The organism is Gallintestinimicrobium propionicum (assembly GCF_025567525.1).
Lineage (GTDB): Bacteria > Bacillota > Clostridia > Lachnospirales > Lachnospiraceae > Gallintestinimicrobium > Gallintestinimicrobium propionicum.
Map to the genome: position 1 here is coordinate 1 of NZ_JAOQJY010000005.1, position 114,790 is coordinate 114,790.

Here is a 114,790-nt window from a genome sequence, read left to right on the forward strand (position 1 = left end):
TGATTATTCCGGGGATCTCTGAGCCACCTGTCCGGACTTTGAGAGCCACCATTCCGGAGAATGAGCGCCATATATTCCGGTAATTCAGAGCCGCCTTATTGGGCTCTATTACATATATTTCCTTTATACTGTAAATACACACCTTTGGTGTGAATACAGATAAAGGAGGTCGTAAGTTATGACCAAGTATCGTGAAATCCTACGCTTGAAAAGCTTAGGATTCAGTGAGAGGAACATCGCACAGAGTTGCGGTGTATCCAGAAACACAGTCGCTAAGGTTTTGAAAAAGGCAGCGGAAATCAATCTTTCATGGCCGCTGGATTTCGACATGACCGACAGCGCACTGGAGGAGCTGATGTTTCCTAAGGATAAGTCGGCAACGAATAAACGCATGCCAAACTTTGACTACATCCGCAAAGAACTTCTGCGGAACGGCGTAAACAAAAAGCTTCTCTGGGTAGAATACTGCGAGGAGTGCCGCATGAGCAGCGAAGAGCCTCTAATGTATTCTCAATTCTGCTACTACATCCAGAAGGATGAAGAAAAACGCAGGGCTACCATGCATATCCCCAGAAAACCAGGTGAACAGATTGAAGTTGACTGGGCCGGTGATCCTGCCCACATCATTGATCCGGACACCGGGGAAATCACGGATGCATGGATATTTGTAGGTGTATTAACTTACAGTCAGTATGCTTTTGTAAAAGCATATATGAATGAGAAAACCGACAGCTGGATCAAAGCTCATGTCCAGATGTTTGATTTCTTTGGCGGTGTCACACCTATGCTCGTTTCTGATAACTGTACAACCGCAGTGAATCATAAAAAGAGTGACTGGTACAACACTGCCTTAAACACAACTTATCATGAGATGGCAGAACATTATAATCTTGCCATCCTTCCGGCCAGAGTCCGGAAACCTAAGGATAAACCGAATGTAGAGGGATCAGTAGGAAAGATATCCACATGGATAACAGCAGCCCTTCGCAATGAGCAGTTTTTCTCTCTTGCAGAATTGAATGCTTCAATCCGTGAAAAACTGGATGCCTACAATGCCCGTAAATTCCAGAAAAAGGAATGTAGCAGACTCAGTTTATTTCTTGGGGAAGAAATGCCATTACTGGCGCCGTTGCCTGCTACACCTTTTGAACTGGCTGAGTGGAAACAAGCCACCGTCCAGTTTAACTATCACATCGCAGTAGACAGAATGTTCTACTCCGTGCCTTATCAGTATATCAAAAATAAGGTTGATGTGCGTATAACAGATACAACGGTTGAAATATTTTATAATCACAATCGTATTGCCTCTCACAGACGGCTCTATGGAAGAAGCGGTCAGTATTCTACAGTGACAGAACATATGCCACCGGAACACCAGAAATATCTGGAATGGAACGGTGAACGGTTCCGTAAGTGGGCTGATTCGATTGGAATTAACACAAGTAAGGTTGTCGATGCAATACTTACCTCCGGCAGGATTGAACAGCAATCCTACAGAAGCTGCATGGGATTATTGAAACTGGCAGAAAAACATTCGCCAGAAAAACTGGAACAGGTCTGCGCCACGGCGCTCTCTTATTCCGGTAAACCCAGCTATAAAAGTATCAAAAATCTATTGGCCGCAACAAAGGATGAACCTGATACCGGATCAGAATCATCTCAGGCAGTAAAACCACACGGCATAACCAGAGGAGCCAGATACTATGGAGGTAAACAAGCATGACAAATCAAAGTACAATCGATAAACTTATTGAAATGCGTCTGACTGCTATGGCAGATGCATTCCGCATCCAGATAGATGATCCTGCAATGAAGGAAGTTCCATTCGAAGATCGGTTCGGCATGCTTGTTGATGTCGAATACAGCAACCGTAAAAACAATCGTCTGAAAAGACTGATCCGTCAGGCTGAGTTTGAACAGCCAGATGCCAGCATCGCAGCGATCGATTACCATTCTGGACGAAAGCTGAACAAAGCACTGATCAACCGTCTGGCAACCTGTGAATACATTACAGAATACCGGAACATCTTTATTACTGGAGCAACTGGGAGTGGTAAAACTTATATGGCCTGTGCTTTTGGTATGGAAGCATGCAAGCGCTATTACTCAGTACGGTATGTACGACTTCCCGATCTATTATTGGACTTACAGACTGCCAGGGACAATGGGACTTTCGCAACTGTCCTGAAGAAATATATCAAGCCAATAGTATTGATCATTGATGAGTGGCTGCTTCTTAAACTGACAGAAGCTGAAGCCGGAAATCTTTTTGAACTGATACATAAAAGACGTAAAAAATCTTCAACTATCTTTTGTTCTCAGTTCCGTGAAAGTGAATGGTACCAGCAAATCTGTGATGGTGAAAGTACTCTTGCCGATGCTATCATGGATCGTATATCGTATGATTCCTATAAGATCGATATTGAAAGTGTTGACCCGTCTAAAGACCTCTCTATGAGAGAAATATATGGACTGGATCCAGCAATGGCAAAGTAAACTTAATAAACAAAATGAGGTGGCTCCGTTAGTCCGGACAGGTGGCTCTCGCCACACCGGACTGGCGGCTCTGCCGCACCGTAATATTCATAAGGGAAAACTCTCATTCTATTGCCGGATGCTTGGCGTCAGCCGCCAGGGTTTCTACAAATATCTTGCTATTAAAGATCGCCCTTGGAAATATCAGGATCTTGCTGATGCCATGAGAGTGATCCATGCTGAGGATGAATGCAATGATACCTATGGACGTATTCGCATGTACCAAGCACTGCTCCTTAAGAATCCGACGGGAATCAAGATCCCCAGTGAACGAACCGTTTACAGGGTTATGGATGAAATAGGACTTGTCCATCGGCCAAAGCGCAAGCCAAATGGCATTACCAAGGCTGATCGGGAAGCACGTAAGTCAGATGATCTTCTGAAGAGAGAGTTCAAGGCTGATAAGCCACTTGAAAAATGCGTAACTGATATCACAGAAATCAAGGCAAAAGATGGAAAACTGTATGTTTCAGCCATCTTCGACTGCTTTGATTCCAGCGTTCTGGGACTGGCAATGGAAACAAACATGAAGGCAACTCTGTGTGAGCATACACTGGATAATGCCTATCTGGCGCATCCTGATCTGCGAGGTGCCATTGTGCACTCCGACAGAGGAAGACAATATACCAGTGAAACCTACCGTCAGGCGCTTTCTAAATATGGCATTATACAAAGCATGAACAGTGATGGTGGCAGGTGCCACGATAATGCTCGATGTGAAAGCATGTGGGCCAGAATGAAAAGCGAGCTTCTCTATGACCGCTACAATACGGAAAGCCTGACCACGGATGAGCTGAGAGTTCTTATTTGGAGATATTTCATCAGTTACTGGAACAACAGGAGGATCTGCTCTGCCAACGGTGGGCTTCCTCCTATGATTAAGCGTCAGAGATACTACCAATCTCTGGGCCTGGCTGCATAGGAAATGATATCTTTGAGATAAATGTGTCAACCAATATTGACAATATCAGAAGCTACTCATCACGGCCGGTGTGTATGAGTCGGATGTGGCGGAGAAGGTGCAGTGCACTTTTGAAAAGTACCGGGAAACACAAGACTATAAAACCGCATTGCTATCAACCGCAGCAGCCCTTGACCTTTCCAAAGCATCCATTACCTCGTACCTGCCTTATAAAAAAGGCGTGTACTTTCCAGGTACAGAAAAAGAGAAGATTAGTGTTGGAGCAGAGCGACAGCGGAGATACAGAGCAATGAAGCGATGGAGGGCTGATCCGACAGAAGAAAACTTCTGGAGTGTAGTTGTGGCCTATGCTGGGGTAAAATTTAAAACCTATTCCGGCTTGCCGTTTTCTTATGAGGTACGCAAAGGTAAGAACGGCGAATACACAAAGGAGCTCTGGATCGACCGCAGAAAGAACGACAAAAGTCTGGCATGGAGCTCGGTGCTGCTGGCACTGGGAAATAGGAAAGAGAAAGTAGTGGATAGGCCAAAGGCTCTGGGGGATATCCGAGGCGTAACTTACATATTCGGAATGTTCTACCGGTTCGGCCTGATCGATGTGCCGGACGAAGTGCAGGAGAAGATGAAGCATCCGAAGCAAAAGACTGATAAGCAATGAAAAATTTAAGGTGACCGGAGCCCGCCGTGAGCACAGTGGCAGTACGTGGACTTGTTGACTTGCTATTTGACCTGCTAAATGGTAAAATCAATGCACAATGGGTGAGTTGTAGCCTTTTATAAGAGACAGCTCCAGAAAGGAGTTTGAACTGCATGGGAAGATTTGTTAATCCAGATAACAGTGCATTTCAAGTTGCTCTGAATTCCAGAATATACGTGGATAAGACCGGACTGATCAATTTTACCAATAGCGTTCTTGATACGATGGATGGCTATCAGGTCTATAATCCCAAAGCAGTTGTTAGCCTGATGACAAAAGGAAAGTTCAGAAGTTATTGGTCGGAAACTGGCTCGTATGAGGTTGTGGTTCCGTTGATTTGTATGAATTTTGACGGATTGAAAACGGCTATTATTGAGATGCTATCTGGTGCAGAGGTCGAGGTCAACACAGCAAGCTTTAAGAATGATCCAGCGAAAATTCAGAACAGGGATGACGTTATAACTTATCTGATTCATCTGGGCTATCTTGGATACAACGAAGAAAATGGAACAGCCTTTGTGCCAAATGAGAAAATTCGCCAGGAGTTGAGCACGGCGGTACGAAATAGCCATTGGAATGAGATGATTACATTCCAGCAGGAATCCAGAAAACTGCTTATGGCGACAAGGAATACGGAGGCAGAATCTCACGCAGTGTTAGTCAGATGGAGAAAGACGAGCAGAATGGCGCGAACCCGGAAGTGATCGGTGCATACATTGCGAAAATCGCAGAGAAGAAGTGCAAGCCGATTTGTGTGGCAGGAGCGCAGTACAAGTTCCTTAGCCTGCTCTGCAAGCTGCTGCCCTGCGGTATTCGAGGAAAAATCGTTGGAGCGATATACGCGAAATAGCACCACGGTTGGATATACTGTATGGGAACATGGAAATCAAAAAACAGACACAAGTATTTGTTACAGTGTCATATTATTTCGTATGCAAGTTTGGAAAGAACATACTTTTTGGACGGATATTTTGCCTGTAGTGTAGGAAACGTTTCAGAAGAAATGCTAAGAAAATGCGGGAAAAATATAAAAACTATTGCAATTTTTCTGAGTTCTGAATATACTATGCGTAACAGAGTTGCCCGAAGTCTTTTGGACATTGGGGACCAAGCTGAGTCGTGTGCTCAGCTTTTTTACGTTAAGGAGAGATTTTATGGATTTAAAAACATTGGTGCCTGACCCTGAAAAAAACAATATAAGCGAAGATCAGACAACAGCGGGGACTTTCGTGGGAAATATGGATTGAGAAACGTGTGTAAACTGGTTATAATAAAACTGAGAAGTAAAATTATAATATGATTAGCAGAAAACGAGGTGACGATATCTACATTGGGGTCAGACCTCAGAAAGAAATTAGAAAAAAACAGGACGCAGGAGGTGGAGGAATGCCAGTACCCAAAAAGACGGAATATACTTTGGAAGATATCTATGCACTGCCGGATGGACAGCGTGCAGAACTGATAAGTGGTCAGCTTTACAGGATGGCTCCGCCGAGTACACGACATCAGAGACTTGTTAATTTCCTGACAACTGAGATCAACCTTTATATAAGAAAGAAACAGGGAAGATGCGAAGTGCTGCCTGCGCCGTTTGCAGTATTTTTAGAGGACGCAGACGGGAACGAAAATCTTGTGGAACCTGATATATCGGTGATCGGCGACCCAGAGAAGATTGACGAAAAGGGATGTCATGGCGCGCCGGATTGGGTTATCGAGATCGTGTCACCGTCTAGCAAGTCAATAGACTACGGCAGGAAGCAGGCATTATATCTTTTAAGTGGCGTGAGAGAATATTGGATCGTTGACCCAATACGGGAATCCGCTGTGATTTATCGCGCGGCAGAAGATTGGATACCGATGTTTTACAGGTTCGGAGATAGTCTGAAAGCTGGCATTTATGAGGATTTGGAAATTGTGATAGAGTAATATCAGAAGGGCAAAAAATTAGATCGCGAAGGACAGAACCTGTGTTTCATGACGCATTGGTGTCTTTCGCAGAAAGAAGGGGTATATTTATGGAAATACATGAATTACAGCAATTGCTGTCAGAAATGTCATTACAGGAAAAAATAGGACAGATGGTGCAGCTCACTGGTGTATACTTCGATAAAGAGGCGGTACTCACAGGTGTTGTTGGGGAACAGTTACCACCGGAATGGATTGTTCAATATGCCGGTTCAGTGCTTGGAGTGATTGGAAAAGATAAAATTTATGATATCCAGAGCAGATATATGGAACAGCATCCCCATCATATTCCGCTTATCTTTATGGCAGATGTTATCCATGGATGTCGGACAATTTATCCGATTCCATTGGGGCAGGCGTGCTCCTTTCATCCGGAACTGGTATCTGAGGCGGCTTCTATAGCTGCCTCGGAGGCATCTTCAGAAGGGCTCAGGGCAACATTTTCTCCTATGATTGATGTTTCAAGAGATCCAAGATGGGGAAGGATAATGGAATCCTTTGGAGAAGATCCATATGTAAACGGAATCATGGGAAAAGCAATGGTAGATGGCTATCAGCAGAAATCTGATACCAAAATAGCGGCATGCCTAAAGCATTTTGCAGGTTATGGGGCAGTGAATGCGGGAAGGGATTATAATGATGTTGAAATATCCCAGCGGACATTTCTGGAACAGTATGTAAAACCTTTTCGTATGGCACTAAAAGCAAAGCCAGCTATGGTCATGACAGCTTTTAATGCGATTGACCGTAAACCGATAAGCGGAAATAAGGAACTTCTTAAAGGGCTTCTGCGGGATAAGGAAGGATTTGAGGGAACTGTAATTTCAGATTGGGGCTCCATAGGCCAGCTGGAAGAACAGGGAGTGGCAGCAGATATGGAAGAAGCTGCAATCCAGGCTTCAGAAGCCGGTGTAGACATTGATATGATGAGTCCGGCTTATATGATGTATCTTGAAAAGCTGGTAGAAAGTGGCAAAATCCCGGAAGCGCTTGTTGATGAAAGTGCATTCAGGGTCCTGATGATGAAAAATCAGCTGGGGCTTTTTGAAAATCCGTTTGCCGGTCTTGGAAAGAGTGGAAAACTGACTCAGCATAACCGGGAAAAGGCATATCAGATGGCTGGCGAAAGCTGTGTCCTTTTGAAAAATGAAAAAAAGATACTTCCATTAAACGTAAAAAAGAAAGTTATCTGGGCAGGGCCTTATACAGCGTCAAGAGAATTCTTAAGCCGCTGGTCAATTTTTGGAGAACATGAGTCAGTTGAAACAATAGAAGCTGTTTTACAAAAAAAGCAGATAGAAGCAGAATGTATTACAGGATGCAATATTCTTTCTGATGCAGAGTGTAAGGTGTGGCAGGTGGAACAGGAATTGTCTGACAAGCCAAGGGATGAGCAGTGGCTGGAAACGATAACCCAGGAAGATACGGTTGTATGTGTACTGGGTGAACATGAATCCCAGTCAGGAGAGGCTGCCAGCAGGGCGTTCCTGACTTTGCCGGAAGAGCAGCAGGTGTTATTTGAAAAAATAGCAGAACGTACAAGGAATATCGTGACTGTGGTAATTGCAGGAAGACCATTGGATCTGCGGAGGATATCAGAAAAATCCAAGGCTGTCATTATGGCATGGAGACCAGGAACTATGGGAGCTGAAGCAATCGTAGATATTGTGTATGGCAGAATAAATCCTTCCGGCAAATTATCTGTAAGTATTCCATGGTGTGTGGGACAGGTGCCCATAAGCTACTGGGATGTAAAAACCGGACATATATTTACAGAAGATAATTCAGAAAACCGTTTCACCAGCAGATATATGGATATCCCGAATACGCCGTTATATCCATTCGGTTATGGATTGTCTTATACAGAGTTTGATATTTCGGACATTGATGTGCAGATAGGACAGGATAAAAAAGTACATGTACATTGTAATGTGTGCAATACAGGGAATGTTGCGGGGGCAGAAGTAGTCCAGTGTTATTATGAAACATTATATGCATCTGTAGTACGTCCGAAGAAAGAGCTTATCCGTTTCCGGAAGGTTTTCCTGGAGCCGGGGGAGAAGAAGGATGTAGATTTCTTTATTGACCAGGAAGAATTCTCATATTATGGCAAAAACATGGAAACCGTCAGCAGCGGAATGAAACTGCGTATCAGTGTTGGAAACAGTAGTGACCACCTTGTTTCTGAGAACATTAGGATCTAACCAAGCTTTTTGCTCAAACCGGCCAGGCTTTCGGCGAAGTGTTACGATAAGCACTCATTAAAAATCTCCATTGGTTTTGTCAGCCAATGGAGATTTTTTCAGTTCTGTCTGTCTTTTATTTCTTTATACTCTTTTTCAATGCCTGAAATTAATGTTTTCATTGTATACTCCAGGATTTCGTTACCGAATGCCGCAGAAGAATCTCTGACAGGGTGGCGTCCTGCGATTCCAATCAGATTGCTTTCATCTTCTTTTACCTGTCCAAAGTCAACCAGATCCGGGCGCACAGCCATAACGATAGAAGTCTCATTCGCTCCGGCATGGTCATTCTGATATTTTAACTTCTCATCTTCCGCATATGTCCAGGCCGTAAAAATACGCAGACCATATTTTTCTTCTGCTTCTTTTGTTAGTTCCTGAAATGCATGGATTGACGGTCCATGTCCATGTCCGACGACAATACGCACTCCTGCTCTGGAAAGCTGGGCAAAAATACTGCGCAGATAGTCCTGAAACAGTTCTTTTTCCAGCCAGTAAGCACTGCCTTTCAGCTGCTGGACGTAATAGGTATGCAGTGCGCCCTCGGTATTGATATCCATTCCATAAAATGACTTTTCATGGTCATGAAATACACGGTCAGGACCCATAAAGAGTATTGGAAGTACCACACCGCCAACTTTTTCCGCTACCCGGACAAACAGTTCTTTTGACTGGATTCCATCGGCTCCAAGAGGCATATGCGGACCATGCCATTCTAATGTACCAAGAGGCAGATATGCAACCGGCATCTCTTGCATTCTCTGGACAAATTCTTCTGGAAGCAACTCTTCGTATAATACTTTTTTCATAGCTGGTCTCCTTTCAAATTGTACGATCGTCACACTTGTATATTAAGTATAACGACCATAGTTAATCTATTCAAGAGATAAAGCGTAAGTTGAAAAAATCCGGTTATTCTTGTAGTAACCAATCGGCTATATCGTGAATTTCGATTCCTTCATAGCTATATAGGGGATGTTTGGTTCTGGCAATAATCATTTTCGGATAAGCATCTCGAATCTGAAGCAGAGGAGAGCATTCTCTCTCAAATGTTTCCTGCCCGGAAATGTTGTCGCTGACCTGAATATAAAACTTCTCGCTGCCTCTCTGAGCAACAAAATCGATTTCCTTTTGATAGAGCTTGCCGACATAAACATCATATCCACGGCGAAGAAGCTCGATGCAAACGATGTTTTCATATACTCTGCCATAATCCATATTTCTGCTTCCCAGTATTGCATATCGAATACCGCTGTCACACAAATAGAACTTTTCAGAGCTTTCAAGGTATTTCTTACCTCGGATGTCGTATCTCTTAATATCATAAAATACAAAAGCATTGCACAAATACTTAATGTACTTGCCGACGGTTACATGATTGGTTGGAGTCTCATTTGCTGTCAGTAGCTGACTGATCTTATTAGGAGAAGTCAGATTGCTGATATTATCCATAAGGAACTCGCTCAGACGCTGCAAAACCAAAGTGTCTGGCAGAGCATATTTCTGTACTAAGTCCCTTGTAACAATGGTTTCGTAGACTTCCTTTATATAGTTTGTTCTGTCGTTTTCGGTTCTATAAGCATAGGAACCTGCTAAACCGCCCTTGATAGCGTACTCATCAAAGAGCTTATCTTTGTCACTAATATCATCATAATATTGGCAATATTCCTGGAAGCTGAAAGGAAACACATGAATTTCAATATAGCGTCCGGTAAACAGAGTTGCCAGATCCGCACTCAACAGGAAAGCATTAGAGCCTGTTACATAGATGTCGTATTTCCCCTTAGAGTACAGGCTGTTGATTGCCAGCTCAAACTTGGGACACATCTGAACCTCGTCTACAAACAGGTAGTTCGTTTTGCCTTCCTGATAATGTTCTTCCACATAGGCGTGTAAGGCATGGTATTCCTTGATTTCTTCATACGCTAAATCCATGAAGTCAATGAAAATAATATTGATGTTTTCAAAGTTGCTTTTCAGATACGCAATATACGCCTGCATCAGTTTGGACTTACCAGATCGACGAATACCTGTGATGATCTTGATGTCAGGAGTGCCATTCAGTTCAATGATTCTATCGAGATATTTTGCTCTCGTGATTGTTTTCATATAGTTGCCCACTTTCAAAAATTGAAATTTTTTTATTTTTCGAAACCACCTCGTTGTACTTAGTATACTGGCAGATAATAGGATATGCAAGATGTCGCTTTCAAAAACACAATTTTTTTTATTTTTTGAAAGTGGAAACTGCGAAAGAAGAAGCAATTGAAGCTACAGGCACTAATTCCTAAGCGGTCTATGCCTGATCATTTATAATACCTTGGAACCGTTCGCAGTCAGTTTAAAGGTCATTCCAAGGACATCTGCTGCCCCACGGCACATCATCATCCGTCCAAGGAAGATTTCAAAATATTCATACATGGTACAAATTTTGGTGTCAATCTGCAGATTCAGGGCAATTACATGCTTCTCAGTATCCACCTTCAGCTTCGCATCAATAACAGCATAGTTCACCCGGTCATGCTTGTCAAAGGTTGCTTCATTCTTCTCACGGACTCTGCTGCGGCGTACATCTGTCTTATCTGCAATAATTAATGCCGCTGAGACCGGATCAGTCGCCCCGCCTGTCGATTCATCGTGGTGTCCGATCGCTGAAACGACCGTAATCCGGTCCTCCATATCCATATCGGTTTTTTTTAAAATATCATTGGCAAGCAATGCCCCGTACTCTGCGTGATGTGTCCGGTTAATTGCATTTCCGATATCATGCATCCAACCGGCAATCTTTACAAGCTCAATGTCCTTCTCCGGATAATCCAACTTTTTCAGGATATAGGCGGCACGGTCCGCCACCATGGCTGCATGAGCCTTGGAATGATCCGTATACCCCATCGCTCCAAGATTATCATTTCCCTTGCGGATCAGGGCCAGTACTTCTTTATTTTTCCTTATTTTCTGTTCAATCATAATTTTCCTCTTTTCTGTCTACCCTTTATAGTAGACAGATCTGCGAGGAAGTAAAAGAATAGTTGCGTATAAACTTTGTAAGTGTTGTGTAAGGTGACATTTTTTCATAGGAATTGCTTCTAAGTCTATGTCGTTCCCCCCTTGGCCATAAATCGTGGATATACGGATGTTCACGGTAGAAAATTTTCACATCCGATGCGTTTCTGAAAACGGAAAATATCGAGACGAACAATAAAATGCACGCTCTGTGAGCATTCTATTGTCATGAATAAAAGTTTCCGAAATGGGAAAATAATTTGATATTCTACGTGTAATATGCCATACTGAGAAAAAAGGAAGGTGCTAGTGTGAAAAATAAGCGTGATCGCTTATTTTTCACACAGCTATTTGTGCCGCAGGCGTCACAAAGTAGCTATTGATCGCACGCGATTCCTTCGGCGCAAAGCGCCTGCGGAATGGAGATTAGAATGGATAAAAAAACGACGCTGGAAATGATTGCAGCAATTTCAAATGCAAACGGTACATCTGGTTTCGAAGATGAAGTGGTAGCGGCGATTCGTCCTTATGCAGAAGGACTTGGAGAAATTACAGAAGATTGTATGCGCAACCTGTATATCCGCCGCAAAGAAAATAATGACAAGCGTCCGGTTGTTCAGCTTGACGCACATAGTGACGAGGTTGGTTTTATGGTGCAGGCAATCTGCCCGAACGGAACACTTCGCATTATTCAGATCGGAGGTTGGGTTAACCACAATATTCCGGCACATAAAGTCTGGGTTCGCAACCGATTCGGAGAATATATTCCGGGGATTACTGCCAGCAAGCCTCCGCATTTCATGACAGAACAGGAGCGTAAAGCTCCTTTGGATATGAAAGATATCACGGTGGATGTTGGAGCTGTTTCGAAAGAAGAGGCAATTGAAAAGTTCGGTATTCGTATCGGGGAACCGGTAGTGCCGGATGTGACCTTTACATATTCAGAAACCACAGATCTGATGGTAGGCAAGAGTTTTGACTGCCGTTTGGGATGCGCAGCGATTCTTAAGACGATGCATAACCTGGCTGGTCAGGAGCTGAATGTTGATATTGTTGGTGCTTGTGCAGCACAGGAAGAAGTTGGTGTGCGTGGTGCCACCGTGACGGCACAGGTAATTAAACCGGATATCGCAATTGTTTTTGAGGGATGCCCGGCAGATGATACCTGCGTTGAACCGTATATGGTTCAGACTGCTATCAAGCGTGGACCGATGCTGCGTCACATAGATGCCCGTATGATTACCAATCCGCGTTATCAAAGATATGCGCTGGATTTGGCAGAAAAACTTGGTATTCCGGTTCAGGATGCAGTTCGCAGTGCTGGTGCAACCAATGGTGCAGCGATACATTTGACTGAAAAAGCGGTTCCGGTTATCGTTATCGGAGTTCCGGTTCGCTATGCACATACACATTACGGAATTTCAGCGTATGCCGATTTTGATAACGCTGTTAAGCTGGCATGTGAAATTCTCAAAAGACTTGACGAAGAGCAGATTAAGAGTTTCTAACCTGTGCTGGTGCCTGACCCTGGGGAAAAAGGATGCCATAGAGGAGATGAAACAGACGCTGGGGTATAAAACGGCAGAGGACAGGTTGGAAATAGCAGCGGTTAGTGGGATTTTCTCTAAATTGCCCATTCTTTACTTTCCCCTTCTCCGCTATTATTTTTCTTCAAAAGCCCTTTCGCAGTCTTATTCCTTGCAAGTACGGCAATCGGCGTGATTACCAGATACAGAACGGTCAAAATCACAAAAAAACCTATATCCGCATCCAAAAACACATAAAGGATATTAAAGCCAAAGTGCAGCAATACCGAATAGAGCAGGTTATTATGCCGTTCCAGAAAAATATTCATCAGTACGGTAATGGATGTAATCACAACTATGTTAGAAATGACATAGGGAATTGCCCTCCAGTCAGTAAACTCAGAGTCTACCACCCAAAGCAAAGTATGCCAGAAGCACCATACCAAGCCCTGACAGACAGAGGATTTCAAAAAGCCGTACTTTTTATTAAATTCCTCCCGCATAAAACCACGCCATCCCAATTCTTCCCCTGTCGGTCCCGAAGTCAGGGAGAGGAAAATACTAAGCGGCAATGCTGTCGTTCCCAAATTGATGTAGGATAACATCGGCTTTCCCGTCATAATGGAATAGAGGAACAGTGATAACACGCTGATGACAAAAGTGAGGGCAAAGGAGGACAGCAACGGAAACAGCTTTACTTTCCCGGAAAAGCACCGCTTCACAAAAGCCATCCTTGTTTCATTTGGTCTGAACTGTTTCCATCCAATCAAAAGCAGATAGGTTGGCGACCACGCGATAATGTTTCGGACAATCCACATGATGACAGGCGGTGCATGGAAAATAAGGCTTGCCGAACCTGCCACAAAAATAATAAGCATCCAAACGAGAATATAGGAGCTGATGATATATTTCTTCAGATAATTTGTTTTCATCTCATTAGCTCCTTTCCCTGTCCGTACTAATGACAAGCTCGCTCTTGATACCGTTCAGTTCAATAATGTTCTCCGCATCGGGCGTATCAAACCGTTCCGTCTGCCGTCCGTCTTTCTCATAAGATATGCTTGTTCCGATGCCCTTTGTAACGGCTGTAAACACGGTATCCTTTGGAATATAAATTTTTGAGGTTGCGGATACTTGGTTAATGTCCACCTCGCCATTTAAGGAGTGGCAGACCACTTCCATATCAAGATTACAATTGATTTCTACCGTGCCGGAAACATCCTCCAAAACAATATGCGGTGTCTTTATATCAAGCTCTACGCTCTCACATTCCAAAGAACGGATTTCAACGGTTTCAGCGTTGACGGCACACTCGATTTTCCCGATATAGGGAGTGGGAATTTGAACAAATATGCTGACATCTTCCTTTGCTGTTGCCTCAGATACGCCGTTTCTACGGTTTACATCAACATCAATTCTTTTTCTGATGTCATCAATTTTGACTTTGAAATCACTTTGGAGCGTGGAAAGAGTATTCGATGCCAGACGGACACGGATTTTCTCGCTTCCACAACCTGTCAATACAAATTGCTTTGCTCCTCCAAACTTCATATCGAAGCGTTTAGGCTCGTCAATATCATACTCGGTGATGCTTTCAAACAGATAATCAGTAGGCTTTTTTGCTCCATTTTCATTGGAAAGCAATTCATCAATAGAAATATCAAACAGCGCCGAGATTGCAATAACATTCTCAATATCGGGGATGCCTGCGTCTGTTTCCCATTTCGTAACAGCTTGCCTTGAAACACCGAGCTTTTCTGCTAACTGCTCCTGCGACATTCCTGCCTGCTTGCGTAGGAATTTTAGTTTTTCTGCAAGTGTCATACCTGTGACCTCCTTGTTTATTCATAAAATTTTTGACGGATTCACTTGATATGAAGCAGCTCCGCCATTCTCGTTGGCAGATTTAAGTATAGGAAAACGGGCGTGGCATTACAAGCAAGCAGGGATTACATTTCGGTTTTTTATGCTACTTTGCGTAGCATTTTGTCTTTGCATTGGCTTTTTGCTTCCTGGCTGTGACCACAGCATTTGTAGCAAGGGAGTGCCGTTGCGTGCTCTTTCATCAGAACAGCTCCGCGATTTCCGCGATTTTCTCGCAGTTTTCCGGCAGCGAACCGCTTATTTTCGGTGACTGGCGCGTTGCCACGTAACGGCTTGCAATTCCGGCAGAGGCTGCACCGTGGCAGTCAGCAATGTCGTCATTTCCTGTCATCAGGCATTCTGACGGGTTGAGGTGATACTGCTTCAGCAGCATCTCATAAAATGCCGAATCCGGTTTTTTCACACCGGCATCTGACGAGAGCAGGATTCCGTCAAAGTATTTCGTCAGGCCGAGCAGGGAAATTTCCGGTGCGGTGAAAAGCGCCTGTGCATTGGACAGCAGAAAAACCTTCTTTCCTGCGTCTTTTAAACGCTGCAGCATTTCCGGCACGCCCGGGAACAGGCTCAGTTCTTCTATTGAAATCGCACGGAACATTTTCGCCAGATCCGCAATTTCTTCTTCCGTTACCGAAACAGCTTTATCCTCAAACAGCTGCCGGAACACATTGGCAATGTCGATTTCCGGCACATGGCTGCCATGGCATTCCGTTCTAAGTGCAGCTTCCTGTTCTTTGATTTTTGTCTCATACGCTGTCCGGAGTTCTTTCGGCTCATAGGCAGCGCCTTTCATCCCGAAGAACAGGCTCATTTTTTTCCAGAGATACGCTTTCTTTTCATTCGTATGTATATCTACCAGGGTTCCATATAAATCAAAAATATAATTCTGATACATCCTTCATGATCCTTTCTGTACGGAAAGTTTTTTACACGATACGTATTCTAGCAGACTTTTCACCACAATTCCATATCTTTTTCCAGGCTTCCTATCTTTTTTCACCACCAATGCTGTCCATCAAACCAGATCGTTAAAAGCTATTTTATCGTGCTCCCTGGGGAAAAAGTGGATTGAGAAACGTGTGTAAACTGGTTATAATGAAGCTGAGAAGCAGGAACTTGTTGACCTGACCCCGGAAAAACATACCGTCTATTCCGGGTAAGAATGAGGTGGAATTATTTATCAGAAATAACAGGTGATAGATAATATACTATGACAGAAAGAGGTGTTTTCATGATTAAAAACAGAAGGATCGGACATATTGGTATTGCTACCAATGATGTTGAAAGAGATGTGCAGTGGTATGTAGATGTGCTTGGCTTTGAAGTGACCGGCAAATTTCAAAATGGAAACGATACTGTTTATTTTTTGAAAAATGATGATGTTGTTTTTGAAATATTCCCATCAGATTCTCGACTCCCGGATGAGGTTTCCGGAAGAATTGATCACTATAGTTTTGCTTCTGATGACATTGAGTCTGACTATGCATATTGCGTAGAGAACGGATATAAGATCGTTACCGATGGTATTGAAGGAATCGCAGGATTTTGGGACAACGGTATCCGGTATTTCAAGATAGCAAGTCCAACGGGGGAACAGTTTGAGTTCTGCCAGATCTTGTGATGGAAAAGAAACATACGGAGGCTGCCTGCAAATATTATGAAATTGCAACAACATCAGGATACGAAACCGCAAGCGTTTAATCTTGAACTGGCAGCAGTCCATGCTTCAATGGCACGGGGATCAACCTGCCATTCGGATTCTCAGCAATTCGATTCGTGTTTTCGACACGAAAGCGCCAGAGAAAGAAAAGGAGAGCTCCTATCATACATTTTTGGTTGGTCTGTTAACAGGAAATACAGACTGGGTGGTCAGGTCAAATGTGGAAGCAGGAGAGGGGTTTGCTGATATTATTATTGAACCGGAAGACCCGGATGCAGGTATTATCCTTGAACTCAAATATTCAAAAGAAGCGAATGGATTGGAGAAAGCCTGTGAAAAGGCAATAGAACAAATCAAAGACCGGAGATATTCTGAATATCTGATAAACGATGGTCGCCACAATATAACGCTTTATGGTATCGCTTTTTATAAAAAGAGAAGCAAGGCTGTAGTTGAAAAAATTAGCAGCTGAGATGAGAATAAAACATTAACCAGGATGACCGTCGACAAAAATGCCGCAAAAAAGCAGGCACCATCGGATGTTCCCGGCATAAATATAAGAAAGAAGCCTCTGCAGAAAAGGAATGATCTGCCATGGAATCAGAAAAGCTGGAGGATCTGCTGCTGTTGAGCCTGTCGGCAAGTAAAGGACAGAGGGAACGCTCGGAGGTTCTGGATGTGGGAGTGACCCGGGACAAAAACCTGCGGGAGGTCATCGTCAAATACAGTGGAGACATCGACGGACTGCAGATACCCGGAATGGAGATACAAAAGCTTCTGGCTGGCTATGCAATTGTAAAGCTTCCGGAGGATCAGATCGGAGCGCTCGTGGCTGCCCGGGAGATCGAATATGTGGAGATGCCGAAAAATCTGCAGACCGGTTTGTATGAGGCGAAGCGTGTCAGCTGTATTTTGCCGCTTCTTTCGCAGGGGGATGAGGGCGCACTCCTGGATGGAAAAGGTGTGTTGATCGCTGTTTTGGATTCCGGGATTGATTATCGGATGCCGGATTTTCGAAAGGAAGATGGCAGCAGCCGGATTCTGGCTTTGTGGGATCAGGAACTGGAACGGGAGTTTTCACAGGAACAGATTGACGAGGCGCTGCAGGCAGAAAGCCGGGACGGGGCGCTGGAGCTTGTGCCGAGCATCGACCGCTCCGGACATGGAACAGCGGTGGCGGCGATTGCTGCCGGGAGCAATCCAAATCTCCGGCTGAGGGGCGTTGCGCCGGGCGCGGGGCTGTTGGTCGTGAAGCTTTCCCAAAAACAGAATGGCTATCCACATACGACGCAGCTGATGAGCGCAGTGTCCTGGTCGCTTTCCAAAGCTGCCCAAATCGGGCAGCCGCTCGTCATCAACATCAGCTACGGAAACTGTTACGGACCGCATGACGGTTCCTCCCTGCTGTGTCGTTTTCTGGACAATGCGGCGGAAAGCGGACGGACGGCAATCTGTGTAGGCTGCGGAAACGAGGGTGCGGCAGGCGGTCATGCGTCCGGACAACTGGAAAAAAATGTAGCGGACGTTAGTTCCCGTGCTGACGGATTGTCCGGCAATCTGCAGAGGGAAAGGGAAACGCTTGAGCTGATCATCGGGGAATATGAGCGGACGCTGAATATACAGCTGTGGAAAAACTATGCCGATGTGTTCACTGTGATTTTGCAGACACCATCCGGACAGGAAATTATCGTACAGCCAGATAAAAACGGACGGCAGGATGTGCTGACAAACGGGACGGAGGTATTGGTTTATGCCGGGCAGCCGTCGCCGTACTCTGTCTGGCAGGAGATTTTTTTTGACCTGCTCCCACGGGATCGCTATATTGAGTCCGGAATCTGGACCTTTCACCTGATTCCGGAAAAAATCGTGCTCGGCAGCTATCAGCTGTATTTACCGACCCAGCAGAGCCGTTCTGCAGATACGCGGTTTGTGCGGCCCGATCCGCTTTTGACGATGACGATTCCTTCGACGGCGCAGAAGGTGATTTCGGTCGGAGCAATCCACTCATATTATGAAGCGTATGCGGATTTTTCGGGAAGAGGCGAGAAAATAAACAGGGAAAACCGCCTGATGTTTGCAGACTCCAAGCCGGATCTGGCAGCGCCGGGGGTCGATCTTTTGGTTCCGGCATCGGAGGGGAGCACGCAGCGCGTAAGCGGGACCTCCTTTGCGACACCGCTCGTTTCCGGCGCAGCGGCACTTTTGATGGAATGGGGAATTGAAAAGGGAAATGATCCGTATCTGTACGGGGAGAAACTAAAGGCATATCTGCGAAAAGGCGCGAAGAAGCTGCGGGGCGAGACGGACTATCCGAATGAGCGGGTGGGGTATGGTGCGCTGTGTGGTTCAGAGAGTTTGCCATGAAAACTAAACAATATTTAAACGAAAGCAAACTTGCACTTGTGATTGTCTAAACATTTGTTATAATAAAAATAGATAAACGCGATGTAAGGGGAAAACGAATGATTGCTGATGAGATGAAAGTCGATAAACTTCAAACAGGAAAAAAGATACAAAGTTTAATGGAAAAAAATGGAGATTCAGTTCAGGGTCTATCACAACGGATAGGACTATCTAAGAGTGCAATTAGAAATTATATAAACGGAAACAATCCACCAAGTTTACAGAATTTAGGTGTTATAGCAAATATTTATAATGTAAGTATTGCAGATATTGTTGTTTATAGAAGGGAAAAGTAAGAAAATGGGATCACAGCAAAAGATAATAAAAGAAAAGATTATTGAGTGTTTAAAAACTGAATCATGTAAGGAAAAGACCACTGAAGAAATTAAAAATTATTTAGAGGAGAAAGAGGTACATATAGATAAAGGAACAAGTGCAATTAGAAATGCTTTATTTAATTTGAAACAAGAGAATCCTTCTATCGTTAATGTGAAAAGAGGGGTTTATGTGTGGAGAGAAGAAAACGAAAAAAAAATATCCGATTTACATAAAAAGTACGATCTTTCCGATTTTATTACTATTACAAGTTCTAAAAAACGGGAAGATAAACTTATGGTAAGTGTTTTTCAAGATGGTACATTTGCGTTGAATACAAGCTTGCAAAAAAATCTATCAAAAAGAAATGTGGAAATAAAGTTGAAAAAAGATTGTTCTCAGTTGGTGATTATTAAAAATGGAGATGAAAGCATAGACTTAGGGAAAAATGGGAGGATAAAAAATTATGATATTTTAAAAAAATTGGAAGAACATAATAAGAAATTTCCTGTGTATTATGTAGGTGCTTGGGATGAACAAGAAGAGATGTGGATTGGGAATTTTTTGATTAATAATCCTAGTAAGAAAAAAAATAATAAGAATAAAAAATAATATCAAAGAAATACAAAATTATTGCAGGGGGGAGGGTTTATGGCAACACGATCAATAGAATATCTGCAAAGTCTTGTCCGAGAACTTGCAAAATTGCCGGATGAGACTGAGTGGGTAGAATTCAAATGTAATAATAAGCAGCCACAGGTGATTGGTGAATATATTTCTGCTTTAAGCAATTCAGCAGCATTGTGCGAACGACCGAAAGCTTATTTAGTCTGGGGCGTGGATGATGCAACGCACAGAATTGTAGGCACTGAATTTCAGTATCGCAAAATGAAAAAGGGGAATGAAGAGTTGGAAGCGTGGCTTTCCAGGATGCTTTCCCCAAGGATTAATTTCCGATTTTTTGAAGTTCCGATGGATGAAGGTACAGTTGTGCTAATGGAGATTCCATGTGCAGAGAAACAACCGGTGCAGTTTGCTGGTGGGGAATATATAAGAATTGGAACGAATAAAAAGAACTTAAAAGAGTATCCGGATAAAGAAAGAGAATTGTGGAGAACATTTGATTCCACCCCATATGAACTACGAATAGCAATGGGTAATTTGGATGAGGATGAAATGGTGTCTTTACTGGATTATTCTAAGTATTATGACAAACTTGAAATGCCAATTCCGAGAAATCGTGATAAGGTATTAGAAGACCTGCAGCATGAAAAATTTATTAAGAAAAATGATGCCGGTACATGGAATATCACGAATATGGGTGCTTTGATGATTGCAAAAGATTTGAAAAAATTTGAATCTCTGCATAGAAGAACCGTCAGAGTGATATGGTATAAAGAAAATTCTAGGCTGGATGCCATAAGAGAAAAAGAATTTTGTGGAGGCTACGCATTTTCGCATGAAGAAATCGTGCAGTATATTATGACAATTATTCCACAGGAAGAAATTATTGTAGATGCTACGAGAAAATCTGTTGTCAGTTTTCCGGAAATTGCTATTCGTGAGCTGCTGGCAAATGCCATGATACATCAGGATCTTCAGCAAAGGGGTACGAATCCAATGGTGGAGGTGTTTAAAAATCGAATCGAATTTTCAAATGCCGGAGCTCCATTGGTGGCGATTGAAAGAATTGTAGACTCGGTGCCAGTGTCCAGAAATGAGAATATTGCTGGTTTTATGCACAAATGTGGTATTTGTGAGGAACGTGGAAGTGGTTATGATAAGATTGTTGAAGCAACCGGTAAAAATGAGTTGCTTGCTCCTAGAATTGAAAATCAGAACAATCAATTCACCAAAGCAATATTGTTTGCAAAAGTACCATTTGAATTAACTACGAAAGAAGATCGGATGCGGACTTGTTATATGCAGGCATGTCTGGCCTATGTCAATTTTGAAGGGATTTCTAATTCGGATATTCGAAAAATATTTGGTCTGGGAGAAAAAGAGAAGGCCAAGGCATCGAGACTTCTTACCAGTGCTGTGGAAGGTGGATATATTAAAGTAATGGACCCGGATACAGCACCAAGATATAAAAAATATGTTCCGTATTGGGCATAATTTAAGTTTCGCTAAGTTTCACTTATATAAGCATGTGAGAGAACTATAATAGAAAAATATGTAAAAAAGGCACTGAAAGCCATAGGATTTTGGGTTTGACAGTGCTTTTTCTTTGTGAAAAGAGAAAAAAACAACAAATTTAAGTTTTGCTAAGTTTCGCTGCAAATTCGGATAAACGGAGCCTGCATATTCAGCAAGCACTGCGCATCCGTTCCAGAGGAACGGAGCACCATTCCGCTTCAAACGGAGCAAAGCCCAGCAGGTTTATTAGTTACCGTTGTTTACTCTACGATCCATGCCAGGAAATTCAAGACCAAAGGCTTACCGCGCGGCAGCTTTGGCATGACGCTTCCGCACCCGGTGCTCCAACGCCTTGTAAAAGCTGCTCAGGCAGAGCGTGAGTAAAAATACGGTCAGGGTCCAGACCACAGGATGTGCCGTAAGACCAAGCTTGTTTGCAGCCAACTCCATATACCGGATCAGTACCTGATGGATCAGAAAGCCGTAAGGCGACAGCCCGGCCAGCCACAAAAACGGCTTTGCGGAAAGCAGCCGGGAAATCACTCCCTTGCCCACGGCGAGCAGCCAGACCAGCAGCACCGCAGAGGGGGTGAACAGCACGTTGTACCGGAAGGCTACCGCGCCTAAAGCTCCAACCTGTCTGGCAGCGATGAAAAAGCAACCGCCCGAAAACAGCACAGCTGCCAGCTCCAGAAGGGAAAAGGCACCGTAGGGTATGCGCTCCTCCTTGCGGCTGTGGTAAAGGCAGCCCATACAGCAGCTGATGGCAAAATCTCCTGCCCGGAAAAGAGGACACAGATAGGTCAGGTAAAATACGGCCTTTCCACTGAGTCCGGCCTTCCAGATTGCAAGGGAGAAAAAGCACTGTGCGCAGAAAATCGCGGCAGCAATGCAGCGCAGTCTGCGAGTATCGGTTTTTTTCAGCACGGCGAGAAGCCAGGGAAAGATTGCATACAGAAAAGCCTGCACCGAAAGATACCACGCTACTCCGTTCAGGCAAAACCAGAAACGGCTGGAGGGAATCCAGGTTTGCAGGAGAAAAATGCTTACCACAAGCTGCGCTGCACAGGACAGCACCCCACGGGCAGAGGGCTGTACCAGGAGCCCCTTCAGCACAAGGAGCAGGGCAGCAGCCATCATAATAAGGTGCAGCGGATACAGCTTGCGTATTTTTTGCAGGGAAAAGACCATGGCAGACCGCAGTCCAGGTGCTGTGCGCGGGCGGTCGTAATAGTTGCAGGTCATCAGAAAACCGGACAGCGCCACGAATACGGAAATTGCCCACGGCTCCAGCCACGGTGCGCCGCAATGGGACAGGACCACGCTCAGAAATGCGACTGCCCGCAGCCCCTGTAAAGATGAAATCAGCTTTTTGTCTGTCACAATATCCTCCGTTCTGCCGCAAGGCGTGGTTCATGACAATAGAATGTTCGCAGAGCGTGCATTCTATTGTATTGCGAATGGCGCAGGTGAGCAGTAACGTTTTTTACAAGTGCTATAAGTATAAAAAAGGCGGCTTGTTCTGTCAAGAAGTATGCGGAGAGCGTTTTTCCGATCCGGCGATCGACGGCGTGCGCTCCGCGGTCAACGGCTCCGGACAGCTCTGTCGCCAAAGGCTCACTGTGCGGTAGCTTTGGCATTTTCGTGGCAAAAATCAAATATTTTTTGCAGCAATAACTTGCCCGGAATCATTTCCCAACCGCACCCCTTCTGTACTCGCTGGGCGTCACGTCATAATATTTCTTAAAGAACCGGATATAGCTCCGGACGTCGGAGTAGCCGACCTTCTGGCTGATCGACTGGATTGTATCTGCAGTGTCGGTCAGCAGCGCGAGGGAACATTCCGTGCGGTAGCAGTTTAAGTACTCGGAGAGCGTTTTTCCGGTGTCGAGCTTGAAGAGCCTAGAAAGGTAGACCGGGTTTAAGCCAACGACGTCCGCGATCTGAGGGACGGAAAGCTCCTCCCTGTAGTGCTGCTGGATATAGGAAATTGCCTGGCAGATATAAGTGTGGGCTTCCATGGAGGTTTTTGTTTTGGCATTTAAAAGTCCCTGGATGCAGGAAAAGAAGATTCGGTTGCATTCGGATGGATCCGCAGCATTTTCCAGCTTTTTGAGGTAGGGGCTCAGTTGGGTGTCCGGAATGTCATCCCCGAAATCAAGCAGCGCCACATAGATCTCGCACAGGAGGATCGTTGTAAGCTTCCGGGCCTCCTGGGTGTTTGCTGTTTCCAGGTAGCGGGAAAAAAAGCTGTCGGCGATTTTGCGGGCAACAGCCTGATCGCGGTCGATCAGCGCACGAGAAAGCTGGATGGACAGGTTGGGATCCAGGGAGGAGGTCAGATCCTCCTGATGACCGATGATCATAAAATCCTCTGTTTCCGGAGAAGTGAACAAAAGGTTTCTGCGGGCCAGCTGCCAGGATTTCTGGTAGGAGGGCGATGCCTGCTCACATAATACAATTGAAAAGAATGGATCAATGGAAAGCGTCTGCTGCATGCGTTGGGAAATAGCGCTGCAGAGGCGCTTTAATTCTGCCGTCAGCTCTGCTTCTGCGATGGAGGTATTGAGCAAGATGCCGATATTCTGCCCATTTGTATGGATGCCGTAGGCTTTGCCGAGGACGGAAAATGCCTCCGAAGCGCTGGAGAGGACAACGAGGCGCAGCTGCTCCTTTTTTGTGAAATCCTCCATGATTTCGAGGGCAGGCATGTGGATGAGGATCAGGGAAAAGAAGCGATACGGAAAGACCAGACCGTATTTCGTATATTCCTGAGGCAGGGCAGTGACATCGACAGAGGCATGGAGGATACCAAGCAGCAGACGCTCCCGGACGAGCTGTTCCTTTTCGTGCAGGACGGAATGCACCTCTGAGACCTGGGCAGTCAGACTGTCCAGGGCGGAATTTAAACGGAAAAATTCATCATGATCGTCGGACAGACCGAGGGTGTAGGGCGTGATGCCGAGCTTTTCCATAATGTCATCCACTGGCTTTAACAAAATCATGCTGTAGATAGCAGAAAGTAAAAAACAGCAGAATAATATAAACAAGTATTCGTAAAAACGTCTTGAAAGAAATGGAGCAACTGCTTTTAAATGCTCTGTGTTGGACACATAGTAGGTACACTGCAGCGTATTGGAGTTCTGAACGGCAGGATAGGCATTATAATCGGGAAAAAGCAAGGCTTCATTTTCGTCAGCGGACAGAGAAGGATCCCATCGCTCGTACAGATCTGCATCCGTGGCATAGATAAGCTGATCACAAAAGGTAACGACAGCATGATAGCTGTTGTCGGAAAGAATGGCAGCAGCATCCCTGCGCAGCTCCCGCATGGCATAGGAAATCGTGATATAGCCCTTCGGATTGGAGGAATACAAAGGCAGACTGTGGGCATAGACCACAACCGGCACAGCGGGACGCGGGCTGTAGTAACGCTCATAAGGAATGTTTACAACCCAGGCCTCCTCCGTGTCCATTTCCGAAAGGATTCGGAGAAAATCCGGATTATAAAAATCACTGTAGGTGTACATGCCTCCGCTGGAATCGAAAACCCGTTCACTGCGGTCAAAATACAGACAGATCGTTTCGAAGGAGTACAGCTGAGTGTACGGAGAAATATCATTGATCATACGGGAAAAATAATCGATGGTAGGATCCGGTGAAACGAGGATGTGGTTTACGGAGGCAAGCTTTGCGATAAAAACAGAACCTACCTTCATAACGGAAAAAGTATTTTCGATATTGGAATAGGCAGCGTCTGCCTTCGCCTCCAGCTGTTCCTTTAACTGCAGACTGTTCTGCCAGATGTTTAAGAGTGTGGAAACAAAAAACAGGATCGTGGACAATAGTGCCAGAATAAAAAAACAGGAAGAAAAGTGTCTCGAGCGAATGATATTTTTCAGCTTTTTCTTTTGCATGGAACGATCGAATGATATCAAAACAATTGCCTCCCTTTGATTGGTTCTGACACCATTATACCGAAAAAATGCACAAAGCAAAAGAAAGGGAGTGCAAAAATGGATAGCAAAAATCCGATGAATCTGCAAAAAATAAAGTCAAAAAGTTGCAAAAAGTCAATAAAGGGGGTGATAGATCAAGGCTTTTTTGAAATCGTTATAAATGTAACAAAACAGGTCGGATTTTTTAATTTTTAACAGAGCTGTGTTTTTATATAATGACCTCAGAAACGGAAACAAAAAAACGCAAAGGGGCTGCAGCCACCAGGCGGGCAGCATTTACGGAACAGGACTGTTTCAGAAAAAAAGAGAGGGAGGAAGGTACATGACGGGAAAGAGGGAAAAAACCGCAGCACTTTCAAAGGGCCGACAGCAGGGGGGCCTGCAGAAGGCAGCACTGTATTTCTGGAAGCATAAATATCTGTATCTGATGCTGCTTCCGGCGATTCTGTATTACATCATTTTCTGTTACGTTCCGATGTACGGCGTAACAATTGCATTCAAGGATTTCAATCCGATGCTTGGAATCTGGAAAAGTCCGTGGGCGGGGACGGAAATGTTCCAAAAGCTGTTTGGAATGGAAAAGTTTTATTCCGTTTTCTGGAACACGATCCGGATCAGCCTGATCCGACTGATTTTCGGATTTCCGTTTCCGATTATCATTGCGCTACTTTTAAATGAGCTGCGGCTTGGAAAGGTAAAACGGGTCATCCAGACAGCGATTTACATTCCGAATTTTATTTCCTGGGTCGTTCTGGGCGGTATTCTGACAAGCCTGTTATCGATGGATTCGGGTATTGTCAACGGCGTCATCAAGGCGCTCGGCTTTGCACCGATCGGATTTTTGACAGATGAAAAGTATTTCGTCGGCACGATGGTCGTTTCGATGATCTGGAAAACGTTCGGCTGGAACACGATTATCTATCTGGCGGCGATCACCGGAATCGATCCGCAGCTGTACGAGGCGGCGACCGTGGACGGGGCGAACCGGTGGCAGAAGCTGTTACATATCACATTGCCGTGTATCCGTTCTATTATTATCGTTGTGCTGATTACGAGAATCGGCGGACTGATGCAGGCGGGCTTTGAACAGATTTTCGTATTGTATCATCCAGGCGTATACGGGACGGCGGATATCATCGATACCTATGTATACCGGATGGGCTTGCAGGAAGGCAAATTTGAGCTGGCGACAGCGGTCGGCTTGTTTAAATCCGTGATCAACTTTGCACTGGTTGTCATTGCAAACAAGACAGCACGCATGGCAGGAGAGGAGGGAATTTACTGATGAGCAGGGAAAAGCCGAAAAAAATCAAGGTTTCTGTCGGCAGCAGGATTTTTGACACAGTAAATCTGATTTTTCTGATTCTGCTGGGGCTGACAACCTTTTACCCGTTCTGGGACTGCCTGGTTGTTTCGTTTTCCTCGCTGAAAAGCTATCTGGCGACGAACATCCATTTATGGCCGGACGAATGGTCGTTTGAAGGCTATGCCTATATGTTAAAAAGCTTCGATCTGTGGAGATCGTATGCGAACTCGATTTTTATCACGGTTGTCGGCACACTGATCAACATGCTGATTACGACGATGGCGGCGTATGTGCTGTCGAAAAAGGATTTAAAGGGACAGCGGTTCTTCATGTTTCTGGCAGTGTTTACGATGATGTTTACCGGCGGAATTATTCCGACCTACATCGTTGTAAAGGATCTGCATCTGATGAATTCGCTGTGGGCGATGATCCTGCCGTCGGCGGTCAACACCTACAACCTGATTATTTTAAGAAACTTCTTCTTGGAGCTTCCGATGGAGCTGGAGGAAGCGGCGCTTTTGGACGGATGTACGGAGATCGGCGTATTGTTTAGGATCATGCTTCCGATTTCCAAACCGGCGCTGACGACGGTGACGCTGTTTTATGCAGTCGATCACTGGAACGACTTTTTCTCGGCGATTATGTATATCAATAAGAAAGAAGCATGGCCGCTGCAGCTGTTTCTGCGGTCGATGCTGTTTCAGAATGACGCAGCATATTCCAGCGGCGGAGAAAGCCTGTTTTTATTAGGACAGCCGATGAAGATGGCGGCTGTGATGCTGGCAATTATTCCGATCATGTGCGCATATCCGTTTTTTCAAAAATATTTCACAGCAGGGATGACGGCAGGCGCAGTGAAGGGGTAAAATATAAAAGGGAAAGAAAGAGGGAACAAAATGAGAAAAAGAAGTAAGTGTGCATTTCTGGCAACAGCGATGGCAGCGACAACGATTCTGGCAGCAGGCTGCGGCAACAGCGCTTCGGGTGGTCAGAACACTGCGGATTCTGCAGAGCGGGTTCCGATCCGTTGGCTGACGACCGGCGACGCTGCGGCAGAAGCAATTCAGGATAACGACCGCATTATTGAAGCGATCAACGAAAAGCTCGGCATAGACCTGACGGTTGAAATCGTTCCGGAAGCCAATACGGAAAAGGTCAACGTTGCGATGGCGTCCGGCGATTTCCCGGATGTGGTAACTGGTGCATACGGGACGAGCGCAACCCAGCAGTGGATTGATGATGGAATGGTTATTCCGCTGAATGATTACATGGATTCCTTCCCGAGCATGAAGGCATGGCTGGAAAATTACGAGTGGTCGGCACAAAATGGAAAATATTACGGCATGCCGTTTATTACACAGTACAGTGTGGCCAATACCCTGATCGTGATGCGTCAGGACTGGCTGGATAATTTGGGATTGTCCTATCCGCAGACGTTGGATGAAATGAAAGACGTCATGCTCGCTTTCACAAACGACGATCCGGACGGCGACGGACAGAACAATACATACGGCTACACGGCAGAAAAGCCGGGACAGTTTGACTGGGTATTTTTCGCATACGGACTACCCTATGCGGACTATTCGCTGGATGAAAACGATCAGGTAATCCCCGTTTTTGAAGATCCTGCGTTTGTAAAAGGCATGACCTACATCAAAGAGCTGTGGGATGCAGGTGCGATCGATCCGGAGCTGATGTTGAATGATATGTCTAAAAAAGAAGAAAAGTTCTATCAGGGCAAAGCCGGCATGATGCCTGCACCCCTGTTCCGTCATGTGACCCGTCATGAAAACAGCGTCAAAGAGCTGTTCCCGGACGCTTCGATCTGCTATGATCTTTCCCCCGCAGGTCCGGACGGCGCGAGAGGCTTAAGCAAGCAGGGCAAGAGCGGTATGATGACCTGTATCACCGCAGCCTGCAAGAACCCTGACAAAGCGGCAGCATTTGTGGACTTCATGGTTTCGGAGGAAGGAAATAACCTGCTGCGTCTTGGTATCGAAGGTATTCATTACACCAAGGATGGCGACGAAATCGTCTTCAACGAAGAAGAGCGTGCAAAGGATGCTTTCTCGCCCAATGGCTGGGCGCACGCGCTGGCGTGGGGCTCCTTCTACTGGCCTCTGGAGAGCAACTACATCCCTGTAACCGATCCGAACCGGGAACGTGCGCTGCATACCGTTGATCTTGCGACCCAGTGCCAGGTTCCGAACCTGATTAAGCAGAAAACGCAGGTTGAGATCGAAAACGGCGCCGCAGTGGACGATATTTACACCCAGTACTTTTCGGATATGCTGCAGGGTAAGCTTTCCATCGAAGAGGGTGTAGAGCAGCTGAGCAAGTCCTGGAGAAGTCAGGGCGGTGAAGAGATCCTTGAGGCAGTCAATGCAGAGTATCAGAAAACAAAAGCAAAGCAGTAAAAAGGAAAATCTAATAATATGGAAAAAACAGAGAAAAAACCGAATATTATCATGATTCTGGCAGACGATCAGGGCCCTTGGGCGATGCACTGCGCCGGAACACCGGAGCTTTATACGCCCAACCTGGACAGAATTGCAGAACAGGGAATGCGGTTTGACAGCTTCTTCTGTGCCTCGCCGGTATGCTCTCCGGCGAGGGCATCCATTCTGACCGGGAAAATGCCTTCCGCTCACGGCGTACAGGACTGGCTCAGAAGCGGAAACTTAGACGGCGAGAAATTTGCCGCCCAGGGAAAGGAAAATCCTTATTTCGAGGGCTATAAGCAGGAACGGAAGCCGATTTCCTATCTGGAAGGACAGCCCACCTACACGGACATTCTGGCGCAGAACGGCTATCACTGTGCACTCTCCGGAAAATGGCACCTGGGCAACAGCATCGAACCGCAGCAGGGCTTTCAGGAGTGGTACACCATCGGCATGGGCGGCTGCTGCTATTACCACCCGGACATGGTGGACCATGGAGAAATCACCGTGCATCATGGGGAATATGTGACAGATCTGATCACGGATCGTGCACTGGAATATTTAAAAGAGTTGGGCGAAGGGGACGACCCGTTTTATCTGTCTGTCCACTATACTGCACCCCATTCTCCCTGGGAAAAGGAGCACCATCCTGCAAAGTGGATCGATTACTATGATGGCTGCACGTTTCCCAGCATTCCCAACGTGCCGGATCATCCCGATCTGCGCACCGGCGCGGTATATGGAACCGGTAAGAGGGAAGAAAATCTGCGGGGCTATTTTGCGGCGATCAGTGCGATGGATGAACAGATCGGAAGACTGCTGGATGCAGTAGAAGAGCAGGGGCTGGCAGACAATACCGTGATCCTCTTTACAGCGGACAATGGAATGAGCATGGGACAACATGGTGTCTGGGGGAAGGGCAACGGGACATTCCCGATGAATATGTATGATTCCGCAGTTAAGGTGCCGTTTCTGATTTCCTGGCCGGGGCACATTCCTGCCAATACCGTCTGCAGCGAAATGATAAGCGCCTGCGATCTGCTCCCGACGATCCTTAAGCTGACGGGACTTTCCGACAAGCAGCCTACGGGACTTCCCGGAAGAAGCTTTACAGAGCTTTTGGAGGGCAGACAGCTGGAACACCGCGACGAGGTTGTGATCTTTGACGAATACGGGCCTGTCCGCATGATCCGGACGAAAGAATGGAAATATGTGCACCGGTATCCCTATGGAAAACATGAGCTGTATTACCTCGTGGACGATCCGGGAGAAGAGAAGAATCTGTACGGTTTACCGGAATATAAAAAACTGGTAACCCAATTAAAGGGCAGGATGGAAAAATGGTTCTGCACCTATTCCGATCCGGCCATCGACGGCGTGCGCTCCGCGGTCAACGGCTCCGGACAGCTCTGCCGCCCGGGTGTGTATGCAATCTATGAGGATCCCTTTGCACCAAAGGGCGTGGAATGATTATTCTCAAAAGTTTATGAAATAGCTATAAAAATAGGTTGTATTTATCCTATAATATGCATATAATATAAGCGAAAGTGAGGTGCATATTATGACAGTTGATACAAATACAATGATTTCTATCACAGAAGCTAATCAGAATTTTTCAAAGGTTGCCAGAGTTGTTGATGAACATGGCACAGCAGTTATCCTTAAAAACAATGTACCAAGATATCTTGTGATTGACTTTAGCAAAGCGGAGCAGGAAAAAATAGCATCTACAGAGGATGTATTTGCTATATCAGAACGTCTTATGAAGCAGAATATGAAGGCTTACGAGGTGCTTGCCAAATGATAAGATTGAGCAAAGAGCAGGTCATTTTACTTCATGAGCGACTGATTGAAGCTACTGGCGGTAGTAATGGCATTCGTGATGGTGGGATGTTGGATTCAGCACTGGCTAATCCATTTCAGTCATTTGGAGACGAAGAATTATATCCAAGTGTACAGGCAAAAGCAGCACAGCTTTGCTTTGGAATTGTAAAGAACCATCCTATGGTTGATGGAAATAAAAGATTAGGTACACATGTAATGTTAGTGTTCTTGGCATTAAATGGTTATGAGCTTTCCTATACGCAGAAGGAGCTGAGTGACGCTATCCTGGATTTGGCATCGGGCAAAACAGGTGCGGAGGATATATTGCGATGGATTATAAGCCATCAAAAGTAATGCACGAGACTATGATATACAGTTAAGACAAGGCCGGTCAGGGAAAGATTCTCTGACCGGCCTTTTGCAAGTTCATTCATCAGTCGGATGATTGCCTGTGTCTTTTCAAAATCCTGAATATCGAGAATTGCATATCTGCCGTGTCCGTTCTTTGTCAGAAAAACCGGAGCACCAACAGCTGCATCACGCAGCACAATGATGCAGACTGCCAGCGGTTGTAATTGCAGGTACAGCAAAATTCACAAAAGTCCTGAAAACAATATAAAAAATATGAGATGTGATACTAGAAATGTTATCTTTAACATATTAGGATGATAGGAAATGAATGAAATACAAAAAAATATGCGGTAAAACAAATGTATATATGCTTAATAACGATATTTGTGAAAAGTTCTTAAATTTTTAATATAAATCTGAAATATTCAATATGCTGATGCTATTGCCTTTGCACAGAAAAAAATCTACAATTTAGTTAAATTGAAATTAAGGTATAAAAACCATTGTGAAACAGAAGGAACAAAACAGGGGGAAAGGAAAATCGGTATGTGGAAAGCGGCAATATCACCAGAGAAACGGAAAAAAATAAAAAGATCTGTCAGCTTTTTTCTGAGCTTACTTTTGATACTGGAAATGGTATCGGGAACTGGCATGTTTGCAGAAGGAAACAGAGTCAAAGCGAAGGAAGAAACTCCATATGCCGTATACCTGGATCTTTCAGGAAGCAGCGCAGCAGAGGCGCTGGCATCCAAAGGGATCTATGCATACGCTTATGACGATGCAGCAGAGGCAGAAGCTGCAGAGCCGGTGAAGCTGGAAAAGACAGAGGGACAGCAGGAGATCTGGCAGCTGGGTCTGACCCGGAAATATGAGCATGTGGTATTTTGCCAGGGACAGAAAAAAGAAAACAAAAACACCACAGGGGAGCTTACGATAGACTGGTCCTTACAGGCACCCTGCTACCGGCTTCAGGGAGAAGACCTGACCGGGGCAGGCAGCTTTTACGGACTGTATACCGTATATTTTGATGGAAGTCAGTACAGTGAGTTCTGTAAAAACGGCGTCAGTGTCTATGCATATGATTCGGAAGAAAGCAGTGCAGAGGACGCACCTGTTGAGATGAAGCCCTCTGATAAGGGAAATGGAATTTACGAATACTGTCTGGACAGACCTTATGAATATATCGCCTTTATGGCCGGGACAGACGGATGGGATTATACGGAAGCGACCACACCGGTTTATACGGAATGGGACTTCCAGGATCCCTGCTTTGTACTGGAGAAGGTAGACGGAGAAGAATCCACAGGCAGCTGGGTAAACCTTCATTATATGATTTATTTCGATGCATCGAAGATCAAAGAGGATCCGGAGTTCTTAAAGTCTGGCGTATCCCTTTATGCCTGGACAGAGCAGGAGGGCGACAGACAGGAGCTTTCTGCAGAGCCGGTTCGGATGATTGCGTCTACGAAAGGCGAGGATATTTATCAGTACACGTTGGATCAGGCATATGACCATGTGCAGTTTTTCCTGGGCACCTCCTTTGATGCAGCCATCCAAACAGATGTCATCGAAATTGACTGGAACAGTCTGGCAGCACCCTGCTATCAGATGACCATCGAAAGAATCGAAGCGGAAACAGAAACCGAGACGCAGACCGAAACAGAGACTGAGACGGAAACAGAAACCGAGACACAGACCGAGACAGAAACACAGACAGAAACCGAAACACAGACAAAGACGGAAAACAAGTCTGAAACAGAAAACAGATCCCAGACGGAGACTGCTGCAGAAACACATACCACGGTAGAAACCGAGACCAAAGCAGATCCCAAACCAGAAACAGAGACTGGCACTGGCGCAGAGACAAGCTATGAAACGGAAAACAATGTGCCCTCTGCACAGGAAACAGAAAACGACGCTGTAGGCTCCGAAAGAAATACTCCGGACAGCGATCCGGCAGCAGAAGCTGCCTGGGAGCAGGAGGCGAGGTGCGAAACCTGTTTTTTTTACCTGGAGGTGCTGAGCGAAACAGTTGAGGCGAAGACTGTAGAAACCCTGGAGCGGGGAACCGAGCCTGCCACAGAAGGCTCCAAACAGGAAAATACAGAAGAAAACAACAGAGAAACTGCATCGGAAAGCAAACAGACAGAAGGAGAGACCAGACAGACCGAAACAACAGAAACCGGCACAGAGGAGGGCAATACAGAGAAAGCTCCTTCCAAGGAAGCTGTTGAAAAGGAAGCAACAGAAGAAATCCAGCAGGACGGAAGCCTGTACGACATGGGCGGTGAAATGAGAAAAGCCAGCCGTGTGGCGAAGGTTGGACTCAGAAAGGCAGCAGGAGGATTGGATTCTAACTATGTATATCTGGATACGACAGGGATGGATTTGAATTCCCAGGCGGATTGGAGTAAAGCAAGTCAGATATATCTTTTTGAGAAGGACGTCAACGGTTTTAGAAAAGGTGAAAAAGTCATCATTTATGGCAAAGAGTATTGGAGATGGCAAATTGACAGCAACAATGGTGATAAGGAATTTGCCTTTACCTATGTAAATGATTGGAACAATAATGGTGGGATTAACGCGAATGATTATTATAGAACAGAATTAGCAGGTGGATCCTTTTCACAAGCTGGCGGAAAGGTGTTTGCAAGAAATACTGAAGCATCAGGAATGATCGGTAATAAAAAGGTTTACATCGTCAAAGACATCACTGAAGAAATCACGAATAAGATTATGACTTTGTATTTCTATGACTTTACGGAGAAGGTAAATTCGGTAAAGGTATCTTATTCCTCGAACAGCAGCTTCTTTTCGGAAACACCGGAAACAGTTGAGATGGAGAATGTTGCTGGTTTTCCACATCTCTATACAGTAGAACTAGAAAAGGCGAAAATTGAAGCAAAACCCTATGTGAAGTTTACAGATGGATCCGGAGAACAGCCCGGAGAACAGCTGGGAGACATTTACTACTTCGGACAAGATAGTACCAATGCAGGCACTGACGTAGTTCCCGTAGCCTATAAAGCGGGTTCTGTGGATACCTTCCTGTATGGAGCTACCGAGCTGAAGAGCGGTGACGGTACAACAACTACTATTATAAGCGGTTGGGGCACAACGCCGGATAACGGGAGTCTGAAAGACGAAATCCTCTATTTTGATAATCAGCATTTTCCGGTAGACCCAGAAGGGGAAAGCCAGGAGGTAACCCTGAAGATTGGATCAAAAACAGTGACGCTGGAAAAAGATCCAAAGTTTCAAAATAGCTTGTATAGCTATACGTTTACGGAGGACATAACCCAGCAGACTGTTCTGACAGTGAATGATCCCAAGGGCAATATCTATCATTTTTTCTGGACAGATCGGGGCTGTAACCTGCTTCAGGTGACGAAGAACATAGCGAATGTCACAGGCGAATATGGAACCGGAAAGAAAATCTATTTTGATGCGACCTATTCAAAGCTGAATACGCCGGATGGGGGAAATGGTGGACAAAATTCCATCCCGAAAAATGACAATGCGAAGGTTTATTTTTGTGCATGGAACGAAATCACTAATGAGTACCGGCGTGGAGAGATGATAAAAGCAAAGTCCCACGAAAAGGATGGACAGACCTGGGACAATGTGTGGTATGTGCGGATTCCGGAAGATAAGGAAATTGATAAAATTATTTTCTCTGCTGACGCGTTAGATAATGAGAATAGCTTGGCTAACAACTTGTATGGCAGAAGAACTGCTATTCTGACGATTCCGGATCCGGATGAGTGTGGAGGAAAACCCTGCTTCTATGCAGACGCCGGTGATACTGCGGCATACAGTGCTGGTGAATATAGGGGCGGTTACTGGGCTGAAGCATATACGGTTCGGGATGCAGAGAAGTATAAGAAAACCGATGATGGTAAGAGCGTCGATGTAGTTGATATTAAGGAAAGTGCTTCTTCGGCAGATTCGAATACCCTGTATGTGGACTCTACCTTCTATGATTATTACACGGATTATGAATTGAACGGAAATAATCGGGATTCTTATCCGGGTGATAAGGGAATGTCTCATCGCAACTGGGTCACATTCCGACAGTTTGATCAGGCATTGAGTGATTATTATGAAAAGAATCAGGTTTCCATTCCGATCTATACGGGGCATTTTCAGCCGAGTATTGACAAATGGGGCTGTCAGTTCAACAGTGATAATATCGGGAGCACATTGAATCTATATGGAAGTGAGAACTATAACAACTTCTTTTCCACAAACAACTCTGCAATCGATGCGGATGGAGAAAATAATGGAGACTATAACCGTGCAGCACAGGGACTTGTAAATGCGGCACTTTCCAATGGAACGCTGATGACTGCAGATGGCAACAGTGCAGAACCCCATTTTGATGAAGCATTTTTACTGGGAAAAAACAGCAAAAATGCGGTCTTGGGTGAGGTCTATCATAATGTATCATTTCCGTTTAAACAGAAAGTGATCGACGAAAGAAATGGAGTAGAATACTGGTGCTTTGACAGCAGCGAAACGACACTTGCGATGCAGAAAGATTCTGCAACCGGGGAATATTACCTGAAGGATACAGGGAAACAGAACTGGGCGAAAAATGTAAACAGTAGCGGAGCCAGTGGAGATACGTATGGTTTTTTCCCCTTTAACGAAAGCCCTACTGTGACAAGCGGAACAAAATATAACTTTGGATTTGGTACTAAATTGGAGATTAAATTCCGCCTGACAGAGAATGGAAGGGTTCAGGGAAATAATGAAGAAGTGCCGATTACTTTTGAGTTTGCCGGAGATGATGATGTATGGGTATTTATTGACGGGAAGCTGGCACTGGATGTTGGCGGAGCTCATGGAAGGGTAGAAGGAACGCTGAACTTTGCTGATAAGCAGGCAACCGTGAGTGCGGTAAAGAAAAGTGCGGCAGACGCGGCAGACACAACGGTAACTTCTCCTAAAACAACAAACTTCGAATTGAAGGGCAGTAACGAAGCCGAGCATACTCTTACCATGTTCTATATGGAACGCGGTATGTGGGAATCTAATATGAAGATTACCTTCAACTTCCCGGATGAGAACGAATTTGCAGTAGAAAAACAGGTAGATAAAAGTAAGGTAAATCCCCTGTTTGCCGATTCCTTTGAGGATGCCTCTGTATTCCCCTTTACGATCCAGAATCAGGCGACACACTATGGACCAAAGGGCGCAGAAAGCGACGCAACGGTAAAAAAACAGACATTTAACAAATTCGACAGCAATTCTTCACAATTGATGTCTGCCAGCTCGGATATTACATTTGAGTGGCTGGATGGTATACCTGGTCAATCTGATCAAAGTGGTGTTGCGCACTGGTATGCACCGGTAGATGATACGACCGGAGCGTACAAAGACTTGAGATTTGGTACTATCCCATATCAATCAGACGGAACTCTGGATGCGTCAGCGATGAATAAGTATCTGGATTTCAAGCTGTATTATGCTTATAACGACACTCCAACAGCAAAATGTATTTATCTGGAGCTGGTGGATGGACAAGGGAGGAAGACAGGAGACTGGTTATCCGGAAAGCTATACGGAAACACAACCCTTAAGGGAAACGAATGGAATACCCTGACGGTTGATTTAAGCAAATTAACTACAGAAGAGGGTTTTGACTATACCAAGATAAAATCCATCAAATTTAATTACAGCTATTCCAGAAACATATATCTGGATGACTTTGTATTCCGATCCGGCGTGCAGGTAACGCAGCATATCGGATTCGAGGTGGATCAGGAAACCATTCCGGATTATGGTTCTGCTACATCCGGAAACCTGAAGAAGCCAAAGGGTGCAGTCTATTCTCTGAGTGATTCCTCCAGTACAGATACCGGAGTGATTGAAGAAGATGGAACCTTTGTACTGGCGGATGGTCAAACCGCAACCTTCCGAAATCAGTTCCGCCGCGGCAGCTACATTTCCGTGAAGGAGGAAATAGATTCACCTGCATTTGATACAAGCTGGAGCCTGTATGAAAACGGACATATAGTTGACAAGGTAACCAAAACGGGAAGCACAAACAAGGTAACGATTATATCAGGGCAAAAGGTTTCCAACGTATCCGGAACGCAGATCAAGGATGGCAGACAAGAGGTACATACGGAGGAGAATGAAAACACCGGATATCCTTCGACGCAATGGGCAAATAAAGGTCAAACCGAGGATACCATCGTGTTCCGTTCCTACGATAATCCGGATAATGAAAACGGTGTTACAAAATTAAAAGCGGTATTTGTAAATAAAGTCAAGGTTGGTTCTCTTACGATCAAAAAGGAACAGACGGAGGGTTCAGATGAGCTGAAAGGAACTTATACTTTTCAGGTTAAATTTACAAATGTCGCAGGAATGTCCCTGGAAAAGGGAGAATCCATTACGACAACCTTTACCTTAAAGAAGGGAAAATCCCATAAGATTTCAGGAATTCCCATCGGAACAGATTATGAGATTACAGAAGTAAAACCGACAGATGGAACTACCCTGAAGAAGGTTTTGATCAGTAACGATGGAACAAGCTTTAAAGATGATACATCCTTTAAAGTAGAGAAAGGCTCCGTAAACGGAACCATTACAGCGGATGCAACAAATCCTGTTGTAGAATTTCAAAATAATAATAAACCGACCGGCAGCATCGTTGTAACCAAAAAATGGAAAAATACAGATGGCACTGAGATTACGGATCGGAGCCAGCTTCCGGGCAGTATTTACCTGCAGCTGCAGAGAAAAGAGAAAGATAATGAAGCTGCGGTGTGGGAAGCAGTTGACTATTCCGGCAATATCTCAGAAAAAAATTGGGTTGAAGTTACTCCCAAGTATAGTGGTTCATCATCCTACGTTTGGTCTTATCCCTTTATGGATCTGGAACAATATGTGGACAGCGCAGCAGATCCTAAAGTTCGGTGGATCTATCGGGTTATGGAAGTGAATGACAAAGGAGAGGTGATTGATTCCGACGGGACATACACTGTGGATGAAAAAACCTATCGAGTGACCTATTCCATGGATGCTACGGCAGGCACAACAACAGATCCGACAAAAACAGGCATTGAACTTGCAGCTTTTGCAACAGCCGATGTCAAGCAGCCGACGGTGAATATGACAGTGACCAATACCTATTTGGAAGAGCTGAACCTGAAAATTACGAAAAAGGGTAAAAACACAACGGACGAATTGCTTTCCGGTGTACAGTTTAAGCTGGAGAAGAAGAATCCGGATGGAACGTGGTTTGAACCAGTCGGTAGTCTGCAAATTACTGGAGATAAAGGCGACGATAAAGGCATTGCCACCTTTACAAAACTCGGTCAGGGAACCTACAGACTGATAGAAACAAAGGCTGCAGAGGGCTACAACCTGTTGGGTGATTCGATCTTAATTGAGATTAATGAATCGAATCAGGTGAAATGGAAGATGGAGAAGGAAAAAGATGACCACTGGGAGTCAATAACTCCAATAACTATAGAGGGAGACAATGTAATTCCTCTCACCATCTACAACACAAAGCAGCTGATCCTTCCTGCAACAGGAGGATCCGGGTTTGGATTGGTTACTATGGGAGGCATTGCGCTGATGGCGCAGGCAATCCTTATGGGTACATACTTCACGCTGCAATGCAGAAAGGGGGACGATAAGCTTCGTAAAAAGAGATAGTACCCCCAAAGGTATGAAACACAGGCTGTTGGAGCAGGGGCTTATGTCCGGCAGCTGCATAAGGAGAAAACCTTAAAAACAAAGTACGGAGCCAAACGTACAAAGCAGGAGAAGTAAAAAATATTTCGGCTGTCCCAAACACAAAAGGACAGCCGGACAAAAAAGGAGAATGCAACAATGAAGAGAATGAAAAAGCTTCTGACAGGGCTCCTGACCCTGGCGATGACATTGTCGATGATGACAATGACGGCATTTGCGGCTGAAGGCGGTTCGACTGCCACAACGACCAAAATGCCGACGATTGATACGAGGAAGGATGTTTCTTTAACAATTCATAAGTATGAATATAATGGAAATTTGAAACTAGATGGAACGGGTAGTGCAACGGATGTAAACAATGTTCCGGCTGGTGAGAATGGTGCAAAACCGTTATCAGGTGTACAATTTACAATCTGGAAAGTAGCTGATTTAGCTGATTATTATGGCGAGGATGGAGCTGTATTGCCAAAGGTAGAGGATTTTGAACTTACCGGGAAAGGTGATGCAGCTGAATTAAAGAAAAAAGGAAGTACAACTCCATTCAGTGGCAAAATTTCAAAAGAAACAGTTAATGGAGTAATCACCTTTGATGGGCCCAAGGTTACCCAAGGCTTATATTACGTTAGCGAAACCAATGCTCCTGCAAACGTAACAGGGAAAACTGACGATTTCCTTGTATCCCTGCCTATGACAAACGTAGAGGGAAATGACTGGATTTATGATGTGCATGTATTCCCCAAAAACAAGACTACTTACGGTGGAGTAACACTTGTTAAGCAGGGAAAAGAAGGAACTAAGGCGGCAGTATCTCTGGAAGGTGCAGAATTTATCCTGCAGATGAAAGATAAAGAGGCTACTACTGCAAAATGGGATTATTTAAAATATGATGATTCTAGTACTAGTGCTAAATGGACTTATACTGGTGTGGCACCGACAGATGCAACAAAATTTAAAACAGACAGCAATGGTCAGATCAACGTAAAAGATCTGACAGCCGGAACATACCGCTTTATCGAGGTTAGCGCACCCAATGGTTACATTATGGATGGCACAAAGAAATATCAGTTTACGATTGATACTGACGGAAAAGTTACCTGGGAAGAAGATGCAAACGTAGGTGGAATCGGAACAACATCCAATGTAGGAGGAACGCATAGTGCAATCGTTACCATTACAAACGAAAAGCCCGACACAGAAAAATTTGTAATGGATCGGAAAAGTAAAGATTGGGAAGCTGACGCAGATTATAGAGTAGGCGCTGTGGTTCCTTACTTAATCAGAGTTGACGTGCCTTCCAATGTTGCAAAGTTAAAAACCTTTAAGCTGACAGATACAATGAAAAATTTGACATATAAAGATGGCAGCTTTAAGATTTATAATACGAAAGCAACAGATTACACAGGCACAGCTCCGATTTTAACAGGAATCACACCTACTGTATCTGGTAAAACCTGGGAAATCGAATTTAACACCGTGGGCACAGATGGAACAATCACTTCCTCTGTTGAAGCCTATAAAGGACAGTCCATTTACATTTATTTCGAAGCAACCTTAGATAATAATGCAGCGATGACAGAAGCTGGTAACCCGAATAATATTACATTAGATTATTCCAATGCAATTTATCCGACAGGGGATCCCAGTAACCCGAATGATGGAAAGGATCCGATAGTCGATTACATTAAGGATGTTGTCAATGTATTTACCTTTGGAATTGATGTTCTCAAGTTAGATGGCGAAGCTACTACTCCTAATACTCCACTGGATGGTGTTACATTTGATTTGTATCGTGTAAAGGATGGAGTAAGCCTTCCTGCAGCTCCTGCTAAAGTTACAGAAGCATGGCTGAAAACTGCGGGCAATGCTGTAAAAATTGGTTCCAAAACGACTGGTGCAGACGGTAAATTGTCCTTTGAGGGTCTTGATAACGCAACCTACTATCTGGTTGAGACACAAACAAAGGCTGGTTATAACCTGTTAAAAGAGCCCTACAAAGCAGTATTAAACCTTACAGCCACATTTACTAAAGAAACAACGAAAAAGATTACGACAGATTCTGTGAATGAAACAGTAACCACAGAGACAACAACAACAACTATTTATGGTACAGGAGCTGGAGTTGGAACAACTAACGGTAAATTCGTGGTAACCGTTAAGAACTACAAAGGCTTCACCCTTCCCACCACCGGTGGCATCGGTACCTTCGTATTCACCTTCGCTGGTATTGCCATGATGGCAGCAGCAGTGATCCTGCTGATCACCAGCAAGAAGAAAAAAGCAGAGTAATTCAGACAGATAACTCTTTTGTTATCTCTTCTATGGATACTGCGAAGCTGTTGTGAAGTACAGCTGCAATTTTATCAGCAACGGGTCTGTATCGCGTTTCGTGTGCGCGAGAACAGATACCGGCACAGGACGGGGGTCACGTCCCGCCCTGTGCATCGCTCCTTCAGAACCCCCTTTCCCCCTGAACGGAGCGATACTGCGGTGATCGCCGTCGGTCTTAGAAACCGGCTGCGGCTGCGGTAATCGGGAAAGAAAAATTTGGGATTTTCTTTTCCGTGTTGTGTTTTCCCATTCCCTTCCTGAAAAGGACATCCGGGCGCTCTCCCGTGCCCTTGGATGTCCACGAAAAAACGGCGCAGAGAAAATGCAGAAGCGGCGGCTGCCGCAGGCCTTTGATCTGTGCCTTTCCTTATAAAATGTCCGGAGGTTACTGTCATGGATAAAAAAAGAGCATGGTTTATCGCGATATTGTTTTTTTCAGGTCTGTGTCTGACGCTGTATCCCTTTGTCAGCAACCTGATCGCCCAGTCCCATGCAAGTCAGGCAATCGCCGCCTATGATGAGCAGGTTGCAGAGATGGATCAGGAACAGATCGACGCTGCCAAGGAAGCGGTCCGTAAGTATAATGAACAGCTCAATGCAGCGGTGGAAGCCAGTGCCATGCAGGGAGAGGATGGAATCAGCTACCTCGATCTGGTGGATGTGGGCGAGAGCATTGGCTTTATCGAAATTCCGAAAATTGACGTATATCTTCCCATATACAGTGGAACCAACGAAGATGTGCTGCAGAAGGGCGTCGGCCATCTGGCGGAGTCCTCCTATCCTATCGGCGGTACAAGCACCCATTCCGTGCTGACCGGTCATCGTGGACTGCCCAGTGCGGTTTTGTTCACGGATCTGGACAAGCTGGAGGAGGGCGATGTGTTCTATCTCCATGTATTGGATGAGGTGCTTGCTTACAAGGTAGACCAGATCAAGGTTGTGCTTCCGGAGGAAACCCAGGACATCGGGATCGTGGAAGGAAAGGATTACTGTACCCTTGTTACCTGCACGCCCTATGCCATCAACACCCACCGGCTGCTGGTTCGTGGCGAGCGGACCGAGTACATCCCGCCGGAGGAGCTGGCAGAACAGAATGCAGTGCATGAAGTACAGTCCCAGACCATCACGAAGCGGATCGTGGATGTATGGCCGTGGCTGGTTGTATCCCTGCTGATCGTGGCAGGAGTGGAGGGCTCCATCTTCCTGTTGATCGTGAAACGGCAAAGAAGCTACGGAGATGTCCGGGAAAAACGAAAGAAAGGCAAAAGGAGCAGTCGGTCATGCAACAAAACAAGGCGCAAAAAGTAATTGAAGAAGTAAAAAAAGCATTTATCGGAAAAACAGAGTGCGTGGAAAAGCTCATGACAGCCATTCTTGCCGGCGGACATGTGCTGGTGGAGGATGTCCCGGGAGTGGGAAAAACAACCCTGGCGCTGGCCTTTGCCAAGGCAATGAATGTGGCGCAGAACAGAGTGCAGTTTACACCGGATGTTTTACCGGCTGATATTACAGGCTTTACCGTATATAACAGGGAAAAGGATGGCTTCTTTTACCGTCCCGGCGCAGTCATGTGCAATATTCTTCTGGCGGATGAGATCAACCGTACCTCCCCTAAGACCCAGGCGGCGCTTCTGGAGGTAATGGAGGAGGGCAGCGTAACCGTAGACGGCGTGACCAGACCGGTACCGTCTCCCTTTCTGGTCATTGCTACTCAGAACCCTGTCGGCTCTGCCGGAACCCAGCTGTTGCCCCAATCCCAGCTGGACAGGTTCCTGATCTGCTTTGGGATCGGATATCCCGATGCCGCAGAGGAAATGGATATTTTAAAAAGCCGCCGGAGCGGAAACGGGCTGGAAGATGTACGTCCCGTCATCAGCAGTCAGGAGCTGATGGAAATGAAAAAAGAAGTCGAAGAAGTGTTTGTACACGATCAGGTATATGACTATATCGTGCGTCTGGCTCAGGCCACCAGAAACAATGACGCACTGGAGCTTGGGCTGAGTCCCAGAGGCTCTCTGGCGCTTTTGAAAATGGCTCAGGCGAGAGCCTATCGGAAAGGCCGCAGCTTTGTGATTCCGGCGGATGTTGCGGCAGAATTTCAGGATGTTGCGGCCCACAGGGTACAGCCTGTATCAAGCTCCGGAATGGATAGAGTCCGTGCAGCAGCCGTGCTGGAGCGGATCTTAAAGGAGACCCCGGCGCCTGCTCCGGAGAAAGGGTGAAGCCTTGAAGGAAAAAGCAATTTATATAGGAGCGGTCGTTCTGACTGCTATCTGGGGCGTAGCTGCTCCCGAGGGCTTTGCTCCGTTTTTGCTGGGCTTTGAACTGCTGTTGGCGCTTTCCATGTGGATTCTGGTTCAGATCCTGGCTGGAAAGGTAGAGATTGTGCCGGAGCCTGCAGAAGAGACGGTGGGGAAAAAAGAGCCCATCGTCCTTCGGGTAAAGCTGAAAAATGCTTCCCTGCTTCCGGCCTCCTGTGTGGCGGTTACCGTCGGCTGGCGGGATCTTCTGGATAACAGCACGGGCACCGTGGAAAGCATGGGAATGGCAGGTGGAAAAAGGACCGGTGTGCTGGAATTTTGTATCCCGGTGAAGTATTCCGGTGTTTACGAATTTTGGATCCAGTCGGCATCCGTACGGGACTGGCTTCGGTTATGGTCAAAGAAGCTTTTGATCACAGATAAAAAAGTGCAGGTGTTGTCCGTGCCTCTGGTACATCAGGCGGAGGAATGGATTCCTCCGGCACAGCTCGCCTCCGGCGGGGATTCGGATCAGCATTCCCAAAAAAGGGGCGGGGACGATGGATCGGAGGTATTCGAGGTTCGTGCCTATCGGGATGGAGATCCGCTGCAGAGAGTGCATTGGAAGCTGACTGCAAAGACCGGAGAAATGCTGGTGCGGGAATTCAGCCTGCCAAAGCGGGAGGTGCTTTTGCTGCAGGTGGATCTGTATCATCCGCCTCAGGAAAAGTGGGATCATTGTAAATTGGAACGGCTGCTGGAGCAGACAGCGGATTTTTGCTGGAGGCTTTTGGCGGCAGAACAGGAATATGAGGTATTCTGGCAGGCGCAGGAGCAGCTGTGCAGAATGCAGATTTCCAGAGTCCAGGAGCTGTGGGTCTTTCTCAAACGGCTTTGTCTTACCGCCACAAAGGAAGAGCTGGAGCAGAATGGAAAGCAGAGCCAAAAGCAATCTGCCGGGAAAAATAAGTATCCGGCAGAGGATCTTTTGGAAAAGGGCAGAGGCAGCGGTGTAACAGAGCCGGTAGCCGGCGGGCAGCTCTGGAAAATAGATGCAGAAGGAACAGTCAGGCAGGTGAGAGGCAATGAAGAAAGGGCAGGAGCCGGGACAGCTGGATAAAGAAGCGGTAGGCAGGATTACCTGTCGGATTCTACAGGAAGAAGAACCCGGCGGTATGCTGGTCAAAAAGCTGTGGCGGCTGGCTGGTATGCTGATCTGTCTGCTCTGCCTCACCGGTGGTCTTTGCAGCGCATTTCTCAGTGGCTTTGGAATCCGATATTTGATCCCTGTTTTTTGGATGCTTCTGATTGTCTCGGTGCTGTTCTGGATCGGGTTTTCCAGACTGCCCCTGGAAGGGGTGTATCGGCTCCTTGCAATTTTGGGAACCCTGATCGGCGTAAGTCTTTTCCTGCTGCTGCTGCAAAAGGATGTGATCGCCGGGTATATGTCTGCTGTAAACGGAGTACGCAGCCGGTTAAATGAGGCCTATGACGGTACCCTTGCCCTGTATCAGGCGTCAGCATCTGCGATGCAGATGACGGTATTTTTCGGGTTTATCCTGTTTTTGCTGGCGGGGCTGTTATCTGCCGGGATCTGTTATCGGACCAATCCGGCAGTGGTTCTGGCAGGAGAATTTCCGGTGCTGGCAGGGATCGGAATTGCCGGAGGGACACCCTCCTTTTTCAGCTTTTTCCTGATCCTGTTGGGAACTCTTGGAATGCTCAGTGCCGCCGCTGTCAGTCGGGCGGATCAAAGGGATCAGGAGAGTGCCCGTCAAGCAAGGCAGATGACAGAGCAGATGAAAAGCAGTGTCAATGTCTGGTTGCTTTTGCAGGCTGTAGTGCTGTCGCTGTTGGCGTTTGTGCTGGTGCGGCCCCTGACCAATACCCTGCTCCAGGCACAGGAGGCAGGGATGAAGACACAAAACGGTGTGCTGCAGGCAGTCTGGCAGCTGCTTCCGGCAGTTTCCGGAGGGAGGCTGAAGCTTTCCGTTGAGGGAGTCGGCGGAGGGGTATCGGATGGCACACTGACAGATCAGGATGGTTTTTATTTTGGAAAGGTACAGGCCCTGAAGGTTACGGTTTCGGAAAAACCCTCAGAGACCGTGTATTTAAAGGGCTTTATCGGCACGGATTACACCGGGACAGCCTTTGAAGAGGCAGACGGGGAGAGCTTTGTGCAGGCAGCATCCTTGTGGAAGCTGGATGGAAATGTATCCCTTGGGGTGGAAAATCTGCCCTTTCTGCGAACCTATTATGCGGAAAACGTGGTGTTTACCGGAGAGGGAGACGATGCAAAGCCGGAGCTTGCGGCAAATGCAGCCTCCTCTGCTGTGACCCTGCAGGTGGAAAATCTGGCGGCAAATCCGAATTATACCTATGTTCCCTATGGAGCATTTTTAAACGATTATTATCAGGTGCTGGGAGGCGACGGCGCACTGGCAGGTCAGAGCGTCCAGCAGGATATTTTTTCCTGTTATCCTAGAAAGCAGCTGGAGGAGGTCTTAGAGGACTGGAACGAAACAAAGCAGCAGGAAAGCACTCTGGATCAGGCGGAAAGCGCCTATGCCGCCTATGTGCAGGCACATTGCAGCAGCCTGCCGGAAAATCTCAGTTATTTGCAGGAGAAATTTGATCTGGAGCTGGAAACAAAGGAAAGTGCAGATCCAAAAGAAGCAGAAAAAAACTGGGAAAAGATCAAAACCGCAGTGGTTTCTGAGCTGGCAGGAAATTATGAATTTGTCCGGGAACCGGAGGCTGTGCCCGAGGGGAAGGACTTTGTAGAGTGGTTTTTAAAGGAATCCAAAGAAGGAAATTCCGTTCATTTTGCAGCGGCGGCCACCATGCTGCTGCGTGCCTGCGGGATGCCGGCACGGTATGTGGTGGGCTATGCAGCGCCGGCAAGTCTCTTTAAGGGACAAGAGGACGGCAGCTATCAGGCAGTTTTGGAGGATGATAACGCCCATGCCTGGGCAGAGGTCTATCGGGAAGGAATCGGATGGACCGTAGTGGAGGCGACACCGGGCTTTGCCGCCCTGGTAACAGAAAGCGATGGAGCCTCGGGCCAGAAGGAGCAGGAAGCAAACAGCCCGGACACCCCAGGGGAAGCCTTTTATCAGGAGGACACGCCAGAGGCTGAGACCCCCGGGATCGGCAGCAGAATATTCCGGGTGGTGAAAAAAGCACTGGCGGCGGTGGCTTTGACGATAGCTGCCTGTGGGATCGCAGCAGTCATCCGGCGGCATATCCTCTGTAAACGACGGAGAAGAGGCAGAAAAGGAGAAACGCTGGGGGAGCAGATCCAAAGGATTTATCGAAGCTTTGCCGCTCTGCAGAAATTCAACAAAAAAAGTGTATGCAGCTGTCAGGAGGAGCGCTTTGCAAAGCAGCTTGGAAAGAAGTATCCGGTATTTTCGGAGAAGACAGCGCAGAAGCTGGCAAATATCGTGCTGAAGGCATGCTATAGTGATCAGGGGCTGACAAAAAAAGAGTGTCAGTTTGTACTGGATTGCTATGAAAAGCTTGCAGAAGCTGTATCAAAGGAGCTGTCGCCGGCAAAGCGTCTGGTGGGAAGCCTGATCTTTTGTTTTTGGTAAAGCGGAAGGGAGAAGTGCATGAAACGAAAAATTTTGGCAATCCTTGCCATCCTTCTTGGTCTGGCAGGGCTGGGTGTCCTGTTATATCCCTCCGTCAGCAACTGGATGGAACAGGCAAAACAGCGCAGGCAGATCGCAGCCTATCAGGAAGCACAGGCGCAGATGGAGCAAAAAAGGCGGGCTGCCCTGCTGGCAGAAGCCGACCGGTATAATCAAAAGCTGGCAGAGCTTGGCATCAGCTTCGATATGCTGGGAGAGGCGGAAAAGGAGGCACTTTTGATCGACGGAAAATCCTATGATGAGCTGCTTTTGGCAGAGGACAGCGGTGTGATGGGATATCTGGAAATCGAAAAAATAAAGCTGAAGCTTCCCATTTATCACGGAGTATCGGAGGAGGCGCTGGAAGCTGGAGTCGGTCATCTGGAGGGAACCTCCCTGCCGGTTGGAGGTGAAACAACTCATGCGATTCTGTTTGGTCATCGGGGGCTTCCCTCGGCAAAGCTTTTTACCGATCTGGATCAGCTGGAGGTGGGAGATACCTTTCAGATCACGGTGCTGGATCGTGTGCTGGTCTATGAAGTGACCCAGACAGAGGTGGTGCTTCCGGAGGAGTTAAACGGTTTGACAACAGAGTCCGACAAGGATCAGGTCACACTGGTTACCTGTACGCCCTATGGAGTCAATTCCCATCGTCTTTTGATCCATGGGGAGCGGGTGCAATAGATTGCGATAGATGGTTGGAGATTGTGATAGATAGAGAACAGGAAACTTCATTGTCGGTGGGGTGCAGGAGCGTATCCGGCAGGAGAAAGGTAGGCTGCAGCTGCAGCAGAAAGTGAGGAAGAAAATGAAAGGAAGAAAAATCCGGATCAGACAAGGGATAAAGGGCTGGCTGCTTGCGCTGGCCATGGTATTATCCCTTTGCAGCGGCTGGAAGCAGGACGTCTGTGCACAGCAGAGTCAGAGCAGCTCGTCCAATTTGATGCAGGACGTAGATACGGACAAAAAAGGCTCCATCGAAATCCTTTTTGACACCATGCGGGACGAGCCCGTTGCAAATGCAGAGTTTACCCTGTATCAGGTTGCAGCAATGGTGGATCGGGGAGGATATACGGTGCTGGAGCTGACAGGCGGCTTTGAGGGCTGCGGCGTGCAGCTGAAAAACCTGACGGCACAGCAGTCCAAGGATGCTTCGGCAGCGCTTTTGGAGTATCAGAGAGCAAATCACATTTCCGGGGATACGAAAAGAACAGATGCAAACGGAAAGATCAGCTGGACAGGGCTGCAGACCGGTCTGTATCTGCTGGTTCCGGGTCAGATGCAGAAATACAGAACCGATCCGTCTCTGGTTTCGATCCCGACGAATCTGAACGCCCAGCTGCTATATGACATGTCGGTGAATCCGAAGGCCGAAAGAATTCCGGATCCGGTGTATCCGCCGGAAGAATCCGAGGAACCCTCTACGCCGGAGGTGAAAAAGCCGCCGAAAAAGACAGAGACCATCGTTACACCGGGAATCACTCCGGAGCAGAAAACACCGGAGAAGCTGCCCCAGACAGGACAGCTGCGCTGGCCGATCCTGGCACTTTCCACAGTAGGAGCAGGATTGCTGTTTCTTGGATGGTGGATTGGTCGAAAAAAAAAAGACTGTTCCAAGGCTCTGATGGGGCTTGGGATCCTTCTGGCAGCAGGAGCAGTGGGGATCTCCGCGTATAATATCTGGGATAGCAGCCGTGCCGAAGCTGCGGTGGAGGCGTCTTTAGAGGCCTATGAAGAAGAGCTGACTGCTGCGGAGCAGGAGTCGGAGGCGCTTCCTGTGGGTGAGAACAGCGGGATGACCTTTGTGGAGGCAGACGGGCTTTGCTGGATTGGCGAGCTGGAAATTCCGTCCCTGCAGCTTACGCTGCCGGTGGCGGATCCCTGGAGCTATCCGTCCTTAAAAAAAGCACCCTGCCGCTACACCGGCAGTGCAGAGGAAAATTCCCTGATTATTGCCGCCCATAATTATAAACGGCATTTTGGCAATATCGGACTTTTGCCGGAGGGCGCAACGGTGAAGTTTACAGCGGTTTCGGGCGACGTATACGAATATGAGGTAGAAAAGGTAGAAACCTTAAATCCCTATGCAGTAGACGAGATGCTGTCCGGTGACTGGGATCTGACGCTGTTTACCTGTACCTATGGAGGAAGAAAGCGTGTGACGGTCCGGTGCGGCCTGGTTGGATGAACAGACAGAGAGATGGAAAAAAGAAGCATCCGCAGAAATCAGCGGCGACAGGCTGTCAGGGTCGCTGATCTCTGCGGATGCTTTTTGAATCAGAATGTTTTGAGGATTTCAGGGAAATACAATAGAATGCACGCCATGTGAGCATTCTATTGTCATGAATAATAGAATGCACGCCATGCGAACATTCTATTGGCATGAAAAAAAGAACCTCGATCTCTCAAGGTTCTTTCTGATAATCGGAGTGACAAGACTTGAACTTGCAGAGAGTTGTGCAAAACACCTGTATTTACTGGGATATATTTGAATCGTGTTGCATTTCGTGTTGCATGCTTTCGAAATAGCTGTTTGTTTTATTCGTCATCTGACTGCGCTTATCGTCTATGGTATGTCGATAGACATTTTTTAAGACTGCGTCGCTTCCCCAGCCACCGCGCTCCATTATGTAAGCATCGGGAACTCCGATCGCGTGCATGATGGATGCGCAGTAATGGCGGCAGTCATGGAAACGGAAGTGTGGCACACCAGCATGTTTCAGAACATGATTGAAGCGCTGGGTGATCATGTTTGGATTTAGGTCTGTTATCCTGCCAGGGGCTTGAGCTTTCGGTATTTTATCTATGATAAATTCAGGATAATCGATGAAGCGATCGCCAGCATATGACTTTGGCTGTTTAATTACATATTGTCTGTTTTCATCCATTACCATGCTGCGTTGTACATGGACGCGTGTTCCGGATATATCATCATATTCGAGGGCACATATTTCCCCGCGGCGCATCGGTCCGAATGCCGCAAGCAAGATTGGAATTTCCATTTTTGAGCCTGCGGCAGCGTTCATGACCTTTTTAATATCTTCGTCCGTCGGAACGTAAAGATTTGGTCTGCGTTTTTGCGGCAAGGTTGTGTTTAGGGCAAAATTAGGGCGGTACTTGCTTAGGACAGCAGTAATCAAAGCGTGATTATCCCGGACGCTTTTAGGGGCATGGTCTTTGCTGAAAGAATTGACATGTTGCTGAATCAGATCCTGCGTAATCTGTGAGATTCGGATATTGTTAATATCATCGTAATTTTTTATACAGCGGACGTATTCCCTGATTGAACCCGGGGATAATACGGGGCGGCGCTGGTCAATATACGCAGTCAGCGCTTCTTTGAAAGTCATATCTCCTTTAAAAGAAGATTGTTTTTCCACCATAAATTGAGCTGCCTTATATTCAGCTTCCTTTTTTGTTGGTGCGGTAAAAGACGTATAGTGTCGCTTCCCATTTGCGTCGGTATAATCATAGACTTGACATCTCCACGATCCAGACGGGAGTTTTTTTGCTGTTGCCATAGTTAATCCTCCTTTTTGGGTATAAAAAATACACCTATACAGGTGCAGGAGGTTTGTGGTATAATTTCTTTTGCGTGAGAAGATTATACCGACCATCCGGTCTGCATAGTTTTCTGGGAACGCCTCGGTGTTGGTAGCACTGGGGCTTTTCTTTTTATAAATTTTTTTCAAATTCTTCTAGTTTGATGTAGTCCCATAATTTAATGCCCAGAGATTCAGCTTCAGATATAGCTTGCTTCGTAAATGAAGAATTTGTTAAAACGACGCCAATATCCTTTTTGTATAATTCTTTTCCGGTATGAGCTTGTTGGACGGCTGCATTTCCAACAGGGGATGAATAGCATTTGCATTGTATAGCGTATGTAATATCATCTTTTTCGGCTAATAAATCGATTCCATGATCTCCACTCTGCGGTGTAATTTTCACATTTTCAAAGTTATTTTTTGAAAGCAAAAAAGCGCAGTATCTTTCAAATTCTACTCCAGACATGGAAGAATTTTTATTTAGTGGAGCATATTTTTGAATATTGAATAGCTCACTCGAAAATGAAGCAGGAATGCTTTGGCTTTTAAGTTCAAATTCTTCTTTAGAAATAAGCACCTGATAGCTGTTCTTGTAGTTATCATAATGAATGATATTCATTTTTTCCATAACATTTAAGTAGTCCAGCACTTCATCAGGCTTCATCGAACCATATAGACTTTCAACGCCGGATTCGTAAAGTATTTCTCCAATACACAGGAATATTTCTTTATCAAAAACGGTATGCGGGCAGTCAAATAGACTAGGATCATATATATCTAAAAAATGTTCAAACTCATCAGAATCCATATTGATATTTTGGCTTGAATCAAGAATGCCTGCGTCAGTCATTTCTGAAATTATTCTTTTTACTTCATCCTCAGATATATGATATTCCCTCATAAGTGGAATTAACATAATTTTCTTTTGAGAAACAATTTCGCGCGCAACATCTATAAAATATAAATGCAATCCGCGAATCAATAACCGAGACGATACATAAGGCTTATCAGTATCATCAAAAGTAGCCGTTGACAAGTCGGGGAAAGCGTTTAAAATCAGTTCTGGTTCTGGTTCTGGTTCTGGTTCTGGTTCTGGTTCTGGTTCTGGTTCTGGTTCTGGTTCTGGTTCTGGTTCTGGTTCTGGGAGAGTGCTTAAAGGCTTATTATCGATGTCTGGATTGCATATAGATTCATCTTCGATAGATGGCAATGGAATGTTCCTTTTTTCTAAGTTCAGTGCATCTAAAATTTTCTTCATAAAAGTCATAAAATGTGCCCTCTTTCATTCGAGTAATTTCCTCATAACCGAGATCTGCGGATCGAAGAATACAATATAATTATCAACTTCTGTGCATACTCCGTACTTGCGCCGGTATGATTCCAGAGCATCTTTCAGAAAATCTTCTGTCACTTCCAGATAATCAGCCATTTCATAAAGTGATTTACAGCCGGCTTCAAAGGCTTTGACGATACCGATAAGACCGACACATTCATTATATGCCCATGTTCTGGCATGCAGTTCTTGTTTTATATTCGCAACCTCTTGCTGGTCGAGAATGTTTCCGGTGGTCGTATAATGATGCCCAAGTTCCTCAGCAAGGACACAAGTTTTTTCAGCAGATGTCAGATTTTTCTCAATTGCAATGTTCCCATTATAGTATAGTCCTTTAAGTCCGGACACTTCGGAGAGATTCATCTCTTTAACGGGAACTTCATTATTTTGAAGTTGCAATTTTTCATAGGTCATGAAAATCAGTCCTTTGGTCTTGCTGCAATGAGCAGCTTTTTATATTCTTCGATTTTATCAAGTTCTTCTGGAGTGAAATTCTCGCCGTCTTTGTGAGCAGCAATGGTAGGAATAGAGGGAGTTTTTGGATAAGCATCAATAATTGTTCCTGATGCTAAACTTTCAGTATCCACACCGAGTTCTCGTGTTATTTTCATTACATTAGAAATATTTGAGTTAGCTACGCCCCTTTTTAAAATACTGTCTAAAGTTGTCCAAGGCATATCTATTACTTCACAAAATTTTTTTAGACTGCCATATCTATTTATAATCATTTCCTTTATTTTGAGTTCAGTCATTTCCATCGTGATTTCCTCCTTTAATGAAAGGATACTATATAAATATCGAAAAATCAAGAGTATATAAGTATGTGCAAAAAATAATCTCGAAAAATCATAAAACTTAGATTGACAATCATGAAAATTCGTGTATACTAAAATTGTAATCACGAAAATTCGAGAAAGGAGAAAAAGAAATGTTTCCGAATTTGGATGCAGAAATGGCACGTCGGAAAATTACAAGGGCAATGCTTGCTGAACGAATTCATAAAACGCCAACCACGCTGTCGTTAAAATTAAACGGCAAAGCGCCTTTAACATTAGCCGAGTGTATAGAGATTAAAAATGAAGTAGATCCAGAGTGTACTGTGGATTATCTTTTCCAAACAGAAGAGTAGATGGGGTGAAAGAAGATGGGATATGCTTCAAAGAATGCCAAAAAGCACAATGATAGAATTTCTGACCAAGAAAAAGTTTATCACTGTGCTTATTGCAAGGGAGTTGTTCTGAAAACAGACCATTACTGTCAATATTGCGGAAAGAAATTAAGGAAACAGAGCTTTTTTGGCTGTTTCGCTCACTACATCAACGAGAAGTTGGCGAAGAGATTCACCAATAAAAGAGACGGCTTTTGAAACTCCTTTTCTATATTTGGCGACAGCAATTGGCGTAGTGGGAGTATCGGTTATCAATACAACCGAAATAACAAATGGAAAGAAAAGCGGGAGGTAACGTCATGCCAAAAACAAAAGCAATCGGTCTTTATGCGGACCGCAAAGAAGCCGTCCGGCGGGTTATCAACATCGGGTTGGCCCGCAGCGGGCTGACGGGAAGAGATCTTGACCGCCGGAACATAATCAATATAAATACCCTCACAAAAAGAAAGGCAGAGGGCGAAACAATCCGGCTGGGCGAAATATGGGCGCTGGATAAGGTGCTGCATTTTACAGATGATGAATTATTGCAGATGCTCGGGAGATGAGAAACTCATGGATGAACAGAGAAAGATCGACAAGCTTTATGAGCTGCTGGAAGAAAAAGAGCGGAAAAAGGATACCGAAGCGGCTTCGGCGCTGAGGTGGGCAATATTCGAACTGGAGAACAGGAGGTGAAAGTGAAGATGGACAAGTCTGATGTGTGTCTGATGACCGGATCTGTGCTGATTACGGCAGCGCTGATTATGTGGGAGACGTTTGGAATGATGATCACGCCGACGGTACTGACGGTCGCCGCCGGCGGCTGCTTTGTGGCAACAGTGTTGTGCGCGGCACGCGAAGAAGAATTAAGAAGCCGGAAAAGAAAAAGGCGCTGAACCGACCAAAGTGCCAGCGCCAATGAAAAAATATTACGCCTTTAGTATAAGGCGGGAATGGAGAGAATGCAATGATTAAATCACATATGGGAAGTGTAAAAGTGGAAGGGAAAAGGTCGATTGTGCTGACTGACCTTGCTGTAGCTGTACAAGCAATAATGGAAGCGTTAGTGGAAAATGGAAGTAATGGAGAAAGTGCGAAAGAAGAGATTATGCATGCGGTAAAGGTGGGAATTCGGCATGCGTCATCTGATTATGAAGAAAGCTCTGTGGAGAAGAAAATTCGGGAACTGGTAGAGGAGATTATGAAAAGCAGGGCAGAGGAAGATGTTGACAGAAAAAGAAGCTGAGGAAAAACTGCGAGGACTGGCGCAAGAATTCCAGAACCTGATGAAGCAGCGGCAGTACGGTAAGGCGAAAGCGCGGTATGAAGTGGCACGCAGCGTTGCTGTGACAATGGAGCTGTCAGAGGATATCAAAGAGGAGCTGTTCGGAGTGCGTGGCGGAAAGGGAGAGATTTTGAGAAATGGAGCATTTCCGGAAGAGTTGGTGCAGAAAGCGCTTTATGAAGCGTCAGTCAGAAATACATAAAAGAAATACATAAAAAAGAAGGACATGCGTTGGCGCGCATGTCCTAATCGTCCAGAGACGAAAATAACCTACTAAAAATATATCACTCTGTGACGAAAAAATCAAGAAAAAAGCGGGAAAATCCGCTTAAAAGCTTGGTAAAGGATATTAACGATAGGGGCACAGATGATATGGCGGTAGTGGAGAAACGGATCAAAGCTGGACGGACGGTGACAGTGTTGCAGGGGCAGCGCCGGACGGGGAGGAAAGGGCCGAGGGAGAAAAGAAAGAACGGGACGACACCGGCGCAGAAGGAAGGTAACCTCAGGCGGGCAACACAGATGCTGGGATGGCTGATGGCAGAGAATTTTAAAGATGGGGACCTACTGGTGACGCTGGATTATAAAAAAGAGAACCGGCCGGAAGGTTCTGACAGGATGCAGAAGGATTTCAAAAATTTCTACGACCGTTTAAAACGCCGCTTAAAAAAGCTGGGGATGCCGCCGCCGAAGTACATTCGCGTAATGGAAGTCGGCAAGAAGGGAGCGTGGCACCACCACCTGGTCATGCAGGAAACAGACCTAAAGCTTTTGCGGGAGTGCTGGCAGCAGGGCGGAATCCATGTAGACCCGCTCTACACCGATGGAAATTACCGGAAGATTGCGGAGTATTTTGTCAAATATGCAAAAAGGACGATGGAGACAGAAGAAAAGGAGACGAAAAAGCTCTGGTATCCGTCACAGGGATTAAAAAAGCCGACAATCGGGAAACCGAAGATGATCAAGAGCCGGGAGCTGGGGCAGATTAGAATCCCAAAAGGGTATTACTTAGACCGGGATAGTGTGCGCCGGGGCATCAGCGGCTATGACGGGCACGAGACCTTTTGCTATACGCTGGTCATGCTGCCCGGATACAGCCGGAAGCGGAAGAAAGGAGGGAAACACCATGGAAAGTAGCCCGCAGGTCAACCTGTACATAGAGACAACAGTACACGGTCCCAGGCAGCAGGGAGGCAGGTGGATGTACCTTCTGGAATTTGTTACCCGGCGGGGCGACCCTGTGACCCTATGGAAGGTTGGGGACTGGGAGGCGGAGAAGGAAAACGTGCTGATTATGCAGGCGTTGTCTACAGCGTTGGACCGACTGCGGCTGCCTTGTGTGATTAATGCCCATGCGGGCAGCAGCCAGATACGGAGCACCATTGAAAACGGATGGCTGGAGGAGTGGCAGGAGCGGGGCTGGAAGACGGCAAAAGGGCAGGATATAAAGCACAAGGATTTATGGCAGGAGATTGTGCTGAAAATGGCTCCGCATTTGGTCTTTATGCGGGCTGGCGGGCACTCATACCAGCTCTGGATGCAGGAGAAACTGAAAAAAATGGTTGAAACACCTCAAGAAACCCGTTGATGATGACGACCATGCAATATATATCACGGAATACACAGCGGGGCAGACTGCCCCGCAAGGAGGGATCGGAATGTTGTTTGAAAAATTCGGAGAATTTGACTCTGCGGAAGAATTGAACCGTGCCGCCGCCGCACAACTGGCGGAAGGAGATATCGATGCAATCTATGGCATCGCAGAAGAAAACGGAATTGACCGGGAGGATGCAGAGGACTACATAGACGGCGCAGCGCCGGAGCTGTGCACACCCATCATGGCAGCGCTTGGAAAATTAAAGGTAGAAGCAGCAGAGCTGGAGCCGCAGGAGATCATGGAGGACTGGCTGACCTATATCCGTATCCAGTGCGCGGAGCACCCGGAGACGGCGGAAGCAGTCCGGAAAAAAGAGAAGAGCCTGCGGGGGTGCATTGCGAAGCTGCTTGTATGGAGTTTTAAAAATGCAAAAAATGTGGATGAGAAGATCGTAAAGGCAGCAGGTATCAAGCAGGGCTATCCGGTCAAGCTGGGCATCCCCGGGATGGCGCGGGCGCGCCGCATCATCACGGAATACTACACGGGGGCGGGAAAATGATCGCATACAAGGGATTTGCGCCGGATTTTACCGCAAGCTTCGGGAGCGGAAAAAAGCAGTACCATGTGGGAGACGTGTTGGAGGAGGATAGCTCAAAGACGGCGCGGACAGGGATGCACTGCGCAGAGTATGTCCTGGACTGCCTGAGATGGTATCCGCTGGGAAACGGGAACCGGTACTGTCAGGTAGAAGCCAGAGGGAGCATCGATGAGGACGGATCCGTCCAGATTGCCTGTACAAAAATGCACATCGTCCGGGAACTGAATACAAAACAGATCGCATCGGCGGCATGTATGTATATGGTGAGCTTCCCGGAGCGAGACTGGAAGCGTAAGGGGAGGCTGCTGGACGTGGCGGAGGATGCTGCCAGAGGGCAGGGGGCCGGCGCGATCGCCATTGCCCGTGGGAAGGACCCGAAAGTAAAGGGGTCGGCGGGGAGTGTGCTGGCGCTGCTGAAAGAACCCAAAAAGGGGCAGTTTGAGGCGGCGAAAGTATTCGAGGTCGGCGGGGACATCCTGCCGGATGTGTGGTACGCGATCAAAAACGGAAAGGTGGTAAAAAACGAATGAAAAGACGGCTGGTATTGCGGGAAACGCCGATAAAGACCAAAAAGAAAGGGAAAGTGGTTACCGTGCAGAACGTGGAGAACATCCTGATCCTGAACATGTACCGGGATAAGGATCTGACCTGCCGATACTGTATGAACACGGACACCGGAGAATATGAGACATGGGACGCAAAGACCGGGGAGTGGTCAGTGATGAAAGCCCACCGGGCAGCAGGCGGGCTGGACTGGTACGACAACGGACGATCCGTTGAGAAAACTTTAAAGTACGACCCGCCGGAATCCCGCGCCCTGATTAAAAAGGCACTGGACGGGAAAACATGGAGGAACTGGACAGAGGGGCTTGTGCTAATCGACGATGTGGAAACAGACTACGGCAGGGATCAGAGGGAAAAGAAAGAGGAGCGCCGCATGGAGAGGGAACGCAGGCTACAGGAACGCGCCCCGAAGCCCCCGGAAGACTTCCGGGACTGGGCGTTAAAGGCAGCAGGCGGCGGGAAGCATTATCTTTTTTGGGACAAGGGGAAAAAACAATATGCCTGTACCGCCTGCGGGGGCAGGTCTGATGCCAAAAACGTGCCGGGAAAACACAATGACATGTCGGTGTGCCCTTCCTGCGGAGTGCAGGCGCAGGTCAAACGGCGGACAGGAAAGATCATGGAGCGCGGGAAGGTGTGCCTGATGCAGGATATGGGTGCAGACATGTCGGTGTGCAGGCATTTTGACATCAGGATGGAGTGGACAGCGGACGGGGAGCACGTCCACCTGTCGGAGGGCGTGCGGGTCATGCCGCTGCGAGGGCATAAAAAATACATATGCCAGATCCGGTATAACTGCTGGGGCAGGGATGATAAGGGCGTGTGCTTTGACAAAAGCAACCCAGCAAATCGTCGGATGGGGAAGTGTTACCTGTATCCACAGGGCATTCGAGAATGTCTTGTGGATACGGAATATGAGGACTGGACGGGAATCATGGAGTGGATGGCTGCCGCAGGGATCTGCGCGGACTATAACCGGATGATGGCATGCGCCGACAGACGGATGCACAGCGTGGTGGAGTATCTGGCAAAAGGCAGGTTTTACAGGCTGCTGGAAGAAACCACCGAGTGGATCAGCCTGTTTTTCTGTTCCTACAGCGGGACGCTGGACCTGGACGGGAAGACGGCGGAAGAGGTGCTGAGACTGGAGGACCGCCAGAAGATCAACCGCCTGCGGGATGCGGATGGCGGGGAAGCGATGCTGGAGTGGCTGCGCTGGTCAGAAGAGACAAAAGAGAAACTGCCGAAGGAAGCACTGGAATGGGTGCTGCAGGAAAAGGTATCGCCGGGGCAGATCCCCGGAGGAATGTCGCTGCTGAAATTTAAAAATTACATCATAAGGCAGCAGGCGGAATCCTACCCGGGAAAATCGATAAGAAGCGTTATTGAACAGCATCGGGACTATCTGAGTATGTGTCGGAGATTGGGGAAAGACCTATCTGATGAGATGGTAAGCCGGCCGCGCCAGTTAAAGCGCCGTCACGATGAGGCTGTGGAGGAGATCAGGCAGCAGGAGATTCTGGATAATATCGCACAGAACCGGGAAGCGTGGGAGAAAAAAGCGCAAGAGATGGCGGGCAAATACCCCGGCGCGGAAGATAATCTGGAAGTAGTCCGCAAGATCTACGAATACACCGGAGAAGAGTACATGGTGCTCGTCCCCCGCAGGCTGGTGGACATCGCGGTGGAAGGAAATGCGCTGCATCATTGCGCAGGCTCTTCGGACCGGTATTTTGAGCGGATCCGGAATCGGGAAACTTACGTGTTCTTCCTCCGGAAAACGTCCGCGCCGGACGTGCCGTATTACACGCTGGAGGTGGAGCCGGGCGGCACCATCCGACAGCACAGAACCTATCTGGATGAGGAGACGGGGATCGAGAATGTGCGGGGTTTTTTGCGTGAGTGGCAGAAGGTTATCAAAAAGCGCCTGACGGCATCCGAACGGGAGCTGGCAAAGATCAGCGCTGTAAAGCGGGAAGAAAACCTTCAGGAGCTGAGGGAAAAGAACAATACAAGAGTCCTGCAGGGGCTTATGGAAGATTTTATGGAGGCAGTGTGAAGTGGGAGAATTGATTGAATACGGGAAAAAGGCTCTGGAATATGGGAATTATGCGGATTTTAAGCAGACGATGGATACCGTGGTGGAGGAAGTCGAGGAAGGGTTTGTAAAGATCGGCTATCTTTTAAAGGTAGCGCGGGACACGGCGGTGCTGCAGGAATCCGGATATGCAACGGTCAATGAGTTTGCAGAGAGGGAGTATGGGTTGGACAAGTCGGCAGTATCAAGGTTTATCGCGATCAACGACCGGTTCGCAGAAGGCGGGTACGCACCGCGTCTGCAGGAACAGTACAGGGGCATGGGACGGGCAAAGCTGTCCATCATGCTGATGCTCCCGGAGTGGATCAACGAGGAGATCAGCCCGGACTATAGCAAATCTGATATTCAGGCGATCCGAGCGGAGGTGGCGGAAGAGGAAAAGACCACGGATCTCGAGATTTTGATGGAGGAGCGGGAAGACATCTACGACCGTCTGGAAAATGACCTCCAGCGGGTACTGTGGAAACTGGGGCAGGACATTCCGGCGCTGTACTGTAAGCTGTGGGAGACATACATGGGGACGGACAGCGTGGAGCAGCTGGCAAAAGAGGTCATGGAGATCATGGCGCCGGCAGGAGAAGGGATGCACAGCGCTCGTATCCACGGAGTTGGAAGGCTGATGCTGTCGCTCAAAGGTGCAGACAGAGATATGGTTTTGGTAAACGTGCGAAGCGGCGAGAAGCAGGGATATGGATGGGATGACATGGAGGCAGCGTTTGACCTGCTGATGGGCAGCGACAGCGCCGAAGAGAGCTGGGAAACCGTGTACGGCGCAGAAATGCCGGGAGTTGCACCGGTGCAACCGGAAAGCAGGAAAACGTCCCGCGTCAGCCCAGCGGTCACGGAAGAAAATAACCCGGCAGCAGGGCAGAACGGAACGAATCTGGAAGAAATTGAAACGGAATCCGAAGAAATTGAAACGGAATCCGAAGAAATTGAAACGGAAGTACCGGAAGAAATCGGGCCGGAGCGCCTGCCACGAGGGGAGCAGAAGAGGAACTCCGAAACCTGGAAAGAACCGGAGAAAAAGGAACCCCGCCACATAGAGCTGCCGCCGGAGGACGCAGTCTATACCTATCCGATGGGGACGAACATGATGACAGACATCCGGAAAGGACAGCGTTTTTTGATCCTACGCACTCATGACCCGTACCGGGTCGGAAATACAGTGCGACTGCAGCATCAGAAGGATGGGGAGCAGACCGGCGCAGAGATAGATATCAGGATAACGCACCTGATAAACGACCACGGTGGGCTGGTGCCAGGATATGTTGCGCTGCAGTTTGAGATCCTTCCAGCGCCGCCGGAAGAGATACCGGGACAGATGAGCATCGACCAGATGGGAAAAGAAACAGAAGAGGGCAGAAAGGATGAAGAAGAGAGTGAAAAAGAAGCTGACGCGGCAGCTGGAATTTACAGCGAAAGACCGGAAAGCGATACATAAGCGTGATAATGAAACCTGCGTCTTCTGCGCGGCCGGATATGAGCCGCCGGAAGACCCGGCCTACTGCCGGACGGCACTGCAGATCATGCATATCGTCCCGCGTTCTCAGCTGGGGATGGGAGTGGAGCAGAATGGAGTGCTTGGGTGCGTCTGGCACCATCAGATGCTCGATAACGGGAATCTTGATAACCGGAAGGAAATGATAAGGATGCTTGAAAAGCGGATGCGGCGGATGTATCCCGGATGGACGCGGGAAAAGGTCATATATCGGAAAGACAGCGTAAATGAAAAAAAGCATTTGTCTGCAGATTGGGGTGATGCCGGGAAAGAGATTGAAAAAGTACAGCCAGGCAGCAGGACGGTACCGCCGGAAGGATTTGTGTTTTGGGAAACAAAGGAGGAAGCGCAGGATGTTACCAGTAAAAAAATTGAAACCGGGAGATAAGATTATGATTCGAGAAGCATGGGCACAGAAGGATGAAAACCAAAAGACTGCGCCGCAACGCCGGGCAACAGTGATCAAACAATACCCGCACCATGTTCTCGTCGAGAACGCGAAGGGAACCAGATGTTGCATCACAAATGCGGAGATTTATGGGACGGAGAAGAGAAAAGGAGTACAGGAGGCAGCAGGGATGCGCGATAGCAGCGGGAAAGAAGTGGACGTAAAAGAAAGTAAGCGGCGCTTCCCTGCACTGGAATTTGGAAAGGAGCGGAGGAGATGAGGGGGACAGCATGTGCATACAAGATCTATAAGAGAGGGCGGTATATGGGAATATACCGGGCATCAGAAATTGAAACGCTCATAGGGCTGCCGAAAGCAAGGGTGAACCGCTATGCGCGGGAGCGGATGAAATGGCAGGGAATGTACCAGGTCGTGCTGGCAGGGGAGGCGAAACGCACATGAATCTGAAAGATGTGTTGGTCGTGATTCTGGCAGCAATCGTGACAGGAGCTTTACTTTGGACTTTATGCGGCAAAGCGGCGTGGTTTATCGGACACGATGATGGACAGGCGTATGAGAGGTACATGGAATCAATGATGGAAAACGGGATGTACCCGGATATCTACGGGTACGGATGGGGGCGATAATGAAAACATGGAAAGTGATACTGATTGTCACAGTTATGATGATATTGTATTTTATGCTTCTGTTCTGGTCAATCGCGAACTATGGGCTGGACGGCGGTGGGAACATGATGTTTATGAGATAGGAGATCTTGGAAAAAGATGGAACAAAAGGAAATGAGCAAGGCATATGCTGTAGATTTCGACGGGACGCTGTGTGAAAACAGGTGGCCGGAAATCGGGGAACCGAATCAGGAGCTGATCGGTTATCTGGTCGGACGCAGGCAGCAGGGAGATAAAGTAATCCTGTGGACCTGCCGGAGCGGGGAGCCGCTTCAGAAGGCAGTAGAGTGGTGTCAGGGACATGGTTTGAAATTTGACACCGTGAATGAAAATCTTCCGGAAAGAATTGAATTTTTCGGAGGGGACTGCCGGAAGGTGGGAGCAGATGTCTATATAGATGATAGAGCGTGGAATCCGATAACAGGTGGAGATATATCAAACATGGCAGCAGGCGAACGAGGAACCTGTGAAGGATTGGAGACAACGGAGGAACTTGCAGGGTGGAAAAAACAAATGATGAGGACATTTATGGGAGGCGGAAGCTTATGAAAAAGATAAGAGCAATAGCGGTTGCGATGGCAATGACAGTATTTTTAAGCGGGTGCTACGATTATGGAAGGGACATTACCATAATTTGTCCGGTAATAAATTATATGGCTGTGGACGGTGGAGCGATTGTTATATACGAGATGGACGGGGAACGCAGGGAGAAAAAATTTTTAGAAAAAGATGTTTACGCCTGCGATGAATCCAGCCGGATCATTGCGGTAGGGAAGGTGTACGAGGATGGATCGAGGTCGTTGAGGTTGTACCTGTACCTTAGCGAGGAGGATTATGTGCAGTACACGAAAGATAGGTTTGATTTTTAAGTAAGCAAATGGATGAGAAAGAAGGTGGCACCGATGGATAAAAACATCCTAAACGACTACATAGATGCATGTGCGCTGGTCCAGGAGACAGAACGGGACATCCGGGCATTAAAGAAAAAGCGCAAGACAATCATCCAGACGAATGTAAGCGGGAGCAATCCGGATTTCCCGTACCAGCCGCAGCATTTCAAGATCGAAGGGACGACATTTACCTATGCAGACGACAGTGCGCTTCGGTGGGACGAAGGCTTGCTGGAGCGCCGGAAAGCGAACGCAGAGAAGATTAAGCTGAACGTGGAAGAGTGGATGCTGACGATCCCGGCGCGGATGCAGCGGATCATCCGGTGGAAATTCCTCGAAGAGCTGACCTGGGAGGAGGTGGCTGTGAAGATGGGGAGGAAGGCAACGGGGGATAGTGTAAGAATGGAATTTACAAATTTCATGAAATAATTTCGTTTTTTTCGCTTTTTTCGGTTTTAAAATGTTATAGTATATACTGCAAGCAGTGAAAGAATTTACTTCCCCTGAAAATGATGATTTCTGCAGGATACCCAGTCAAACGGCTGGGTATTTTTGTATATCAACCATTGACATACGTATAAATACGTGTTACAATATAACCATGATAAGGAAAGGAGATACAAAAGATGCCAATGACACCAAAGGAAATGATAAGTTTCCTGCAAAAAGCTGGGTATGTTATTCTCAGCCAGAATGGTTCTCACGTTAAAATGAGAAATCAGGATAGCGGCAGAACCGTAGTCGTTCCTTATCACTCCAAAGACCTGAAAAAGGGATTGGAGCAGGCAATATTGAAACAGGCGGGGCTGAAATAGCCCTGCCACCTGAAATGGAGGTTATATATGGAAAGGTTATTTTATCCGGCAGTTTTTCATAAAGCGGAGGAAGGTGGGTTCTGGGTAAGCTTTCCGGATATTCCAGAGTGTATGACACAAGGGGATGACATGCAGGACGCGTATGAGATGGCAGTGGATGCGTTGGGATTGTCCTTAAGCACAATGGAAGATGCGGGAGAAGTTATTCCAGAAGCGTCTCCGCTGGATCGTGTGGATGCAGAGGATGGAACGCTTATCATTGTAGAATTTGATATGGCAGAATATCGCAGAAGACATTCTTCAAAAGCGGTAAAAAAGACATTAACAATTCCGGAGTGGCTGAACGAAGCTGCCGTGCGTGAAAACATCAATTTTTCACAGGTATTGCAGGAAGCCCTTATGAAAAAATTAAACGGATTACAGAAGCAGGCATAACAACCTGCTTCTTTCTTTTTCCCTAAAAATCTGGACCATTAGATCAGTGGCAGATCATCCGGCTCATAACCGGTCGGTCGCAGGTTCGATTCCTGCATGGTCCACTGGCCAACGTGCCAACATTGGTTTCTCCTTGATCCTCCTAGCGGAATGCTGTTAAGGGCTGTCAAAAGTCCGGAAGGATTTTATTTGTAAATGAATTGAGAGGTGGTGAGGTGAAAAGTGAGAAAGTAAGAGAACAGGCTTTTCGGGATTATCAGGAAGGAATGAAGTATAAGGAGATCGCTGAAAAGTATGGGGTAAGTCTTTCGACGGTCAAGTCCTGGGCGTCGAGATACTGGAAAAAAGGTTGCAACCTTGAAGAAAAAAAGTTGCAACCAAAAGGGAAAAAGGTTGCAACCAAAGAAAAGAGTAAAAGAGCCGTTGCGGAAGATGTTGGTCAAGTATTGGAAAATGCTGATTTAACAGATAAACAAAGGCTTTTCTGCTTATATTATGTTCGGTGCTTCAACGCTACAAAAGCATATAAGAAAGCATATGGCAGCAGCTATGATGTCGCAAATTCGGAAGGATACCGTCTCCTTGTAAATCCTTGTATCCGGGATGAGATTATGAAGCTGAAACAGAACCGTCTGAACCGCGAGCTTTTGGATGAGCATGATATTTTTCAGAAGTATATGGATATTGCATTTGCGGATATGACGGATTATGTTTCGTTTGGGCGTGAAACCGTTCCAGTAATGGGGGCGTTTGGGCCGATCACGGTGACGGATGAAAAGACGGGAGAAAAAATTCCGCTGACAAAAGAAATAAACGTGGTAAAATTCAGGGAATCAACGGATGTGGATGGGACGCTTATTGCCGAAGTCAAGCAAGGGAAAGATGGTGCAAGTGTGAAACTGATGGACCGGATGAAGGCAATGAATTGGCTGACGGATCATATGGATCTGGCAACGGAAGAGCAGCGCGCCCGGATCGCTGTCCTGAAAGCGAAGACAAATGTCGCAGAAGATGAGGATGCGGCAGCAGACGATGGTTTCCTTGCGGCACTGAATGGAACCGCAGGGGAGGACTGGTCGGATGAGGCAGATTAAGCGTTTTTTCCAATTCAAGCCGTTTTCGCAAAAGCAGCGAAAAATCCTGAATTGGTGGTGCCCGGATTCCCCGGTAAAGGGTTATGACGGGATCATTGCAGATGGCGCAATCAGATCCGGCAAGACAGTGAGCATGTCGCTGTCCTTTGCGATCTGGGCAATGGATACGTTTAACGGACAGAATTTTGCCATGTGTGGCAAGACGATCGGTTCATTCAGACGAAACGTTCTGTTTTGGTTGAAGCTGATGCTGAAAAGCCGCGGGTATCAGGTCTCAGATCACAGGGCGGATAACCTGGTGATTATCAGACGCGGGGCTGTGGAGAACTATTTTTATATTTTCGGCGGCAAGGATGAACGATCACAAGACCTGATTCAGGGCATTACGCTGGCGGGTGTTTTTTTTGATGAAGTGGCGTTAATGCCGGAAAGCTTTGTAAATCAGGCAACCGGACGCTGCTCTGTACAAGGGTCAAAATACTGGTTTAACTGTAACCCAGACGGTCCGTATCACTGGTTTAAAATAAACTGGATCAATAAATCGACCGGATATCTCGGCAGAGAGAAGACAGCGAAGGTCAGGGCGGAAGCCGCAGCAAAAGGGCTGGAAGCAGGGCTAAAAAATATCTTGTATGTCCACTTTACGATGGACGACAATTTGAGCCTGTCAGAAGAGATCAAAGCCAGGTACCGCAGTATGTACACCGGCGTGTTTTTCAAACGCTACATTTTAGGCTTGTGGGCAATGGCGGAAGGAATTATCTATGACATGTTTGACGCTGATAAGCATGTACAGAAGATAACAGATTTCTTCCGGTGTCTGAAAGACGGCGGGCGATATGTAAGCTGCGACTATGGTACGCAAAACGCAACTGTTTTTTTACTATGGAACAAGGGCAACAACGGGAAATGGTACTGCGTTCGGGAATATTATTATTCCGGGCGTGCGAAAGGGAAACAGAAAACAGATGGAGAATATGCAGATGATTTTGAAAAGTGGCTGGATGGCGTCCCGATCAGAGCAGTGATTGTAGACCCGGCAGCCGCTTCTTTTATCGCGGAACTGAGGAAACGTGGATATCGTGTCCTGAAAGCAGACAACGATGTGGAGGATGGCATACGAGAGGTTGCCTCCATGCTTAACATGGGCTTGCTGGTATTTTGCGATACCTGCATCAATACGATCATGGAATTTGGATCCTACATCTGGGATGAAAAAGCAGCACAGCTGGGCGAGGACAGACCGGTAAAAGAAAATGACCACGCGATGGACGCAGTAAGATATTTTGTGTATACAATTCTGAGTAAGCGGACAGGGCGTGTGAAAAATAAAGCAAAATACGGCTTTAATTAAAGCGAGGTGATATGGATGTATAAGTTTACAATGCCCGCGGACAAGTGGGACGAAACAGCGCCGGACAAGCAGGCAATCCGGCTGTTGATTATGAAGCATCAGAAGTTTAGAGAGAAGCTTGCAAAAAAGAAAAGGTATTATGAAGGTGAGCATAAGATACTGGATGAAGCGGAGCGCAAAAATAAGCTGGTGTGTAACCATGCAAAGGACATTGCGGACACGGCATCCAGTTATTTTATTGGGAATCCGGTATCCTACAAGAGCAGTGCAGACATCGCTGCACTGACGGAGCCGCTGGAACTTGCCGGGGCAGATGAGGCGGACGGGGATAACGGTTTGGATTTGTCCATTTATGGACTTGCCTTTGAGTATATTTACGCAAAAGAGGGCGAAACCGACCTGATTATAAAGAATCTGTCCCCGGAAAATACCTTTATGGTATACGACGACAGCATCGAAGAAAATGAGCTGTTTGCGGTGTACTACTCCATTCGCAAGGACGACGGGCACGATACAAAAATTATATATGTCGCCACCGTCGTTACGAAGAATTTCCGCTATGTGCTGGACATCGAGGATATCGAAGGACCACAGGCGCTGCTGGAAGAGCCAGAACCGCACTACATGGACGAAGTGCCGATCGTTGCATACCAAAACAACAAGCTTGGCATTGGGGACTATGAGCTGCAGATCCCACTTATCGACGCGTACAACGCTCTGATGTCCGACCGTGTGACGGATAAAGAGCAGTTTGTAGATGCGATCCTTGCCCTGTATGGCTTTATGCTGGGGGACGAAGAGGGAAAAGATGCAGACGGTAGGACAGCGCCGCAGCGGTTAAAAGAAGATAAGCTGCTGGAAATGCCTGCAGATGCGAGGGCGGAATACATCACGCGGACGTTTGACGAATCCGGTGTTGAGATCTTGAAAAAGGCAATCGAGCAGGACATCCACAAATTTTCCCATATTCCGTGCATGTCCGATGAATCGTTTGGCGGCAATGTGTCGGGCGTAGCGATGGAGTTTAAGCTCCTGGGGATGGAAAACATTACGAAGATTAAAACGAGGTATTACCGCAAGGGGCTGCGTAAGCGGCTCCGTATTTTTGCCAATTTCCTCTCAAAAAAGGGGATTGCGGTAGATATTACAGGTATTACGCCGACCTTTACCCGCGCAATGCCGAAGAACCTGCTGGAAATTAGCCAGATCGTAAGTAACCTGTGGGGTAAGGTAAGCCGGAAAACGTTGCTGTCTCAGGTTCCTTTTGTGAATGATGTGGACGAAGAGCTGGAAGCTGTGGAAAAAGAAGAGCAGGAGAATCTGGAAAAGCAGCAAGCCATGTTTGGACTGGGCAGCAATACGCCGCCGGACACACCGTCAAAGGATGATGTAGATGAGTGATTACTGGGAACGTCGGAAAGCGCAGCAGATGTTTGAGTATATGGCTGGAGCGGAAGAGCGGGCGGGTAGCATCGCAAAGCTGTATCTGCAGGCATCCCGGTATTTTGCCGGGAAGATGGATACAATATTTGAACGGTACCGGAAGCAGAACGGTCTAAGCGAAGCGGATGCAAGACGGCTTCTGAACCAGATCAGAACGCCGGGAGATATCGACGAATTAAAACAGCTGTTGAGGCAGGCGACAGAAGACGGGGACAGCGAAAAGCGCAAACAGCTCCTTACGGAGTTGGAAGCCCCGGCATACCGGGCGAGACTGGAACGGCTGCAGCGGATGTATGGCAATCTGGATCAGGTCATGCAGAACATCTATAAACAAGAGCAGATCGAGCACGAAGCGTGGTATTTAGAGCTGGCAGCAGATGCCTATTATCATTCCGTGTACGATCTGCAAAAACAGACCGGTCTTGCCTATTCCTTTGGGTATATCTCCCAGAAGATGATAGAGCGTGTTATTAACAGCCGGTGGAGCGGTGCAAACTACTCCGAGCGAATATGGGGCAACACCCGGAAGCTTGCTGACGACCTGAAACAGGAATTACTGTTAAGCCTGGTAACGGGAAGGACAGACCGGGAAGCGGCAGAGGTATTTGCGCAGCGCTTTGCTGTGGGCGCAAGCTATGCAAGACGACTGATCCGGACAGAATCCTGTTATCTATGTACCCAGATGGACATGTTAAGCTATGAGGACTCCGAAATTGAGTATTATCGGTATCTGGCAACGCTGGATTTACGGACATCAAAAATCTGCCGGGAGCTGGACGGCAAAGTATTCAGGGTTGCGGATCAGCAGACAGGCGTAAACGCTCCGCCGATGCATCCGTGGTGCAGGTCAACTACTACAGCGGCACTGAGCGACGAAGATTTAGCCCGGCTTACCCGCAGGGCAATCGATCCGGTGACCGGAAAAGAAATCCATGTGCCTGCCGGCATGACATACGATCAATGGTATCAGACCTATGTAGTCGGAAATCCGGAAGCGGAGCTGAATGAAAAGAAGATCAGAAACCGATATTCTGACCGGAAGCAGCTCGAACGGTATCGGGCAATCATCGGCGACGACATACCGAAAAATCTGGATGAATTCCAGAATTTGAAGTATAATGAACCTGAGAAATGGAAAGAGCTTAAATCCTTAAAGGCGTACCTGAAAAAACATCCGGGGAACACCCGGCAGGATTACGATGTCCAAACAGCGCTGAAAGAAGCCGGAATAAAAGGAGTTGCAAAAGTAAACCCTGAAAAGCTGGATGTTTCTGGATATACCTATGATACGGATCACATTAATGCAGAGCGTGCCCACATGGTCAGTCGTGAAGAGGCGGAGCGATTTATAAAGGAATCTGATGTGTCGCTTACCAGATGGAATGGCAGGTTTGTAAATTATTACGGCAAAGACGGGGCAACGTATGTGGATGTAGAAAACAAGAACATCAGAACATCTTTTTCGAGCAGAGAGTTTGATGGAAATACCTTAAAAATCAGGGAGGTTGTAGAAAAGTATGCGGGAAAGAACAGTCATGTGCCCAATCCTGAAAAAGCAGATTGATGATACGGTATGCTATGACATCCATATGAATGTCGAGGGGCTGCTTCCTGACTGGGGAGTACCAAAGGAAGTTGTATGTATACCGGACTACAAGCGGATTTGTATGGAATGCAAAAATCATAAGGAGTAAATACCACCAGTCAAAAGACCGGTGGTATTTTTATACCCATTTTTAAGAAAGAGAGGAAGAGCAACATGGAAAATGAAGAATTTTTAAGACTGTGTAAAGCAAAGGTAGCTGAGTACACCAATGCACATATGGATAAGACAGATCGGCAACAGATACATGTAAATGACGTTTATTTAGTGTGGAGTTGCAAGGCATTACAGAACAACAAAGCACTGCTTAGCACTACAGTTCCGGATGGCATGTACTACGAACTGACATACAACGGCGATAAAAAGGAACTATATTTGGATGCTTATAAGAAATTTGAAAATCAGTGTTTTAAAATGTAGGAGGAGAAGAACATGAAGGCAATGTTATCACAGCCAATGGCTGGAAAGACTGACGCAGAAATTATTGCAACCAGAGAAAAAGCAATCAATGCATTAAAAGAAAAGGGATATGAAATTGTAAATACCCTTTTTACAGATGAATGGTATAGCAAAGAAAAAATGGAAGAACGCGGAGTCGTGCAGATTCCTTTATGCTTTCTTGCAAAATCCTTGGAGAATATGAGCTTGTGCCATGCTGCATATTTCTGTAAAGGATGGGAAAATGCCAGAGGATGCAGATTAGAGCATGATGCAGCAGTAGCCTATGGATTAGATGTCATTTACGAAGAATAATTGCGCCAACGCAACGGAGGGAGGTGAGAGCGGTGAAAGTGAAATGTATCAAACGTTACAGCGACATCAGACTGAAAGAGATCATTGAAGTCGGAACTGTTCTGGAAGTAGATAAAGAAAGAGCAGAGCATCTGATCCATGACGGCGTTGCTGAGGCGGTAAAGGAAACTGAGAAGGCAGCAGGCAGGGGAAAGGAATAGGTGATCCAAACATCTCCCTCTGGGACGCAGGGTGAAGCGTCTTATTTTTTATGCCTTTTCCCGGCAGGCGTTAAAGAACCGGGGGATCCAATAAACGAATGGTCCGGGCGTGTAAGCGAATAGACTGGGCGGAAAGGATGAGGAATGAAAAACAGATTTGCAAAAGCAGTATGCAAATACCCACTGAATATTCAGTTTTTTGCGGAGGGAGACGGTGCTGGTGCCGGAGACGGAAACGGCGGTGGTTCCGGAAGCGGATCGGATGGAAGTGGTACAGGCGATGGAGGAAGCGGGAGCAGTGGGCAGAGCTTTGACGATTTCCTGAAAAATGGAAATCAGGCAGAGTTTGACCGCAGAGTGAATAAGGCGGTTGAAACGGCAGTAGGAAACGCCCGTGAGAAATGGGAACTGCTGACGAATGATAAGCTGTCCGAAGCAGAAAAGCTCTCCAAAATGACAAAAGAGGAAAAAGCACAGTATCTGGCACAGAAGCAAGAAAAGGAGCTTGCAGACCGGGAAGCAAGCATTACCAAACGGGAGCTTATGGCAGAAGCAAAAAATACCCTTACCGAGAAAAAGTTGCCACTCGGTTTGGCAGAAATTTTGAACTATACGGATGCGGAAAGCTGTAAATCCTCTATGGCAGCGGTCGAAAAAGCGTTTCAGGAAGCCGTGGAAGCTGCGGTAGAAGAAAAGCTGAAAGGCGGGAAACCGCCGAAAAAGGCAGGTGATCAGGGCGATGATCTGGCTGCGCAGGTTGAAAAAATTATGATGGGGTACTAACCCGGAAAGGAAAGGGAAATAAAGAATGGCAATTAACACATTAGCGACTGCAACACTGTTCCAGAAGACTCTGGATAAAGCTGCAGTGAGAGAAGCTGTAACCGGATGGATGGACGGAAACGCAGGACAGGTTAAGTACAGCGGCGGCGCGGAGATCAAGATTCCGAAGATGTCTGTGCAGGGGCTTGCGGATTACGACAGAGACAACGGCTACCAGCAGGGCGGCGTTACTCTGGAATACGAAACCAGGAAAATGACGCAGGACAGAGGAAGAATGTTCCAGCTTGACCCGATGGATGTCGACGAAAACAATTTTGTGACCACTGCAGCCGCAGTTATGGGGGAATTTCAGAGAACTTTTGTAATTCCGGAAATCGACGCATACCGTATTTCTAAAATTGCAACAGAAACAATTACCGCAAAGAAAGCGGGCATGATCGAATACGGCTATACCCCGGGCGCTGCAAGCACTTCTGCGCTGAGAAAACTGAAAGAGGGTATTAAGGCAGTAAGAGACCTGTATAATGGTCCTTTGGTATGCCACGCAACCCCTGACTTTATTATGGAGCTGGAGTTGGAACTTGCAGGAAAGATTACGTCGGTGACATTTGCTAAGGGCGGCATTGATACGCAGGTACCTTCTGTGGATGGCGTGCCGATCATTTCCACACCATCCAACCGGATGTACAGCGCTATTAAGATTCTGGACGGTAAGACTGTCGGGCAGGAAATTGGCGGTTACAATAAAGGTGATGCTGCAAAAGACCTGAACTTCTTTATTTGCCCCAGAACTACGCCGATTGCAGTTACCAAACAGGATGTGATGAGAATCTTTGATCCTATGACAAACCAGAAACTGAACGCATGGCAGATGGATTACAGACGATTCCATGACATCTGGGTACTGGATAACAAACTGGACAGCATCTTCCTGAACATCAAAGACGCGGAGGGTTGATATGCGGCTGATCTTTAAAAATGTGGAGCGGGAAACCGATGATCCTGCAAGAATCCGGAAACTGAAAGCGGAAGGATACGAGGAAATGGACCCTGTACCGCAGGAAGAAAGCGAAGAGCAGACGGAAGCGCTGGAAGAAATGAGTGTTTCCGCGCTGCGTGCGCTGGCAAAAAGGAAAGGGCTGGATGGAACCTCTGGACTGAATAAAGAGGAACTTCTGGCAGTATTAAAGGATGTGATCTGATGGACAACATCGAAAAACTGCAGGTTCTTACCGGAGAAAAGGACGGCGTTATTTTGACCGTACTGCTGGAGGATGCAGAACAGTTTGTCCTGTCCTACACGAACAGAACACGGATGATCCCGCAGCTTGATAATACCGTCCGTGAACTGGCGCTGATTGCATATAACCGGCTCGGGACAGAGGGTGAGAGCAGCCGGAGCGCATCCGGCGAATCCTACAGCTTCGATAATGCACCGAAGCAAATATATGACATCCTGAACCGGTACAGGCTGGCAAGAGTAGGAGGACGGGTCTATGAGACTGAGACGGAACCGACTGATTGAATGCAATCACAGGCGTGCGATTCCGGTAAAAGATAAGGAGGGCGTGACCACGATCGAATATGGCACGCCGTCTTCTTTTTTTGCGGAAATGTGGGCAGGTGGAGGAAAGCTGCAGGCGGAACGTTACGGAATCCGTTTGCCGAACATCCGGAATTTACGCCTTGATGGAGACTATCGGGAGATTATGGAGAACGGAGAAGTACGGTACGAGTTTGATGACGGCTTCTCCGTGTCCGTGAACGACGGTATCTGTATTTATTCCGCGCCGGATCAGGAACCGGATTATAAAGTCGTGGCGGTTTATCCTTATGGACATCTTGTGTTGGAGGTGGAACGCAGATTTGAAGGTGGAATTTGAGGATCTGAGCAGGCAGATGTCTGAGTTATCCCGGCTTCCAGCCGGGCTGCGTGGAAGCCTCGGCAGACAAATTGCGCTTGTGCAAGCTGCAGCGAAAGAAGAGGCGCCTGTAAGACGTTTTGGAAGCGGCGGCGGTGAGCTACGGCAGAGCATCCTGACACAAATGGAAACATACTCTGATCGGATGGTTGCGATCTGCTACACCAACAAAGGGTATGCGTCATATGTGGAGTTTGGTACGGGTCCAAACGGAGAAGCCCACCACGCCGGAATATCTCCGGATGTGCAACCGGTGTACAAACAGCGCGGTTGGGTGATACCGGCGGATGCAATGTCCGTGGAAGCGGCGCAGGCCTATGGCTTTGGAATTGCCAGAGACGGCGACAAGGTAATCGGATATTACACCAGAGGGCAGGCAGCGCGCCCGTTTATGTACCCGGCGTTGAAAAACAACGAGGGCGAGATTATCCGGCGCTTGTCCGCCGATCTGAGAAAAGAGGTAAGGAAACTGTGAAAAATGTAAAAGACGAAGTGTTTGCGGCGCTGCAGGCGGTGTGCGACAACGTGTCAGATGTATACCCGACATCTTGGGTGGATCTTCCGGCGATCCAGTACACCGAAGAGGAAAACAGGGTGTATGAGCGTACCGCAAACAAGGAAGATAAAGCATCTGTTCGTTACCGGATTGATATCTGGAATAGCGGGAGCACATCGGGAATGGCGCAGGCTGTAGATGCTGCCATTGCCGCGCTTGGGCTGGTGCGAACCGGCTGCAGCGATGTCCCGGATCCATCCGGCATGCGACATAAACAGATGCGTTATGAAGGTATCATTGACATGGATTCCGATATTGTGTATTGGAACGGTAACAATTATTAAAGGAGGAATGTGAAATGCTGGCAAATGGAGCAGCTTTAGGCTACAAAGAAACCAAAGAAGGAGCAAGCTATACAGACCTTGCAGGATTAAAGGAAATCCCTGAAATTGGTTCTGATCCTGAAAAAGTAGAAAACACTACCTTAAAGGACAAGGTAAAACAGTATGAAATGGGCATCGGTGATCCGGGCGATATGGTCTATAAGTTCAAGTACGACAACAGCTCGGCGGAAAGCTCTTACCGCAAATTCCGCGAAATGGAAGCATCGAAGAAAACCTATTATTTTGAGGAAACTGATCCGGATGGAACGAAAATCGAGTTTGCGGCACAGCCCTCTGTGAAAAGAACAGGCGGCGGCGTCAACGGCGTTATTGAGTTTGATGTAACGATGGCACTGCAGAGCGAACTTACATTCACCGATCCGGCGTAAAGGAGGGCAACATAAATGGACTTTTTTGGAAATACAACACCTGGTTCGCAGATGCCTATGCAGAATGAAACTTATCAGCCTACAGAAAATGCTGCGGTGCAGGAAGAAAAGAAAGCGCCGCAGAGAAATCCTTTTGCAATCTGGGAGGTCGGTGGAGAGACTTACAGGTTAAAGCTGCAGACTGCAGGTGTCAAAGAGCTGGAAGCGAAATATAAAGGCTCCATCATGGAGCTGATGTCGTTCAAGGGTGGGATGCCACCGCTGACCGTTATGTTGGATGTTGCACACACGGCGATGAAGCCGTGGACGCATAAGGTATCTGCAAAGGATATGGAGTCACTGTATGACAAATACGAGCAGGGAGGCGGCGACCTGCTGAGCTTCTTTACCAACGTATACCTGGAAGTATTCCTGGTGAGCGGTTTTTTATCGAAATCGGTGGCAGCGGAAATGTCCGAGTCACTGGCGGAAATGCGCAAAGAACTGTAAGCGAGTTACTGGACGAGTTGTATCCGAAGTTTCTGGACATGGGATATAGCCCGTCTTTTTTCTGGGAATGCAGTCTTGCTGAGGTAGTTGATCTGTTCGATTCCTATCGCAGACGCGAAGATCGACGGCAGAAAGAAAAAGACGAAGCATTTAAGGTGCGGGCTTTGAGCCTTCAGGTATTAGCTTTGCAGATCAGGGATGCGGTGTGGGGAGAAAAAGACAGCGATTTCCGTACAGTACAACATTTTTACCCTACATTATTCCCGGAAACAGAAAAAGTAGATCGAGAATTGATAAAACGAAACGAAAGAATGCGCAGATTTGCGGAGGAACATAACCGACTCTGGCAGCAGGCGCACAGCGGAAAGGAGGAAAGCTGATGTCAGGGACGACACTGGAACGCCTGCAGGTCATTATCGAGGCGAGTGCAACCAAATACAAAAAAGAAATGGATGCAGTCGCGCAGAAAACCCAGAAAGCAGAAGCGATCGTTGACCGCTGTATGTCCCGCGTGAACAGCATCGTCGGGAAGGCGAACACGGGGAACGCCGAGAAGACAGTAGACAACCTTACTGCGAAGTTAAAGCGGCAGCAGGAAGCGATCGACAAGCAGGGCTTTAAAATAGATAACCTGCGGCGGAAACTGCTTGATTTACAGTCTGGAAACGCCAGAAATGCAACCATTGCAAATCTGGAAGCGCAGTTGAAGGCGGCAGAAAAAGAGTTTGCAGCGGTAGACAAACAGATGCAGCCGCTACTGGATAAGCTCTCTGATTTACGAGATCAGGAGGCTATGGGGCTTACCCCATATGGATTACAGGAAGTCGAAAAACAAATTGACGCCCTGAATCCGGAATACGATGAACTGGAAGATAAGGTACTGTCTTTACAGAATCGTCTCGAAACTGCCCGGATGAATCCGGAAAGCACCGCAGAAGTGCAAAAGCTGAACGGGGAACTGCAGCTTGCCAACGAGAAGTTGGAACGACTGACCGGCGAGGCAGCACAGACGCAGGCACAGCTGGATGCTGCCGGAAAAGCGACTGAAAAAGGCAACGGCTTCGAAAAATGGCGGAACGGGTTGCAGAAAGTATCTGGGTTGTTGTCCAGAGTGGATGCAAAAATCAGCGGAATTATCGGCGGATTTACCAAGACCAAACGCCGGATTGATAGCTGCAGTGCAAGTACGGGAAACTTATCCAGGCATGTGAGCAGGATCACGAATCTACTTCGGTTTTCCATCCTGTCGCGGGCATTTTCTGGCGTGTTTAGCGGATTGGGAAGTGGATTTCAAAATCTTGCACAGTACAGCAACGAAGCCAACGTGGCGTTATCCGGTTTGTGGTCTGCATTGGGGCAGTTGCAAAATGCGGTCGCAGCGGCAGCAGCACCTTTGCTGGAAGCGCTTGCCCCGGCTCTGATTAAGATCATCGAACTTGCAACGATGGCGGTAACGGCGATCGGACAGCTGTTCGCAGCACTGACCGGAAAAGGCACTGTCATAAAGGCAACGAATGCCTATAAAGACTATGCAGCGAGCCTGAAAAAGACGGGTGCAGCTGCGAAAGATGCCACACTCGGAATCGACGAGCTGAATGTGATCCAGAAGCAATCTGGTTCTGGAGCATCCGGCGGGCTGAATCCGGGCGACATGTTCGAAGAAGTTCCAATCGAAAACAAGTACAAAGACCTGGCGGGCAAGATCAAAGATTTCTTTTCGAAATTATTTGCACCTCTGAAAGAAGCATGGAACCGGGAAGGTCAGTTCGTAATGGATTCCTGGAAGTATGCGTTGGATGAGGTCAAAAAGCTGGTGCAGGACATCGAACGAGATTTTCTGACGATGTGGAACCAGGAAGCCACAATCGCCATGTTTGCGGATATCCTGCATATTATCGGGGATATCGGTCTGGTGGTCGGAAATCTGGCGAAAAATTTCCGCGAAGCGTGGAACGCAAACAACGCAGGACTGAGAACGCTGGAAAACATCCGCGATATTTTTGCGGTAATTATTTACAATATCCGGCAGGCTGCAGACGCTACCGTGGAATGGTCGGCAGGCTTGAACTTTAAGCCATTGATGGAGATGATCGCACAGTACACAAAGTCTTTGATTCCCGTGTTTGGCGCATTGTCCGGTGTGATATCGGATTTCTATGTGCAGGTGCTTTTGCCGCTGGGGGAATGGACGATTGAAAAAGGGCTGCCTGATCTTCTTCGGATCCTGAAAGAATTTAACGATAAAGTAAACTGGGCGCAAATTCGGCAAAATTTATCTGATTTCTGGGATCGACTGGAACCATTTGCAGAAACAGTTGGCGAAGGACTGCTGATCTTTCTGGAAAAGCTGTCCAACCTGACAGCGAATTTTCTGAATAGCGAAACACTGAACAATTTTCTGGACCATCTGGCGGACTGGATGGATAAAATCCAGCCGGAAGACGTTGCGAGAGGAATCGAAAATCTTGCGAAAGCATTTATTGCATTTAAGGCATCTGTGCTTGCTTTTAAGGTAGGTTCTGCTGCGTACAATGCAATCAAATTCTTACAGGGAACCTTGCCTGTGCTAAAAGGGCTCGGTTGGATTACGCTGGGCATTACCGTAACCATGATCGGTGTGGAAGCATACGAGAACTGGAAAAAAGATATTGAGTACATTCAAGAAAACGGCTGGAAAGCATTCCATTCAAAGAATCGGCAGGAACGTGCAAACAGTCCTTGGGCGATTTACGGGCATGACTCGACCGGAGTTGGAAACATTCAGGGCGAGAACGACGCTTATAATCCGTATGAAAATGCTGATTTTAGCTGGGTCGAAGAGTGGAAAAATAAGTTTCTGGAATGGCAGGCGAACAACCGCGCAAGCCGGGAAGCGGATCAGGCAGAGTGGGATCAATGGTTTAATGATCTTGGCGATAAATTCTCGAACTGGTATGAAAGCGAAGTTGCACCGTGGTTCACAGAAGAAAAGTGGACAGAGCTTTTTACAAATGTGAAGACCAGTTTTGAAACCAAATGGGCTGAAATTGTGGACTGGTGGCAAAACACAGCAATTTATACATGGTGGGAAGAAAACGTAACACCGTGGTTCTCCGAAGAAAAATGGTCGGAATTGTTGGAAAACATCAGAATAAGTTTTGAGACCAAGTGGGATGAACTTGTAGACTGGTGGTCGAATACCGCTATCGTTACATGGTGGGACGAACATGTAAAACCTTGGTTTGACACTGAAAAATGGAAGATGATGCTGGAAAACATAAAAACGTCTTTCAAAAAGAAATGGGACGAAACTGTTCTGCAGTGGAAAACGGACATCCAGAAATGGTGGGACGAGCATGTTGCACCGTGGTTTACAAAAGAACGTTGGCAAAAGCTCGGGGAAAACCTGAAAAATGGAATTTACGAGGGCTTTAAGGGACTTGCAAACAAGGTAGTTGATGTACTGAACAATGTAATTTCTTCGTTGGAAAGCATGTTGAATACTGCGCTGGATGGCATAAATGATTTGCTGTCTAAGTTAAACGAATCCCCGCTTGGAAAGATGCTTGACTTTGATTTTCAGGTCAGAAACGTTTCTTTTGGTCGCATTCCGAGATTTGAAGATGGCGGTTTTCCGGATCGAGGCAGCCTGTTTATTGCAAACGAAGCGGGACCCGAAATGGTTGGGCGCATCGGAAGAAGACCGGCGGTCGCAAACAGCGATCAAATTGTCGATGGTATTACGGCGGGCGTTGCAAACGGTAACGAAGTATTGGCAGAACTGCTGGTGCGGGTGATCGAACTGCTGGAAAAGATCAACGATCGGGACCCTGAAATTGTCTTTGATACCGCAGAGGGCATTAAAGCCATGCGGGAAAGAGAAGCAAGAAACGGGGTTGTATTCACATAACGGGGCGCGAAAGCGTCCCGCTTTTTGAAAGTAGGTGAGTAATTTGTGGCATACATCTATGTAGACGGAGAGGAATTTCCTTACCCGGAAAGAGGACTGAACGTAATTGTCACAACTCCTGTAAACTCTGCCAGGGACACAAAGGCGGAGGTTGTCGGGCAGCGAATCAGCCGAGATCAGTATAAAATCAATAATTTGAAGTGGCCCATGCTGTCGGCAGAACAGTGGTCGTTTATCTTAAAAAAGTTCCGCGAAGGCTTTGGTGTGCCGGTAACCTTTCCGGATCCCATCACACAGGACTGGATAACCTTAAAGATGTATCCGGGGGATCGCAGCGCGGAGCCGTACTGGATCGATGATGAGGACAAACCGACACGATACCGGAACTGCAAAGTGAATATTATTGATTGCGGGGTGTGAGGAATGCAGCATGTATCAAAAGAATATAAGACCTCCATGAAACAGATATGGCGGAATATCGGCTATATAAAGGTATATCTCGGGATCATAAACGAAGATGCACAAAAGCTTGTATCTGCGCAGGATATTCGGAATAATTTCGTATATTTTGCGGATGCGAATAAACCGTTCGATTCCTACCCGGTAGACCATATTTATGCCACCGCTGAACAGGATTTCGCAAAGACGGACGGCAGCATGTACTTTCTGCCGGAATCACCGACCGCTGATTTTTTTAATCAGGGCATCGTGACGCAGGATTTATCTGGGACCTTATATGTAGTGTTTGAGCATGAGGGACTGGATATTAAAGGGCTTACGATAGACTTCGGAGAATGCTATCCGGTTGATTTTACAGTCACAAACGATCATGGGACGCATGCGTACACTGGAAATGAGAAAAGTCGATGGGTAACCGAAGATGTATTTTACGGGACAACGTATCTGATCATTACGCCTACCAAAATGGTCAACGGCGCTGGGCGGCTGCGTGTAAAAGAATTTATCTGCGGGATTGCGAATGTGTATACGGACAAGGAAGTGCAAGCGTTTACTTATAAGGACGTTGTATCCCCGATTTCGGAAAAACTTCCGTCGCAGGACATGACTGTGACGATCGGGAATCTGGATCGTTATTACAACGCGGACAACCCAGAAAGTGCTGTGCGGTTTCTGGAAACCGGGCAGGAGATTCGGGCGTATTTTGGATATGATGTAAATAACGACGGCAAAATCGAATGGCTCGACCCGTTTAACGGATACCTTAAAAAATGGTCGGCGGACGATCAAAAGGCAAAGTTCACGGCGACAGACCGATTTGACAATATGACCGGGAAATACCACAAGGGCACTTATCACCCGAACGGGATTAGCCTGTACGCGCTGGCAGAGGACGTGCTCACGGATGCAGAAGTAGACCCGCGAGAATATTTTATCGACCCGTATTTGAAAAAGGTAACGGTTCAAAATCCAATCCCCATTGTAAAACATACAGAAGCGCTGCAGATGATCGCAAATGCGGGACGTTGCATTATGACGCAAGACCGGAGGAAAAAGATAACCCTCCGGTCTTCCTTTTTGCCTGATGTGAATGCAAATTCGGAGAATCAAACGGCGTTCAGCCGGGTGGAGAATATCCTCATGGACGATCCTGTAGACGCGTATGCAATGGGAAGCAGAGATTTTTCTACGACGGACGGCAGCATGTACTTCCTGCCGGAGAATACAGAATATCTTTCGATCGGGTATGTGAGCGATTCTGTAGCTGGTGCAGACGGCACTTTTGACCCACCGCCGAAAATAGATGTTGTGCTGGAAGCTGGGTATACCTGCTATGGGCTGCAGCTGAATTTTAGGTCAGTCGCACCACAGGAGGTTGTTGTGCGAACCTTTTACAACGGCGAAACGGTAGATGTTTATACCGTGGTAACCCCTGACCTGAATGCAGTGCTGGACGAAGAGCTGCAGCTTTTTGACCGGATGGAAATTACTTTTACGAAGTCTATTCCGGGTAGCCGTGTGACGCTGGACAAGCTGCAGCTCGGAAACGTTACGGATTATGTCCTGGATGACAGGGAGCTACTGGGAAATACGCCGATTGGAACGGTGGACACCAGATTAAAAGCGTTGACCATAAAGAAATGGGTTTACGCAGAGACGGAGACAGTGGAAGACCTGAGTAGCGGTGACATCATCGTGGATGCGGACGGGCAGGAGCTGGAAATCACCATGAATGATCCGGCATACGGCTATGCGGTTGAGCTGGATCAGGAGGAAATCAGCTGCGAAATTGCAGAAAGCTATAGCTATTATGTAAAGTTACGGTTTTCAGGCGTGAGCCAGTCTACGACCGTGAAATACACCCTGAAAGGGCATAAATACACGGTCTATGAAGGAAATTACAGGGTGCAGCACGATACGATTGGGGCAGAAAAAGAATGGAAAAACCAGCTTGTTAGCACCGACTTGCACGCTGCTGATCTGGAAGAGTGGATCGCGGGATATTACCGGAACAACCTGCAGTATGAATTTAAGTACCGCGGTGACCCGCGTGTAGACGCAAACGATCTGTTTTATCTGCAGCGGGAGAATCTGGACACTGCGCTGATACGCGCACATGAAGTACAGCTTACTTATAAAGGAAGCTGGGAAGGGAAAATGAAAGCCAGGAGGAACAAATGGGCTGGATAGAACCGAAAACGGACTGGGACCCGACAAAAGACAGACTGAACCCGGAATCCTACAATCGTATCCGGAACAATCTGGCAGTGCTGGGAGAACTGGTGAATGAGATTTACGCCCCGCTTACGCTGGAAAGCATGGGCGAAGAAAAGAACTATTCCAGCTGGTATTATGCACGGGAATTTAATGTGTTTGAACGAAACCTCGATGCAATAAACCAGACATCCTATAACAAAGTTATAGGGACAACAAAAACATTTTTTGACAATGGGCCATTTATCGACAGCAGCGAACTGAACAGAATCGAATCTGCAACGTTGCGACTATATGAAATTGGTCAGAACCATAAAAAAACATTACCACGCCTGAGTGTACGCTTGGGCAGTTTGAAAGGAGTTAAATAAATGGGAGTAAAACAGGTAAAAGCCGTCATTAACGGCGTAACAACAGTCCTTACGCTGAACAGTTCGACAGGAAAGTATGAGGCGACGATCACAGCCCCGGCAAAATCCAGTTATAAGCAGACAGGACATTATTATCCGGTGTCTGTAACCGCGGAGGACTTGGCTGGAAATACAACCACGGTGAATGATAAACACAGCACGCTTGGATCAAATCTGCGCCTGACCGTAAAAGAAAAGGTTGCGCCGATCATTGCGATTACATCACCTACATCCGGTGAGCTTACTGCAAACAACAAGCCCACAATTACGTTTAACGTAACAGATGAAGATTCCGGTGTGGCAGCAAGTACTGTGAAACTGTACATCGACGACAAGGAAGTTACAGGACTTACCAATTCGGCAATTTCAAACGGTTATACCTTTACCTATACTGTTACAACAGCCCTTGTCGATGGAGCACATACTGTAAAAGTAACCGCATCCGATAATGACGGTAACGCAGCAGGTGCAAAGACCCTGACCTTTAACGTGCTGGCTACAGCTCCGAACCTTGCGATCACCAGCCCTGCAGAAGGCGCTTACTTCAAGGCGAAGACCGTAAGCTTCGCAGGTACTACAAACGGCGCGAAGCTGACCGTAAAGGTGGGCAACGGAACTGCACAGAATGTAACAATTGCGGACGGCAAATTCTCCGGAACTTTCGATCTGGCAGCGGAAGGCAAGAACGTTGTCACGTTTGTGTCCACAAGCGCATCCGGCGTTACCACAACGATTACCAGAAACCTGTATCTGGATACAGTCGCACCTGCTATTTCTGCGGTTACAATTACTCCGAACCCCGTAGATGCAGGCAAGACCTATATCATTTCCGTATCCGTAACGGACTAAGGAAAATGATATGGTCGTAAAGCTGACAGGAAAAGTAAACGGCGAGACTATCATTTTTGAACGCAAAGCGGGAGGATTGTGGGTAACTGCAATCCCCCGCGTAAAAAGCGGTGCCTACGCTGTGGAGCTGACAGCAGTCGATGAAGCGGGAAATAAGACGTTTTGTACAAAATATATCCTGACAGTTGACCTCGGCGCGCTTGCGGTAAAACTGGAACCGTTCCCGTACAGCGTGCAGCTGTTGCAAAGTAGTTTCCGGGAGGGCATGCGCATGACGGCGACATTTGATTATGGAGAAAGCAAGCATATCCGGCTGCTTGTAGTCTCGCGAAAAAAGGAAGATTTTGACATATCGAGCGCGTCGTATGTCCTTACGAAGGATGGCGCAAACGATCCGGAAGACAGCGGCAATGTGGTTATTGATGAACATGTTTTAGATGCACTTATAGCGCCAATGCAAAAAGGACGGTATAAGCTGACTATTACATATCACATTACAAATGAGACATTTGTAGAGGAAGTGCATATTGCTGTATTGTAAGGAGGTGTGTCTGTGGGAATCGCAATCACAAAAGTTACTGTGTCGAAAAATCCTGTTGGCACATCGGAAAAGTTCCTGATCACGGTGACAGTTAAAGAACTTACCAGCGAGCCGACGATGTACCGGCTCCCTTACACGTTGGGAAAGGAAAAAGGAGGACTGAAATAAAATGGCAAAACAGGTACTGCCTACGAACTTTATGGATGATATTCTGAATGAATCCATGAACGGGAAAAGAAGATGGATCATTACGCAGAACGATGATGGTACATACACATTTGAGGATGCGACCACCTACGACCAGCTTGGAAATACTTTCGGGCAGGCACAGGTGAACGAGATGAATAAAGCGATCAACGAGAGCGTCGATCAAGCGCGGGTGATTGATGATTACAAAACGCTGGCGGCAGTAAACCAGAACGGTTTCGTGCCAGGCGCGAAACCAGTTGCTCAGTTAATTAGTGATTTGGGTGGTCTGTCTTTTGGACAAGACGCGGATGGCAACTGGGGATACAAAGCGGGAGGTGCGGATACAGTAACCCCTTTTAAAGGTGATCCGGACTTTGATTACGAACACGGAATTTCGATTCCGTATGTTGTAGCTGCTGGAAACCCGAACGTTTTACATTATTATACAATGACCGCGGAAGATGCGGCTTACTCTTATCTTGCACTATTCGCGGTTACGGCTGGTAGCGTGGTATCGATCGAACTTAGCGGGGTTAGTGGCCCATCCATTGTATGTAATAAGCCGGGTGGAAGCTATTCTTTCGCGCTAATCGCGAACCCTGTTTTGAACGGAAAAGTTAATTTTAGGCACGGAGGAACTGGTGACGGACATGTTTACAAACTTATGATTAAGTAATATTAGCGATACCAGACTCTTACAATCTCCGATCCATACGCATTTCCGCTATTGTTTGAGGTGCTAAAGGTGATTGTTACGGATTCTGTTGTATATGTCACGTTAAGAGCGTTCCATCCTTCCCACCCTCTTGATACAAGACCAGCGCAAACAATCTCTCCAGCATCAGGGATATCAGCCAATAAAATATTTTTGGTGGCAGTTCCAGATGCAATCGTGAAATCGATTGATTTAAGAAAAGAAGACGGTGCTGGTATTGCCCTGTTGTTAATATAATAAACTTTGACATAAAGACCTTTTAAACCATTAACGGATGTCATTACAAGTTCGGAGTTGCTATGTTTTACATAGGAAACACCGATACCGGCGTTTAATTGGTTCGTTCCTCCATTGTACACTTCAATGAAGAAATCTTTTCCATGAACCATAGATCCAAAATTAGGAATTTCAGATACTTTTGTAAAATGATATCCGTGATGCCATTGTCCAAATTCGTGTTCTTTAAAGTCTACTCCGCCACAGTCAAGAACCGAATACTCTGGCGTTTCACCCAATTTTTTTCGCACTGCATCAGCACCTACAATGTAAAAATCGACTCCGTCCTGCTCCAGAGAGCAGCCGCCCAAATCACTACTTAATGAAGTAACCCGTAAACGAACCCAGTAGGGTTCTTTTTGCTATGAAAGGAAAATGATATGGCATATATTAAATTCCGAAATTCAAAAGACTTTGTAAAATGCCTCATCGAACCGAAAGGAAATATTGTTTCGCTTGCCTTTCCTCTTGGCGAAGCTATATCCACAAATACAAGCGGCTTTGACACTTATCTGGATGACAAAGGGGAATTACTTATCGGAGAATATGGCGCATATACTACGGTATATCGAAATTGTCCGGAAAAAAACGGCTATGAACTGTCGAACGATGGAAGTGTGTACACGGAGCCGGAGAAGATTATTTCTTTCCGGGCGGAAGCAGGCGGAAGTTTAGACGGCGAGACAGATCAAGTGGTGCAGGATTATGCGGATTTGGATATACCTACACCGAAACCGGAACAGAATTATGTATTCGTGGGATGGGTTCCGGAAATCCCGGAATCCGGAGCGGTAAAGGAGAGCACTGTGTATCATGCGACTTTTGAATATGTACCTACATTAGAGGAAGTACAGGAGGCGAAAGTGACAGAAATGAATACGCTGCAGCAGAGCATTATTGCAAGCGGGCTGGATGTTATTCTTAGCGACGGAACAACCGAACACTTTACGCTTACCGGGCAGGATCAGACCAGCTTGATGGGGTTGCAGACGCAGGTAGCAGCCGGCGCAGAAAATATCCCTTGGCACACCAGTGATGAAAAGGAACACTGCAAATTTTACAGCAATGCGGATATGCTTCTGATTGTAACCGCGGCTATGGAATTTGTGACATGGCATGTGACTTATTTCCGCGATCTAAGAATTTACATCCGCAGTATCGAAGATAAAGTTGCTGTGGCGGCGATCCAGTACGGAACTGACATTCCGGAGCAGTACCAGAGTGCGCCGCTGAAAGCGATGCTTGCGGCTCAGAATACATGAGAATGGTAAGACCGCTAATCTTGTGGATGATCGGCGGTCTGATCTATACGCTTCTGGAAATTGTAACCCGCGGTCGTAGCCACTGGACAATGTTTATTGTTGGTGGATTATGCTTTTACCTGATTGGACTTATAAACGAGGTTATTCCGTGGGAAATGGCTTTCTGGAAACAGTGCATTATCGGGAGCTTTGTGGTTACCGGGATCGAATTTGTTTCCGGTTGTATCGTAAACTTGTGGCTTGGCTGGAATGTCTGGGACTATTCCCATCTGCCACTCAATCTTTTGGGGCAGATATGTTTGCCGTTTTCGCTGTTGTGGGTACTTGTTTCAGGTATGGCTGTGATTTTGGACGATTACCTTAGATATTGGCTGTTCAAGGAAGAAAAGCCACATTACAGGCTGTTTTAGAAGCTACGTTCTGCTATTCTTGTGGCAGGAGGTGCGCCATGAAAGAACAAATCGTAATGGATATTTTGCGGGAAATGACGGCGATTTTGACGCAGGAACAGTTAATGAGGCTGAAAGAGGTTGTGCGTGTGCAACTGTGCGGATACGACATTCGCAAGAGAGAAACCACTCTGATGCGAACGGATCAGAACTGGTTAAATTATCTGCAAATGTATCTGGATGGTTTCCGACAAAACGGGAAGTCCACGGGAACGATAGAGCAGTACAATTTGCATTTAAGCCGAATGCTCTCGTATGTTGCAAAGAATGTGCAAGATATAGAGGACGACGACCTGATTTCGTACATGTACAAGTATCGTGCGTTACGCAAGGTATCGAACAGATATCTGAACAATATGCGCCTGGTATTTAACAGCTTTTTCCGATGGCTGCAGCGTCGCAAAGTAATCTTTCGTAATCCGGTGGACGGGCTGGAACCGATTAAGTATAAGCAGGATGTTAAAAAGCCGTTGTCTCCGGAAGAGCTGGAAAAGGTGCGCTGTGCCTGTGAGCAAGAGCGCGATCTGGCCATAGTCGAATTTTTATATTCAAGTGCGGTCAGGGTGTCAGAATTATGCCAGCTGAATCGGGACGATATTTGCTGGGAGTCTGATGACGTCATGGTATTGGGAAAAGGCAATAAAGAGCGGGAGGTGTATCTTAACGCTCGGGCACATTTGCACCTGAAGCAGTATCTGGAAAGTAGGACAGATGGCAATCCGGCCTTGTTTGTAGGAACGCGCGCACCGCACGAACGCCTGACAAAATCCGGAGTCAGAAATATCCTAAAAAAGATCGGGAGTGCAGCGGGGGTAAGCAAAGTGCATCCGCACAGGTTCCGGCGGACATCGGCAACAGATCTGCTCCGCATGGGCATGCCGATCGAGCAGGTGCAAGAGCTTTTGGGGCATGTCAAAATCGAGACGACGCGAATCTATTGTACAGTAACAAAGGAACAGGTACGGGCATCACATCGTCGCTTTATGGCAACATGATGTGAGCACATCATATGGATTTTTTGAGACCGCCGCAAGACGGTCTAAGAGAGGTTGTAGGTGTAAGTTGCACCGGTGCAACGGTGGCAGGGGCGGGCGAGAGTATTAAGTAGTGATTTGGGTGGCTGCTCATTTGAGCAGGAAGGCGATAATTTTTATGTAGTAGGTGCTGATGCAGTCCGAAAAAAATTGGGTAGCAGCGGGATTGGCGGAACGTTAGAAACCGTTGCAGTAAGAGACCGAACTGTAATGACAAGGAATTATATTTTTAACAATACTGGAGATTACGTATCACTAGTTTTAAACGTAAAAACTCCTCCCAATGGAGGAAATGCAAATTCTGTGACTGTTTATGGTACTGCTATTGGTACAAGCACTTATAAACAAATCCAAAAGATAACTACACTTAATGCAGATGTAACTGTAAATATCAAAGGGTATTATCATATAAAGCTTGCTGTTACTGCCAGCCATTCCGGAAATGTTGGGCATTCCTACGAAGCCACGACAATAACAACCTATGCTTTATCGTAACACCGGCGCAATCATTCGATACTTATCTTATTACTTCTGTCAGGGCGTTTGGTTTTAAGTAAATCATTCAAGTTTAATACAGACATAGAATGCCGCACCTGAACCGTATCCGCCGTATACTTTGAACCCAGTATCCGTTACTTCTTGTAACGCGAGCCGGTTTCCTGTACTTGGGCCAGTAGGAAATGATCTTCTGATGCACTTTGGCGGGTTTGAAGACCCAGAATCCCAGATGAATTCATTTTGTAATTCAGTCCACCACAGCACCAGAGTTCGATCGTTTCCGCTATTCCCATTGTAAAAAGCTTTGGTTATATCGCTTCCGCCAAGAAATCCATACATGATGAAATCTGGCTTAAAACCAACATCGACGGTCGCGCCATTCGGATTCCCGTTATTGCCTAGAAATTTAAAACCTCCCATCGCTACTTTGGAACTTTTAAAAGGGATTACTGGATCAGCACCTCCAATCCTGTATCCCCAGCTGCCGTCTGCATCCTGACCAAAAGACAGACCGCCCAAATCACTACTTAGTTGAGCAAGGAATAAAAAAACTATGTTAATAAGATCCGCAAGGGTCTTAATTTTTTACCCTCCAAAACGAGGGAGAAAGTGAGGAACACATGAAACAGGTATACATTGTAATTCAAGGGACGGTAGCAGCGTTTATTGCATGGCTGTCGGCAAAAATGGGCATTTTGCTCCCAGTCATGGGCGTGCTGATGGGAATGATGGTTATGGATTACATCACAGGGATGCTGGCCAGCAAGAGGGAGGCCCTTGACCATCCGGATGACCCGACGTATGGATGGTGTTCCCGGCGCGGTGCGGAGGGCATCATCAAAAAAGTAGGCTACCTGTGCGTGATTGCTGTGGCGATGGTTGTTGATTATCTGATTCTCAGAGTGGCAGCGGAGGCAGGATTTGAAGTAGCGACAAAGGCATTTTTTGGACTGTTGGTAGCAGTATGGTACGTCCTTAACGAATTATTATCCATAATCGAAAATGCAGGACGCATGGGAGCACCAGTGCCGGAATGGCTGATGAAATATGTCTCTGTGTTGAAGAATAAGATTGATTCTCAGGGCGATGGAACGGAAGAAAGGATACAGTGATCCGATAATCTCCCACGCAGGGTTAAGCGTGATTCTGGGGCGGCTTCGGTCGCCCTATAAAAATAATAAGGAGAGCAGAGCATGAAAAAACTTTTTATTTCACAGCCGATGAAAGGCAAAACAGATGAGGAAATTTTAAAAGAGAGGGAAAAGGCAATCGCCAGCGCAAAGAGAAATTTTGTAGAAGACGAAGAAATAGAGGTTATTGATTCGTTTTTCCAGAGCGCGCCTGCGGATGCGAGACCTTTGTGGTTTTTGGGAAAATCTTTGGAATTGCTTTCGACTGCGGACATTGCGTATTTTGCAAAAGGATGGGAAAACGCAAGAGGCTGCCGCATTGAAAATACCTGTGCCATTGAGTATGGGATTGATGTGATCGAAGATTATACGGAGGACTAAGAGTATGGGAAGCAAAGAGTTTTTAGAAAAAAGTAAACAGGTTGTAGTGGATTATTTCAACAGCCACGCGGACAAAACTGACCAGAAGCAGATTACAGGGGATGACGTATTCGTGGTTTGGTACTGCAAGACGCTTCAGAACCACAAGGCACTGCTGAGCACAAATGTTTCTGACGGTATGTATTATGAGATCACCAATAACGGTGACAAGCAGGAAACCTATGTGGACGCTTACAAAAAATGGGAGAATTTTGTGGTGAGGTAATGCTTATGTGGAAAGGAATTGACGTATCAGATAACCAGGGCACGATCAACTGGGCACAGATCCCCGAGGACGTAGATTTTGCGGTCTTGCGTAGTGTGCGCCGATCAGGCAAGGCAGACCATCAGTTTGCTACAAATCTGGAGGGATGTCGGAAGCACAATATACCTGTGTCTGTATATAAGTATACCTACGCAGCTACACAGGACGCAGCGCGACAGGAAGCACAGCAGGTCGTGGAACTGTTGAGGTCACATCATCTGACCGGTATGGTCTGGTGGGATGTAGAGGACAAGGACGTGCTGCGGCCGCTGGGTGCTGCAAAGCTGACGGAGTGTATCCGTGCGGCGCAGGAGGTTATCACGGCAGCAGGGTACGGTTTTGGACTGTATGTTGGGTTGTATGTGTATAAGGAGCGCTGGTTTGACTTTAATGCGTTTGCCGGGACGCGGTTGTGGATAGCACGTTATTATCGCGGCTATCGTACAATGCGGTTTGATGATGAGCCGGATCAGAAATACAAGCCTGATGTTGACGGTGATATATCTGGGTGGCAGTACACGAGCTGCGGCGAGATCCCGGGCATCAAAGGCGATGTAGACCTTGACATAGCCTATGAGGATCCGATGCTGTGGTCGCAGCCTGCGGTGGAGCCGGGCGTGATCTATACAGTATCGGTGGCAGATGTTTGGACACGCGAGCAGGCGGAGATTCTCCGGCAGCAGTTTGAAGCAATGGGAATTAACGGGATTATTCATGAAGTGAGAATAGTGGAGTAACGGAGGGACCGGGCACTTGAGGGGTGTTCCGGTCTTTTTTTGTGCCTTAAATCATGGCAATATCTACTTTTGAACGAAATATAAATGAAAATAAAAAATGCGAAAAGAGCAAGAAATAATAGAAAACTCGTGTTGCATTTCGTGTTGCATGGGGATACAAAATAATATAAAAAAGCATATATAAATACGCTAAACAGTATAAGAAGAAAATATTAAAAGTCCAGAAAACCGCGTAAATACAACAAAAAACCGCTGAGTCGCAAAACTCAACGGTTTTTAATCAGTCGGAGTGACAAGACTTGAACTTGCGGCCTCTTCGTCCCTAACGAAGCGCTCTACCACCTGAGCCACACCCCGATGTGCCGTATTTCTCAACCGGACAAATGATATGATACAGCATAATCGGACAGAAGTCAACACTTAATTTGAAAAAACTTCACAAATTAGGTTTTTCTGTTACAGTTCACTCGTACCGTTTGAGCTGTTCATAAAAAATTAAGGGTTTCTTTCTTGCAAGAAATGGAAATATAGACTATATTAAACGGACAAAAGGCAGGCACAAAAAGGACAGGCGGTAAGCTCGGAGCAAAGGCTCCCTAAAGGATACGATAAGCTGTCTGTGATCTGCAGAATGGAGTGAACATGAAATATTTCTGGTTGACCATAAAGAAGATGTTTCGTTTTTTATTAAAGCCCTTATCCTTTGTACCGGCGCTGTGCGTGATGTATATGATCTTTTCCTTTTCCGCCCAGACGGCGGACGAATCCGGACAGCTGAGTATGCTGGTCAGTGAAAAGGTGGTGCTCCTGCTGGGAAAGCTGACCTCCGGCAATCTGGATACCGAGCAGGTGGGAGTGTATGTAGATGAGATTCATTTTCTCGTAAGGAAGATGGCACATTTTAGCGAATATTTTTTGTTGGGACTGACACTTTCCCTGCCCTTGTATGTTTATCGGCTGCGGGGCTTTTGGCTCGTGCTCGCTGCCGGATTGTTCTGTGCCGGGTTTGCCGGGCTGGATGAGTACCATCAGATGTTTGTGGCAGGACGCTCGCCGGCACTTCGGGACGTGGCGATCGATACGGCAGGAAGCATCACCGGAATTTATATGACAAGGATCATCGGATTTATTGGGAGAAAAACGATATTTGCACCCCTTTCGATGGAAAAGCGCAGAGAACGGAGAAAAAAGAGATTTGTATAAAAAAGTAAAAAAAAGGCTTGCAAAATTAGAAAGTATCGTGCTATAATATCACTTGTCAGTTCGATAGGGGCATAGTTCAAAGGTAGAACAGCGGTCTCCAAAACCGTCGATGTGGGTTCGATTCCTACTGCCCCTGCTATTGCGGGAAAGTCAGAGAAGACGATATCTTTTCTGGCTTTTTCTTGTTTTATTCATGACAATAAAATGCTCGCAGAGCGTGCATTCTATTGTAGCAGCTCGTTTCGGGCTTTGTTTTTAGGCTGTCAGCCGGGGGGATTTTTTATGGAACAGAAGCATACGCTAGAGGAGAATGGGTATTATGCACAGGTCACAGATCAGCTGATTGAAAATATCGGGTATCAGATGATCCGCCGGAACTGGTCGATGAAGACGCTGGCGGATAAAGCGGATCTTCCTTATGAAACCGTAAAGCATCTGATGGCAGGAAAAATCGGCAGACCATCCTTTATCAGTATTCTGAAGATTGCAAATGCACTGGAATGTTCGCTGGATGATCTGGCAGGACGGAATAATCCGGCGCTGGAGGCACTTCGCAGGCTGGCAGACCATGCGGATGGAATGTATCAGATTTTTGCGGAAGTAGAACATTTGCTGTATCCGAACTTCATGATGCAGAGAGAAAACAACAAATAGCACAAATAAAAAATGAAATGATAAAAAAGTACTGTGAAAAAGAGAGAAGAATCGGTGAACAACCGATTCTTTTTTGTCACAAAATGTTCATAATCGTTTACAAATCGTTCAGCTTCTTATCGGCGGCAACCGGATATACTGGATAGTAGGAAGGTACAAGGACAGGTTGACGATTAGGGGATGATCAGTTGAAAAAAAAGGTATGGGGCATTTTGTTTCTGGCAGCGTTGGCGTTAAATGTGTTGGCGTGGAAAAGCAGCAGCTTCTGCGATTTTTATGCGGAATCGGTTTTTCCGGTATGGAGCAGCATTTCCACGCGGGTGATGTCGGTTTTTCCGTTCAGCGTCGGAGAGAGCATGATCGTGCTGGGGATTTTGTTCCTGACAGCGTTTGCAGCTGTAGGATTTTTGCGTTTGACTGTAAAAAAAGCGTGGAGCAAAAAATTGTTTCACAGCTTTTCCTGCGCATTTTCCTGGATTTTTCTGGCACTCGTCTGGGTTATGACCTGTAATTGTTTTTTGCTGTATCATTCTTCGGCGTTTGAGGATCGGTATATGGAGCAGGTGCGCAGTGAGAACTACTCCAAGGCAGAGCTTGCTGTGCTGCGGGATTATATTGTGGTCAATGCCAACGAGCTTGCAGAGCAGATGGAGCGGGATGCAGACGGCTATCTGATTTATAAGGGAGACATGAATCAGGCGGCTGTAGAGGCGATGCAGCAGGTCGGCACAGATTATGGACGCCTGCAGGGCTATTATCCGCAGCCGAAGGAGATTTATTTTTCGGAGCTGCTCAGTCAGACCTATAGGATGGGGTACTATTTCCCATTTTCCATGGAAGCAAACTACAACGGAACGATGTATATTGTAAATAAGCCCTCAGTGATCTGTCATGAATTTGCACATTTAAAGGGCTTTATGCAGGAGGATGAGGCGAATCTGATCGGATATCTTGCCTGTATCAACTCAGACGATGCATTTTTCCGCTACAGCGGCTATATGGGCGTACTCAATTATGTGGAAAAAGAATTTCGTGAGAGCATTCAAAAGAGCCGGAAAGAATACGCGAAGCATCCGCAGATTTCTGCACAGGTTTATGCGGATAACATGTTTTTGACCCAGGAAGCATGGCAGACTGTCGAGAAAAAGGCGGTTGTCAGTACCAAAACAGCGAAAAAGGTTTCCAACGCGGCGACAACGGCTTCTCTGAAATTAAACGGAGTGGAAGAAGGCATGAAAGCGTATGACGGTGTGGTGAAGCTGCTGCTGGATTATTATGACGGTGTGCTGTACGGGGATGTTTTGGTGACGGTGGACGCAGAGTGACGGTCTAAAAAGCGTGCAAGACATTATTCAGAGTGTATAAAACAGGAATCTGCTGCGCATCCTGACAAAAACGGCGGTGCTTTTTGGAAAGAAACTGCCGGGAAAAGGAAAGGGGCGTGTGGGCGATGGACTATTTGAATGCATTCTGGGTAGGTGGTCTGATTTGCGCGCTGGTGCAGATTTTGATGGAAAAGACGAAGCTGATGCCGGGGCGGATTATGGTGCTTTTGGTCTGCTCGGGCGCAGTGCTGAGCGCACTTGGCTGGTATCAGCCCTTTGTCGATTTTGCCGGGGCAGGGGCGAGCGTGCCGCTGCTTGGCTTTGGGCATACGTTGATGAAGGGCGTAAAAGAAGCGGTGGAACAAGACGGATTTCTCGGATTGTTTACGGGAGGCTTTCAGGCAGGGGCTGCCGGAACTGCGGCGGCGCTGATTTTCGGATATCTGGCGAGCCTTGTTTTTAAACCTAAAATGAAAAGATAAAAGTATTATTCCCTGCAGGCGATTTCCTTGCGGGAAAGAAACTGGCGCATGGTTTTGTCCCACTGCGCGTCCAGTGTTTTATCGAAGACAAAGGAAGAAAAGGCGGTTCCGGTCGTCAGGCGGATGGCGGAGCCGTCATATTTTATGGTCAGGACCAGCGCCTGAACCTGTTCCGGTTTTAAAGACGGATCTGCGCCCTTCATGACGCCGGGGACATACTGGGGCATGAGATGCAGGACGAATTTGAAGGAAAGAGGCGTGTGTTTGCCGCGGATCATCTGAAACAGAACCGGACGGATGAATTTCCAGGGCAGAAACAGGTAGCCGGCGTCCGGCGTTTCATCGTCCTGATAAAATTCGGGATTGACGCGCCCGTCGATTTCATAGGAAACGGCGCAGGAAACCGAAGCCTTCTCCAGCAGAAAAGAGTCAAAGCAATCCTCTGTCAAAAGCTTCGCCATAAAATGCTTCATTTCAAGAATCTGAAAAGCGGTCATATAATCAATCCTCCATTCCGCGGGCGCTTTGTGCTGCTGCGCGGTTTTTTGTGATATGCGTGCCGGTCAGTTGTGAAACAGTTCACCCGCGCCATTCGCAAAAACGCGTCTGCGACGCTTTGTGCTGCTGCGCGGTTTTTGTGATATGCGTGCCGGTCGGTTGTGAAACAGTTCACCCGCGCCATTCGCAAAAACGCGTCTGCGACGCTTCCCGCTGCTGCGCAGCTCCTTTTGCTCATGAAGCGGCGCTCCCTTCGTAGCTTTTTTCAGTCAGATTTTCGTGCGAGCACGAAATCTTCCTTCAAAAATCCACGAGTGAACTGTGGTATCAGTATATCAGAGATGGGGTTTTTTGGAAATACCCTTTACAGGAACAGTCAGAACGTGTTATCATATGTAGTAATGAAAACTACATGGATTGGTTTTGAGAATATACGAGAAGCCGTGGTGCGGCAGGCGCAAAGCGCCTGCGGTATGGAGGAAAACATGAGTTATAAAATCGTTGTGGACAGCTGTTGTGAGCTGCCGGAGAAATATAAGAAGGATCCGCATTTTGAAATCGTACCGCTTGGTCTGGAGGTCGGCGATTACCGGATTATGGACGATGAGCATTTTAATCAGAAGGAATTTCTGGAGCAGGTTGCCTCATGTCCCCAGTGCCCGCGTTCCTCCTGTCCGTCGCCGGAGAGCTATCGGCAGGCGTTTGAATCGGAGGCAGAGCATATTTATGTGGTAACGCTGTCCGGCAATTTGAGCGGAAGCTATAACAGTGCCATGGTCGGAAGGCAGATGTATCTGGAAGAGGACGAGTCCAAACAGATTTACGTCATGGATTCCTGTTCGGCTTCCTGCGGAGAGACACAGCTTGCGCTGCTGGCAGCTTCCCTGGAGGAACAGGGACTTCCCTTTGAAGAGGTGGTAAGCCGTCTGGAAGCGTTCCGCAGTGAGATGAATACGTATTTTGTCCTGGATAATCTGGAAACTCTGCGTAAAAACGGCAGACTCAGCGGTATCAAGGCACTGGTTGCATCTACTCTGAGCATCAAGCCCGTTATGGCAGGCACGATGGACGGCAGGATCGAGCAGATCGGGCAGGGAATCGGCATCCGTAAGGGTCTGCAGAAGATGGCAGACGCAGTGGTGCGCAATGTGGCAAGACCGGAGGAAAAGACCCTGATGATCACCCATTGTAATTGCCCGGAGCGTGCAGAAAGCGTGAAGCGGATGGTGACCTCCAAGGTTTCTGTAAAGGATGTTGTGATTATGGATACTGCGGGCGTCAGCAGCATGTATGCCAATGACGGCGGCGTTATCGTGACGATCTGACGGACAGGAAATACGAAAAGAAGAGAAATGAAAGGCGGCTGTGCGGTAATGTGCGGCCGCTTTTTTTGTTTTTTATTGTTTTTTATTCATCACTGGAAGGATCGGTGTTTTTCCGGTTGTACGCAAAACGAGGCAGCTGGAACAGGAAAAAGGCGCAGTTGAAAATGAAAAGGTTGTGGTTCATAAAAAAATAAAATATTCTATAAAATCCTAAAGAACAGATTGACAATTAAATTGCGATCTTTTACTATAAAATTATCGAAAACATACAAAAATGGCAGAAAATCGGAATAGAAATTCCCGGAATAAGGAGGTTATCAACAGTTAAATATAAATTATAAAATCATATAAGTAGATGTTGAGTTTTCTGAGATATTAGAGCAGAATATTATTGAAAGAAGTTGATACTTTGAGTAAATATTATTCTGATGAGCAACTCAACCAGGTAATAAATGTAAAGCCTAAAAACCGCATTACAATTGGATATTGTCGCGTTTCCAGCCATAAACAAATTTAGAATGACAGATGGATAATACTGAAAAATCTGAACGGAAGGAATTTGTTGAAGATCTGGTTCAAATAATCACAGTATTCAGCTGCAAATTACAAGGAAAACGAGCGAACAAAGCGAAGAAATTTATCCGAGAATTGATGCAGGAGGAGACCGATGGTAAAAGCCATAAAAGTAATGTTGATCCCAAACAATGTACAGAAAACTAAGCTGTTTCAGTACGCAGGTGCTTCAAGATTTGCTTATAACTGGGCTTTGGCCAGGGAAAAAGAAACTTATGAAAAAGGCGGCAAATTCATTTCGGATTCAGAACTCAGAAAAGAATTTACAAGGCTTAGACATTCTGAGGAATACGCATGGTTATTGAATATTTCTAACAATGTAACCAAGCAGGCAATTAAAGATGCCTGTACTGCGTATCAGAACTTTTTCAAGGGTTTGCAAAAATTCCCAAGATTCAAGTCCAGAAAGAGATCCATGCCGAAATTCTATCAGGACAACGTTAAGATACAATTCAGTAATACCCACGTTAAATTTGAAGGCTTTTCTTCCAGCAGGAAGGCAAATAAGCAAAAAAGGAATTGGGTAAGACTTGCAGAACATGGACGTATTCCGACAGATGCTAAATATAGGAATCCGAGAATATCCTTTGATGGGGTGAATTGGTGGATCAGTGTATGTGTGGAATTTCCTGATTGCAGGGAAACGCTGAATGAGGATGGAGTCGGCATAGACTTAGGAATCAAAGACTTAGCTGTCTGCTCTGATGCTGTTAAGTATAAGAACATCAATAAGAGTCAGAAAGTAAAGAAATTAGAAAAACAAAAACGCAGATTACAGCGTAGTATCTCTCGTTCTTACGAGAAAAATAAGAAAGGAGAAAGTTACTGTAAAACAAATAATGTAATCAAAAAGGAAAAACTTTTATTAAAACGAAATCACAGATTAACAAACATCCGTAAAAACTATTTGAATCAGACCATATCGGAGATCGTAAATCGAAAGCCAAGATTTATATGTATTGAAGATTTGAATGTCAGAGGAATGATGAAAAATAGACATTTATCCAAAGCAGTTCAGGAACAGGGATTTTTTGGGTTTAGAAAACAGCTTGAAAACAAATGCAGTGATAAAGGGATCCAGCTTATTGTGGCGGATCGGTTTTATCCATCCTCAAAGCTTTGCTGCTGTTGTGGAAACATCAAAAAAGATTTGAAATTATCTGACAGAGTTTATAGATGTGAGTGTGGGAATAGGATTGACAGAGATTTCCAGGCATCTATAAATCTCAAGGCTTATGGAGAACAATTTGCAAGCTAAGACTGAAACGTTAATGCAAATATGTACGGATACGTTAGTCCGGAATTTACGCCTATGGAGAGTACAAGAACTTGTGAGTAGATAGATATTTATATCGTCAAAAGCATACTCGTTGAAGTAGGAATGAAACATAGAAGTTTATAACTTTTTATAAGTTTTCAGTAACGGATGCGGATGTGACGAAACGAGAAGAAATCATTTCCTGTATTCAGGAGGGGCGCGGAGTGCTGGGTATCGAATTCGGTTCGACCCGGATCAAGGCGGTGCTGATCGATGAAAACCATAATCCCATTGCGTCTGGCGACCATGAATGGGAGAATCGTCTGGAAAACGGTGTCTGGACCTACCGTCTGGAGGAGATTTGGGAAGGGCTGCAGGACAGCTACGACAAACTTGCGGAAGATGTGAAAAATACCTATCAGATCCAGCTGACCCGCCTGGGAGCCATCGGATTTTCCGGAATGATGCACGGATATATGGCATTTGACCGGGAGGAAAAGCTGTTAGTGCCGTTTAGGACATGGCGCAACACGATGACGGAGGAAGCGGCTGCTGTGCTGTCGGAATGCTTTGCCTTCAACATTCCGCAGCGGTGGAGCATCGCACATCTGTATCAGGCGATTTTAAAGGGCGAGGAGCATGTGGAAAAAATCGACTATTTAAGCACCCTCGCCGGTTACATCCACTGGAAGCTGACCGGACAGCGCGTTGTCGGAATCGGAGAGGCATCCGGGATGTTCCCCATCGACTCTGCAACCGGCGATTATGATGCAGAAATGATGCAGAAATTTGATGCGCTCGTGGCGGACAAAGGATTTCCCTGGAAGCTGCGGGAAATATTACCGAAGGTGCTGCGTGCCGGAGAAATGGCAGGCACGCTGACGAAAGAGGGCGCAAGGCTTCTGGATCGTTCCGGGTGTCTGCAGCCGGGGGTTCCCTTGTGTCCGCCGGAGGGAGACGCCGGAACCGGAATGACCGCGACAAAGAGCGTGGAAAAGCGCACCGGCAATGTGTCCGCAGGGACGAGCGTGTTTGCGATGATTGTTCTGGAAAAGCCGCTTTCTGCCATGCACCGGGAAATTGATATGGTGACAACGCCTGCGGGTGATCCCGTTGCGATGGTGCATTGTAACAACTGCACGTCAGATCTGAACGCATGGGTCGGGCTGTTTGCGGAGTTTGCAGAATGTTTTGGCATTAAAGCAGATAAAAATAAACTTTTTTCCACACTTTATCAAAAGGCGATGGAGGGCGATAAGGATTGCGGCGGCATGATCGCCTGCAATTATTATTCCGGGGAACCGGTGACCGGTCTGGAAGAGGGCCGTCCGATGTTTTTGCGCAGACCGGACAGTCATTTGGGACTTGCGAACTTTATGCGGTCACATTTATATGCGTCACTGGTGACGTTAAAGATCGGTCTGGACATTTTATTAAAAGAAGAGGATGTGAAAATCGATTCCATCACCGGACACGGCGGACTGTTTAAAACAAAGGGCGTCGGACAGAGTATTCTGGCGGCAGCCATGAACGCGCCGATTTCCGTGATGGAGACGGCGGGAGAGGGCGGCGCCTGGGGCATGGCGCTTCTGGCGGCGTACATGCTTTTCAAAAAAGACGGACAGAGCCTTGGGGATTATCTGGACAGCCGGGTATTTGCTGAGAGAAAGTCAGAGACCATGGAGCCGGATCCGGCGGATGTCGCAGGCTTTGAGACGTATACGAAGCAGTATCAGGCATGCCTTGCGGCGGAAAAAGCTGCGGTACAGGCGTTCTGAAAAGATGCAGGTGCAATGCTGCAAAATAGCGGCAGAAAACAGGGAGAAAACGATGCTGGAAGAACTCAAAAAAGCAGTATATGAAGCGAACATGGATTTGCCCCGGTATGGTCTGGTGACCTTTACCTGGGGCAACGTCAGCGGAATCGACAGAGAAAGCGGGCTGTTTGTCATTAAGCCAAGCGGTGTGGAGTATGATCAGCTGACACCGGAGGATATGGTTGTGATGGATCTGGACGGTAATAAAATAGAAGGAAGCTACCGCCCGTCCTCGGATACGGCAACGCATCTGGAGCTGTACCGGGCGTTTCCGAAGATCGGCGGAATCGTACATACCCATTCCTCCTATGCCACCAGCTGGGCCCAGGCAGGACGTGGGATTCCATGCTATGGAACGACGCATGCGGATTACATGTATGGGGAAATTCCGTGCGTGCGCTGTCTGACCCCGGAGGAGATTGCAGAAGCCTATGAGCAGAATACCGGCAGGCTGATCGTGGAGGAATTTGCACGGATGGGAAAAGATCCGATGGCAGTTCCGGCAGTTCTGTGCAAAAACCACGGCCCCTTTACTTGGGGAAAGGATGCCAGAGAAGCGGTACACAATGCGGTCGTGCTGGAAGAGGTTGCAAAAATGGCATACCGGACAGAATCGATCAATCCGCAGGTAAAGCCGGCACCACAGGAGCTTCAGGATAAGCATTATTACAGAAAACATGGCGCAAACGCCTATTATGGTCAGGAGAAACACTAGAACAGGAGGAACAACATGGCAAAGCTGGTTATCAACGAGAACAAAACAGAAGGACACATCAACCCGGAAATTTATGGACATTTTTCCGAACATCTTGGCAGATGTATTTATGAGGGGCTGTATGTAAAGGAGGATTCCGGGATTCCCAATGTCAACGGCATGCGGACGGATGTTGTGGAAGCGCTGAAAGAGATGCAGATTCCGGTGCTGCGCTGGCCGGGCGGGTGCTTTGCGGACGAGTATCACTGGAAAGACGGTATCGGGCCGAAAGAAAACCGCAAAAAGATGATTAACACGCACTGGGGCGGCGTTGTCGAGGACAACAGCTTCGGTACGCACGAATTTTTTGAGCTGTGCCGCCAGCTGGGCTGCAAAACCTATGTCAACGGCAACGTCGGAAGCGGAACCGTACAGGAAATGTCCGAATGGGTAGAATATATGACCTTTGAAGGCGTTTCTCCAATGGCAGATCTGCGGAAGAAAAACGGACACGAGAAGGCGTGGAAGGTGGACTATTTTGGCGTCGGCAACGAAAACTGGGGTTGCGGCGGAAACATGACACCGGAATATTATGGAAACCTGTACCGCAGATATCAGACCTATGTGCGCCATTATCAGGACAGCGCCCCGATTCAGAAAATCTGTGGCGGCCCGAACGCAGGGGATGACAACTGGACGAAGAAGGTGTTGGAAACCTGCTTTGCAAGTCCTGCGCCCGAGGATGCCCATGGATTTATGGACGGTCTGTCCATGCATTATTATACGGTTCCCGGGGAAAGCTGGATGAACAAGGGTTTTGCAACGGAGTTTACAACGGACGGCTGGTATCAGGCACTTGGCAAGGCGCTTCACATGGATGATCTGATCAAAAAGCACGGCGCGATTCTGGATCAGTACGATCCGGAGAAAAAAATCGGTCTGATAGTGGACGAATGGGGCAACTGGCACGAAGTAGAGCCGGGAACCAATCCTGGATTTTTGTATCAGCAAAACACGATGCGGGATGCGCTTGTAGCTGCCGTGACGCTCAATATTTTCAACAAGCATTGTGACCGCGTGAAGATGGCGTGCATTGCGCAGCTTATCAATGTGCTGCAGTCCGTGATTTTGACAGAAGGCGAAAAGATGATTCTGACGCCTACTTATCATATTTTCCATATGTATAAATATCATCAGGATGCAGAGCTTTTGCACAGCGACTTAACCGGCGTCGACACGATCCAAAACGGCGAATTTTCCATTCCGGCGCTGCAGGAATCCGTATCCGTGCAGAAAGATGGCACGATCACGGTTACGTTGGCGAATCTGTCCGCAGAGCAGAGCTATCCTGTGGAAATCGCGCTGACGGAAAAGAAGAACCGCACTGTTTCTGCAAAGATCCTGACCGGCGCAATGAATGCGCATAACACGTTCGAGGAGCCGGATGCTGTGAAGGAAGAATCCTTTGAGGGTGTGGCGGAAAAGGACGGTACCCTGAGTCTGGAAATTCCTGCGTGCAGCGTCATCTGCCTGCGGATTTCCTGAAAATGGACACACAGAAGAAGCCTTGCTTGAAATGCCTGCTGCGGGAGCTTGACGAAGAAGCTTATATGAAACAGCTGCACCGCTATATTGTACAGCTCGACCCGGACGTAAAAACGGCGCAGCAGGTGTATGAAAAACGGCTGGAAGTATGTAAGGCGTGCGACTATCTGGAAGCCGGTACCTGTCTGGCATGCGGCTGTTATGTGGAGCTGCGGGCTGCGGTGAAAAAGAATCGCTGTCCGTATCGCCACTGGGAAAAGTAGACCCTGCGGATGGCTGACGTTGTGGCAGCATGGATCGACCGTGACAGGAGCGTAGACGGAAGAAGCCGGGTATCGCAGTCAGGAAAAGCAGGACATCGTAGCTGGATAAACCAGGAAAAAGGGGGGAAATCAGATGTTGCATATCAGAAATCTGGAAGAGGGCGTGGAGCTGTTCAAGGTGCTTGGCTCGGATATCCGGGTGAACATCATTTTACTGCTGTTAAAAGAAAAAGAAATGAATATGAATGAGATCGCAGCCAGGCTGCAGATCACCAACGGCGCGCTGACCAGCCATATCCGAAAGCTGGAGGAGGCCGGGCTGATCCGTGTGACCCAGGACAGTGTCGGACATGGAAACCAGAAGGTGTGCAGCGTTTTGGAAACCCGAATCCTGGTGGAGATCGGGACGCAGGAGGAGACAGGCGAAGGCAGTATTTTCCGGGCAGAAATCCCGGTGGGGCAGTATTCGGACTATCAGGTATTTCCCACCTGCGGCATTTCCACGACGAAAAAGATGATCGGTGAAGTGGACGATCCCCGCTATTTTGCCCATCCGGATCGCGCGGAAGCTGGAATTTTATGGCTTTCGAAAGGCTATGTGGAATATCTGGTCCCGAATATCCTTCCGGCAGGACAAAAGATAGATGAGCTTACCTTCACCATGGAGATTTCCAGTGAGGCACCGGGCTTTAATAACGACTGGCCCTCTGATATTACCTTTTTATTAAATGACACGCCGGTTGGAGTGTGGACATCTCCGGGAGACTTTGGGGACAGGCACGGGCTGTTTACACCTAACTGGTGGTTTTCCGGATGGAATCAGTACGGACTGTTAAAAATGCTTGTTATCGATCAGAACGGGACATATATTGATGGAATGAAAATTTCAGACGTTTCCACAACTCAGCTGCAGCTCGATTATAAAAGCCAGATCCGGTTAAAATTTGCCGTACAGGAGGATGCTGCCCATGTGGGCGGCATGACGCTCTTTGGCAGCGGCTTTGGCAATTACAGTCAGGGAATCCGTGTGCGGATGCGCTACAGCCCGATGGAAAAAGGGAATGAATGAGATCTTTAGAAGAATAGAGGTGCGGCCTCAGCTGATTTGTTCGCCTTTTTGTCAGCTGAGGCCGTTTCTTTTGTTTGCTACGCCTTTTCTCCCTGCGCTGGTTTTTTCATACAGGCATCTACCGATTTACGCAGAATCTTCGCTTCTCCAAAGCCCAGGCGGAAGGATTTGCCGTCCTGCATCGTTACCTTAAGCATGGAGATGGATCGGATCTGCCGCATGTTGAGCACCGTATTACTGGCAAGCAGGACAAAGTTATCATATTTGTTTAAAGTGCCGCAAAACGAAGCAAGGGACATATCGGTTGTGTAGTCTCTGCCGTCGGCAGTGTGAATGCAGACTTGACGGTTGTTTTTCGGCCAAGCGTAGGAAATTTGGTCCTCCGTCAGGTAAATGGTGTCGGTCTGGTTGCGGAATTCGAGTTTTTTTACCTTGCTGTTTTTAATGGACAGCAGATGGTCGATGGTTTCGGTAAGCTCGGAAACGACAATGGGCTTGTCCAGAAAAAGCGCATTATCGGGAAGATTTTTCGATTTGCGGTAGTCTACCTTATCGCAGCAAAAAACGATGGGGACATCTGTGCCATCGGCCCGAAGCATGTGGGAAAGCTCGATCGCATCGCAGCCGTCTTCTGTCATATCCATAAAAATTGCATCATAGATCATAGGCGTTACGAGGATAGATTCCTTACTGCCGAAAGAGTCCACATACAGGACACCGGTTGTATTCAGGCGGCGGTCAGATTCCCGTCCGAGAAGGCGTTCCATTTGTTTTCGGTCCGCCATATGGTCATCACAGATTGCCAAGTGCATAATGATACCTCCTGATCTTTTGTAAATAGCATTCAAAGATGCGATTTTGCGAATGGTGCGAGTGAACTGTAAATTTTTTTAGCTGCGTTTTACAGGATGCCTGTAAGCGCCGGCCTGTTATAAGAGGGAAATGGAAACAGGACCGAACAGGATGTACAAAACCGCAGCAATCTGTAGGATTAAAATAGCGGGCATTCCCCAGACGAACTGTGGATGCAGTGTCTTGTGATGGAATGTATACATCCCGGCGATGCTTCCGATGCTGCCGCCGATGATGGCGAGCAGAAACAGCGTCGATTCCGGAATGCGCCATGCCTTGCGGCGTGCGCGGTTTTTATCAATTCCCATTGCAGCAAATCCTGCAAGATTTACAATCAGCAGATAAATTGCCAAAATCAGTAAAACATCCATTCAAAAACTCCCTGTATTTTTAAAAATTAAATCACTTCGTATTTATTATAGGATTTATTATAGGAGATCGAAAAAAAGATTGCAAGAAGCCGGGGCAAAAAAAGATACGAGTGAACTGTAACAAAAAAAGGGATTCCGTGCCAAAAGCACGGAAGCCCTTTATTAGCGTATGGTGATTAGTTGTTGTTCTTTTCTACTTCCTGCATCTTCATTGCACGAACCTTGCTGGAAAGTCCGAACAGGTTAATGAAGCCTTCTGCATCGTGATGGTCATACAGATCGCCGGTTGTGAAGGAAGCAAGGCTTTCATTGTAGAGAGAGTAAGGAGAAGTTGTGCCGGCTTTGATGATATTGCCCTTGTAGAGCTTGAATTTTACTTCGCCGGTTACATATTCCTGAGTCTTTTCTACGAATGCCTGAACTGCCTCGCGCAGAGGAGTGAACCATTTGCCTTCGTATACAATCTGAGCCATCTTGTTGCCCATATCGATCTTTTCTGCATAGGTATCGCGGTCGAGGATCAGCTCTTCCAGCTGCTGATGTGCCTCCATCAGGATCGTTCCGCCGGGAGTCTCATAAACGCCGCGGGATTTCATGCCGACAACACGGTTCTCTACGATATCGACGATGCCGATGCCGTGCTTTGCGCCCAGTTTGTTCAGAGTGCGGATGATGTCGGAAACCTTCATCTCTACACCGTTTACACTCTTCGGAACGCCTTTTTCAAAGGTCATGGTAACATATTCTGCCTCGTCGGGAGCTTCCTCGGGAGTGCAGCCTAAAACAAGCAGATGTCCGTAGTTGGGCTCGTTTGCGGGGTCCTCCAGCTCCAGACCTTCATGGCTGATGTGCCAGATGTTACGGTCGCGGCTGTAGCTGGAATCTGCAGAGAAAGGAAGGTGAATGCCGTGAGCCTGGCAGTATTCGATTTCGGATTCCCGGGAATCCATGGTCCACTTATCGTTTCTCCATGCAGCAATGATCTTTAAATCAGGAGCCAGGGCTTTGATGCCGAGCTCGAAACGGATCTGGTCGTTGCCCTTGCCGGTAGCGCCGTGGCAGATTGCGGTAGCGCCCTCTTTGCGGGCAACCTCAACCAGCTTCTTTGCGATCAGCGGACGCGCCATAGAGGTGCCCAGCAGGTATTTGTTTTCGTAAACAGCATGTGCCTGTACGCAGGGAACGATGTATTCGTCACACAGTTCGTCATTTACATCGAGGATATATAATTTGGAAGCACCGCAGGAGATTGCTCTTTCTTCCAGACCGTCCAGCTCTTCTTCCTGTCCGCAGTCGATGCAGACGCAGATAACTTCGTAGTCGAAATTCTCTTTCAGCCACGGAATGATGGCTGTGGTATCCAGACCGCCGGAATACGCTAAAATAACTTTTTCTTTCATGATAATTACTCCTCCATATGCTGTGTTTGATTTTTCTTTCAAGCTGTGTCAAGATAAGGATGGAAGCATCCGTTCCCGACTGACTGAAATTACTATACACCCGGATGCGAAGGAATGCAAGTGTAAATTTATGCAAATTATAAATATTTTATTCAGAAAAAATGGAATATATTCCAAAAATACTTGAATATTATACACGAATGCAGTATGATTATGCAATGTTAAGGAGGAAAAGAAAATGATTCAGGTTGGAATTATCGGAGCGACCGGCTATGCCGGCGGGGAGCTGGTCCGTCTTTTATACGGGCATAAAGAGGCAGAAATCAAATGGTACGGATCCAGAAGCTATGTGGATCAGAAATATGCGTCTGTTTATCAGAATATGTTTCAGATTGTAGAGGATGTTTGTAAGGATGATAATTTAAAGCAGCTGGCAAAAGAGGTCGATGTGATCTTTACCGCGACGCCCCAGGGCTTCCTGGCAGGAGTTCTGGATGAGGAAATCCTTTCCAATACAAAGGTGATCGATCTGAGTGCGGATTTTCGGATCAAGGACGTTGCTACTTATGAAAAGTGGTATGGAATCGAACATAAATCTCCGCAGTTTGTTCCGGAAGCGGTTTACGGTCTGTGTGAAAGAAACCGTGAGGCGATTAAACAGGCTCGTCTGGTAGCAAATCCGGGCTGTTATCCCACCTGCTCCATTACTTCGATCTTTCCGCTGGCAGCAGAGGGACTGATCGATATGGATACGCTGATTATTGATGCAAAGAGCGGTACCTCCGGGGCAGGGCGCAGTGCAAAGGTTGCAAACCTGTACTGTGAGGTGAATGAAAATATCAAGGCATACGGTGTTGCGAGCCATCGCCATACGCCGGAGATCGAGGAGCAGCTGTCCTATGCGGCAGGCTGTCCGGTTGTGCTGAACTTTACGCCGCATCTGGTTCCGATGAACCGTGGAATTCTGGTGACGGCTTATGCTTCCTTAAAAGAAGTGAAAAAGCCGGACGGAAGCCTTGGGCTGCCGGATGCTGCAATGATTCGGGCAGCCTATGACAAATATTATCAGGATGAGAAGTTTGTGCGCGTGCTGCCGGAGGGTGTGTGCCCGGAAACGAAGTGGGTAGAGGGCAGCAATTTTGTGGATGTGAACGTTAAGGTCGATCCGCGGACGAAGCGTGTGATTATGATGGGTGCCATGGATAATCTGGTGAAGGGCGCGGCAGGACAGGCGGTGCAGAATATGAATCTGATGTTTGGACTGGAGGAGTCCGAGGGCCTGGATCTTGTGCCGATGTTCCCGTAAGGGATGGTGGATTCCCGGCAGACTTTGGCCGCCCCGGCAGCCGACTGCATTGCGTCCCCGGGATTTGCGCGCTGAAACTTTTATGCAAAAGCGCGTCGGCTTCCTAAGGGCGCACCTCGCGTCCGAAACTTGCAGGCATGGTGGTAGGTTTTTGGCTGCTTTGGCGGTTGTGCATGCCTGCTTCGGACAGTCGGACGTTCGGTGCCGGAAGCCTGTGCGTTTTTGCAAAAGTTTCGCTTGCAAATCAAGGGGACGCAATTGCAGTCGGCAGCCGGGGCTGGCAATCAGTCTGCGCGGTGAGGCCTGGTTGCCTGCGGCAACAGCGGCCTGTGAGGTAGGGCTGAGTTTGTTGGGGGCTGGTCGGCTGCGCCGACTGCGCCTACTTCGGCGGTGAGGCCTGGTTGCCTGCGGCAACAGCGGCCCGGGAGGTAGGGCTGAGTTTGTGTGGGCTGGTCGCCGTAGGCGACTTTGCCCTGTTGGGGTAAAAAGGTCTTGATTTTCCGTGGAGTTGTTTGTAAAATCTAGGGTTAGAGAATTTTTGTGCTTTGAAATAGCTTTGAAGGATTGAGGTGTTTTGGATGGCTGTCGGGCAGGAGTTGGTGGTGCATCCTTTTTCGCCGGTTGTGGACGGGCATTCCAGGGTGTTGATTTTAGGGAGTCTGCCGTCGGTGAAGTCGAGGGAGAATCATTTTTATTACGGGCATCCGCAGAACCGGTTTTGGAAGGTTTTAGCGGGGGTGTGTCAGACGGAGGTTCCGGTGTCGGTGGAGGAGAAAAAGGCTTTTTTGCTGGCAAATGGGATCGCTGTGTGGGATGTGATCGCTTCCTGTCGGATTGTAGGGTCTTCGGACAGCTCCATCCGGGATGTGGCAGCAAACGATGTGGCCGGGCTTTTGCAGAATTCCAGGATTGAGGCGGTGTTTTGCAACGGCGCAAAGTCATGGGAGTTATATCACAGATATTGTGAGAAGGCATGTCAGCGGGAAGCGGGGAAGCTTCCCTCCACGTCGCCGGCGAATGCGGCATGGTCGCCTGAACGGCTGATAAAAAGCTGGGGCGAGGCGCTTTTGCCTTATGTTGGCCCTGGCAGGAAAGGATAAATAACAATGGTTACAGTGCGCAGCATGCAAATAGAGGATTATGATCAGGTATACGCCCTTTGGATGACGATTCACGGGTTTTCGATCCGGACAATCGACGATTCCAGAGAAGGGGTGGAGCGGTTTTTGAAGCGAAATCCCGGAATCAGCGTAGTCGCTGAGATGGACGGTAGAGTGGTCGGCGCGATTTTGTGCGGGCATGACGGGCGCAGGGGCTGTCTGTATCACGTCTGTGTGCATGAGGATTACCGGATGCACGGGATCGGCAGGGCGATGGTGGTGCACTGTATGAATGCGCTGCAGCAGGAGGGCATCAATAAGGTATCCCTGATCGCGTTTACGAAAAATGATATCGGAAACGCCTTCTGGAAGCAGATCGGCTGGACGAAGCGCGAAGATTTAAACTATTACGATTTTGTTTTAAATCAGAAAAATATCGAAAATTTCAACGCTTGAGCGGGCAAAAGATACTGCTCAATCTGACATAAAAAGAAAGGCAGGAGGAACATATGGAGATCATTACAGGCGGCGTAACCGCGGCAAAGGGATTTTTGGCAGCCGGCGTAGAGGCCGGGATCAAGTATCAGAACAGAAAAGATATGGCAATGGTGTATTCCAAAACGCCGTGTCGCGCAGCGGGCGTGTTTACGACGAATGTAGTAAAAGCGGCTCCTGTTTTATGGGATAAGGAAGTCGTAGAGAGCGAGTGGGAAGCTCAGGCGATCGTTGTAAACTCCGGTATCGCAAATGCGTGTACCGGAAAGCTCGGCTATGAATATTGCAGGGAGACGGCAGGAGCGGCAGCAGATGCGCTGGAGATTTCTCCTCAGAGCGTCCTGATTTGTTCGACCGGCGTCATCGGTATGCAGCTTCCGATGGAAAAAATGACCGAAGGTGTGCGTATGCTGGCAAAGGCGATCAAGCCCGGAGAAGAGGCAGGAACCGATGCGGCAAAGGCGATTATGACAACGGATACCCGCAACAAGCAGGTTGCAGTAAAGGTGATGATTGGTGGAAAAGAAATAACCATCGGCGGCATGTGCAAAGGCTCCGGCATGATTCATCCGAATATGTGCACAATGCTCGCATTTGTGACAACGGATGTGAATATCTCCAAAAAGCTTCTGCAGGAAGCACTGAGCGCTGACGTGCAGGATACCTTCAACATGGTTTCCGTAGACGGCGATACCTCGACGAACGATACGCTGCTTGTGCTGGCAAACGGCCAGGCGGGAAACCCTGAAATCACGGAAAAGGGCGCGGACTACGATACGTTTGTGGAAGCGCTTCATTATGTCAATGAGACGCTGGCGAAGAAGATCGCAGGCGACGGCGAGGGCGCAACCGCACTGTTCGAGGTAAAGGTCATTCATGCGGATAATAAGGAAGATGCAAAGACCCTGGCAAAATCGGTCATCACCTCCAGCCTGACAAAGGCAGCCTTGTTTGGACACGATGCGAACTGGGGACGGATTCTGTGTGCGCTGGGCTATTCCGGGGCAAAATTCGATCCCGAGGCGATAGAACTGTATCTGGAAAGCAGCGCCGGAAAGATCCTGATCTTCAAGGATGGTATGGCGGCAGATTACAGCGAGGAAGAAGCGACCCGGATTCTGTCCTGCTCCGAGGTGACTGCGCTTGTGGATATGAAGATGGGCGAGGCGGAAGCGACAGCCTGGGGCTGTGACTTAACCTACGATTATGTCAAGATTAACGCGGACTACCGCAGCTGACGCGAACCGGCGTTAGAACGATAAAACAGTCTCACAGCGCCGCAAAAGGAAACGTGCGCAGAAATGGGAGGAAAAAGTGGAAAAACCGGAAATGGAACAGATCATGAAAAAAGCGGAGGTGCTGATTGAAGCGCTCCCCTATATCCAGAAATTCAACCGGAAAATTATCGTGGTAAAATACGGCGGCAGCGCCATGAGCAATGAAGAGCTGCAGAAAAACGTCATCAAGGACGTGACGCTGTTAAAGCTGGTAGGGTTTAAGCCGATCATCGTACACGGCGGCGGCAAGGCCATCAGCAAATGGGTGGCAAAAGCCGGCAAGGAGCCTGTTTTTGTCAACGGATTGCGCGTGACGGACGCTGAAACGATGGAAATCGCGGAAATGGTACTGGGGCGCGTCAACAAAAATCTGGTTGCCATGGTACAGGAGCTTGGCGTACCCGCAGCTGGTATCAGCGGCAAGGACGGCGGTCTTCTGCAGGTGGAAAAGAAATATTCCGATGGGAAGGATATCGGCTTTGTCGGCGATGTGACCAAAGTAAATCCCAAGATTTTATATGATCTGATCGACCGCGATTACCTTCCGATCGTAGCTCCGGTGGGCATGGATGAAAATTGCGAGACCTATAATATCAATGCAGACGACGCAGCGTGCGCGATCGCAAGGGCGGTCGGCGCGGACAAGCTCGTGTTCCTGACGGATGTAGAAGGTCTGTACAAAGACTTTTCTGATAAATCCTCTTTCATCTCCCGCATTACAGCAAGCGACGCGGAAGCGCTTGTCAGCAGCGGCGAGATCGGCGGCGGCATGCTGCCGAAGTTAAACAACTGTACGGCGGCAGTCAAAGGCGGCGTCAACCGGGTACATATCCTGGACGGCAGAATCCCCCACTGTCTGCTTTTGGAAATTTTTACAGATCATGGGATCGGAACAGCGATTGTCGGAGACGATGAGTAGGTTTAAAGCAGTGCAAAGCACCTTCGGCACAGAGTGCCTGCGGAATGGAGGAAACATGGGTGAATTGATGCAGCAGTATATCGACGAAGCCGAGCAGGATCTTCTGCATACCTATAATCGGTATCAGGTCGTTCTGGATCGCGGCGACGGCGTATCTTTATATGATATAGAAGGAAAACGGTATCTGGATTTTGTGGCTGGTATTGCGGTGTTTGCCCTCGGCTATCATAATGCCGAGTACAATGATGCGCTGAAGGCGCAGATCGACAAGGTCATCCACACCTCGAATTATTATTACAATGTTCCTGCGGTGGAAGCGGCAAGACATCTGAAAAAGGTTTCCCGGATGGACCGCGTGTTCTTCACCAACAGCGGTGCGGAGGCAATTGAGGGCGCGATCAAGGCGGCGCGGAAATATGCTTATTTAAAAGACGGCACGACAGATCATGAGATCATTGCCATGAACCATTCGTTCCACGGTCGGACGATGGGAGCACTGTCGGTAACCGGCAATCCGCATTATAGAGAGGCATTTGAGCCCGGAATCGGCAATATCCGGTTTGCCGATCTCAACGATTTTGACAGCGTGCTGGCATGTGTAAATGACAAGACGTGTGCAATTTTGCTGGAAACCGTGCAGGGTGAAGGCGGAATTTATCCGGTACAGGAGGACTTTCTGAAAAAAGTGCGCGCGCTGTGCGATGAAAAGGATATCCTGCTGATTCTGGATGAAATCCAGTGCGGCATGGGACGAACCGGCTATTGGTATGCGTGGCAGAAATATGGCATAAAGCCGGATATCATGACGACGGCAAAAGCCCTTGGCTGCGGTGTTCCGGTGGGTGCATTTTTAATGACGGAAAAGGTCGGACAGCATTCGCTTACGGCAGGCGACCACGGCACGACCTATGGCGGCAATCCGCTGGCATGTGCAGCTGTGGCAAAGGTGCTGGAGCTGTTTGAAGAAAACAATATTCTGGAGCATGTGCGGGAGGTGTCGGCTTATCTGGAAGAAAAGCTGGACAGCCTGGCAGCAAAATATGATTTTATCACGGACAGAAGAGGCATGGGACTGATGCAGGGACTTGTCTTTGACCGTCCGGTTGCGCCTGTGATCAACGCAGCGCTGGAAAACGGTCTGATTCTGATCAACGCGGGAACCAATATTATCCGCTTCGTTCCGCCTCTTGTCATCACCGACGCAGATGTGGATGAAATGATCGAAATTCTGGATTCATGCCTGAAAACGCTTCAGGAGCAAAACGCGTAGCTGCCGGGAAACGGCGGCGCGGCAAAAAAGAAAGAAATGGAGAGGAACATGTCTTTTTACCCAAAACTGATCGGGGCGGTCTGCGGTGTCTGTGCTGCGGGGGCTTTGATTTATGCGGGCGTCTCTGCCCTGGATAAGGCAGGCGTTTCTACGGACGGTATTCTGTCGTCCAAACCGACGCTGACGGTGTGGTATACCGAGGAAAAACTGGAGGATTATCTTTCCGCGATGGCGCTTGAATATCAGGATGCGACCGGCGTTCGTGTTGTTCCGGTTTTGAAAAGCGGTCTGGAATATCTCGAGGCAGTAAACGACGCTTCCATCGCAGAGGAATCGATGCCGGATGTTTACCTGATCAGCAATGACGGACTGGAAAAAGCGTACCTTGCCGGGCTGGCGGTAAATGTGAAGGATCAGAATGCTGTCCTGAATACCGAAAATTTCCCGCAGACTGCACTGGACGCTGTGACCTATCAGGGACATGCGGTTGCTTATCCGCTGTATTTTGAAACCAGCGCGCTTGTATACAACCAGACGTATCTGGAGCAGGCGGCGGCAGAGCTGGAAACGGACGAGATGTCCCTGATTCCGAAAACGATTGAAGATATCCGGAATTTTGCGGATGAGTACAACGCGCCGGAAACGGTAGAATCGGTTTTCCGATGGGATGTATCTGATTTTTTCTATAATTATTTCTTTGCAGGAAATTATATCACCGTTGGCGGAAGCTGCGGGGATGATTCGTCCCGGATCAACATCTATAATCAGGATGCGGTTTACGGGCTTGCGGCGTACCAGAAGCTGAGTCAGTTTTTCTCGATCGATGCGGAGACTTCGAGCTACGACCAGGTTGTGCAGGATTTTTTGGATGGAAAGCTGGTTTATACGATCGCGACCACCGATATTCTGGATCGGGTTGTGCAGGCGAAGGCAGACGGAAGCTTTGCGTGGGAATACGGCGTAGCGTCCCTGCCGGATATCAGTGAAACGGTTTGCTCCCGCGGTATTTCCGTGACCGGAAGCATTGTTGTAAACGGCTACGGCAAGCATCAGGACGAGGCGGATAATTTCGCAGCATGGCTTTGCACGGACAGCGCGGATAAGCTGTTTGACCGCAGTACCCTTGTGCCTGCCAAAAAGAGCGCAGCGCAGCAGACGGAGGAGATGGCAGCGTTCTGGCAGGAATACAGTCAGACGGTTCCGGTGCCGAAGCTGATGGCGACTGCGAACTTCTGGGTACAGATGGAGATCGCGGAGACGAAAATCTGGGAGGGAGAAAACGTTTCGGACGTTTTAAAAGACCTTTCGGAAAAAATAATGACACAGGTAACCGGCACGCAGTACGTGGAAGAAGAATATATCGAAGTGCCTACGGAGACTCAAATCGATTACGCCGAGAGCGAAGAAGAATAAGAACGTGTATAAAAATCCAACCATAACGCATACTGTATTTCATACCGGACGCTGTCAGGGCGGACGGAAGAAGGAGGCTTGCAGGATGGTTGGATTTTTGATTGCAGTTTTATCCGGGGTTCTGATGAGCGTGCAGGGCATTTTCAATACACAGGTCACAAAAGCGTCGAGCATCTGGTCTGCGAATGTGTTTGTGCAGGCGACGGCGCTGCTGTCGTGCCTGGCAGTTTGGCTTGCAGCGGACCGGTCGAATCTGTTTGCCGTGTTTAGGAGCGAGCCGAAGTATCTGCTGCTTGGCGGCGTACTCGGCGCCGGGATTACCTGGACGGTGATTAAGGCAATGGCGATGCTTGGGCCGGCAAGGGCGGTTCTGTTTATCGTGGTGGCGCAGATCGCGGCGGCGTACCTTGTGGAGCTGTTTGGGCTGTTCGGCGTTGAAAAAGCAGCGTGGGAGTGGAGAAAGGCGATCGGACTTGCTGTAGCGGCTGTCGGAATTGCCGTTTTTCAGTGGAAATAGCGCCCGGAATATGCTATCCTACCAGTAGTGAGAGGTCTGCAGAAGGAGCTGGATTTTGGTATCTGCAGCCATGAAATACAAGAGAGGATGTGTATTTGATTGTCTTATCAGACGTTATTTTTACAGCAGTCTTATCGGGACTGTACGAAACAGTATGAGGAAATTCTGCACAACCCGAACCTGCCGTTGTGGGATTATGTGGTGCTGACGGCTTCGAACGAGGCCCAGGCTCAGGCATATCGTGCGCAGATTTCCTACCGCTTAAAGCATCAGATGCTCCCGGAAAAGACACACTATGCGGTGCTGCCTGATCCGGACGGCAAGCGTGTCGGAAGCGGCGGCGCGACTTTAAATGTGCTGCGGTATATCCGGGAGCATGCGGCGGGTAAGCAGAGTCCGGCTGCTGTGCCGCATGGCGCAGTGCAGGGTGACGGCGCAGCAGAGAGCAGGCAGTTAGCGTCTGCGCAGCCCGGCGAAGCAGCTTGCCACGCCTTTGACGGCAAGCGTATTCTGGTCATCCATTCCGGCGGGGACAGTAAGCGCGTGCCCCAGTATTCTGCCTGCGGCAAGCTCTTTTCCCCCGTGCCGCGGATTCTTCCAAATGGCCGCAGATCGACGCTGTTCGACGAATTTATGATTGCCATGTGCGGCGTTGCGGCGCGGATGAACGCCGGAATGCTTGTCTGCTCCGGGGATGTGCTGCTGCTGTTTAACCCGCTGCAGATCGATTTTTACGGAAAAGGCGCAGCGGCGCTGTCGATCAAGGAACCTGCAGAAATCGGCAAAAACCACGGTGTATACAGACGGGACAGGGAAGGAAATGTCGGCGGATTTTTACATAAAAAGACCGTAGAGCAGCTGCACGAAATGGGTGCGGTGGACGAGCACGGGCATGTGGATATCGACACCGGTGCGGTTATGATGAGCGTAGACCTGCTCAATTCCCT

General features: G+C 47.3%; 126 protein-coding genes, 3 tRNA genes and 1 pseudogene (1 of these 130 cut by a window edge). 109 read left to right on the forward strand and 21 right to left on the reverse strand.

The features are described 5' to 3' along the window. Positions 1–178 precede the first annotated feature (178 nt). From istA to OCV62_RS04940, 8 genes are all read left to right on the forward strand, one after another. Positions 179–1,723, forward strand: coding sequence for an IS21 family transposase (istA, locus tag OCV62_RS04905; protein ID WP_262585427.1), 1,545 nt, complete (start codon positions 179–181; stop codon positions 1,721–1,723). Further along, positions 1,720–2,496 carry an IS21-like element helper ATPase IstB gene (gene istB / locus OCV62_RS04910; protein WP_262585428.1) on the forward strand — a complete coding sequence of 259 codons (777 nt, stop codon included), beginning with the start codon at positions 1,720–1,722 and terminating at the stop codon, positions 2,494–2,496. Before istA ends, istB begins: the two co-directional genes overlap by 4 nt. Further along, positions 2,468–3,457, forward strand: coding sequence for an IS3 family transposase (locus OCV62_RS04915; protein ID WP_330667246.1), 990 nt, complete (start codon positions 2,468–2,470; stop codon positions 3,455–3,457). The genes istB and OCV62_RS04915 overlap by 29 nt, the downstream gene beginning before the upstream one ends. A 289-nt stretch (positions 3,458–3,746) precedes the next feature. Further along, positions 3,747–4,115 (forward strand): hypothetical protein, encoded by a 369-nt coding sequence (locus OCV62_RS04920; RefSeq protein ID WP_262585429.1) that lies wholly within the window; start codon positions 3,747–3,749, stop codon positions 4,113–4,115. 152 nt (positions 4,116–4,267) lie between these two features. Beyond that, the gene (locus OCV62_RS04925) at positions 4,268–4,858 is read left to right on the forward strand and encodes a hypothetical protein (protein WP_330667247.1); all 591 of its coding nucleotides are present in this window, start codon (positions 4,268–4,270) and stop codon (positions 4,856–4,858) included. Continuing rightward, a complete protein-coding gene (locus OCV62_RS04930; RefSeq protein WP_262585430.1) occupies positions 4,819–5,004 on the forward strand; it encodes a hypothetical protein in 186 nt (61 codons plus the stop codon). Before OCV62_RS04925 ends, OCV62_RS04930 begins: the two co-directional genes overlap by 40 nt. A 536-nt stretch (positions 5,005–5,540) precedes the next feature. Next, positions 5,541–6,080 carry a Uma2 family endonuclease gene (locus OCV62_RS04935; RefSeq protein ID WP_262585431.1) on the forward strand — a complete coding sequence of 180 codons (540 nt, stop codon included), beginning with the start codon at positions 5,541–5,543 and terminating at the stop codon, positions 6,078–6,080. Between the two features lie 125 nt (positions 6,081–6,205). Then, positions 6,206–8,323, forward strand: coding sequence for a glycoside hydrolase family 3 N-terminal domain-containing protein (locus OCV62_RS04940; protein ID WP_262585432.1), 2,118 nt, complete (start codon positions 6,206–6,208; stop codon positions 8,321–8,323). Positions 8,324–8,421: 98 nt separating this feature from the next. Here OCV62_RS04940 and OCV62_RS04945 read toward each other — a convergent pair whose 3' ends face one another. From OCV62_RS04945 to OCV62_RS04955, 3 genes are all read right to left on the reverse strand, one after another. Continuing rightward, positions 8,422–9,171 (reverse strand): creatininase family protein, encoded by a 750-nt coding sequence (locus OCV62_RS04945; RefSeq protein WP_262585433.1) that lies wholly within the window; start codon positions 9,169–9,171, stop codon positions 8,422–8,424. Between the two features lie 103 nt (positions 9,172–9,274). Further along, positions 9,275–10,471: an ATP-binding protein gene (locus OCV62_RS04950; RefSeq protein WP_262585434.1), complete on the reverse strand. Its 1,197-nt coding sequence runs from the start codon at positions 10,469–10,471 to the stop codon at positions 9,275–9,277. A gap of 201 nt (positions 10,472–10,672) precedes the next feature. Continuing rightward, positions 10,673–11,329 (reverse strand): HD domain-containing protein, encoded by a 657-nt coding sequence (locus tag OCV62_RS04955; protein WP_262585435.1) that lies wholly within the window; start codon positions 11,327–11,329, stop codon positions 10,673–10,675. A gap of 455 nt (positions 11,330–11,784) precedes the next feature. Here OCV62_RS04955 and OCV62_RS04960 point away from each other — a divergent pair, with 455 nt between their 5' ends. Continuing rightward, positions 11,785–12,873, forward strand: a complete 1,089-nt coding sequence (locus tag OCV62_RS04960; RefSeq protein ID WP_330667248.1) for a M42 family metallopeptidase — start codon at positions 11,785–11,787, stop codon at positions 12,871–12,873. 116 nt (positions 12,874–12,989) lie between these two features. Here OCV62_RS04960 and OCV62_RS04965 read toward each other — a convergent pair whose 3' ends face one another. The 3 genes from OCV62_RS04965 to OCV62_RS04975 all read right to left on the reverse strand — a co-directional run bounded on the left by OCV62_RS04965 (position 12,990) and on the right by OCV62_RS04975 (position 15,667). Next, positions 12,990–13,823 (reverse strand): CPBP family intramembrane glutamic endopeptidase, encoded by an 834-nt coding sequence (locus tag OCV62_RS04965; protein WP_262585436.1) that lies wholly within the window; start codon positions 13,821–13,823, stop codon positions 12,990–12,992. Positions 13,824–13,827: 4 nt separating this feature from the next. Further along, on the reverse strand, positions 13,828–14,715 hold the full coding sequence (locus tag OCV62_RS04970) for a helix-turn-helix transcriptional regulator (RefSeq protein WP_262585437.1): 888 nt from the start codon (positions 14,713–14,715) through the stop codon (positions 13,828–13,830). Between the two features lie 241 nt (positions 14,716–14,956). Beyond that, positions 14,957–15,667 carry an HAD family hydrolase gene (locus tag OCV62_RS04975; protein ID WP_262585438.1) on the reverse strand — a complete coding sequence of 237 codons (711 nt, stop codon included), beginning with the start codon at positions 15,665–15,667 and terminating at the stop codon, positions 14,957–14,959. Between the two features lie 336 nt (positions 15,668–16,003). Between OCV62_RS04975 and OCV62_RS04980 the strand changes: the two genes are divergently transcribed. The 6 genes from OCV62_RS04980 (at position 16,004) to OCV62_RS05005 (ending at position 21,268) form a co-directional block, all read left to right on the forward strand. After that, positions 16,004–16,393, forward strand: coding sequence for a VOC family protein (locus OCV62_RS04980; protein WP_262585439.1), 390 nt, complete (start codon positions 16,004–16,006; stop codon positions 16,391–16,393). An 82-nt stretch (positions 16,394–16,475) separates the two neighbouring features. After that, the gene (locus OCV62_RS04985; protein ID WP_262585440.1) at positions 16,476–16,904 is read left to right on the forward strand and encodes a PD-(D/E)XK nuclease domain-containing protein; all 429 of its coding nucleotides are present in this window, start codon (positions 16,476–16,478) and stop codon (positions 16,902–16,904) included. 122 nt (positions 16,905–17,026) lie between these two features. Then, positions 17,027–18,796: a S8 family peptidase gene (locus tag OCV62_RS04990; protein WP_262585441.1), complete on the forward strand. Its 1,770-nt coding sequence runs from the start codon at positions 17,027–17,029 to the stop codon at positions 18,794–18,796. Between the two features lie 98 nt (positions 18,797–18,894). Beyond that, on the forward strand, positions 18,895–19,131 hold the full coding sequence (locus OCV62_RS04995) for a helix-turn-helix domain-containing protein (protein WP_262585442.1): 237 nt from the start codon (positions 18,895–18,897) through the stop codon (positions 19,129–19,131). A gap of 4 nt (positions 19,132–19,135) precedes the next feature. Continuing rightward, a complete protein-coding gene (locus tag OCV62_RS05000; protein ID WP_262585443.1) occupies positions 19,136–19,762 on the forward strand; it encodes a hypothetical protein in 627 nt (208 codons plus the stop codon). A 39-nt stretch (positions 19,763–19,801) separates the two neighbouring features. Beyond that, a complete protein-coding gene (locus OCV62_RS05005; RefSeq protein ID WP_262585444.1) occupies positions 19,802–21,268 on the forward strand; it encodes an RNA-binding domain-containing protein in 1,467 nt (488 codons plus the stop codon). Positions 21,269–21,589: 321 nt separating this feature from the next. On the opposite strand, the gene OCV62_RS05010 is transcribed toward OCV62_RS05005, so the two are convergent. Next, positions 21,590–22,672, reverse strand: a complete 1,083-nt coding sequence (locus OCV62_RS05010; RefSeq protein ID WP_262585445.1) for an acyltransferase family protein — start codon at positions 22,670–22,672, stop codon at positions 21,590–21,592. Positions 22,673–22,749: 77 nt separating this feature from the next. Here OCV62_RS05010 and OCV62_RS05015 point away from each other — a divergent pair, with 77 nt between their 5' ends. Beyond that, positions 22,750–22,920 (forward strand): hypothetical protein, encoded by a 171-nt coding sequence (locus OCV62_RS05015; RefSeq protein ID WP_262585446.1) that lies wholly within the window; start codon positions 22,750–22,752, stop codon positions 22,918–22,920. A 57-nt stretch (positions 22,921–22,977) separates the two neighbouring features. Here the strand turns inward: OCV62_RS05015 and OCV62_RS05020 are convergent, their stop codons facing one another. Further along, entirely contained in the window at positions 22,978–25,227 is a 2,250-nt protein-coding gene (locus OCV62_RS05020) for a helix-turn-helix domain-containing protein (protein WP_262585447.1), read from the reverse strand. 343 nt (positions 25,228–25,570) lie between these two features. Here OCV62_RS05020 and OCV62_RS05025 point away from each other — a divergent pair, with 343 nt between their 5' ends. From OCV62_RS05025 to OCV62_RS05050, 6 genes are all read left to right on the forward strand, one after another. Continuing rightward, positions 25,571–26,533, forward strand: coding sequence for an ABC transporter permease (locus tag OCV62_RS05025; protein WP_117960972.1), 963 nt, complete (start codon positions 25,571–25,573; stop codon positions 26,531–26,533). Further along, entirely contained in the window at positions 26,533–27,420 is an 888-nt protein-coding gene (locus tag OCV62_RS05030; protein WP_117960974.1) for a carbohydrate ABC transporter permease, read from the forward strand. Before OCV62_RS05025 ends, OCV62_RS05030 begins: the two co-directional genes overlap by 1 nt. A gap of 30 nt (positions 27,421–27,450) precedes the next feature. Continuing rightward, positions 27,451–28,971: an extracellular solute-binding protein gene (locus OCV62_RS05035; protein ID WP_262585448.1), complete on the forward strand. Its 1,521-nt coding sequence runs from the start codon at positions 27,451–27,453 to the stop codon at positions 28,969–28,971. Between the two features lie 18 nt (positions 28,972–28,989). Continuing rightward, positions 28,990–30,465, forward strand: coding sequence for a sulfatase-like hydrolase/transferase (locus OCV62_RS05040; RefSeq protein ID WP_262585449.1), 1,476 nt, complete (start codon positions 28,990–28,992; stop codon positions 30,463–30,465). Positions 30,466–30,556: 91 nt separating this feature from the next. Next, on the forward strand, positions 30,557–30,799 hold the full coding sequence (locus OCV62_RS05045) for a type II toxin-antitoxin system Phd/YefM family antitoxin (RefSeq protein WP_021915582.1): 243 nt from the start codon (positions 30,557–30,559) through the stop codon (positions 30,797–30,799). Next, the gene (locus tag OCV62_RS05050; protein WP_262585450.1) at positions 30,796–31,173 is read left to right on the forward strand and encodes a type II toxin-antitoxin system death-on-curing family toxin; all 378 of its coding nucleotides are present in this window, start codon (positions 30,796–30,798) and stop codon (positions 31,171–31,173) included. Before OCV62_RS05045 ends, OCV62_RS05050 begins: the two co-directional genes overlap by 4 nt. Here OCV62_RS05050 and OCV62_RS05055 read toward each other — a convergent pair. After that, positions 31,164–31,409, reverse strand: coding sequence for a hypothetical protein (locus OCV62_RS05055; protein WP_262585451.1), 246 nt, complete (start codon positions 31,407–31,409; stop codon positions 31,164–31,166). The genes OCV62_RS05050 and OCV62_RS05055 overlap by 10 nt on opposite strands. Before the next feature lie 382 nt (positions 31,410–31,791). Between OCV62_RS05055 and OCV62_RS05060 the strand changes: the two genes are divergently transcribed. The 8 genes from OCV62_RS05060 (at position 31,792) to OCV62_RS05095 (ending at position 49,277) form a co-directional block, all read left to right on the forward strand. Beyond that, on the forward strand, positions 31,792–38,847 hold the full coding sequence (locus OCV62_RS05060) for a SpaA isopeptide-forming pilin-related protein (RefSeq protein WP_262585452.1): 7,056 nt from the start codon (positions 31,792–31,794) through the stop codon (positions 38,845–38,847). A gap of 177 nt (positions 38,848–39,024) precedes the next feature. Beyond that, positions 39,025–41,172, forward strand: a complete 2,148-nt coding sequence (locus OCV62_RS05065; RefSeq protein ID WP_262585453.1) for a SpaH/EbpB family LPXTG-anchored major pilin — start codon at positions 39,025–39,027, stop codon at positions 41,170–41,172. 435 nt (positions 41,173–41,607) lie between these two features. Further along, complete coding sequence (locus OCV62_RS05070; RefSeq protein WP_021914714.1) at positions 41,608–42,522, forward strand: class C sortase; 915 nt, start codon at positions 41,608–41,610, stop codon at positions 42,520–42,522. Further along, positions 42,495–43,436: an AAA family ATPase gene (locus OCV62_RS05075; protein WP_118496027.1), complete on the forward strand. Its 942-nt coding sequence runs from the start codon at positions 42,495–42,497 to the stop codon at positions 43,434–43,436. The genes OCV62_RS05070 and OCV62_RS05075 overlap by 28 nt, the downstream gene beginning before the upstream one ends. A 4-nt stretch (positions 43,437–43,440) precedes the next feature. Next, positions 43,441–44,574, forward strand: coding sequence for a DUF58 domain-containing protein (locus OCV62_RS05080; protein WP_262585454.1), 1,134 nt, complete (start codon positions 43,441–43,443; stop codon positions 44,572–44,574). Continuing rightward, the gene (locus tag OCV62_RS05085; RefSeq protein WP_262585455.1) at positions 44,540–47,050 is read left to right on the forward strand and encodes a transglutaminase TgpA family protein; all 2,511 of its coding nucleotides are present in this window, start codon (positions 44,540–44,542) and stop codon (positions 47,048–47,050) included. The genes OCV62_RS05080 and OCV62_RS05085 overlap by 35 nt, the downstream gene beginning before the upstream one ends. An 18-nt stretch (positions 47,051–47,068) precedes the next feature. Next, the gene (locus OCV62_RS05090; RefSeq protein ID WP_262585456.1) at positions 47,069–47,773 is read left to right on the forward strand and encodes a class C sortase; all 705 of its coding nucleotides are present in this window, start codon (positions 47,069–47,071) and stop codon (positions 47,771–47,773) included. 124 nt (positions 47,774–47,897) lie between these two features. Beyond that, complete coding sequence (locus tag OCV62_RS05095; protein ID WP_262585457.1) at positions 47,898–49,277, forward strand: sortase domain-containing protein; 1,380 nt, start codon at positions 47,898–47,900, stop codon at positions 49,275–49,277. Between the two features lie 286 nt (positions 49,278–49,563). Here the strand turns inward: OCV62_RS05095 and OCV62_RS05100 are convergent, their stop codons facing one another. The 4 genes from OCV62_RS05100 to OCV62_RS05115 form a co-directional block, all read right to left on the reverse strand. After that, positions 49,564–50,610 carry a site-specific integrase gene (locus OCV62_RS05100; protein ID WP_262585458.1) on the reverse strand — a complete coding sequence of 349 codons (1,047 nt, stop codon included), beginning with the start codon at positions 50,608–50,610 and terminating at the stop codon, positions 49,564–49,566. Positions 50,611–50,764: 154 nt separating this feature from the next. Continuing rightward, complete coding sequence (locus OCV62_RS05105) at positions 50,765–51,901, reverse strand: restriction endonuclease (protein WP_262585459.1); 1,137 nt, start codon at positions 51,899–51,901, stop codon at positions 50,765–50,767. A 15-nt stretch (positions 51,902–51,916) separates the two neighbouring features. Next, positions 51,917–52,381, reverse strand: a complete 465-nt coding sequence (locus OCV62_RS05110) for an ImmA/IrrE family metallo-endopeptidase (RefSeq protein ID WP_262585460.1) — start codon at positions 52,379–52,381, stop codon at positions 51,917–51,919. 5 nt (positions 52,382–52,386) lie between these two features. Then, positions 52,387–52,725 (reverse strand): hypothetical protein, encoded by a 339-nt coding sequence (locus OCV62_RS05115; protein ID WP_262585461.1) that lies wholly within the window; start codon positions 52,723–52,725, stop codon positions 52,387–52,389. 170 nt (positions 52,726–52,895) lie between these two features. Here OCV62_RS05115 and OCV62_RS05120 point away from each other — a divergent pair, with 170 nt between their 5' ends. Then, entirely contained in the window at positions 52,896–53,096 is a 201-nt protein-coding gene (locus OCV62_RS05120; RefSeq protein ID WP_262585462.1) for a helix-turn-helix transcriptional regulator, read from the forward strand. A gap of 147 nt (positions 53,097–53,243) precedes the next feature. On the opposite strand, the gene OCV62_RS18650 is transcribed toward OCV62_RS05120, so the two are convergent. After that, entirely contained in the window at positions 53,244–53,390 is a 147-nt protein-coding gene (locus tag OCV62_RS18650) for a DUF2321 domain-containing protein (protein ID WP_416822284.1), read from the reverse strand. A 44-nt stretch (positions 53,391–53,434) separates the two neighbouring features. On the opposite strand from OCV62_RS18650, the gene OCV62_RS05125 reads away from it, so the two are divergent. The 48 genes from OCV62_RS05125 (at position 53,435) to OCV62_RS05360 (ending at position 84,107) form a co-directional block, all read left to right on the forward strand. After that, positions 53,435–53,680, forward strand: a complete 246-nt coding sequence (locus tag OCV62_RS05125) for a hypothetical protein (RefSeq protein ID WP_262585463.1) — start codon at positions 53,435–53,437, stop codon at positions 53,678–53,680. Positions 53,681–53,687: 7 nt separating this feature from the next. After that, the gene (locus OCV62_RS05130) at positions 53,688–53,810 is read left to right on the forward strand and encodes a hypothetical protein (protein WP_262585464.1); all 123 of its coding nucleotides are present in this window, start codon (positions 53,688–53,690) and stop codon (positions 53,808–53,810) included. 2 nt (positions 53,811–53,812) lie between these two features. After that, the gene (locus OCV62_RS05135; protein ID WP_262585465.1) at positions 53,813–54,010 is read left to right on the forward strand and encodes a hypothetical protein; all 198 of its coding nucleotides are present in this window, start codon (positions 53,813–53,815) and stop codon (positions 54,008–54,010) included. Positions 54,011–54,081: 71 nt separating this feature from the next. Then, positions 54,082–54,360 carry a hypothetical protein gene (locus OCV62_RS05140; protein ID WP_262585466.1) on the forward strand — a complete coding sequence of 93 codons (279 nt, stop codon included), beginning with the start codon at positions 54,082–54,084 and terminating at the stop codon, positions 54,358–54,360. Continuing rightward, entirely contained in the window at positions 54,338–54,601 is a 264-nt protein-coding gene (locus OCV62_RS05145) for a hypothetical protein (protein WP_262585467.1), read from the forward strand. The genes OCV62_RS05140 and OCV62_RS05145 overlap by 23 nt, the downstream gene beginning before the upstream one ends. Positions 54,602–54,690: 89 nt before the next feature. After that, complete coding sequence (locus OCV62_RS05150; protein WP_262585468.1) at positions 54,691–55,536, forward strand: rolling circle replication-associated protein; 846 nt, start codon at positions 54,691–54,693, stop codon at positions 55,534–55,536. After that, on the forward strand, positions 55,526–55,987 hold the full coding sequence (locus OCV62_RS05155) for an RNase H family protein (protein ID WP_262585469.1): 462 nt from the start codon (positions 55,526–55,528) through the stop codon (positions 55,985–55,987). The genes OCV62_RS05150 and OCV62_RS05155 overlap by 11 nt, the downstream gene beginning before the upstream one ends. 70 nt (positions 55,988–56,057) lie before the next feature. Beyond that, positions 56,058–56,555 (forward strand): hypothetical protein, encoded by a 498-nt coding sequence (locus OCV62_RS05160; RefSeq protein WP_262585470.1) that lies wholly within the window; start codon positions 56,058–56,060, stop codon positions 56,553–56,555. Then, positions 56,552–57,124 carry a DUF7666 domain-containing protein gene (locus OCV62_RS05165; protein WP_262585471.1) on the forward strand — a complete coding sequence of 191 codons (573 nt, stop codon included), beginning with the start codon at positions 56,552–56,554 and terminating at the stop codon, positions 57,122–57,124. The genes OCV62_RS05160 and OCV62_RS05165 overlap by 4 nt, the downstream gene beginning before the upstream one ends. Further along, positions 57,121–59,217: a PcfJ domain-containing protein gene (locus OCV62_RS05170; RefSeq protein WP_262585472.1), complete on the forward strand. Its 2,097-nt coding sequence runs from the start codon at positions 57,121–57,123 to the stop codon at positions 59,215–59,217. The genes OCV62_RS05165 and OCV62_RS05170 overlap by 4 nt, the downstream gene beginning before the upstream one ends. A gap of 1 nt (position 59,218) precedes the next feature. Then, positions 59,219–60,700, forward strand: coding sequence for a hypothetical protein (locus OCV62_RS05175; protein ID WP_262585473.1), 1,482 nt, complete (start codon positions 59,219–59,221; stop codon positions 60,698–60,700). After that, positions 60,627–61,145, forward strand: a complete 519-nt coding sequence (locus OCV62_RS05180) for an HNH endonuclease (protein WP_262585474.1) — start codon at positions 60,627–60,629, stop codon at positions 61,143–61,145. Before OCV62_RS05175 ends, OCV62_RS05180 begins: the two co-directional genes overlap by 74 nt. Positions 61,146–61,149: 4 nt before the next feature. Further along, positions 61,150–61,425, forward strand: coding sequence for a hypothetical protein (locus OCV62_RS05185; RefSeq protein WP_262585475.1), 276 nt, complete (start codon positions 61,150–61,152; stop codon positions 61,423–61,425). Continuing rightward, positions 61,422–61,607: a hypothetical protein gene (locus OCV62_RS05190; RefSeq protein WP_262585476.1), complete on the forward strand. Its 186-nt coding sequence runs from the start codon at positions 61,422–61,424 to the stop codon at positions 61,605–61,607. Before OCV62_RS05185 ends, OCV62_RS05190 begins: the two co-directional genes overlap by 4 nt. Further along, on the forward strand, positions 61,604–61,792 hold the full coding sequence (locus OCV62_RS05195) for a hypothetical protein (protein ID WP_262585477.1): 189 nt from the start codon (positions 61,604–61,606) through the stop codon (positions 61,790–61,792). The genes OCV62_RS05190 and OCV62_RS05195 overlap by 4 nt, the downstream gene beginning before the upstream one ends. Then, complete coding sequence (locus tag OCV62_RS05200; RefSeq protein ID WP_262585478.1) at positions 61,792–61,914, forward strand: hypothetical protein; 123 nt, start codon at positions 61,792–61,794, stop codon at positions 61,912–61,914. Before OCV62_RS05195 ends, OCV62_RS05200 begins: the two co-directional genes overlap by 1 nt. Positions 61,915–61,930: 16 nt before the next feature. Next, entirely contained in the window at positions 61,931–62,380 is a 450-nt protein-coding gene (locus OCV62_RS05205) for a hypothetical protein (RefSeq protein WP_262585479.1), read from the forward strand. Continuing rightward, positions 62,377–62,700 carry a hypothetical protein gene (locus OCV62_RS05210; protein ID WP_262585480.1) on the forward strand — a complete coding sequence of 108 codons (324 nt, stop codon included), beginning with the start codon at positions 62,377–62,379 and terminating at the stop codon, positions 62,698–62,700. Before OCV62_RS05205 ends, OCV62_RS05210 begins: the two co-directional genes overlap by 4 nt. Positions 62,701–62,733: 33 nt before the next feature. Beyond that, on the forward strand, positions 62,734–63,150 hold the full coding sequence (locus OCV62_RS05215) for an RNA polymerase sigma factor sigma-70 region 4 domain-containing protein (protein ID WP_262585481.1): 417 nt from the start codon (positions 62,734–62,736) through the stop codon (positions 63,148–63,150). 197 nt (positions 63,151–63,347) lie between these two features. Then, the gene (locus tag OCV62_RS05220) at positions 63,348–63,536 is read left to right on the forward strand and encodes a type II toxin-antitoxin system HicA family toxin (protein ID WP_262585482.1); all 189 of its coding nucleotides are present in this window, start codon (positions 63,348–63,350) and stop codon (positions 63,534–63,536) included. 27 nt (positions 63,537–63,563) lie between these two features. Next, complete coding sequence (locus OCV62_RS05225) at positions 63,564–63,971, forward strand: type II toxin-antitoxin system HicB family antitoxin (protein ID WP_262585483.1); 408 nt, start codon at positions 63,564–63,566, stop codon at positions 63,969–63,971. A 32-nt stretch (positions 63,972–64,003) separates the two neighbouring features. Then, positions 64,004–64,075, forward strand: a tRNA-Met gene (locus OCV62_RS05230). Positions 64,076–64,186: 111 nt separating this feature from the next. Beyond that, positions 64,187–65,065 (forward strand): terminase small subunit, encoded by an 879-nt coding sequence (locus OCV62_RS05235; RefSeq protein WP_262585484.1) that lies wholly within the window; start codon positions 64,187–64,189, stop codon positions 65,063–65,065. Continuing rightward, positions 65,052–66,419, forward strand: a complete 1,368-nt coding sequence (locus tag OCV62_RS05240) for a PBSX family phage terminase large subunit (protein WP_262585485.1) — start codon at positions 65,052–65,054, stop codon at positions 66,417–66,419. Before OCV62_RS05235 ends, OCV62_RS05240 begins: the two co-directional genes overlap by 14 nt. A gap of 15 nt (positions 66,420–66,434) precedes the next feature. Further along, positions 66,435–67,820: a phage portal protein gene (locus tag OCV62_RS05245; protein ID WP_262585486.1), complete on the forward strand. Its 1,386-nt coding sequence runs from the start codon at positions 66,435–66,437 to the stop codon at positions 67,818–67,820. Continuing rightward, positions 67,813–69,426, forward strand: a complete 1,614-nt coding sequence (locus OCV62_RS05250) for a minor capsid protein (RefSeq protein ID WP_262585487.1) — start codon at positions 67,813–67,815, stop codon at positions 69,424–69,426. Before OCV62_RS05245 ends, OCV62_RS05250 begins: the two co-directional genes overlap by 8 nt. Next, positions 69,398–69,556: a hypothetical protein gene (locus OCV62_RS05255; protein ID WP_262585488.1), complete on the forward strand. Its 159-nt coding sequence runs from the start codon at positions 69,398–69,400 to the stop codon at positions 69,554–69,556. The genes OCV62_RS05250 and OCV62_RS05255 overlap by 29 nt, the downstream gene beginning before the upstream one ends. 65 nt (positions 69,557–69,621) lie before the next feature. Further along, the gene (locus OCV62_RS05260) at positions 69,622–69,885 is read left to right on the forward strand and encodes a DUF6275 family protein (protein WP_262585489.1); all 264 of its coding nucleotides are present in this window, start codon (positions 69,622–69,624) and stop codon (positions 69,883–69,885) included. Positions 69,886–69,897: 12 nt separating this feature from the next. Beyond that, positions 69,898–70,218 carry a DUF4406 domain-containing protein gene (locus OCV62_RS05265; RefSeq protein WP_262585490.1) on the forward strand — a complete coding sequence of 107 codons (321 nt, stop codon included), beginning with the start codon at positions 69,898–69,900 and terminating at the stop codon, positions 70,216–70,218. A 32-nt stretch (positions 70,219–70,250) separates the two neighbouring features. Continuing rightward, entirely contained in the window at positions 70,251–70,418 is a 168-nt protein-coding gene (locus OCV62_RS05270; RefSeq protein WP_262585491.1) for a hypothetical protein, read from the forward strand. Between the two features lie 144 nt (positions 70,419–70,562). Next, the gene (locus OCV62_RS05275) at positions 70,563–71,201 is read left to right on the forward strand and encodes a DUF4355 domain-containing protein (protein ID WP_262585492.1); all 639 of its coding nucleotides are present in this window, start codon (positions 70,563–70,565) and stop codon (positions 71,199–71,201) included. Positions 71,202–71,226: 25 nt separating this feature from the next. Further along, positions 71,227–72,159 (forward strand): hypothetical protein, encoded by a 933-nt coding sequence (locus tag OCV62_RS05280; protein WP_262585493.1) that lies wholly within the window; start codon positions 71,227–71,229, stop codon positions 72,157–72,159. 1 nt (position 72,160) lies between these two features. Then, positions 72,161–72,403 carry a Rho termination factor N-terminal domain-containing protein gene (locus OCV62_RS05285; protein ID WP_262585494.1) on the forward strand — a complete coding sequence of 81 codons (243 nt, stop codon included), beginning with the start codon at positions 72,161–72,163 and terminating at the stop codon, positions 72,401–72,403. Then, positions 72,403–72,726, forward strand: coding sequence for a phage head-tail connector protein (locus OCV62_RS05290; protein WP_262585495.1), 324 nt, complete (start codon positions 72,403–72,405; stop codon positions 72,724–72,726). Before OCV62_RS05285 ends, OCV62_RS05290 begins: the two co-directional genes overlap by 1 nt. Further along, a complete protein-coding gene (locus OCV62_RS05295) occupies positions 72,698–73,084 on the forward strand; it encodes a hypothetical protein (protein WP_262585496.1) in 387 nt (128 codons plus the stop codon). Before OCV62_RS05290 ends, OCV62_RS05295 begins: the two co-directional genes overlap by 29 nt. Next, the gene (locus tag OCV62_RS05300; RefSeq protein ID WP_262585579.1) at positions 73,074–73,598 is read left to right on the forward strand and encodes an HK97-gp10 family putative phage morphogenesis protein; all 525 of its coding nucleotides are present in this window, start codon (positions 73,074–73,076) and stop codon (positions 73,596–73,598) included. The genes OCV62_RS05295 and OCV62_RS05300 overlap by 11 nt, the downstream gene beginning before the upstream one ends. After that, complete coding sequence (locus OCV62_RS05305) at positions 73,595–73,963, forward strand: hypothetical protein (protein ID WP_262585497.1); 369 nt, start codon at positions 73,595–73,597, stop codon at positions 73,961–73,963. Before OCV62_RS05300 ends, OCV62_RS05305 begins: the two co-directional genes overlap by 4 nt. Positions 73,964–73,977: 14 nt before the next feature. Beyond that, positions 73,978–74,391 carry a phage tail protein gene (locus OCV62_RS05310; protein ID WP_262585498.1) on the forward strand — a complete coding sequence of 138 codons (414 nt, stop codon included), beginning with the start codon at positions 73,978–73,980 and terminating at the stop codon, positions 74,389–74,391. A 15-nt stretch (positions 74,392–74,406) separates the two neighbouring features. Further along, positions 74,407–74,880, forward strand: coding sequence for a hypothetical protein (locus tag OCV62_RS05315; protein WP_262585499.1), 474 nt, complete (start codon positions 74,407–74,409; stop codon positions 74,878–74,880). A gap of 17 nt (positions 74,881–74,897) precedes the next feature. Beyond that, complete coding sequence (locus OCV62_RS05320) at positions 74,898–75,260, forward strand: hypothetical protein (RefSeq protein ID WP_262585500.1); 363 nt, start codon at positions 74,898–74,900, stop codon at positions 75,258–75,260. Further along, positions 75,260–78,769: a coiled-coil domain-containing protein gene (locus tag OCV62_RS05325; protein WP_262585501.1), complete on the forward strand. Its 3,510-nt coding sequence runs from the start codon at positions 75,260–75,262 to the stop codon at positions 78,767–78,769. Before OCV62_RS05320 ends, OCV62_RS05325 begins: the two co-directional genes overlap by 1 nt. 45 nt (positions 78,770–78,814) lie before the next feature. Next, positions 78,815–79,189 (forward strand): hypothetical protein, encoded by a 375-nt coding sequence (locus tag OCV62_RS05330; RefSeq protein ID WP_262585502.1) that lies wholly within the window; start codon positions 78,815–78,817, stop codon positions 79,187–79,189. Positions 79,190–79,225: 36 nt separating this feature from the next. Continuing rightward, a complete protein-coding gene (locus OCV62_RS05335; RefSeq protein WP_262585503.1) occupies positions 79,226–81,418 on the forward strand; it encodes a hypothetical protein in 2,193 nt (730 codons plus the stop codon). Next, a complete protein-coding gene (locus tag OCV62_RS05340; protein ID WP_262585504.1) occupies positions 81,406–81,813 on the forward strand; it encodes a hypothetical protein in 408 nt (135 codons plus the stop codon). Before OCV62_RS05335 ends, OCV62_RS05340 begins: the two co-directional genes overlap by 13 nt. Further along, positions 81,814–82,701 (forward strand): Ig-like domain-containing protein, encoded by an 888-nt coding sequence (locus OCV62_RS05345; RefSeq protein ID WP_262585505.1) that lies wholly within the window; start codon positions 81,814–81,816, stop codon positions 82,699–82,701. 10 nt (positions 82,702–82,711) lie between these two features. After that, a complete protein-coding gene (locus OCV62_RS05350; protein ID WP_262585506.1) occupies positions 82,712–83,242 on the forward strand; it encodes a PF13754 domain-containing protein in 531 nt (176 codons plus the stop codon). A gap of 12 nt (positions 83,243–83,254) precedes the next feature. Further along, positions 83,255–83,410: a hypothetical protein gene (locus tag OCV62_RS05355; RefSeq protein ID WP_262585507.1), complete on the forward strand. Its 156-nt coding sequence runs from the start codon at positions 83,255–83,257 to the stop codon at positions 83,408–83,410. Between the two features lies 1 nt (position 83,411). Continuing rightward, on the forward strand, positions 83,412–84,107 hold the full coding sequence (locus OCV62_RS05360; RefSeq protein WP_262585508.1) for a hypothetical protein: 696 nt from the start codon (positions 83,412–83,414) through the stop codon (positions 84,105–84,107). Between the two features lie 2 nt (positions 84,108–84,109). On the opposite strand, the gene OCV62_RS05365 is transcribed toward OCV62_RS05360, so the two are convergent. Continuing rightward, entirely contained in the window at positions 84,110–84,673 is a 564-nt protein-coding gene (locus tag OCV62_RS05365; RefSeq protein WP_262585509.1) for a hypothetical protein, read from the reverse strand. A 129-nt stretch (positions 84,674–84,802) separates the two neighbouring features. Between OCV62_RS05365 and OCV62_RS05370 the strand changes: the two genes are divergently transcribed. The 4 genes from OCV62_RS05370 to OCV62_RS05385 all read left to right on the forward strand — a co-directional run bounded on the left by OCV62_RS05370 (position 84,803) and on the right by OCV62_RS05385 (position 87,662). After that, positions 84,803–85,684 carry a DUF4376 domain-containing protein gene (locus OCV62_RS05370; protein WP_262585510.1) on the forward strand — a complete coding sequence of 294 codons (882 nt, stop codon included), beginning with the start codon at positions 84,803–84,805 and terminating at the stop codon, positions 85,682–85,684. 2 nt (positions 85,685–85,686) lie between these two features. Next, positions 85,687–86,094, forward strand: coding sequence for a putative ABC transporter permease (locus OCV62_RS05375; RefSeq protein WP_317258838.1), 408 nt, complete (start codon positions 85,687–85,689; stop codon positions 86,092–86,094). Positions 86,095–86,132: 38 nt separating this feature from the next. Continuing rightward, the gene (gene xerA, locus OCV62_RS05380) at positions 86,133–87,128 is read left to right on the forward strand and encodes a site-specific tyrosine recombinase/integron integrase (RefSeq protein ID WP_262585512.1); all 996 of its coding nucleotides are present in this window, start codon (positions 86,133–86,135) and stop codon (positions 87,126–87,128) included. 75 nt (positions 87,129–87,203) lie between these two features. Further along, on the forward strand, positions 87,204–87,662 hold the full coding sequence (locus OCV62_RS05385) for a hypothetical protein (protein WP_262585513.1): 459 nt from the start codon (positions 87,204–87,206) through the stop codon (positions 87,660–87,662). Between the two features lie 63 nt (positions 87,663–87,725). Here the strand turns inward: OCV62_RS05385 and OCV62_RS05390 are convergent, their stop codons facing one another. Continuing rightward, the gene (locus OCV62_RS05390; RefSeq protein WP_262585514.1) at positions 87,726–88,184 is read right to left on the reverse strand and encodes a hypothetical protein; all 459 of its coding nucleotides are present in this window, start codon (positions 88,182–88,184) and stop codon (positions 87,726–87,728) included. Positions 88,185–88,285: 101 nt separating this feature from the next. On the opposite strand from OCV62_RS05390, the gene OCV62_RS05395 reads away from it, so the two are divergent. The 4 genes from OCV62_RS05395 (at position 88,286) to OCV62_RS05410 (ending at position 90,217) form a co-directional block, all read left to right on the forward strand. Beyond that, a complete protein-coding gene (locus tag OCV62_RS05395) occupies positions 88,286–88,777 on the forward strand; it encodes a phage holin family protein (RefSeq protein ID WP_262585515.1) in 492 nt (163 codons plus the stop codon). A gap of 81 nt (positions 88,778–88,858) precedes the next feature. Further along, positions 88,859–89,176: a hypothetical protein gene (locus OCV62_RS05400; protein ID WP_262585516.1), complete on the forward strand. Its 318-nt coding sequence runs from the start codon at positions 88,859–88,861 to the stop codon at positions 89,174–89,176. A 4-nt stretch (positions 89,177–89,180) separates the two neighbouring features. Then, positions 89,181–89,441: a DUF6275 family protein gene (locus OCV62_RS05405; protein WP_262585517.1), complete on the forward strand. Its 261-nt coding sequence runs from the start codon at positions 89,181–89,183 to the stop codon at positions 89,439–89,441. A gap of 5 nt (positions 89,442–89,446) precedes the next feature. Next, positions 89,447–90,217, forward strand: a complete 771-nt coding sequence (locus tag OCV62_RS05410; protein ID WP_262585518.1) for a GH25 family lysozyme — start codon at positions 89,447–89,449, stop codon at positions 90,215–90,217. A 284-nt stretch (positions 90,218–90,501) separates the two neighbouring features. On the opposite strand, the gene OCV62_RS05415 is transcribed toward OCV62_RS05410, so the two are convergent. Next, positions 90,502–90,574: transfer RNA gene (locus OCV62_RS05415), tRNA-Pro, on the reverse strand. A 315-nt stretch (positions 90,575–90,889) separates the two neighbouring features. On the opposite strand from OCV62_RS05415, the gene OCV62_RS05420 reads away from it, so the two are divergent. The 5 genes from OCV62_RS05420 to spoVAE all read left to right on the forward strand — a co-directional run bounded on the left by OCV62_RS05420 (position 90,890) and on the right by spoVAE (position 93,881). Then, positions 90,890–91,420 (forward strand): VanZ family protein, encoded by a 531-nt coding sequence (locus OCV62_RS05420; protein WP_262585519.1) that lies wholly within the window; start codon positions 90,890–90,892, stop codon positions 91,418–91,420. A gap of 65 nt (positions 91,421–91,485) precedes the next feature. Then, positions 91,486–91,556 (forward strand) — tRNA-Trp (locus OCV62_RS05425). Between the two features lie 146 nt (positions 91,557–91,702). Continuing rightward, complete coding sequence (locus tag OCV62_RS05430) at positions 91,703–92,074, forward strand: helix-turn-helix domain-containing protein (RefSeq protein ID WP_021914707.1); 372 nt, start codon at positions 91,703–91,705, stop codon at positions 92,072–92,074. Between the two features lie 188 nt (positions 92,075–92,262). Continuing rightward, positions 92,263–93,399 (forward strand): DUF3810 domain-containing protein, encoded by a 1,137-nt coding sequence (locus OCV62_RS05435; protein ID WP_262585520.1) that lies wholly within the window; start codon positions 92,263–92,265, stop codon positions 93,397–93,399. Positions 93,400–93,524: 125 nt separating this feature from the next. After that, positions 93,525–93,881, forward strand: a complete 357-nt coding sequence (gene spoVAE / locus OCV62_RS05440; RefSeq protein ID WP_262585521.1) for a stage V sporulation protein AE — start codon at positions 93,525–93,527, stop codon at positions 93,879–93,881. Positions 93,882–93,886: 5 nt separating this feature from the next. Here the strand turns inward: spoVAE and OCV62_RS05445 are convergent, their stop codons facing one another. After that, positions 93,887–94,378 carry a DUF5721 family protein gene (locus tag OCV62_RS05445; protein ID WP_262585522.1) on the reverse strand — a complete coding sequence of 164 codons (492 nt, stop codon included), beginning with the start codon at positions 94,376–94,378 and terminating at the stop codon, positions 93,887–93,889. A gap of 486 nt (positions 94,379–94,864) precedes the next feature. Between OCV62_RS05445 and OCV62_RS05450 the strand changes: the two genes are divergently transcribed. From OCV62_RS05450 to OCV62_RS05485, 8 genes and pseudogenes are all read left to right on the forward strand, one after another. Next, the gene (locus OCV62_RS05450; protein ID WP_021914479.1) at positions 94,865–95,704 is read left to right on the forward strand and encodes a DegV family protein; all 840 of its coding nucleotides are present in this window, start codon (positions 94,865–94,867) and stop codon (positions 95,702–95,704) included. Between the two features lie 525 nt (positions 95,705–96,229). Then, positions 96,230–96,424: pseudogene (locus tag OCV62_RS18655) on the forward strand (IS607 family transposase); the annotation flags it as partial. Next, complete coding sequence (locus OCV62_RS05460; protein ID WP_262585523.1) at positions 96,372–97,535, forward strand: RNA-guided endonuclease InsQ/TnpB family protein; 1,164 nt, start codon at positions 96,372–96,374, stop codon at positions 97,533–97,535. The pseudogene OCV62_RS18655 and the gene OCV62_RS05460, both read left to right, overlap by 53 nt. A gap of 176 nt (positions 97,536–97,711) precedes the next feature. Further along, a complete protein-coding gene (locus OCV62_RS05465) occupies positions 97,712–99,313 on the forward strand; it encodes a xylulokinase (RefSeq protein WP_262585524.1) in 1,602 nt (533 codons plus the stop codon). A gap of 52 nt (positions 99,314–99,365) precedes the next feature. Then, on the forward strand, positions 99,366–100,067 hold the full coding sequence (locus OCV62_RS05470; RefSeq protein ID WP_317258839.1) for an L-ribulose-5-phosphate 4-epimerase: 702 nt from the start codon (positions 99,366–99,368) through the stop codon (positions 100,065–100,067). Between the two features lie 15 nt (positions 100,068–100,082). Next, positions 100,083–101,591: an alpha-N-arabinofuranosidase gene (locus tag OCV62_RS05475; protein WP_262585525.1), complete on the forward strand. Its 1,509-nt coding sequence runs from the start codon at positions 100,083–100,085 to the stop codon at positions 101,589–101,591. Positions 101,592–101,593: 2 nt separating this feature from the next. Next, the gene (locus OCV62_RS05480) at positions 101,594–101,854 is read left to right on the forward strand and encodes a DUF6171 family protein (RefSeq protein ID WP_262585526.1); all 261 of its coding nucleotides are present in this window, start codon (positions 101,594–101,596) and stop codon (positions 101,852–101,854) included. 133 nt (positions 101,855–101,987) lie between these two features. After that, positions 101,988–102,923 carry an ArsR/SmtB family transcription factor gene (locus tag OCV62_RS05485; protein ID WP_118496012.1) on the forward strand — a complete coding sequence of 312 codons (936 nt, stop codon included), beginning with the start codon at positions 101,988–101,990 and terminating at the stop codon, positions 102,921–102,923. 77 nt (positions 102,924–103,000) lie between these two features. Here OCV62_RS05485 and OCV62_RS05490 read toward each other — a convergent pair whose 3' ends face one another. From OCV62_RS05490 to OCV62_RS05500, 3 genes are all read right to left on the reverse strand, one after another. Continuing rightward, positions 103,001–103,735, reverse strand: coding sequence for a response regulator (locus tag OCV62_RS05490; RefSeq protein WP_262585527.1), 735 nt, complete (start codon positions 103,733–103,735; stop codon positions 103,001–103,003). A gap of 117 nt (positions 103,736–103,852) precedes the next feature. Next, on the reverse strand, positions 103,853–104,146 hold the full coding sequence (locus tag OCV62_RS05495) for a DUF1294 domain-containing protein (protein WP_021916382.1): 294 nt from the start codon (positions 104,144–104,146) through the stop codon (positions 103,853–103,855). A gap of 176 nt (positions 104,147–104,322) precedes the next feature. Next, the gene (locus OCV62_RS05500) at positions 104,323–105,546 is read right to left on the reverse strand and encodes an argininosuccinate synthase (protein ID WP_021916381.1); all 1,224 of its coding nucleotides are present in this window, start codon (positions 105,544–105,546) and stop codon (positions 104,323–104,325) included. Between the two features lie 238 nt (positions 105,547–105,784). On the opposite strand from OCV62_RS05500, the gene argC reads away from it, so the two are divergent. The 9 genes from argC to OCV62_RS05545 form a co-directional block, all read left to right on the forward strand. Beyond that, a complete protein-coding gene (gene argC / locus OCV62_RS05505; protein WP_262585528.1) occupies positions 105,785–106,852 on the forward strand; it encodes an N-acetyl-gamma-glutamyl-phosphate reductase in 1,068 nt (355 codons plus the stop codon). Between the two features lie 578 nt (positions 106,853–107,430). Further along, on the forward strand, positions 107,431–107,952 hold the full coding sequence (locus tag OCV62_RS05510) for a DNA-deoxyinosine glycosylase (protein WP_262585529.1): 522 nt from the start codon (positions 107,431–107,433) through the stop codon (positions 107,950–107,952). Positions 107,953–107,958: 6 nt separating this feature from the next. Continuing rightward, on the forward strand, positions 107,959–108,408 hold the full coding sequence (locus tag OCV62_RS05515) for a GNAT family N-acetyltransferase (RefSeq protein ID WP_118496007.1): 450 nt from the start codon (positions 107,959–107,961) through the stop codon (positions 108,406–108,408). 53 nt (positions 108,409–108,461) lie between these two features. Continuing rightward, entirely contained in the window at positions 108,462–109,685 is a 1,224-nt protein-coding gene (gene argJ, locus OCV62_RS05520; protein ID WP_262585530.1) for a bifunctional glutamate N-acetyltransferase/amino-acid acetyltransferase ArgJ, read from the forward strand. 91 nt (positions 109,686–109,776) lie between these two features. Beyond that, positions 109,777–110,643: an acetylglutamate kinase gene (gene argB, locus OCV62_RS05525; protein ID WP_412270315.1), complete on the forward strand. Its 867-nt coding sequence runs from the start codon at positions 109,777–109,779 to the stop codon at positions 110,641–110,643. Positions 110,644–110,698: 55 nt separating this feature from the next. Then, complete coding sequence (locus OCV62_RS05530; protein WP_262585531.1) at positions 110,699–111,913, forward strand: aspartate aminotransferase family protein; 1,215 nt, start codon at positions 110,699–110,701, stop codon at positions 111,911–111,913. Between the two features lie 36 nt (positions 111,914–111,949). After that, positions 111,950–113,326: a sugar ABC transporter substrate-binding protein gene (locus OCV62_RS05535; RefSeq protein WP_262585532.1), complete on the forward strand. Its 1,377-nt coding sequence runs from the start codon at positions 111,950–111,952 to the stop codon at positions 113,324–113,326. Positions 113,327–113,411: 85 nt separating this feature from the next. Then, entirely contained in the window at positions 113,412–113,843 is a 432-nt protein-coding gene (locus OCV62_RS05540; RefSeq protein ID WP_021916373.1) for a DMT family transporter, read from the forward strand. A 99-nt stretch (positions 113,844–113,942) separates the two neighbouring features. Next, positions 113,943–114,790: the 5' portion of a fucose pyrophosphorylase domain-containing protein gene (locus tag OCV62_RS05545; RefSeq protein ID WP_262585533.1), read on the forward strand. Its footprint extends 2,152 nt past the window's final position; only the first 848 of its 3,000 coding nucleotides appear in the window; its start codon is at positions 113,943–113,945; the stop codon falls past the right edge of the window.

Bases quoted from the DNA above. Each gene is read 5' to 3' on its own strand.
- OCV62_RS05395 (WP_262585515.1), top strand. From the start codon at position 88,286: ATGAAACAGGTATACATTGTAATTCAAGGGACGGTAGCAGCGTTTATT.
- OCV62_RS05485 (WP_118496012.1), top strand. From the start codon at position 101,988: ATGTTGCATATCAGAAATCTGGAAGAGGGCGTGGAGCTGTTCAAGGTG.
- OCV62_RS05000 (WP_262585443.1), top strand. From the start codon at position 19,136: ATGGGATCACAGCAAAAGATAATAAAAGAAAAGATTATTGAGTGTTTA.
- OCV62_RS05070 (WP_021914714.1), top strand. From the start codon at position 41,608: ATGGATAAAAAAAGAGCATGGTTTATCGCGATATTGTTTTTTTCAGGT.
- OCV62_RS05125 (WP_262585463.1), top strand. From the start codon at position 53,435: ATGCCAAAAACAAAAGCAATCGGTCTTTATGCGGACCGCAAAGAAGCC.
- OCV62_RS05170 (WP_262585472.1), top strand. From the start codon at position 57,121: ATGAAAAGACGGCTGGTATTGCGGGAAACGCCGATAAAGACCAAAAAG.
- OCV62_RS05180 (WP_262585474.1), top strand. From the start codon at position 60,627: ATGAAGAAGAGAGTGAAAAAGAAGCTGACGCGGCAGCTGGAATTTACA.
- OCV62_RS05075 (WP_118496027.1), top strand. From the start codon at position 42,495: ATGCAACAAAACAAGGCGCAAAAAGTAATTGAAGAAGTAAAAAAAGCA.
- OCV62_RS05315 (WP_262585499.1), top strand. From the start codon at position 74,407: ATGGACTTTTTTGGAAATACAACACCTGGTTCGCAGATGCCTATGCAG.
- OCV62_RS04935 (WP_262585431.1), top strand. From the start codon at position 5,541: ATGCCAGTACCCAAAAAGACGGAATATACTTTGGAAGATATCTATGCA.
- OCV62_RS04920 (WP_262585429.1), top strand. From the start codon at position 3,747: ATGAAGCGATGGAGGGCTGATCCGACAGAAGAAAACTTCTGGAGTGTA.
- OCV62_RS05535 (WP_262585532.1), top strand. From the start codon at position 111,950: ATGGAGAGGAACATGTCTTTTTACCCAAAACTGATCGGGGCGGTCTGC.
- OCV62_RS05460 (WP_262585523.1), top strand. From the start codon at position 96,372: ATGGTAAAAGCCATAAAAGTAATGTTGATCCCAAACAATGTACAGAAA.
- OCV62_RS04915 (WP_330667246.1), top strand. From the start codon at position 2,468: ATGGACTGGATCCAGCAATGGCAAAGTAAACTTAATAAACAAAATGAG.
- OCV62_RS05025 (WP_117960972.1), top strand. From the start codon at position 25,571: ATGACGGGAAAGAGGGAAAAAACCGCAGCACTTTCAAAGGGCCGACAG.
- OCV62_RS05095 (WP_262585457.1), top strand. From the start codon at position 47,898: ATGAAAGGAAGAAAAATCCGGATCAGACAAGGGATAAAGGGCTGGCTG.
- OCV62_RS04990 (WP_262585441.1), top strand. From the start codon at position 17,027: ATGGAATCAGAAAAGCTGGAGGATCTGCTGCTGTTGAGCCTGTCGGCA.
- OCV62_RS04940 (WP_262585432.1), top strand. From the start codon at position 6,206: ATGTCATTACAGGAAAAAATAGGACAGATGGTGCAGCTCACTGGTGTA.
- OCV62_RS05510 (WP_262585529.1), top strand. From the start codon at position 107,431: ATGGCTGTCGGGCAGGAGTTGGTGGTGCATCCTTTTTCGCCGGTTGTG.
- OCV62_RS05420 (WP_262585519.1), top strand. From the start codon at position 90,890: ATGTTTCGTTTTTTATTAAAGCCCTTATCCTTTGTACCGGCGCTGTGC.
- OCV62_RS05140 (WP_262585466.1), top strand. From the start codon at position 54,082: ATGATTAAATCACATATGGGAAGTGTAAAAGTGGAAGGGAAAAGGTCG.
- OCV62_RS04945 (WP_262585433.1), bottom strand. From the start codon at position 9,171: ATGAAAAAAGTATTATACGAAGAGTTGCTTCCAGAAGAATTTGTCCAG.
- OCV62_RS05290 (WP_262585495.1), top strand. From the start codon at position 72,403: ATGGACAACATCGAAAAACTGCAGGTTCTTACCGGAGAAAAGGACGGC.
- OCV62_RS05335 (WP_262585503.1), top strand. From the start codon at position 79,226: ATGAAACAGATATGGCGGAATATCGGCTATATAAAGGTATATCTCGGG.
- OCV62_RS05275 (WP_262585492.1), top strand. From the start codon at position 70,563: ATGAAAAACAGATTTGCAAAAGCAGTATGCAAATACCCACTGAATATT.
- OCV62_RS05130 (WP_262585464.1), top strand. From the start codon at position 53,688: ATGGATGAACAGAGAAAGATCGACAAGCTTTATGAGCTGCTGGAAGAA.
- OCV62_RS05255 (WP_262585488.1), top strand. From the start codon at position 69,398: ATGTGCCCAATCCTGAAAAAGCAGATTGATGATACGGTATGCTATGAC.
- OCV62_RS05340 (WP_262585504.1), top strand. From the start codon at position 81,406: ATGGGCTGGATAGAACCGAAAACGGACTGGGACCCGACAAAAGACAGA.
- OCV62_RS05490 (WP_262585527.1), bottom strand. From the start codon at position 103,735: ATGCACTTGGCAATCTGTGATGACCATATGGCGGACCGAAAACAAATG.
- OCV62_RS05530 (WP_262585531.1), top strand. From the start codon at position 110,699: ATGGGTGAATTGATGCAGCAGTATATCGACGAAGCCGAGCAGGATCTT.
- OCV62_RS05450 (WP_021914479.1), top strand. From the start codon at position 94,865: ATGAGTTATAAAATCGTTGTGGACAGCTGTTGTGAGCTGCCGGAGAAA.
- OCV62_RS05185 (WP_262585475.1), top strand. From the start codon at position 61,150: ATGATTCGAGAAGCATGGGCACAGAAGGATGAAAACCAAAAGACTGCG.
- OCV62_RS05005 (WP_262585444.1), top strand. From the start codon at position 19,802: ATGGCAACACGATCAATAGAATATCTGCAAAGTCTTGTCCGAGAACTT.
- OCV62_RS05250 (WP_262585487.1), top strand. From the start codon at position 67,813: ATGAGTGATTACTGGGAACGTCGGAAAGCGCAGCAGATGTTTGAGTAT.
- OCV62_RS05015 (WP_262585446.1), top strand. From the start codon at position 22,750: ATGGCGCAGGTGAGCAGTAACGTTTTTTACAAGTGCTATAAGTATAAA.
- argC (WP_262585528.1), top strand. From the start codon at position 105,785: ATGATTCAGGTTGGAATTATCGGAGCGACCGGCTATGCCGGCGGGGAG.
- OCV62_RS05090 (WP_262585456.1), top strand. From the start codon at position 47,069: ATGAAACGAAAAATTTTGGCAATCCTTGCCATCCTTCTTGGTCTGGCA.
- OCV62_RS05495 (WP_021916382.1), bottom strand. From the start codon at position 104,146: ATGGATGTTTTACTGATTTTGGCAATTTATCTGCTGATTGTAAATCTT.
- OCV62_RS04980 (WP_262585439.1), top strand. From the start codon at position 16,004: ATGATTAAAAACAGAAGGATCGGACATATTGGTATTGCTACCAATGAT.
- OCV62_RS05145 (WP_262585467.1), top strand. From the start codon at position 54,338: ATGTTGACAGAAAAAGAAGCTGAGGAAAAACTGCGAGGACTGGCGCAA.
- OCV62_RS05155 (WP_262585469.1), top strand. From the start codon at position 55,526: ATGGAAAGTAGCCCGCAGGTCAACCTGTACATAGAGACAACAGTACAC.
- OCV62_RS05195 (WP_262585477.1), top strand. From the start codon at position 61,604: ATGAATCTGAAAGATGTGTTGGTCGTGATTCTGGCAGCAATCGTGACA.
- OCV62_RS05400 (WP_262585516.1), top strand. From the start codon at position 88,859: ATGAAAAAACTTTTTATTTCACAGCCGATGAAAGGCAAAACAGATGAG.
- OCV62_RS05295 (WP_262585496.1), top strand. From the start codon at position 72,698: ATGAGACTGAGACGGAACCGACTGATTGAATGCAATCACAGGCGTGCG.
- OCV62_RS04930 (WP_262585430.1), top strand. From the start codon at position 4,819: ATGGAGAAAGACGAGCAGAATGGCGCGAACCCGGAAGTGATCGGTGCA.
- argB (WP_412270315.1), top strand. From the start codon at position 109,777: ATGGAACAGATCATGAAAAAAGCGGAGGTGCTGATTGAAGCGCTCCCC.
- OCV62_RS05430 (WP_021914707.1), top strand. From the start codon at position 91,703: ATGGAACAGAAGCATACGCTAGAGGAGAATGGGTATTATGCACAGGTC.
- OCV62_RS05515 (WP_118496007.1), top strand. From the start codon at position 107,959: ATGGTTACAGTGCGCAGCATGCAAATAGAGGATTATGATCAGGTATAC.
- OCV62_RS05045 (WP_021915582.1), top strand. From the start codon at position 30,557: ATGACAGTTGATACAAATACAATGATTTCTATCACAGAAGCTAATCAG.
- OCV62_RS05035 (WP_262585448.1), top strand. From the start codon at position 27,451: ATGAGAAAAAGAAGTAAGTGTGCATTTCTGGCAACAGCGATGGCAGCG.
- xerA (WP_262585512.1), top strand. From the start codon at position 86,133: ATGAAAGAACAAATCGTAATGGATATTTTGCGGGAAATGACGGCGATT.
- OCV62_RS05480 (WP_262585526.1), top strand. From the start codon at position 101,594: ATGGACACACAGAAGAAGCCTTGCTTGAAATGCCTGCTGCGGGAGCTT.
- OCV62_RS05110 (WP_262585460.1), bottom strand. From the start codon at position 52,381: ATGACCTATGAAAAATTGCAACTTCAAAATAATGAAGTTCCCGTTAAA.
- OCV62_RS05120 (WP_262585462.1), top strand. From the start codon at position 52,896: ATGTTTCCGAATTTGGATGCAGAAATGGCACGTCGGAAAATTACAAGG.
- OCV62_RS05085 (WP_262585455.1), top strand. From the start codon at position 44,540: ATGAAGAAAGGGCAGGAGCCGGGACAGCTGGATAAAGAAGCGGTAGGC.
- OCV62_RS04960 (WP_330667248.1), top strand. From the start codon at position 11,785: ATGGAGATTAGAATGGATAAAAAAACGACGCTGGAAATGATTGCAGCA.
- OCV62_RS05100 (WP_262585458.1), bottom strand. From the start codon at position 50,610: ATGGCAACAGCAAAAAAACTCCCGTCTGGATCGTGGAGATGTCAAGTC.
- argJ (WP_262585530.1), top strand. From the start codon at position 108,462: ATGGAGATCATTACAGGCGGCGTAACCGCGGCAAAGGGATTTTTGGCA.
- OCV62_RS05165 (WP_262585471.1), top strand. From the start codon at position 56,552: ATGATCGCATACAAGGGATTTGCGCCGGATTTTACCGCAAGCTTCGGG.
- OCV62_RS05265 (WP_262585490.1), top strand. From the start codon at position 69,898: ATGAAGGCAATGTTATCACAGCCAATGGCTGGAAAGACTGACGCAGAA.
- OCV62_RS05050 (WP_262585450.1), top strand. From the start codon at position 30,796: ATGATAAGATTGAGCAAAGAGCAGGTCATTTTACTTCATGAGCGACTG.
- OCV62_RS05325 (WP_262585501.1), top strand. From the start codon at position 75,260: ATGTCAGGGACGACACTGGAACGCCTGCAGGTCATTATCGAGGCGAGT.
- OCV62_RS05040 (WP_262585449.1), top strand. From the start codon at position 28,990: ATGGAAAAAACAGAGAAAAAACCGAATATTATCATGATTCTGGCAGAC.
- OCV62_RS05310 (WP_262585498.1), top strand. From the start codon at position 73,978: ATGCTGGCAAATGGAGCAGCTTTAGGCTACAAAGAAACCAAAGAAGGA.
- OCV62_RS05245 (WP_262585486.1), top strand. From the start codon at position 66,435: ATGTATAAGTTTACAATGCCCGCGGACAAGTGGGACGAAACAGCGCCG.
- OCV62_RS05500 (WP_021916381.1), bottom strand. From the start codon at position 105,546: ATGAAAGAAAAAGTTATTTTAGCGTATTCCGGCGGTCTGGATACCACA.
- OCV62_RS04925 (WP_330667247.1), top strand. From the start codon at position 4,268: ATGGGAAGATTTGTTAATCCAGATAACAGTGCATTTCAAGTTGCTCTG.
- OCV62_RS05220 (WP_262585482.1), top strand. From the start codon at position 63,348: ATGCCAATGACACCAAAGGAAATGATAAGTTTCCTGCAAAAAGCTGGG.
- OCV62_RS05260 (WP_262585489.1), top strand. From the start codon at position 69,622: ATGGAAAATGAAGAATTTTTAAGACTGTGTAAAGCAAAGGTAGCTGAG.
- OCV62_RS05475 (WP_262585525.1), top strand. From the start codon at position 100,083: ATGGCAAAGCTGGTTATCAACGAGAACAAAACAGAAGGACACATCAAC.
- OCV62_RS05345 (WP_262585505.1), top strand. From the start codon at position 81,814: ATGGGAGTAAAACAGGTAAAAGCCGTCATTAACGGCGTAACAACAGTC.
- OCV62_RS05375 (WP_317258838.1), top strand. From the start codon at position 85,687: ATGGTAAGACCGCTAATCTTGTGGATGATCGGCGGTCTGATCTATACG.
- OCV62_RS05030 (WP_117960974.1), top strand. From the start codon at position 26,533: ATGAGCAGGGAAAAGCCGAAAAAAATCAAGGTTTCTGTCGGCAGCAGG.
- OCV62_RS05210 (WP_262585480.1), top strand. From the start codon at position 62,377: ATGAAAAAGATAAGAGCAATAGCGGTTGCGATGGCAATGACAGTATTT.
- OCV62_RS05285 (WP_262585494.1), top strand. From the start codon at position 72,161: ATGCGGCTGATCTTTAAAAATGTGGAGCGGGAAACCGATGATCCTGCA.
- OCV62_RS05215 (WP_262585481.1), top strand. From the start codon at position 62,734: ATGGATAAAAACATCCTAAACGACTACATAGATGCATGTGCGCTGGTC.
- OCV62_RS05160 (WP_262585470.1), top strand. From the start codon at position 56,058: ATGTTGTTTGAAAAATTCGGAGAATTTGACTCTGCGGAAGAATTGAAC.
- OCV62_RS04970 (WP_262585437.1), bottom strand. From the start codon at position 14,715: ATGACACTTGCAGAAAAACTAAAATTCCTACGCAAGCAGGCAGGAATG.
- OCV62_RS05405 (WP_262585517.1), top strand. From the start codon at position 89,181: ATGGGAAGCAAAGAGTTTTTAGAAAAAAGTAAACAGGTTGTAGTGGAT.
- OCV62_RS05540 (WP_021916373.1), top strand. From the start codon at position 113,412: ATGGTTGGATTTTTGATTGCAGTTTTATCCGGGGTTCTGATGAGCGTG.
- OCV62_RS05410 (WP_262585518.1), top strand. From the start codon at position 89,447: ATGTGGAAAGGAATTGACGTATCAGATAACCAGGGCACGATCAACTGG.
- OCV62_RS05105 (WP_262585459.1), bottom strand. From the start codon at position 51,901: ATGACTTTTATGAAGAAAATTTTAGATGCACTGAACTTAGAAAAAAGG.
- OCV62_RS05445 (WP_262585522.1), bottom strand. From the start codon at position 94,378: ATGACCGCTTTTCAGATTCTTGAAATGAAGCATTTTATGGCGAAGCTT.
- OCV62_RS04995 (WP_262585442.1), top strand. From the start codon at position 18,895: ATGATTGCTGATGAGATGAAAGTCGATAAACTTCAAACAGGAAAAAAG.
- istB (WP_262585428.1), top strand. From the start codon at position 1,720: ATGACAAATCAAAGTACAATCGATAAACTTATTGAAATGCGTCTGACT.
- OCV62_RS04975 (WP_262585438.1), bottom strand. From the start codon at position 15,667: ATGTATCAGAATTATATTTTTGATTTATATGGAACCCTGGTAGATATA.
- OCV62_RS05360 (WP_262585508.1), top strand. From the start codon at position 83,412: ATGGCAAAACAGGTACTGCCTACGAACTTTATGGATGATATTCTGAAT.
- OCV62_RS04950 (WP_262585434.1), bottom strand. From the start codon at position 10,471: ATGAAAACAATCACGAGAGCAAAATATCTCGATAGAATCATTGAACTG.
- OCV62_RS05190 (WP_262585476.1), top strand. From the start codon at position 61,422: ATGAGGGGGACAGCATGTGCATACAAGATCTATAAGAGAGGGCGGTAT.
- OCV62_RS05470 (WP_317258839.1), top strand. From the start codon at position 99,366: ATGCTGGAAGAACTCAAAAAAGCAGTATATGAAGCGAACATGGATTTG.
- OCV62_RS05225 (WP_262585483.1), top strand. From the start codon at position 63,564: ATGGAAAGGTTATTTTATCCGGCAGTTTTTCATAAAGCGGAGGAAGGT.
- OCV62_RS05350 (WP_262585506.1), top strand. From the start codon at position 82,712: ATGGTCGTAAAGCTGACAGGAAAAGTAAACGGCGAGACTATCATTTTT.
- OCV62_RS05205 (WP_262585479.1), top strand. From the start codon at position 61,931: ATGGAACAAAAGGAAATGAGCAAGGCATATGCTGTAGATTTCGACGGG.
- OCV62_RS05200 (WP_262585478.1), top strand. From the start codon at position 61,792: ATGAAAACATGGAAAGTGATACTGATTGTCACAGTTATGATGATATTG.
- OCV62_RS05370 (WP_262585510.1), top strand. From the start codon at position 84,803: ATGGCATATATTAAATTCCGAAATTCAAAAGACTTTGTAAAATGCCTC.
- OCV62_RS05115 (WP_262585461.1), bottom strand. From the start codon at position 52,725: ATGGAAATGACTGAACTCAAAATAAAGGAAATGATTATAAATAGATAT.
- spoVAE (WP_262585521.1), top strand. From the start codon at position 93,525: ATGGACTATTTGAATGCATTCTGGGTAGGTGGTCTGATTTGCGCGCTG.
- OCV62_RS05280 (WP_262585493.1), top strand. From the start codon at position 71,227: ATGGCAATTAACACATTAGCGACTGCAACACTGTTCCAGAAGACTCTG.
- OCV62_RS05065 (WP_262585453.1), top strand. From the start codon at position 39,025: ATGAAGAGAATGAAAAAGCTTCTGACAGGGCTCCTGACCCTGGCGATG.
- OCV62_RS05240 (WP_262585485.1), top strand. From the start codon at position 65,052: ATGAGGCAGATTAAGCGTTTTTTCCAATTCAAGCCGTTTTCGCAAAAG.
- istA (WP_262585427.1), top strand. From the start codon at position 179: ATGACCAAGTATCGTGAAATCCTACGCTTGAAAAGCTTAGGATTCAGT.
- OCV62_RS04965 (WP_262585436.1), bottom strand. From the start codon at position 13,823: ATGAAAACAAATTATCTGAAGAAATATATCATCAGCTCCTATATTCTC.
- OCV62_RS04955 (WP_262585435.1), bottom strand. From the start codon at position 11,329: ATGATTGAACAGAAAATAAGGAAAAATAAAGAAGTACTGGCCCTGATC.